Origin of the sequence: Methanobacterium sp. BRmetb2, from assembly GCA_003491285.1 — an archaeon.
Lineage (GTDB): Archaea > Methanobacteriota > Methanobacteria > Methanobacteriales > Methanobacteriaceae > UBA117.
In genome coordinates, this window is record CP022705.1 from 403700 (window position 1) to 519042 (window position 115343).

Sequence of the window (115343 nt, forward strand, 5' to 3'; positions counted from 1 at the left end):
TGATTAAAATAAATCTCATTAAAAGGACACTCATTTTATGGAGTTATCAATTTATTATAAATAGAGTATTGTTTTTAGATTTTATATTTATTTCTATAAATAGAATTTGAACTAAATTAAAGAAAATTTTTGCAATTTATTATAATAGTACAAAAATTGTTATATACTTATTAAAAACTATTTTAAAAGATTTAATAACTTTATTTATTTCTAAAATGATTTTAAATGAGTTTTTTATCGTTATAATTTTCTTTTTTTATTATAATGATTAAATATTTATTCTTAGAAGAACATAACTATATAAAAAAAAATGGGAGGTGAAAAATTGAATAGAGGTCCTATTGTGGTGGTAATAATTATTATAATAGCAGTTGCAGCGGCAGGAATATTTTTAGTCATGTCAAATTCATCTAATGATACTAATAATTCTAATAATACCACACCAATAATCATAAACAATTCCACTAACAACACACCACTCAATAATAACACTACTATAATATCTGCAGGTAGAGCAAAAGAAATTGCCAATCAATTTATTGGAATGGGCGTATACCTAGGCAGTGCCAAGTTGTCGAAATTTAATCAAACATTAGTATGGAATGTAACAGTCTATACTGTCCAGAACAAATATGTTGATTCTATCTATATTGATGCACATACTGGTAAAAAGATCATATCTCCAGATGAAGCGACTCAAGATGCTCAACAATCAACGGGTATGGGAGTATACCTTGGTACACCAACCTTAAAAAAAGTGAACAATATACAAGTATGGGACGTTCCAGTTTACACAGTTCAAGGAAAATACGTGGATTCTATTTATATAGATGCCCATACTGGTAAAAAGATATGAAATCAATTAAAAAGAATTTTTTTTCTTTTTATTTTTTAATTTAAGACCATTTTTAATAATAAATGGATATAATCATAATTTAAAAAAATGATAATTTTAAAGGCTTCTCTCTTTAAAAAAGTTTAAGCTCGATAATTGTCATTAAAATACTTTAATCCTCAGGCCATCCATGTTTTCCAATCAAGGGAACAAATGCGACCCCACCAAGACTTCGAACCTTGTATTTACCTTCTACCTTTTTTTCCACACAAAAAAGTTCTTGTGTATAATCAGATTGACCTACAGGGGCTAAAAGTTTACCCCCCACTTTAAGCTGTTTTTTTAGGGGTTCAGGTATATCGGGAGCCCCGGCTGTTACATAAATTCTATCAAATGGTGCCTCTTCCTCAAAACCTGTGGTGCCGTCAGCCACTATTACCGATACCCTATCTGAATATCCAGTTCTTCTTAAATTGTCCCTGGCCGTGTCTGCCAATGCAGGCAATCTTTCAATACTGTATACATGACCATTTTTTCCTACAATCTCTGCAACCACTGCAGCATTATAACCAAAACCCGTTCCTATTTCTAAAATATTCATTCCTTCATCGATTTGAAGTTCTTCGCAGATTATGGCGACCATGTGCGGGGCAGAAATAGTTTGCCCTTCTCCTATAGGTAGTGGCTGGTCCACGTAAGCGTATTGTTTTACTTGTTCTGGAATAAATTCTTCACGAGGAACAGTTTCCATTGCTTTTTTGACTTTATCTGTTTTTATGTATCCTGAACTTTTAAGTAGTTCCACTAAATTTTTTCTTTCATTAATCATCCTACCACTTTGCTGGTTAGATCGTAATTATGATGATCAACATTTAATGGCTTTCCATAAACTCTTTTAATGTCAGAAGCAATAGCAGATCCTTTTCTGATTTTCTTATCAGTGGTTTTCATAGAATTTATCTGAAAAATATGTCTACCCATTCTCACGATATCTCCCACTGTAAATTCAAAATCTCGGGGCATATCTACTTTTTTAGAGAGAATACGGCCCTTGAAATCAATTGATATCCCAACTCTTGCAGGCATATCAATGGATGATGCCCAGATAGTTTCAATATCGTCAAGTATGCTTTTTCCAACTCTTGATCCTCTTTTTGTTTCTAGAGAGGTGACTTCCACCATGGTGCCATCAGCATCCAAAACCTCTCCTACTTCGATTAAATCCTCTGGGTAGAGTTTTATAAACTTTTTTTTAGAAGTTTCCTGTTCACTTATAACAATTCTATAATCAATTGGTTTTTCTTCAGTGATTGTATCCTTATAAACAGTTCCACATTCCCTACACTTTAAAAGTAGTTTTTTTGATGTAGTAGATTTAGATTTTTCTAATTTTGATTTTAAAATATCATTAGAATCTGAGCCACAGATAGGGCATTTCATTTTGTATAACCTCAATTTTTTTCCTTTAAGTAATGTTTAACCAGTCCACCGTTAGTTAAAATCTCCAGCATGAATTTTTCAAATGGTTCAATTTTAAAGGACTTATTTTTGGTAACATTTTCTATTATTCCATCTTCTAAATTTATTCTTAGTTGATCTCCTTCATTAGCATCAACATCAGCAATAATGACTGGGAGACCCACATTGATGGCGTTCCTGTAAAATATTCTTGCAAAAGATTTAGCCACAACTGCCGCAACACCAGCGTGTTTTAGGGCAATAGGGGCTTGTTCTCTTGAAGAACCGCATCCAAAATTCCAGCCAGCCACAATCACATCGCCTTTATCAACTTTCTTGGAAAAATCCGCGCTAACTCCTTCCATTACATGTGCAGCCAGATCATCTAAACTAAATGTTCGCAAATATCTTCCTGGAATAATTACATCAGTATCAATATTATCTCCAAATATCCAGACATTACCTTTCATTTCTTCCATCATATAAATCACTGCAAATTATCCTTTATTATAAATATTAAATTATTAAATCGACTATTATGGAAACTCTGCACATTAATTATATATCAATCATTAAATATGCTTTATTCTGTAATAGCTCCTCTGTTTTGAGCTTTAGTTAAAATGACTTTACCACTAATATCTGCCATTGTTTCTTGTGCTGCTTTTTTTATATTTTTAGGATTTGTATCAGTCACAGCATAAATTGTCGGTCCGAAAGAACTCATACCCACACCTGCAGCACCAGTATTTCTCATATTATCCATAATCTGTTTAATAATTGGATTTTGAAGTTGTAATTCAACTTTTTTAAACCCAATCTCCTGTATTTGGTTTACTGAAAATCCAAAAGAATCCAGATCTTTTTCCACCACTGAAGGCATCATCTTCATTAAAATTATGTGGCTGAGTTTTTCCACCTCTTTTAGAGGAATAGGACAATAATCCTGGAAAATGTTCACTTCTTTTAATCCCGATACCCGATCATCAATTTTTGGAATAGCCAGTACTATTTTCCAATCGTTTGGAAAATCATAACGAGCTAATAAAGGTGGAGGAGAAGCTTTTGAAGCGGATGAAGGCATAAAATCAGTTTTTTGTGCCCTATTATGGCCCCCATCAACAATGAAACCACCATGATCAAATGCCCTTACTCCTATCCCAGAAGTACCTCCTCTTCCCACAATTTGAGCTATTTTTGAAGCGTCGAGCTTTCGGTGGTGAAAATTTGAAACCGCCCTGCCTACAGCCAGAGAAAGCTGGGTGCCTGATCCGAGGCCAGAGTGACTTAAAAATACTTTTTTAACTGTGAACTTGAATCCGTGATTTATACCTAAAAACTGCTTCATTTTGGCAGCTGCAGATTGTATTCTTTTTATGTAATCTTCCCTCAAATTTGAAAGGTTTTTAGACTCATAGAATATTATCTCAATATCTTCATTAGGGATGGATTCAACTTCAAGAATTAATTGGGGGTTTTCAATTGTAATCCCAACTCCACCATCAATCCTACCATAGGTCCCATTCATATCAATAAGGGTTAGATGAAGTCGAGATGGAGTTTTAATTATCAATTCAACTACCATTTATAATTTAATTTGGAAAAAGTTGGATACTTAGCTAATACGTATACTTGATATTATACAACTTTTATTCTTTGAAAGGTTTAGCATGTTTTTTCTCTATTTGTTCCCGGTAAAGATTGTTCATAGTGCAAAATGGAATAATTCTTCCATCAGGAACAGCGTAATGAATTACACAACGTTTAACCCGATCACAATCAAAATTCCACGGATCCATGAAGTGCATGCAAGCAATAAGTAACGTGTTGTGGTGGAAATCACCTAATGCAGAGTAAGACCTTTCCTTGAAAACCTGTAAAAGTATATTTTTTATATCAATGGAACTGGGAGCTTTGGATCTGTCCACAGTTCTGGGCAGTTCTACTGTGGCCCTGGCAAGTGTTTTGGCTTTACCTGTTAATCCACCATCTTTTATATCCTCAGCACTTTTAGAAAGAAGATCAAAGAATCTATCAACATCAATAAACTGTGTAATTGGAATTATATCTCCATTATCAATAAAAACATAAGTAGCTGCACCACAATGGGGGTGACAGGTAAAAGTTACTTGAGGTTCACCTTCAAGGGCTTCTATAAATTCAGATATAGGAAAAACAGATGATGCCGGATGGAAATCTTCTACTTTAATTTTAGAGTCAGTTTGTTTTTCCACCATCTGTTCAAAGTCAGGTATAGTTACTCGTTGTTTTTCTACTTCATCTGCTGGAGTTCTGCCTGCAAATGAAATCGGCTGGAAATTGACACCTCTTATTACATCAATATTTTCCACTGCAAATTTTATTATATCTCCTATTTGATCATCATTTACTCCTTTAACAACAGTTGGAACTAGCACTATGCCTAATTTTTCTTTTCTACAGTTTTCTATCGCCTCTAATTTAATAGGCAGAATATTTCTGCCCCTATTATTAATATAAGGCTCTTCTGTAACCCCATCAAACTGGAGATATACTGTGTTTAATCCTGCTTCTTTGAGTTCTTTTACCAGTTCAGGATCTTTAGCAAGTTTAATTCCGTTAGTAGCAATTTGAGTATGGGAAAATCCCTCTTCTTTAGCCAATTTGACCAGATCAACTATATCTTTACGTACGGTAGGTTCACCGCCTGCAAATTGAATGGCAGGTGCAGAAACAGGTTCATTTCCCCTTAAATTCCTAAGCATCTGCCTGATTTCTTCATAGCTCGGCTCATATATATACTTAGAAACAGCTGCATTGGCAAAACAAACAGGACATTTCATATTACATCGATTAGTCACATCTATAAGTCCTAGTATAGTGTGACTTTGATGATCCGGGCATAATCCACAATCTAAGGGGCATCCCTCGTTTACTGGAGTTTGAGGATTTTCAACACCCTCGCCCTTGAAATTGCTTTCTTTAGCCAGTTCATAGAGTTCATTGCTGCTCCAATAAACATTATTAAATTCACCGTGTTCTGAACACTCTTTTTTTACCATAACTTTGTCATCTTTTTGGTAAACTTCAGCTTCTACAACTTTAAGACATTCAGGACATAGGCTTTTTGTTTTCTTGATAACCATAATTTCACCTAATATATATTTAATGAATGTTACAAATCATATAAAAATCATTGCTTTATTAATCATCGCTTTGATTTACATTTATTTACAATGATTATCTGGAGGAAAATAATGAATACAGATATTACTAATGTTCTAAATATATTGGTCTATGTAATATACTTTATGTTACCAGCATACCTAGCAAATGTTGCAGCACTCAGCTTTGGCGGTGGAACACCAGTTGATTTTGGCAGATATTTTAGTGATGGAAGAAGAATTATTGGAGATGGAGTTACCTGGCGTGGATTAATAATTGGAACTCTTATAGGGACGTTAATAGGTCTCTTTCAAGGAATAATTTCCGGAAATCTATTAGAAGGTATATTATTAGGACTCTTTTTAGGAGGAGGAGCCTTAATTGGGGATGCATGTGGGAGTTTTATTAAGCGTAGAATAAATATTGGAAGAGGAAAGCCTGCTCCTGGCCTAGATCAGCTTGATTTCGTAATCGGCGCCCTATTATTCGCTTCAATTATTGTTATACTACCTATTGAAATGATTTTAATTATAATTATAATAACCATAATCCTACATATTTCTGCTAATATTATTGCCTACCTGATAGGCCTTAAAGATGTATGGTATTGACAATTATTTTATTATGGCCATTTCTTTATTATTCTCTTTATTATTCTATTTTTACTGTCAATTTATACTGATCAGAAAATGTAAAGAAACTACTTTGGATTTTTAGCAATAAATATTCCTGTGTTTTTAGTAATTTTAATTTTACCCTCTTTTTTCAATATATCATCAATATAAATCTTGAAATCTTCTCTTTTCTGACCTTTAATGGATTCATTAGTTCTTCCAAATGAAAGAAAATAATTTACTAATGGCTTGGCTTCTGTTACTTCAAGAATATCTTCATATTAATCATTTGAACATCTTCAAAAGACAAACTTAACTGTTCTTCTCCATTTTCCAGTCCAAATGCGTGTGCAAATGGCTCTAGTGAATAATAAATTTGGTCATCATAATTGGATATCAGATCACTCAATTCTTTCATGTCGTTTATTCCAAAAGTTGAGGCGTAAAATATACCTTCAGGTTTTAAGACCCTGCTTATCTCAGCAATTGTTTTTTTCCTGTTCGGAATATGATAGAGCATTAAATTTGCAATTACGATGTCAAATGAATCATCAGAATAGGAAATTTCTTGAACATCCATTAATTCATATTCGAACCTGTTCACGGCGTCATTTAGGACTTTTGGGCATCTTTTAACATTTCCAGGTAAAAGTCTGACAACTATCCAATATATAATCTAAGCCTAAAAATAATTTAAGCATCTAAAGAACCGAATGATGCACCAATCAACCTGTAAGTCATATAGAATGCTTCGAAATATCCGCTCCATTCTGGAATCTCATAAACAAATGTAGGATAGCCAGCTGATGCTAGTGGATTTGAAAACAATATTGCAGAAGAACTCTTTTTACCTTTTCCAGATGCTTTATAATAATTGAAATCTGAAAGAGCGTTTTGAACTGATTCAGCCAGATAAACTGATCTTTCATCCATTTTTGGCGTAGCTATATAAAATCCCTCTCCATATCCTTGTTCGTGGGCATGAGCTATTATAACCAGATCATAATCAGAATTTTTGACATCCGGCAAAATGTACTGGTTAGCTAAACCCTCACCATTATTTCTTCCCTTAGTGTAATCTTCGGCATCAGATTCTACAACTATATTATAGTTAATAAGTTCAACTCCATGAGTTAAAGCGTAGAATTTAACCACATCCTGAACTGAACCAATAGCAATATTTTCTCTGGGATGTATTCCTGTTACGACTGCTATTTTCTTGTCAGAATTTCCATAATGCGCGTATACATCCTTCGTAACATATCCTCGATCATCAGTACCCAGAGTAGAATGCTGACTCCAATTAGCAAATAAAAATAAAAATATGATAACTGCTAGTACTGCAATTATTAATCTTTTTAATTCTTTTTTTTCCATTAAACCACTTTTAAACTTTTCAATGCAACTATGAACAACTATTTAATTATTTAAATTTCTAATTTTCATGAAATTATAAAATTTTTCCCTATAAATAATTTTGTCTTTAAAAATTGGTTTTTATAAAATCTTCCATCAAAAGCGCTGTTCCTACTGCTGGAGCCACTACACATTCTCCCTTGGTTAAAATTGTGTCCATTCCTACAGAATCCATATTCAGAAATTTTGCTGATTTTTTTCCTAGTATCTCCATTCCCAATCCAGTTGTTACTATTTTAGAAATATTTTCTCTTTTTGAAACCTCTGCAAGAGCTTCAGAAATCTGTTTTATCTGTTCCTGGTAAATGTGGGCAGATATTTGTTTTATATCTGTAAAATTCAATAGATCTAAATCGCCACAAACCAATCTGGATATTCTCCTCATACATTCTGATTTTGATTTGCCAGCACTGTCTGGTGTGTCACAGGAATAATCTTCCATTTTAATGTTCCCCAGAACCGTATGAATATCTGCTGTGATAGAAAAAAGTTCAGATGACACTCTAAACCATTGATCATGGATCGGAACCTTATTAACTATTGCGGCCAGATTTGTTCTCAAAGTTCCTGTATACACTAATTCACCAGTAGCTAATCGTTCAAGATCTGATCTCCCCTTAGCACATTCTTTCCCCCTTTTAATAGGAATTATATCAGTGGTTGTGCTTCCAATATCAATCATTATACATTCATCTGAAATTTTTGATGCAATCTTGGAGGTTGCAATCCAGTTGGCAGCAGCCACACTACCTGGATTTTTGAGTAGTTCCGGGTAATCTATAATTCCATTAATACTTACAAAGCCTAATGGAACATTGAAAACATCCAAAACTTTACTTGCAACATCTAAAACTCCATCTTTTTTGGTTTCATATGCATCTACCAGTTCAGCCGTCATGCTAATGCCCACTGCATCAATTTCACTTAAAGAAGATCCTAATAAACTTTTAAAAGCATTATCCAGTTCATTATTTTTAATCCACATAGGTAGATACTTAAAATCAACTTCTATATTATTTATTTCTCCAGAATTATTAAAATCAATTATTGCTACATCAGTATTGGCCCCGCCAATATCAAAACCTGCTATTTTCATTCTTAATCATCCTTAATCTGTTATATTGACATTATTAGACATTATTCGTCTCTCAATATTCATTTTAATAATCATAAGCCCTTTTTTAAAAACCATTGCCATTAAAAGAACCTTCATAAATTTCCAGATAGTTTCCTTTCTTTTCAAAGCATACCCTACCATCTAAATAGATTGTTTCCGGTAATGATCCATTAACGGAATTTATAATAGCTTTACCCAAATTGAAATTTAAAATTTTCCTTAAAGCAATATAAGGAGTTGTTATTCTCGAATTAATCTCAACTACATATATTGAATCACCCAAAATTAGATCTACACCCACATAACCCTTAAGACCAGGTATAGATTCCACGGTTTTTTTGGCCATATCTTTTGCTTGTTGGGATAATTCGTGATCTAATGGAACATATCCTCCATTATAAACAAATCCTTGATTTATATTTATATTTTGGGCATTTAAGCTTAAGGGTACTGCTTTTTCACCATCTGAAAGCAGACTGACACTGCATGATGTCCCTTCAATATAATCTTGCATTACAAAATAAGGGATGGTGGTGCGGATAAGACCTGCACACCTTTTAAATTGGTCGTATGAGTTTACAACATGTACTCCTGAACAGGATACGCCGTCAACCGGCTTTATAACTTTCTTATAATTGGGGAAAAACAGGTTATCAAATTTCTTATAATTACTAACTTCATCAAAAAGTATTTTTTCCGTTTTTATTATCGGTACATTATCTTTGAGTAATATATAAGTCTTATATTTATCTGAACAAATCTTTACTGCTTTTGAATCTGATCCTATAACATTAACGCCTTTATTTTCTATTAGACTTGTTAATTTATAGAGAACATTATCTTCTTCAGGTGCAATAAAAAGACATTCATCAAAATTATGAATATTTTCATCAAGCCAGTTAAAGAGAGAATCTTCAATGGCAATAGATTTAAGATTGGAACCTTTAATTCTAAAATTCAACCAATTAAAATGGTTTGAGATTAAGTAATGAGCATCAATTCCCTGAAAGTCACTGATAAGTCCTTCCAACATAGCCAACCCCTCAGAAGTTATCAGTGGATCTTTTATTCCGCTGGCTGTTGCAAATTCAAACAATAGTAGCTTCAAAAGCGGCCCACTCCCTTAAATATCACACCTTTTTCTCGAAAATCATCAGGATTTAAAATAGGCCTGGTGCACACCATTACTCTTCCTTTGATATCCTTTGGAGAGATATTTTTATAGGGGTCATGATCAGTGATTAAAACTACACAGTCGCATTCCAGTGCTTCTGATAAATTAACATATGCTGCTCCTAACGATTCTACTTTTTTTGACGAAACATGAGGATCATGTGCTTTTACAACTGCCCCTTTATCTTTTAAAATATTTATCAAAGGTGCTGCAGGAGTTTCACGAATATCTGCCACATTTCCTTTATATGCTATTCCAAGAATACCGACTGTTGCCTGACTAACTGACTTGTTATTTTCTTTTAATGATTCTTCGACCAATTCAGCTACATGTTCAGGCATGGATTCATTTATCATACGGGCTGTTTTAATTAACTCAGCTTTTGAACCTTTTTTTTCCGCCATTTCCACGATAAAATAGGGGTCAATGGATAAACAATGCCCTCCTACGCCTGGGCCCGGTGTGTGAATATTTACCCTAGGGTGATGGTTGGCAGCATTAATTGCTTTTATTGCATCTATACCCAATAACTCACAAATAACAGCCAATTCATTTGCAAGAGCTATATTAGTGTCCCGATATGTGTTTTCCATTAATTTAACCATTTCTGCAGTGATTAAATCGTTCACTTTAATTATTTTACCAGTGGTGATTTTTTCATAGATTGATGCTGCAAGATCTATGCTTCTTCTGTTAATTCCACCAATTACCCGGGCATTATGGGTCATTTCATATAACGTATTATTGGGTAGAGCCCTTTCTGGAGTGTATGCTAAACCAAAATCATTTGCAGCTTTTAAACCACTTTCCTCTAATATGGGGATTACCAGATTTTCACAGGTCTTTGGAGGTATGGTACTTTCTATTATAACTAAATCATCTTTTTCTAATGTTTGGGAAATGGTGCCACACGCAGATTCAACAGCTCTTAGATCAGATTTATTATTTTCATCCACGGGAGTTGGAACTATGACTACCATAACCTTTGAATCACTCCCTGCTTTCAAACCATCAGTGGTTGCAGTAAGTCTTCCAGCACTTACAACTTCATTTACCAGTTCATCAAGTCCTGGTTCCATTATAGGAGATATCCCAGAATTGATAGCGTTCACCATTTCATGGTTAATGTCTACTCCTATGACTGAAAATCCATTTTGGGCAAAAAGCGCTGCTGTGGGAAGACCAATATAGCCAAGACCGAAAACAGCTATTTTTGAGTTTTCATTTAACATTTTATCTCCTATTTTAGCCATTATTCTAGATGAAATTCATTAAATTATGTTTTAATATTCTATTTTATCTTAATTTATCCCCATAACATTATTTACAAACCCATGGTTAAAAAATATTGATTTCCATTGAATAAAATAGTATAAACCAAAATTTATGATCATTTATTGAATTTCTCCACTATTACATATTTATTTTTCAGATCCATGTGGGGATAGGGGAATCTGGGATTTTCATTGTCATATACTATTTTGACCAAAGCATTTTCCACTTTTTCAAATTCCAATACTGTTATTTGATCATTTACTTTAAGAAGATTTCTATTGAAGTTGAGCATAATATCTTCTGGAGCCTCAATACTCAATTTACCCATGTTTTGCATCTTTAAAGAGGCGTCTAATATTTTTTGTGAAGCCTTACCATCACCATAAGGATTATGGGCTTTTTTCATTTTATTGTAGATTTTATTATCATTAAAAATTTTGTAAAAATTATTTATTATCTGTTCCTTTTTAGTCCCAACCAATATGTTACCTCCAGCAAAAACAGTTTCGGGTCTTTCTGTATTGTATCTTAAGGTTAAACAGGGAATATCTAAAGTTATGGCCTCTTCTTGTATGCCTCCAGAATCAGTCATCACAAATTTGGAGCGGGACAATAACAGGAGAAAATCAAGATATCCAACTGGTTTTATCAGTTTAATGTGGGAACATTTATCAAGTTTTTCATATAAACCCTGTTCTTTAAGGTTTTTAACTGTACGTGGATGTGAAGGAAAAATTATAATCAAGTCGTCAATCTCTATTAAAGCTTCTACAATGTTTTGAAGTCTCTGGGGATGGTCCACATTTTCTGCCCGATGCATAGTCACTACCATAATATCTTTATCAAAAGAAACTTCTGGATTAATCTGAAAATTCTTCTGGGCAATTTTAAGATTTCTGAGACAAGCATCTACCACAGTATTTCCAGTTATAAAGATTTGATGGGGACTTATTCCCTCAAAAACCAGGTTTAAAGCTGAATCTTCAGTTGGTACATAGTAAAGTTTGGAGCATACATCAGCCACCATCCTATTTAATTCTTCAGGCATGGATTTATCAAATGATCTAAGACCTGATTCCACATGTCCCACAGGGATGTGTAATTTTGCTGCTACTATTGCTCCAGCTAATACTGCATTGGTATCACCCTGTACCATTACCATATCCGGCTGTTCTTCTATTAAAACTTTTTCTAAGCCTTTCATCATAGTGGCAGTTTGGGTTCCATGGGAACCTGATCCCACACCAATATTATAATCTGGTTTTTTAAGTTCCAGATCTAAAAAAAACTGATCAGACATTTCGTGATCATAATGTTGCCCAGTATGAATCAAAAGATAATCCAAAGCCCTTTTTTCAATTTCATCTATAACTGGAGCCATTTTAATTATTTCAGGTCTTGTGCCTATTATTATCGCAATTTTCATAGGATCAACTCTTACTTTCCAAATTCATTGCTAAACTAAATTTAATACAATCAGATTTAGTTACATGAGTTTTTACGTATCTAGTAATTTTATAGAAATAATATAAAAAAATTTTTAAAATTAGGTATCGTCAGTTAACCTTTTTCGCTTGGCACGATATTCATCAATAATACTTATGATTTTATTCTTTTCCTCTTTATTTCTTTTACTTTGAAGTTTAGCCTTCCATTTTTCTATTTCTCTTTTTAGATCTTCTTCTTTTATCACGGCAAATTCATCTATTTTGTTAATATAAATTTTATTAGCATCTATAATCGGGATTTTATTTACTTCAAAGATCTCTTCTGCAGTGTGAGCCATTTTATCAGTTGTTATAACCGCATTAACACCCATTTTTGCTAATAAGGATGCAGTGTGTGAACCACCACCCCTGGAACTGGAGAGTAAAACCACATCTCCCTTTTTTATTTTCCAATAATAATCTGCTTCGGTGATACCTTCTTTGGTAAATGATTCTATCATTTTTACTGGCATAAAATCTTTAGACTGTTTCAAAGAATCAAGTTGCTTTATTGAGTTCAAATTTTCCTCTAATTTTATCCTTAAATCCTTTTCTTTTTGATATTTTTCCTGAAATGCTTTTATCATGGCAATCTTTGAAGCTATCTCCTTTTTGTTCAGGATGTCTTTAGTATATTGGTAATGTAATTTTTCGATTTTTAGTTCGAGATTTTCTATTAAATCTTTATACTCTTCATTTTCATCTCTTAAAGAATGATTTTCCACTTTCAAATGTTGAATAAGTGCTTCCTGCCTTTTTATTCTCTGTTTTAAATTAGATATCTTTTTATTAATCTCTTCAGTGCTCATTTTGTGGTTTTCATCTTCGGCTAATGATTCAATTTCAATTTTTTGGCTGCCTTTTTGATCTTCAATAACAACATCCTTTATTATAATATTATCAATTGCTGAACTTATAGTATTTCCTTTAATAACTTGTGCACGTATCTCATCTAAATCTTGAGGGGATATTTCTAACCCTTCAACTCTTTTATCAATCTGTTTCAACTTATTTTGATAATTTTTATACGTTTTAATTGCCGCAGCAAGGGAATCTCTTTCATGCGCATTTTCAGGTCTTTCAACAATAGACCTGTCATTTAGATAATTATCTACAATTTCTAACTTATCTTCAACAGATATAACTTTCTTTGGAGAATAAATTTTGGCATTTAATAATGTAGCTAATTTTTTAACCATTTTAGGTGGAGGATAAACATCAGTTGATATTATAAGAGTTTTTCCAAAGTTTATTATGTGACTAATGATGTCTGATTTGGAAACTTCCTTACAACTTTTTAATGATACTAGATCACCATCTAAGTTTAAAATAGCTATTCCAACCGTTAAACCCGGGTCAAAACCAACTATATTCCAACTATGTTTTCTTTTAACATTTAAAAAAGAATTTGAAATATTTCCAGTTTGATGGGAGATTTTATCCTCTTTAAAACTTTCGGGATTTTTTTGAATTTGTTTTCCATCATAATCTTTATAAACCAGGAAATTTCCTCCTTTAAAAGGTTTATAATACATACTAAACAATTTAAACTATGTTAAAACTAATATATATTATTAGTTATCATGCTTCATGTCCGTTTATTAACTATTTAGAACTTTTTAAAGCCTATTCCGTTTATCTGCTTTTAAAATAAACTCATTGATTATAAAAAATATAAAAAAAGTGATAAAAAAAGTTAAACTATTTAATCTTTGTAATCAAATTTCTTTAATTATTCTTTCCACATTTTGACTAATATCTTGCAATTTTTGAGGGGATTTTGATTCTACGTAAACCCTTATTAAAGGTTCAAACCGAGATGGCCTCACCAGTACAAAGGAATCTTCCCAATCAACTCTCACGCCATCCTGACAATCTAAAATTCCCTCATGAACATATACATCTTTTAAGGAATCCATTATCTTTTCCTTTTTATCATGTTCACACTCAACAGAAAAAATAGTTCTTGGATACTCTGGTAATTCCTTTGCCATAGCAGATAAGTGTTGATTATTTTTGCAGATTATCTCCAGCATTTTAGCTGCTGCAAATATAGCATCAAAACATTCGTGAATCTGGGGAAAAACGTACATACCTGGTTCGTCCCCACCAAATATTGCCTTATTTTCTGCTACTCCATTCAACACCAGATCAACCGGGGTTTTAATTAATTCTCCCCCAGATTCTTTAATTACCTCCTCCAGAGACATAGATGCCACCACCGATGATATAATTTTTCCTCCGGGATTTTCAGATAGAGCATCCCGAGCAAAAATTCCAAGTATGGTCTGATCCCGTATAATATTTCCTTTCTCGTCAATAAAAACCACTCGATCTCTATCATTATCCAGTGCAATCCCCATATCTGCACCAACTGCCTTTACCAAATTAGAAACTAAAGAAAGAGTCTCTGGACTTGGTTCAGAGTACCGGGAAATTTGATCAACAGGTTGACACCCAGTAAGTATCATTTCACATTCTAATTCTGATAAAATATTAGGAGTCACTGGAGTAGTTAAACCTTTAGCACAATCTAAAATAACTTTAGGATATCTATCACGGATAACTTCCTGATTTACGTTTTGAACTACTGCATTTCTATATTTGTCAATGTAATCATGGACATAAGATAACTGACCTATCATATCCCAAGGAACCCTTTCTGGATTTTTTTGGACCAAAGGTATTTTATGGTCACTGAAAACCTTTATAGTGATGTCTTCTGGGTGAAGATGGGAAGCAGTAACAGTAATCACTACACTGGCATCATACAAATTCCTTGAATAAAATACAGCAGGTATAGGAGAAATTCCACAATCAAAAACATTTATTCCAGCAGCCATAATACCCGAAGTTATGGATCTTTTTATCATCTGCGAAGCAATACTTGTATCTCTACCTACTACTGCCACTTTTTCTGGCCTTAAAAAAGTTCCTATAACCGTTCCCAAATTAGAAGCAAATTCATTGGTTATCTCTGTATTAACATTTCCCCTGATTTCTTTTACATATAAAGCCATTAAAATCCCCCTTAAACTATAAAAAAACTCCATTCTACTTAAATATTATTTATTTGAGTCAATGATTAACATGTTCACCTTAAATAATCATAATCAACTATAGAATCAGCAGGAATAGAAACATTATTTGCTATAAATCTGGATGATTTAATTATGCAACCTGCACCTAATTCAGTTAAGCTCCCTACCACTGCATCCCTCTCTACAATGGTGTTTTCATTGATTGAACATCTACTATCAATTATACAACCTTCTAAAAATGAATTTTCCCCAATTATTGAATTTGAAAAGATAACAGCCCCCTGAATATTAGTATTTTTTTTAATATGCACATTATTGCCTATAACAGTACCTTGAGATATTTTACAACCTTCTTCAAGTATACAATTATCTCCGATTACAACTGGTCCTTCTATCCGCACTTTTTCACCAATTTTAGGATTTTTTCCAGTCCATATATTACCAAGTCTTCCCACCTGGCGGTTTATCTTTTTACCCTTCAGTCTCTGTTTTATTTCCTGATCTAGAAGGTCGTAAGTAGCTTTTATATAGGTGTCAGGTCGGCCCACATCATTCCAATAACCATCAAAAATATATCCATAAAACCCAGCCCCTTCTCTGATAAGTTGAGGAAATATGTGTTTAGAAAAATCCACCTCTCCCCTTTTTCTATCCAAATAATCAAAGATTTCTGGTTGGAATACATATGTTCCAGTGTTAGCAATATTGCTGAAAACCTTATCTGGAGATGGTTTTTCCAAGTAATTAACAATCTGCTGATTGTCATCAATTTCTGCTATACCAAAATGACTGGGATCATCAACTTGAGTCAAAACCATGGTGGCCATTGCTCCTTTATCTTTATGGAACTTCAACAAATCACAGAAATTCACATCGGTTATCACATCACCGCTTACCACAAAAAAAGTATCGTCAATAAATTTTTTAACCTTTTTTACTCCCCCTCCAGTTCCCATGGGCCATGGTTCAACAGAATATTTTATGTTTAAACCCATATCAGTACCATCTTTAAAGTAGCGCTTGATATGAGATGACATATAACTAAGAGTAACTATTAAATCAACAAAACCGGATGCTCTGAGTCTTTCAATCATATACTGCATAATAGGTTTGTTCACCAGTGGGACCATAGGTTTAGGTCTGATAAAAGTCAAAGGACGCAGCCTAGTACCTTTTCCTCCGGCCATAAGCACGGTTTTTATCATAATATCTAAGTTATTTATCTTATTTTCAAAATATATATAATTTTTGTACAAAAAAACCAATAAAAACAATATACAATAAGATATAAGCTATAAAAACCTCATTTTTCGTATAAAAAGTTTAAAATATCTTTATGAAAATTATTCACCTAATTAATTAGACTCATCCAAAAATGATTTGATATCCATACTATGGTTTAAAACCAAATAATCCAATCTTAACAATGTTTAATCAGAATATTTTAAAACATTCATCATATTTTTTTCAGCCAAAACAAGGGTGTAATTTGAGAGATACTCCCTACTTAAATAATTAAAAAATTTTTCCTTAGCATACTCATTGTATTCAAAATTTAGGTTATCATATTCAACACCCATAAGAATTAAACCAGGAGCAGGCATTGGTTGAATATTGATTTTAGATGACTTAAAGGAAGGATCGAATAATTTATCCAATTCCAGTAAATTGAGTTGACTTTTGCCAATCATCAATAACACAGTTACAATTTTCCGCACCATGTTCCAGAGAAAACTTTCACCATAAACATCTATTATTAAATAATCATTTTTTCTGGATATTCTTAATTGGTTAATTTTTCGAATGGGATTTCTTTCACTTTTTTTTGAAAACTTTTGGAAATTATGGGTTCCTTCAAATCTAACAGATGCTTTTTTCATTAACTCTAAATCAAGCTCTTCATCCGGCAGTAACAAGTAACGATAATGCCTTTGTCTAGCAAACCTAGGATTAAATTCATTTGAAACTTTAGAACTGGCCAAAATTCTTATATCGTCGGATAAAAAACTGTTAACATGATTTATTCTTAATTTATTAGATGTTTTAAAGGAGACAACATTTCCCAAGGCATGAACTCCACTATCAGTCCTTCCGGCAATGGAAAATTCTGAAGTTCTAGTATCCTCAATCATTCCTGATTTTTTAAGTGCTTGGATCAGCTCTCCCTCCACAGTTCTAAGTCCCGGTTGTCTCTGAAAGCCATGGAAAGGCGTGCCAAGGTAGGCAATCTTTAAAGCTAATATGTCCATTCTAACACCAAAAACCATTATTCTATTGGAATTCAATTAATTTTATTTATTAAATAGATAATTAGATTATAAATAATTAAATATTTAAGATTAACAAATGATTCCTATGAGATCCCCTTTTTCACCATTTAAAAACAATTTTCATGAAAAAAAGATGGATAACGATCAAAAAATTGGATTTGTGGACAAAAAATGGGGATATTTAAGTATAGTCGCTGCTATGATTTTTTTTGGAATTTCCAGCACATTTAACAAAATTTTGTTATCAGATATTCATCCTATTTCTTTAGCCGCGCTAACTTACATAATTGCAGGATTGTTCCTTATAGGGATCCGTTTTTCACCTCTTAAAGATAAAATCCTCAATATATTAAACCAAAAAACAAAACCCGATGATTCTATTAAAGCTAAAGATTATGGAATCCTATTTTTGACTGCAATTTTAGGTACAGTTCTAGCACCTATCATATTCTTAAATGGTCTAAATGCCACCACAGCAGTTAATACATCTTTATTGATGAATTCAGAAACTCTATTTATAATTCTCATTGGATTCTTTTTTTTAAAAGAACGTTTTGTAAAAAAAGATTATATAGGTTTCAGCTTTCTGATTTTAGGAACAATTTTCTTAACAACCAATGGTCACATTGAAAATATTTCAATTAGCTCTGACTTTGGAAACATATTAATACTTACTGCTGCTTTCTTTTGGAGTATAGATACCAGTCTAGGAAAACTTTTAAGTGTAAAAAGAGATCTTTTATTAATATCCGCCATCAAATGTTCTATTGGAGGGATAATTCTATTCTTAATATCTTTAATATTGAATCTAAGTTTCGAAATTCCATTATATAACTTACCCTACTTGTTAACTATTGGAATTGTAAGTGTAGCTTTATCATTTGTTCTGATTTACTTTGCAACAAGGGAGATTGGTTCGGCACGAGTAGGATCCATCTTTCCATTATCTGCATTATTCGGAGCAATATTCGCATTTTTAATTCTTGGTGAACCATTTTCATTTCTACAATTGTTATTCGGATTTTTAATGTTCTTAGGAATATTTATTCTCTACAAGAATGGTAAATATCAGGAAAATGTTTGAATTTTAATTTTTGATTCCATAAAAAAATAACATAATTTACAGCAAATTTTATTAAAAATATATTTTATGTAAAAAGTTGAATTATATAAATAAATGGGATAAATCTAATTTAACAGTAATATAAAGTGGTCGAAATGTCTCAATCGAATAAGTCAATGTTAATAATACCTGCGGTAGATCTAAAAAATGGTAAATGTGTCCAGTTAGTACAGGGAAAGCCTGGAACTGAACAGATTGTTATAGATGACCCTGTAAAAGTGGCCAGACAATGGGAAAGTCAGGGAGCTCGTCTTTTGCACCTGATAAATCTTGATGGTGCATTTGGTGAGGGTAAAAAAAATCAGGAAATAATTGAAAAAATAGTTGATGAAATTTCAATTCCCATACAACTGGGTGGAGGAATTAGAACCCGGAAAGATGCTACAGATCTTTTAGAAAAAGGAATAGACAAAGTAATATTAGGCACCATGGCCATTGAAAATCCAGAAAATGTCACTGAACTTGCAGAAGAATTTGGAAAAGATAGGATAATTGTGGCTTTGGACAGTAAGGAATCCAAAGTAGTTATTAAAGGTTGGACCCAGAAAACAGATAAAACTGCCCCAGAATTTGCCAAAATATTTGAAGAAAAAGGTGCAGGATGCATTCTTTATACAAATGTAGACGTAGAAGGTCTTATGCAAGGTTTCAAAATAGAACCTGCATTAGATCTCATGGAGGCTGTGAAAATACCAGTGATCTATTCTGGAGGAATTACCTCACTGAATGATTTGAGATTACTTAAAAATAGTGGTATTTACGGCGTAGTGATTGGTTCTGCATTATATAAAGGTAAAATTGATTTTAAAGAAGCTTTGAACCTCTGAGAAACTAGAATTAATAGGGGAATTTCAAGTTAAAAAACCCTTCTTAATTATTTCATTTTCAATGTTTTCAACTACTTTTCTCATTCTTAAAATTTGATCGGGATTGGTTGAAATAGAAGTTATACCATATTCTATCAGTTTTTTAACTATTGACTCGTCAGTTGCAGCATAACCACATAAGCAGCTTTCAATCTCATTTTCCTGACATTTCTTTATTACTAATTCAACTGTATTTAAAACAGCAGGATGCATCAAATTAAAATGTTTGGCAACTTTTACACTTCTTCTATCAACTGCCAGCAGGGACATAGTTAAGTCACTCATACCAATGGAAACAAAATCTATTCCTTCCCTGATAAAATCGTCCAGTATTAATGCAGAAGAAGGAGTTTCAATAGACACGCCAAACTTTATATCTTTATGGGGTTTTAATCCTGAACTTTTTAACAATTCTTTAGCTAAAATATATTCAGAAATATCTCTCACAAATGGAATTTTAACGGCAATATTAGTATATCCTTCTTCATAAATTTCTTTAACAGCTTCAAATTCTGCTTTCAATATTTCTGTATTTTTTAAATCATTATTTATGCCCCTAAAACCTAAAAGAGGATTTTTTTCACGATTTTCGATTGACCCACCTATCAAATGTGTTAATTCATCACTTAAAATATCAAAAGTTCTAAACCACACAGGTTTTGGATAAAAAACGTTGACAATACCTTTTATACCATTTACAATAGTTTCTGTTAATTTATTTTCCTCTAATAATCTTTGTGGATGTTTTCCTGTACGTATTATTATATTTTCTATTCGAATGGATCCTACACCATCAGAGAGGGGAGCTACTTCACCAGCAATTTCAGGTATGTTCAAGTTAACCTTCATATTGGTCGATGGATTAAATACTTCAAAAAAATCTTTTTCTTCCTCAATTTCTATGAATCCCTGATAAATATTACCTGTTTTGCCATCAACAGTTATAATTGCATCTTCGGGAATGACCTGAGTAGCATTACCTGTTCCCACAATACAAGGTATTTTCAATTCTCTTAAGACAATAGCAGCATGACTAGTTACTCCACCATAATCAGTTACCACCCCTGCAGCTTTTCGCAGTAAGGATAACATGTCCCGGGATGCCCTGGAAAGTACAACTATCTCCCCACCTTCAATATCCAATAGGTCATCGATTCTTTTAATTTTTTTTACTTTTCCAACACTAACATAGGAACTGGTTCCAATTCCTTTAACAAGTATCATACAACTTATTTTATCTTGTTTATAACAGAAATATATTTAGTAAATTAAAACCAATTTAATTTAATCAATGCTTACAATAGAATTTAACTATGGTGAAATAATGAAAACTGTGATGGCTACAGGAACTTTTGATATTATACATCCCGGACATATTTATTACCTTAAAGAATCTAAAAAGTTGGGTGGGGAAGATTCTAAACTTGTGGTGGTTTTAGCTAGAGATATTACAGTAAGGGCTAAAAAAAGGATACCAATTGTAAATGAGAAACAAAGATTAGAAGTGGTAGAGATGTTAAAACCAGTTGACAAAGCATATTTAGGTAGTAAAACTGATATGTTTGAGATTGTAAAAGAAATAAAACCAGACATAATTACTCTTGGTCCTGACCAAAAATTTGAGATAGAATTTTTGGAAGAACAACTGAAAAATAGAGACTTAAAAGCAGAAGTTAAAAGAATAACAGATTGTAAAGAATCTCCACTTAATAGTACCTGTAAAATAATCAAAAAGATTAAAAGTATGGAATTTGATGAAAACATCTTTAAAGATTGTTAATTATAAAAATAATTAACATTTATTTAAAAATTTGTTAAATACTAATTTTAATTACTAATTTTAATTTATTAAAAAAGAAAAGATTAGAAAGGCAATTCTGCATATCGGCCTTTCCAATACAAAATTTTACAGTTTTGCATAACGCCTAAGCTATTTCTCGAACTGGTTGCATCTGCAGTATACCAATTACCACCTACATACAATTCAGCCCACACATGTCCCACTGTCATACTGGTGAATTCACACTGTGCATGAGCATACCTGGCAGGAATACCCACTGATCTGGCCAATGCAATTAATAAATGGCTGTGATCTATACAGTTTCCATCACGAGTTTTTAAAATGCCCGTCGCACCGTATTTTGTATTGTAATAGAATGTGTAACTCAAATTATCTCTGACCCATTTGAATATTCTATCGGCTTTTTCATACGACGTTGTGGCGCCTTGAGTTATAGACAGTGCAAGTGATCTTATTTGAGGATCATCTGACTGACAATTATCTGTGGGGACAAGATATTCTTGCATATCGCTAGAACTTCCATTCGAGGAACTTAGAGTTTTTGTGTCAAGAATAGCGTAATTCGGTAGCCTTCCATTGGTATTATAGAAATCCATTATTTTGGAAAAACTATAAACCATATAGTTAAAGTTGACCTTCCCAACAGAAAACACTGAATAATTTGGTGCTCTGTTGTATGATTCCATGAAGGTTTTTAATTTTTTAGCTACATCTAAGTATTCTGATTTATTGATGTTAGCGTTGACGATATCACCGCTAGGACTAGGTGCTTCGCCTAAAGTCTTGAATGTTATAGGAGCAGAAGTACCCTGATTTACTTGCAGCACACTAGACACCAGTAAGTATAAGAACTCTGACATGCTGATTTGTTTTCCTGAAACAGTTACATAGCTAGGAAGCCGTTTATTTGACTCAACAAATGCTTTAACTCTAGAAGCCGCAGCTTTAATCTCTGCTATTGTCGTTGAATTTCCACCTGTCGAACCAGAGCCCGACGAATTACCGCTGAAAAAATTACTATCAATCAGTCCGTAAGAAAACAGTGCGTAACCACTTGCCCCATTACCAATTGCAACATCTGAATCCTGCTTTAATTCTGTAGCAGGTAAAGGAGTTAAATCGCTATCCGACCTATAACTCTGCAAACCAGCAACAACCGGCTTACCACCAGCATTATCAACAACATATTTTACAACTGACCCAATCCATGCACTATCTGCTTTATAATTGCCTTTATAAACCATAGGGACTAAAAAATCCAAATAATTGGATAATTGAGAATAGTCCTGCCCGTAGTAATAGGCATTCACTGATTTTTCAGGCATTAAAGCCGCTGAAACTGCAACTTTTGATTTCACAGATTTCACCGCGTTGTAAGCTCTTTGGACAAATGAAGTTATGGTTTGTGTACCATTTGTGTATTCATAAGCGGTTCCAGGATATCTCACATAATCTAAGTGAATACCATCGATATTGTAATTTTTGGTTATATCTGTAATTGTTTTTATGAGTGCATCGTTAAATGCGGTACTGTTCCCATATCGGGTCTCGTAGCGATACGATGTCTTGGTTACCCATTTATACTGAGTTTTATTGACATATTTGTATGCGGTTTTGTATTTTATAGTGTATTTCCAGTTATATTTCCACTTATATTTCCATCGTCCATAAGATTCGTACCATACTTTGTACCATGCCTTGTACCAACTTTTATATGAAACTTTATAGGCAACTTTAACTGTTACTGTGTATGGCACCTTCACCTTTTCGGTGTATGGGATTTTTACTTGGTAGCTGTAGTTTCCTTGTGGATCAACCCATTTCCCATTGCTGTCTAAAAAACAGGTAATCCATGCATGAACTCTTATTCCGCTTCCATTCAATTTATTAATCAGTGCTTGTAGTTGAGTGGTGTAGGTGGATGTGTATCCCTTAGTTAAAAGGAATATGTCAGTTATTCCAGAAGCTTTCAGTGTAGTTACATTGATGTTATTCACATCTTCAGGTCTCATCCAGAATCCTGTTACATTGGAATATATTCCATCTCCTGCAGCAGCATATTCCGGAATATTTTCTGAAGAATTGTTGGTAATGTTATTGCTAGATGTAGTCAAGTTATCTTCAATGATTGATTGGGTTGAGCTAGAGTTCGTGTCGTTAATTAATTGCTGGTCTTCTAATGTGGCGTATATGCTATTTGTACTGAGCAATGCCACGCCAAATATTAGCAGCACTGCAAGCAACAAATGTCGCTTCATTATACTGCCTCCATGTTTTTCCCCAATACCAAATAACTCCATTTTAGGAATTCTTTGGTAAATTATAATTTCAGCTATGATAACATATAAATATTTTGATTTAAAATTAATTAAGAATTGCTTGCTTATTTAAGATTTAATCATAACTTTATTATCATTTTAACAGTGATTTAATATAGAAATAGTTTAAAAATATATGAAATAAGTGTATAACGTAATCTATAATGAAAACTGATAAAAATCAGATAATTATCGTAATAAACTACTGTTTTTAGTATTTATTGAAGAAAATGAGAATTTAAAAAACAAAAATAAGGGGATTTAGAAAGGTAATTCTCTCCAAATACCTGTTCCATTAGCCCCTTTTAAATAAAGTATCTGACAATTCTGCATCACGCCAAGAGTATTTCTAGAACTTGTTGCATCGGCGATGTACCATTTACCATTCACATATAGCTCAGCCCAAACATGACCTACGGTCATGGATGAAAACTTACATTGTGCATGACCATATCTTGCTGGAATTCCAACTGATCTTGAGAGAGCCACAATCAAGTGGGAATGATCAATACAGTTACCATCAAGGGTTTGTAAGATTCCAGTTGCTCCATATTTAGTGTTGTAATAGAAGCTGTAACTTAGGTTATCTCGGACCCATTTAAAGATGGCATCTGCTTTCTCATAATTGGTAGTCAGACCATTGGTTATGGATTTAGCTAATGCTATTATAGTAGCATTGGTGGATTGCGCATTTTTTGTCTCTTGCAGGTAAATTAATAATTCCTCTGGTATAGAAGAGTCATATCCCATCTCTGCAGTTTTAATAATTGCATAGCTTGGAAGCCTCTTATTGGTTGCATAGAAGTCCATGATCTTCGAATAACTGTACACCAAGTAATCAAACTGAACATTACCCAATGAATAAACACCCCAATTAGGAGCCCTACCCTTAGAATCAATAAAGGCCAGCAGATTACTTGCAACCTTCAAATACTCAGACTTACTTACATTACCTGAAACAATAGCACCACTAGGATTAGGAGCACTACCAACATCCAACAACTTAATAGGAGTAGTAACACCCTGGTTAATTTGCAACACACTAGAAGTCAACAACTGAAGAAGCTGAGACATACTAACCTGCTTAGAAGCAATAGTAACCGAATCCGGCAACTTACCATTAGCCTCAACAAAAGCCTTCACCCAAACCGCAGCACTCTTAATCTGATCAATCGTAAAACTCACTGAATCATCACCAGGCTCATTGCCTGAATTATCACCGCTCATTTCACTAGTTTTAATAATTGCATAGTTGGGAAGCCTCTTATTGGTTGCATAGAAGTCCATGATCTTCGAATAACTGTACACCAAGTAATCAAACTGAACATTACCCAATGAATAAACACCATAATTAGGAGCCCTATCATTGGACTCAAAGAAGCTCAGCAGATTACTTGCAACCTTCAAATACTCAGACTTACTTACATTACCTGAAACAATAGCACCACTAGGATTAGGAGCACTACCAACATCCAACAACTTAATAGGAGTAGTAACACCCTGGTTAATTTGCAACACACTAGAAGTCAACAACTGAAGAAGCTGAGACATACTAACCTGCTTAGAAGCAATAGTAACCGAATCCGGCAACTTACCATTAGCCTCAACAAAAGCCTTCACCCAAACCGCAGCACTCTTAATCTGATCAATCGTAAAACTCACTGAATCATCACCAGACTGATTAACCGAATTCCAGAAGTTTTCGTCAATTAAACCGTATCTAAATAAGACATATCCTGATGATCCACCGTCTGATGCTGCATTTACGTCCTGGTTTAATTCATCTGCAGAGAGCTTTGTAATATCACTGTCTGAGCGATAAGTTTGTATACCTGCTACAACAGGTTTTCCATTGGCTTGTCCAACAATATATTCTGTAGTTGAAGCAATCCAATCTGTGTCTTCGTTATAGTTCCCCTTGTAAATCATGGGAACTAAAAAATCAAGGAATTGTGAAAGTTGACTGTAATCTTGTCCATAATAATAGGCATTAACAGACTTTTCAGGCATTAAAGCAGCAGAAACCGCTACTTTTGTTTTTATTGAGTTAACTGTGTTGTACACATTTTCAACAAATGAGGTTATGGTTTCTGTCCCATTTTCGTGTTTGTAAGCAGCGTTATTCCCTACTCCGGAATATCTAACGTAGTCTAAATGGATTCCGTTTACATCAGTGGTGCTAACAATATCTGAAATTAAGTTTAAAAGATTGTTAGTGTGGGTTGTATTCTTTGGATCTATCCAATTATCATCAGAATCTTTGAAACAAGAGATCCATGCATGAACTCTTATTCCTGTATCTTGGAGCTTTTCCAATAATAAATTAATATTTGTCTGATAGTTAGTTGAATTTACATAAAGGAATATATCAGTTATTCCTGAGTTTAAAAGAGAAGTTACATTTAAGCTGTTAATGTGGGACGACCACATCCAAATACCGGTGACATTATCATATGAATCTCCTCCAGCAGCAAGCATTGATTCATCATCTATATTTAGAATATTAACTGAACTATTATTATCTTGAGGATTTTCATGATCTGATGTATTGTCATCAGTTATTTCAGTTTCATTTAAGTTATTTTGTGTTGAAGTATTGGTTGAATTTTCACTAGTTTCATTAAGAGACTCCTCTGAATCAGAATCCGTAGTTGTTTCTAATTCTAAGTTATCTGTATCCATATTTGTAGTATTTACTGTTAAATTTTCAGCTGTTTCGCCTTCTAAGCCTTGTTCATCTGTGGCGGCGCAGAAATAATTCACATTTAACAGTGATATACTCAACATGAGCAACACTGCAATTGCTATTTTTTTTCGCGAAATTTTAACGCCTCCATATTTAGATTAAAAAAACACTTAATCCTTTGCATTCTTTTAACCGACTTTAGATCATCACATAATGACATATAAATATTTCGACTTAAATCTTGAAAAAAAGAACAATTAAAACTCTTTTTTTGAATTAAAGATTAATTTAAAGATATAATAATAAAGGGTCATAATTATGGCCATCTATTTTGTTTCCTAAAGGGATTATATTAAATGAAAAATCATGTTAGATTAATATAAATAATTATACCTTTTTTAAAAGTATAACCCATTTTAAAATCTATTTTATCCCCATATAAACTTTAAAAACAAAAATAAACGGTCAGTACTATCTTTCTTTAATCTAAAACCTCCCAATAAGATCATAAATCTTATTATATAGTTTTTCATCCTTTGATCTTTTCAATCCTTTAATTGGTAATATGAGTAATAAATATAAGATTTTTCGGGATTATTATTTTATAATATTCAAAAAATTAAATTCAATAATTATTAAGTTTATTTAAATTCCAAAATAGACATAATTTTATAAGTATACATTCTGAAAATTATTGTATTAATACATAGAGAAGAAATTCAAAGTGTTATTCATAAAAAAAATAGGAAAACTAGGGTGAGATAATGATCGAAGTTGGAATTATTGGAGCAAGTGGTTATACTGGAGGAGAATTACTGAGATTTTTAAAAAACCATTCGGAAGTAGATGTTACTACCGCAACATCACGAAAACATGCTGGAATTCCTATTAAAAAAGTACATCCTCATTTACAGGATTTAAAACTTAATTTTACTGATGTTTCACCCAGTGAAATTGAAGCAGATCTTGTCTTTACGGCAACTCCTCATGGAGCTTCAATGAGAATAGTTCCAGAACTAGTGGAACGGGGCATTCGAGTAATTGATTTAAGTGGTGATTATCGTTTTGATGATATTGAAACCTACGAGAAATGGTATGGTTTTAAACATGAAAATCCACTGGAAGCAGTATATGGACTCCCCGAAGTATACAGAGAGGAAATTAAAAATGCAAATTTAGTTGCCAATCCCGGATGTTTCCCTACTGGTAGTATTCTAGCAGGATTACCGTTGGTAAATGAAAAACTAGTGGATACCCTGATTTTTGATTCAAAAACAGGAGTAAGTGGAGCAGGCATAAAACCAACTGAAATTACACATTACCCCAATATTAGTGATAATGTGATACCTTACGCAGTAACCACCCACCGACATGGTCCCGAAATTAATCAAGAAATAAATAAAAATTGGCCAGTGAAGGTTTCATTCACTCCACATTTAGTACCAGTTATTAGAGGGATTTTAACCACAGTCCATACTTTTTTAAAAGAAGATTTAACATCAGCAGACATTAAAAATATATATGAATCCTTTTATCAAGACGAACCCTTCTTGAGGGTTATGGATGCTGGTGAAATTCCGCGTTTAAGTGCAGTTAGAGGTTCTAATTATTGTCATGTAGGTTGCTTTGAAATTGATGAAAATGGAAGAATTGTTATAATATCCGCCATAGATAATCTTGTTAAAGGTGCTTCTGGACAGGCAATCCAAAATATGAACATAATGTATGGATTTAATGAAAAAAAATCATTAGAATTTGTAGGCTTACATCCATAAAAACTTATATATAGCACCAAAATGAATAATAAACAGATAAAATAAGGCAATTGATGAGTATTTTAATGAATTGTATTTGTGTTCATTAGTACAATTATACACTAAATTACTAGATCTGCCATCGAAAATCGTATTATCAAATTTACAAAGATAATATATTTTTTTATGAGGTGTTGGATTGAAAACCATGGTTTTATATTACTCCAGAAGTGGAAAAACCGCAAAAATTGTAGAAACTCTTGCAGAAAATATTTCTGCAGATACTTTAAAAATTGAAGATTTTAAAGATAGATCCGGTCCTATTAACTATATAAAAGCATCTATAGATGCTTTAAGAGAGGATAAAACTAAAATTGAACCATCGCATATTGATCTTAGTCCATATGGTTTAGTGTATATCGGAACCCCTAACTGGGCTGGAAAACCAGCTCCTGCAATAATTACTTTAATTGACACTAATGATTTTAGAGGTAAAGATGTTATTTTATTTGCCACCATGGGAAGTCAGGGCGGTAACAGTGTAATTGAGCGAATGAGAGAGAAAATTGAGGCTCGAGGCGCCCGTATGATTACCTCATTCTTGATTAAGACTGGTGGAAAGAGTACATCAGAACTGGAAGAAGATGTCAAAAAAACTATTGAAGAAATGGACTTAAAGATATATGGTATATAATGCTGTATAATCAGGTGATTTAATGAAAATAAAGATTATGGAATCTTACAAACCATTAATAGTAATTCCAGTGATAATTACTCTTCTTGCAATAGCAGTTATAGCTATAAATGGATTACCCGAAAGTATAGATTTGCAAGGAGGATCTATAGCTGTTTTGAATCTGGAAAAACCAGTTGATAGAGCAGAATTAACCAATATTATCAGTCAGGGCTTGAATACTACTGATATTGATATCAACTCGTTAACTCAAACACAAGCCACTATTGAAATTGGTGGAGCCGCTGATGTTATAAAACTTACTGATTCATTAAGTGGAATAGCTACTATTGAAAGTTTCAGATCAGTTGGGCCGCTGATTAGTCAGGAAGCACTTACACAAGTTTATTGGGCTATCGCATTCGCATTTCTATTCATGTCCATAACCGTCTTTATAATATTTAGAAACTTTGTGCCTTCAGTGGCGGTTATAATTGCAGCATTATCTGATATTTTAATTGCTGTTGGGGGAATGTCTATTTTTGGAATACCACTTTCAGTGGCTTCTGTTGGGGCAATTCTCATGTTAATAGGTTACAGTGTGGATACTGATATTTTATTAACTACAAGAGTGTTAAAAAGAAGAGAGGGGACAATTACAGAACGTGCCCAGGATGCATTCAATACTGGTTTAGTAATGTCTGCATCAGCTATAAGTTCTTTAAGTGTTTTGTACATTGTAACTGTACTTTATATCCCATATGCACAAGTTTTAAGTGAAATAGCTGCGGTTCTAATTATTGGATTGGTTGCAGATTTGTTAACAACTTGGCTAATGAATTTAGGTATACTTAGATGGTACCTGGAGGCTAAAAGATGAATGAAAGAGTTAAAAACTTTATCAAAGATTACAGAACCATCATTCTTATAGTTTTTATAGTAGTTAGTATTGCTTCAATATCGTACTATGGAATATCTCAAGGACTAGACCTTCAGGGAGGATCCTTAATTCAGGTTCATTTGGAAAAACCCGTGGATCAAGACACTATGAACCGAGTAACTGGAGTCCTTGACAGAAGGTTAAATATATTTGGTGTAAAAGATATTAAGGTCAGAGCTAGTGGTAATCAGGATGTTATAATTGAAATTGCTGGAGTTAAACCAGATGAAGTTGCACAAATTGTTGGAACTCCTGGTAAATTTGTGGCAAAAATTGATAATCAGACTGCTCTTGAAGGTTCAGACATAGTCAGTGTGCAACCATATGAAATACAGGGCACCCAATGGGCAGTTCCATTCAAAATAACACTTGAAGGTGCCAATAAGTTCGCTAGCATTGCTGAAGGTAAAGCTGGCGCGCCGGTTGATATGTATCTAGATGATAAACTTATATCATCACCAGAATTAGCCCCAGAACTAGCTACAGGTAGGCCTTCCACCGATGTACAGATAAGTGGAACAGAGAATACAAAAGAAGAAGCTGAAAAACAAGCCAAATCTATTCAAACAGTTTTACAGTCGGGTGCACTACCGGTTAAGGTTCAAATTGTGGGAATAAGTACTGTATCGCCAGAACTTGGTACAGAGTTTAAAAATGGAGCATTGATTGCAGGGTTTCTGGCATTGATCGTGGTTTCATTAATAATATTCTTTAGATATAGAACCCCTAAACTGGTGATTCCAATAATATTCACCAGCCTGGCGGAACTTCTTTTAATTCTCGGAGTTGCTTCCATTATAAAATGGAATATTGATTTAGCAGCAATAGCAGGTATTATTGCTGCCATAGGGACTGGTGTTGACGATCAGATTATATTAACTGACGAAGTTTTAAAAAGTAGTAAACAAGAAGAGCTTGTGCAGAAAAAAGAAAGCAAAAGAAGTAAAAAGAAAAAGAAAAGTAAAAAGAGTAGAAAATCTAAGTCTAAAAGTAGAGTTTCTATAAGTATGAAAAATAGGATTAAAAACGCATTCTTTATCATATTTGCTTCTGCAGCAACACTCATAGCTGCTATGCTTCCAGTGGCATATGTCGGATTTTCAAGAGGTTCTACTGGAATAGGATCCCTTGCTGGTTTTGCATTTACCACCATTATAGGAATTCTTATTGGAATCTTTATAACCCGTCCGGTTTATGCCAAATTCCTTGAATATTTCGTTGTTGATTGAAATTTCAAGGGTAAATTTTTTTATTTTATAAATCCCATTTTATTTTATTTTTGAATGTAATCAACTAAATATAGAGGTAACAATAAGAATAATATAATTATGAACACAAACTTTATAACTAAGAAGTAGGAAACATACTGCCGGTGGGTTAATGATATCTTGGATAATTTTAGTGATAATTTTAGTAATATCTTTATTAATCGTGATAAAAGCAGCAGATTTATTTGTAGATAATTTAGTCGAAATTGGAACGGCTTTTGGAATTTCTGAGATAATATTAGGAGTTACAGCAGCAGCTGTAGGAACCTCTCTTCCAGAATTCGGTTCTGCGATGCTGGCTATATTCACTGGTAATCCTGAAGTAGGTATTGGGTGTGCTATTGGAGCCAACATATGGAACATAGGAGGAATTTTAGGGATTTCAACCATTTTTGCTGGGACAATTTTAAGCCAAAAAGAAGAGATTAAACGTGACGGAACAATGACCCTGATCACCGCCGTTATAATCACATTTTTCATGTATATATTCGGTGAATTAAATTTAATCGTTGGAATAATACTATTATTTGCATATTTCATTTATTTAGGGTTATTAATTCGTGCTCAGCAGAATAATGTCAAAATAAATAATAAAACGCCGCAAATAGAAAAAAAGAAAGGGAAAAAAAAATTAAACAAAAAAAATGTGTTATGGGTAATTGTTGGTCTGATCGGTCTGGCTGTAGGGTGCAGAGTGATCGTATTTTCAACTGTTTCATTAGCAGAGATTGCAAGTATTCCTGAAATGCTTGCAGGTATTCTTCTGGCGTTTGGAACTACGGCACCAGAATTTTTTACTGTTTTAACATCTGCTCGTAAAGGATTAAGTAGGCTTGCAGTTGGAACGGTTTTAGGAAGTAATATATTCAATATTTTAATTGGATTGGGTGTGCCCTCCCTTTTTGTTGCTATCCCCGTAGAAGAGATTGCTATTAGATTTGATGGACCAGCTATGATTGTAATTACATTCCTACTAATTGTTTTACTTAAAAGACGAATGAAACTAACCAGAGTTGAAGGAGTGATCCTTTTCTCATCATACATAATTTATATGGGAACAAGATTATACATAATGTCGTGATAACATGGTCTATAAGAAAGTATTAGTAACAAGCACTGGTGAATACCTAGATGATATTCTTGAGCATACTTTAGATCTAATATCTGAAAGGAAAATGGATGTTATAGGTCTTTATGTGGTAGATACATCAGTACCATTCTTAACTCCTAAAAAAATAAAGGAAATGATGAAAACAGAGCTCAAAAAGAAGGGTCGGGAAATTTTAGATAGTATGAAAGTCGAATTTGAAAAACCCGCCAATTATATGGTAAACTTCATAGAAATGATGGTGGAAGGAGACCCTGCAGACGAAATTGTCAGAATAGCCGAAGAAGAAAAAGTAGATGTTATAGTAATGGGTACTGGAAAAAGTATCATGGATAAACATCTTCTGGGTAGTGTTTCTGAAAAGGTGGTTCATTCTGCACCATGTACAATATTACTAATTCGAACTGTGCAGGAAGAAAAATAAAATTAATTCAAGTACTAATGATGCCTTGAGTTAATTAATTTCGTAAACAATCAAATATTTCTAATAACTTATTATTTTTATTTTTCTATTTGTTGATGGTTTATCGCCCCTAAATTAGTTAAAAAAACATGTTATCTCTCTTATTTTGGATGTATTAATCTAAAAAAGAATTGAAAACGATTAAAATTTACAAATTAGATTTATACCGGGATTAAGCAGTTTTAAAGGAACTTACAATGTCTAAAAATATGCCTTGGACCCTGAAAAAGTCGTCTGGCGTTGAATTTAGATGAATTTCATATACTTTTCCATTTTTTTCTAAATAGATAAGTTCATGTTCCTCTAAACTCTTTTCATCATCAGAAGAGTCTTGTAATAGAAAGTCTTTTGCATTAACCCCATCAACAGTTATGGTTCTATTTTCAATCATTTTAAAATTTGGATCAGACTTGTTATTAGCAGTTTTAGAATAAGGATTGAATAATTGAATAATTTTTGTGTCAGTTAAATTAAAGTTTCCTAAAAATTTTAAGGTTATAATAGATTGATTAAATTTTTCTATTTCATTTTTAGGCACTACTGTTACTACTGATTCATTAACAACAGTGGCCTTGGACTCCCATCCATCAGGATATTTGAAAGAAAAATATTGTCCATCAAAAGTTTTAAACTGGAAATCAGTACATCCCGCAACGGATATAAGAACTATAACAATTATTATTATCCATGAAGTAGGAAATTGCGTAGCTATCACTCCCCCTTTTATAAATTTTTAAATTAAAATAATTAATATAAATATATACAATCCTATTTAATTTTAACCTTTTTGAAAATAGAAACTTTTTATAAAAAATTAATTATTAAATTGTTAAAAAAGGATTTTTTTTGTTTTTTACAAAAATTAAAAACAAATAATATCGATTAATTATATTATCAACTCTTAATTATTTCAAAAATATGTTTTTTATCTTAAATCATGAAACATTGCTCATTTCCAGTTCTTTAAACTATTGGATCTATTCGTGTTTGTGCTTAGAAAACTTACAATAATAGAAATCTTTTAATATGAGTTTTATTAATAGTCTATGGTTTAAGGATAAATGAATATTATATTCAGGGATTATTATGCTATGGATAATACAAATTGTTATTTTAATTATTTCTCTAATAATTGTAATTAAATCTGCAGACCTTTTTATTGATAATTTAGTAGATATTGGTACTAGACTGGGAATATCAGAAATTATTCTGGGAGTTACAGCTGCAGCTATTGGAACATCACTACCCGAATTTGGTTCGGCAGTAATAGCTTCAGTAAGTGGTAACACCGATATTGGTGTGGGGGTAGTTATCGGGTCAAATATTTGGAATATAGCGGGTATATTGGGTATCTCTGCAACAATAGCAGGAGTTATAAAAACAGATACAAAAGGAGTTACACGGGATGGGCTTATAACATTGGGCACTGGCTTAATACTATTGTTTTTCATGTTATTTGGGGACATCACCAGAATAGCTGCTATAGTAATGATCATGGTTTACATTGCTTATCTCTGGATGTTAATACGGGCTCAAAAAGACTATTCAAAAAATGAATCTGATAAAGAAGATAAAGAAAATTTATCATCTATAGAAAAATCTGATAAAGAAGAATCAGTTGATAAAGAAAAAGTTACCAAATATATTCCAGAAGAATCCTCAGAAACAAAGAAATCAATAAAGCCAAAAAATATAATTTTCATGGTCCTTGGATTCATAGGTCTGATTATTGGATGTAAATTATTAGTTGATAGTGGAACAGAACTAGCCAGAATCGCAGGGATACCTGCCATGATAATGGGTCTTTTTACACTGGCTATTGGGACCAGCATCCCTGAACTGGTTGTTACATTATCTTCTGCAGTTAAAGGATTGCACAACTTATCTCTTGGAACGGTTCTGGGAAGTAACACTTTCAATATTATGATAGGTATCGGAATACCTGCATTAATTATGAGGGTTCCAGTAGAAAGACTATCTCTCACCTTTGATGCCCCGGTAATGATCTTTGTCACCGCACTCTTAATATTACTATCTAGAAGAGGAAATAAATTAACTAGATATGATGGATTAATTTTATTAAGCATTTACATCATTTATGCAGTAACCAGATTGTACCTTACTGGACTATAATATACTAAATTTTTTGTAAAAATTTATAACCAACATTTACTATATCTAAATTAAAGATTCATTGGTGTACACCTAATCAACTATTCTTAGTAAAATTATAAAGGTAAATTTTATGGAAAAGCCAAAAAAGTTACCAAGGGAATTGAAGGTTAAACCTATTAAAAATGGGACAGTTATAGACCACATAACCGCTAATAAAGCATTAAATGTCCTTAAAATTTTGGGGTTGCCCAATGAAAAGAGCAAAGTAACCATTGCTATGAACGTTCTTTCATCACAAATGAAAAATAAAGATATAGTTAAAATTGAGAATAGAGAATTAGATTCTCAAGAAGTGGATAAAATAGCATTAATAGCACCAAATGCCACTATAAATATTATAAGAGATTATGAAATCGTAGAAAAAGGCAAGGTTCATCTTATGGACGAAATTAAGGATATATTAAAATGCCCCAATCCCAACTGTATAACTAATACTGCTGAACCTGTTGACTCCAAATTTTTTGTAATTAACAAAAAAGCCATTATCTTGAGATGTTACTTCTGTGAGAGAATCGTAGATGAAAAAGGTATTGAATTTCAAATTTAATTTTAATAAATAAATAATAAAAAAGAAAAAAAATTAGTTCTTTTTGTAATTAAACTAGTTTAGCATACCTTGCTAAAAACACCATCTGGTAAAAAGACCTGCTTACACTTCCTGATCTCACTGTACCATGGTTAGATAAAGATTCACAAGTTATTGCAGGTATGCCCATTATATTAGAAGCATCTTCTACTGCACCCGGATATTCCATTGCTGCCGTGCTATATACAAGTAATTTGGAGCTTGTTTGTTTACTAATGTAGTAGGCCATTTTATAGCTTGTATAAAGTGGATATTTTGAACAAAACACTGCGTTTGCTCCAGGATATCCTCCTTCACGAGTAGAATGGAAATCGCCTAGATAATTAACTTTATTTTGTTTAGCCACATTTAAAATTTTGTAAGTGGGAGTTCCTGGAATATGTGATATAGTATTTGGATTTTGACCGTTCCAGTACCGTGCAACATTGGCAGTAGATGAAGGAATTGCAAACGGAACAATATAAATCGTTCCTTGAATGTCTTTATCCATTAAATAGTTAACCATGTTAAGCATGGCTATTTGTGGAGGTATCTCATTTCCATGAACTCCGGATATCATCATGACTTTAGTACCAGTTCCGTCACCAAAACGAATCATAGGTGTTCCATTCTTTGACACTTCAATCAGCTTATTTACCACGTCAGTTCGGGAAATATACTGCATCAGAACACTATTGTTAGTTACATCCCCACCAGTTGATGTATCAATATTAGAAATTTCTACAGTAACTGTTCGGTTGGTTGTTGGTGTATCTGAAACCTTTTCAACATATCTATAGGAATCACCGTACTTGACTCTTTCATAGGTAATTATCTGTATATTATATACACCTTCTGATTTCCATATAAAATCAGATGAAAGAATTTTAGTATAGTTTGGTAGCCGATCATGCTCTTTGTAGAAATCTATGATTTTAGCATAACTAAACACTATATATTCAAACCTTAAATTACCCAAAGAAGTCTTAGAAAAATTAGGTGCTCTTCCATATGAATCTATGAAATTACGAATACTGGTTGCTTTTTCTAAATATTCGGATTTTAGAATATTGCCTGAAATTTTCTGGCCTGCGGGACTAGGTGCATCGCCAACATCCGTAACAGCCACTGGCGTAGATCTATTTTGATCCAAATTTATTACAGCATCCAATAGAACTTTTAAAAACTCAGACATGGTTAAAGATTTTGAACCGACCTGAATAGTCTCTGGTAAAACTTTATTTGTCTCTACGTAATCTTTAATATAAGCAGATGCTGTTTCAATCTCTTCGATAGTCACAGATCCCATGAAATCAGATTTAGTGATAATCGTATAGTTTGGTAGCCTATCATGCTCTTTGTAGAAATCTATGATTTTAGCATAACTAAATAAAATACCTTCAAACCTGAGATTATGTAGAGAAGTACTACAATAGTTTGGTGCTCTTCCATTGGCATTGATGAAATTAAGAATATTAATAGCGTTTTGTAAATATTCTGATTTTAAAATGTTACCAGAATTAACGTTACCCGCAGGATTAGATGCCTCACCCACTACAGTAATAATTATTGGAGTATCAGTATCTCCTTGATCTAACTGTATCGTAGTTGTCAACAAAACCTTCAAAAATTCAGCCAGAGTCAAAGTATAGGATCCGACGGGAATGCTCTCTGGTAAACTGTTATATGTATCCACATAATTCTTAAGATAAATTGAAGCTGTTTCAACCTCTTCAACCGTCACAGAACCAATAGGATCCTCAGCACTAGTTTGATATATAACAGTATCTTCCTGATTTTCCGTATCGTTATCTATAGAATCTACATCACTGGACTGTGAAATATTTTTTTCCTCATTTTCTAATGCATTAGTATCATTTATTATAGTTCCATCTGTAACATTGTCTTCAATAGCATTAACACCAGTAACTGAAAAAAATATCAAAAAACTGCATGCTAATAAAGCCAAAAAAAATTTCTCTCGCGTAATGTAAAGCCCTCCAAGTTCCTATTATAATAAAGGAATTTTTAGATATTTACTGGGTATAAAATTTAATATGATTTATAGTCTATTTCTCATTATTAATGAATCAAATTATATTAAAAGCATTATATAAAAGATCTGTTATAATAAATTAAAAATTAATGCATTATCAAACTGGTTTTTGTAATACTAAATGATAATTTGTCACTTGAAAAATTATATTTTAATAATAGATGACTAATTATTGGTAATATGTTTGGCTAATCTTTTAGCCAATGCTATAATCGTAAGTATTGGTGGTAATCCTGGTGATTTGGGTAAAACACTCGCATCAGTAACATATAATCCTTGGATTTCAGTTTCTAAATTTTTATTTACAACTTTTCCGATGGGAGCAGTGCCTCCTGGATGAGCCCCACGGGGAGGTGTGGAAACTATAGTTTTAGGATCAACCCCTGCTTCCAGTAAAATGGTTCCTGCTTTAGCAGAAGCTTCGCATAAAAATTTTACGTCATTTAATGTGTTATATTTTATTATTTTATCTTTTTCTACTCGGCCACTAGATTCATCCTTAATTTTAACCATTAAACCTAAAATATCGGCTTCTTTAGCCCCAAAGTCTTTGAGTTGATTAAATATTAGACTTGAATAATGAGGGGAGATAATGTAATCTTCACATTCAATCAGAGCATTCATCTGGACTTCTTCATTAAATCCTATTCCCTCTAGAACCCCCCCTACCGTCACAAAGGTATCCATGAAAAATTTTTCTCCTGCATTCAAACCTATTTTTTGAAGTAATTTAGGAGTGGTGATTGCACCGGGAGCTAAAATTACCGTGCTTGATTTAAATAGTTTATCATAGCTTTTAACACCAGTTACTCTCCCATTTTTTGTGACTATATCTGTGATTGCTGTTTCTGGTAGAATTTCTGCACCATATTTCTTGGCTTCATGAATAAAGTCTAATGCAGTCCATTTAGCATTCTGGGGACATCCAAAAGAACATTTTCCGCATGGTTTACAGTTTTTAGGATTGATGAATTTCGGCATCTTCTGAACTTTAAAATCCAGTTTTGATGCAGCCTCCATTAACTTTAAAGTTCCCCTTCCAAAATGTGAATCCGGTAACTCTTTAACATTTAATTCTAGTTCAATTTCATTAAACTCATTTGAAAGGTTAATTCCCATTTCTTTCATGTACTCTGCCGATGTTCTTACTGCATTTCCAGCAGATACCAAGGTAGAACCACCTATACAAACTGTATTAAGAAGATCCAAACAGGAATCTGATGGTTGATAACATTTATATGCCTTACCGGTCTTTATTAATGGGCCTTTTTCAATAACTGTTACAGGAATTCCTGATTTTGCAAGTTCCATTGCTACTGTAGAGCCTCCAGCTCCTGAACCAATCACTAAAACCATTAAAAAACTTCCAAATAAAGTTCAATATGTTTTAATCATTCCATAAGATTAATAGCCTTCATTGGACAGGATAATGTGCAAAAACCACAACCAATGCATGATTGATTATCTATTTCCACAGACCAATCCTCTTTTATGGATATGGCATTTACTGGACAAAGTGAAACACAAACACCACAATCAATACACTTTTCTTCATCCTGTTTTACCACTTTTTTTACTGGAAAAACTTGGATTCCCTGATCTTCCATATATTGAATACTCTCTTCAGCTTGTTGTCCACTGATTTCCACCAGCATGTTTCCTCCTTTGGGACTTATATCTGCTCTTAAAATATTGAAATTAATATCAAAACGTTTTATGGTATCGGAAATTAGGGTATTACTTACTATGCTTGGCGAAAACCTTAATCTTGCTTTCATATTTAATCACCACCTTCACTATCTGGATTTTCACCGATAAGTCTTGAAATATCTTCTGCAGTAATCATACCCTTCAATTTATCTTCTTCATCCACTATAGGTAGGCCAGAAATGTTATATTTGTCAATTCTTCTGGCAATGACATCTACCGGCTCATTTTCCCGCGCAATGATAACCTTTTTAGTCATAACATCTTTTAAACTATTTTTTCCCTTTGCAACAGCATCTGCTACATCCCATGAAGTTACTATACCCTTCAATTTACCATTATTATCCACCACAGGTAGATGATTGATGTTATTTTCAACTAATTTTTTAGCTACATTTTTAATAACATCATTTGGATGAACTATTATGGCTGGTTTACTTTCAATATTCTTTACCAATATGAATGGTTTTCTGATCTCAAGCGGATTTACAACAGAGCCTCTAGACGGAATTTTATCAACCGGATTGGAGAGATAAAACGTTCCCTTTTCTATCCACTTTTTAAGCTGCTCTGCAACTTCTTCTGCCTTCTTTAAAGATGATAATGGTGAGGTAGGAATTTCCATGCCATTTATTTCAATTTTACCAGTTTTAAGTTCTGCATAATTTGTTTCTCTAATTATGGGACGGCTTCTTCGAGGTACACCGTAATCTATAATGCGACAAACTATTTCTTCATCACTTATGGCAGTTCTTGCAGCTATCTCTTCATTTAAGATAGGTATGGGTATACCTGCCCCCACATAGAGTGTTGACCCGTACTTCTGCATATTAGCTCCCCGGACATAATCAGAGTTCATTTCTTTCATGTCACCTTTCAACATTAATGTCCCAGCTGATGTTACTGGTACTCCGTGCTTTCTTTCTGTTTCTGTGGCGTGCTGAGTTCCTTCCCCAATTATATAACCCTGGGCACCGCACAGGAAAATTCTAGTCCCCATACCAATGGTTTGAAAATAGGGATCATTAATTAAAGGACTAAGAGCACCCGCACTGGAATAGGTTACATTACCAAAATTCGGCAGTAAAGTACCCATATAAGTATATAATGTTTCGTCTGTTGAATTTACAGCAACTGCATAGTTCTGATAACAATTCCGAGGGTTTACCATAACTGCCTGATTCAATTTATCAAGAGTTAAATTAGTTTCTAAATTCTTTAAGGGATAGCAGTCTGTACCATATGCTTCCACATGTAATTCAATTTCTTTTCCTCTTATTAAATCTTCAATTACATGGGCCCCACCATAGGCAGATCCTATCTCTGGGTTTTGATTAGGTTGTGTTGCCCCAATATAGGCGTCTACAGCAGCTAAACCTGAATACGCCTCCACGTTATTTAGAAATGTTTTATTCATTTTGATTGGAGGATCAGAATGCCCGAAATTTAAAAATGCTCCAGATGAACACATAGCACCAAATGTTCCTGTAGTCACTACATCCACTTCTTCTGCAGTTTCTTTCAAACCCTTTTCTGCAACTAAATTTACCATTTCAGCCGCATTTACTACTACAGCGTCGCCATTTTTTATTTTATTATTGATTTCCTCTATTGTCTTCATCTAATCACATCCGGTGCTTTGTAATCATGAATATTTCATTTAAACTGTTATTCAAGAAAAAAATGAAATCCCAATAAATAACCATATTTAATATCTAACCCTTATAATATTATACTAATTCAATATAACTTTTCTCTTGGTATAAACGATATTGTTAGTATGGAAATTTAAATTGAAACTTATTAAAATTTTTTATAAAACATGACGATATAATATTAATTATCAAAATCACTGATTGAGAAGTTTTGTAGGAGAAGGAATAAAATGACTTTTTTTATAGATCAAGATTTATTGGAGAAAATTATTCATTCACTTGAACATAAAGCAGATTATATTGATATTCGAGCAGGAGAAAGTAACAGTACCTCCATTATTATGAAAGATAGTAAGATGAAAGATATCAAATCTGGTGCGGATTTTGGATGCAGTGTACGTGTCTTGAAAGATGGAGCATGGGGATTTGCATTTACCAGCCAGATTTCCAAACTGGAAGATATGGCTGGGGAAGCATTCAAATTAGCCAGTTCATTAAAAAGTGACGTTTCACTGGCGAAAATTGAAAATATAAAAGATAAAGTTAAATCAAATGCAAAAATAAAACCATCAACTGTTTCAATGGACGATAAAAAAGATTTGATTACAGAGATCGATGCTGCTACCAATATAGATAAAGTTATAAGTACTAATGTAAGCTACGTAGATATGGAAGGTAGAAGCCTTTTTTTAAACTCCGAAGGCTCTTCAATCCAGGTTGAAGATGCTAGGGTGGCTATTTTTTTAAATGCAGTTGCATCTTCCGGAGATAATATGCAATTTGGACATGGAAGTATAGGTGGAGCCTGTGGATTTGAAGCATTGAAAAAAGAGGATACAGAAAAATTTGGAAGAAGAGTGGCCCAAAAAGCTGTAAGACTTCTTGATGCGAAATCAGCCCCCTCTGGCAAATTCACAGTTATAATGGATCCAGAATTAACAGGAGTATTTATTCACGAAGCTGTTGGTCATGCCTCTGAGGCTGATCTCATCCTGCAAAATGACTCCATATTAAAAGGAAAAATTGGAGAAACAATAGGATCTCCTCTGGTTAATATTGTAGACGATGGAAGCATGGACGCCTTTGGTTATTATGCTTATGATGCAGAAGGTGTTAAAACCCGTGCAAACCAGTTAATTAAAAATGGTAAATTAGTATCAGTTATAAGCTCTAGAGAAACAGCTTCAAAACTTAATATTGAACCTTCAGGAAATTCCAGGTCATCCATAAGTGACCAACCCATTGTCAGAATGAGTAATACCTATTTAAAATCAGGAAATTTGGAATTTGAAGAATTAATTGAAGATATTGAAAATGGAATCTACCTAAAAGGTTCAAGAGGAGGTCAGGTAGATACTGGAAAGGGTATATTCCAATTTAATGCTGCTGAATCATTTAATATCCAAAAAGGAGAAGTTGGCGAGCCTTTACGTGATGTTTCATTATCCGGGAATATTTTAGAAATTCTTAAAAAAGTTGATGGGGTAGGTTCTGACTTTAAGATGAGCCTGGGTTTCTGTGGTAAATCTGGACAAACTGCCCCGGTTGGAGATGGCGGACCACATGTAAGAGTAATTGAAGCTACAGTTGGAGGGATGCAATAATGTTAACAAAAGAAGATGGAGATTTTTTATTAAAAGTGGCCCGAAAGGCTATAGAAAACTATCTTAAAAATAATACTGTGATAAAAACTCCTGAAGACATTCCCTCCATCTTGAGAGAAAAAATGGGAGTATTCGTCACTATTCATGAAAGAAAAGATTTAAGGGGATGTATTGGGTATCCAGAACCTGTGAAACCATTGATAAATGCAGTTATTGACTCAGCTATATCTGCCGCAACAGGAGATCCTCGTTTTCCCCCTATGCAATTAGATGAACTTGGCATGGTAGATCTGGAATTGAGTGTTTTAACCCCACCTCAGAAAGTTCAAGTTAAAGCTCCCCAAGAATATTTAGAAAAAATTGTAGTGGGAACTGACGGCTTAATTATGGAAAAAGGTTTTAACAAAGGCCTTCTACTCCCCCAAGTCCCAGTCGAATGGGGTTGGGATGTTAAAGAATTTTTAACTAACACCTGTCTTAAGGCCGGACTTCAACCAGATTGCTGGTACGATGATAAGGTAGAAGTTTACAAATTTCAGGCTGAAATATTCCAGGAGAAAAGTGATTAAATGTTCATTCCTACTATACCCACTGCAGAAGAGATTCTGGATAAAGCATTTGGACGGGCTAAAAAGGCAGCTAATAAAGTTCGTACATCTAAAATACCTAGAAATTTAAAATCTAAAAAAATTGAAGAAGCCAGAGTTAAAACTGCCTCGCAAAATATTCAAGAAACGTATAATAACATTTTAGAGAAGGTTCCCAATATTGAAAGTCTCCATATGTTCTACCAGGATTATATAGATGTTGTTGTAGGGGTGGATCAAATGAAAAAATCCCTCGGAGCATTAAATTGGGCTGTGGGGATTATAGCTAAACTTGAAAATGAGTACGTATTCAAAATTAGAAGATCCGGACCTGAAAATTCTTCTAGAATCCGTAAAGAAGCATTTGGACGTATTTCATCAGTTATACATAGAATAGATGATGATCTTGAGTTTTTGGATTATGCTAAAGTAAGACTTAAAAACACTCCTACCATTGACTTTGACGCAGTAACTGTGGTTATAGCTGGCTTTCCTAACGTGGGAAAATCTACGTTGCTCAGAAGGTTAACTTCAGCAGAACCTAAGGTTGCGGATTATCCATTTACAACTCAAGGCATTCAAATTGGTCATTTTGAAAAAAAATGGATCAAATATCAAATAATTGACACTCCCGGCCTTTTGGACCGGCCAGTAAGGGATATGAATCCTATAGAACTTAGAGCTATGGTGGCATTGGAGTACCTAGCAGAAGTTATTTTATACATCTTTGATGCATCAGAAACCTGTGGATATTCATTGGAAAGTCAATACAAGTTATATGAAGAGATTAATAGACTTTATGATACTCCAATGATATGTATTTTTAATAAAATAGACTTGGCAGAAAATGTTAAGTATCTTGATGAGTATATTAATAAAGTGGATGACCCTCTCCTTTTAACGGCAACAGAGGGTGTTGGAGTAACCGATCTTATAAAAAGGCTGGAGGAATTTGATGGTGGAAAAAGATATTGAAAAAAAAGATATGCCTGAAAAGGATGAAAAAAAGGAAGAAATAAAAGCCAAAATTGAAGAAGGGAAAGATAAAGTTGAAAAACGTAAAACCACTGCAGAAAAAATGTTTGAAGACATATTAAGCAATGTCAAAGAGATGCAACAAGAAGTTGAAAAAAGAGTGTCAGATTACGCTAACTCAATCCCTGCCAAGCCCAATATGGATGTAATAGAAACTGAAGAGTCTATAATAATTAAAACTGATCTTCCCGGTGTCAGTAAAGATAATATAAATATTAACCTCACTGAAGATACCATTGATATCCAGGCCAAATTTGAAGAAGAAAGTAAAGTTTCAGAGGCTAATTTTATAAAGAAAGAGAGAAAATACGGTGAAGCTCGAAGATCTATGGTTTTACCTGCAAAAATAAAAGTTAAAGGCGCTTCTGCCAAATTTGATAACGGTATTTTAACTGTAGAACTCCCAAAAGTAGAAAAAGCAGAAAAATTCAAAGTAAACATAGATTAATTAGACATATTCTTTTTTTTGAATTTTTTTCAATCTTTTACTTTATTTTAAGGTATTCTAATTCTCAATAAGAACTACTTCTAATAATAAAAAATCCTAAAAAAAGTTCTTTTTAATCTTTTAGAATTTCAACATTATCCATATATTTGGCGTAGGTCTCGTCAATAGTCTCTTCTATAACCCTTGTATTTGCAACTGTCTCCATAAAACCAGATTCCATTTTGAATCTAGGTAGAACATGTACATGAAGATGTTCAACACTTGCTCCGGCAGCTATACCCAGATTTATCCCAACATTTATACCGGCTGGTTGCATGACTTTCCTCACAAGCTTTATAGTTTTTTGGATCATGATAAATAAGTTTTTAAGTGATTCTGGGTCGAGGTCTATTAGATCAGTTACATGGCTAACTGGAACAACCTCTAAGTGGCCCCTGTTATAAGGAAATATGTTCATAAGTACCATATTCTCTCCATCATTATAAAGAACTCTGGAAGGAACGTTAGGATCATTACCTGCAATAGCACAAAACAAACAAGGAACATCTGGCTTTTTAGAAGGATATGAACCGCGGGAAGGTGCAAAAAGAACTTTGTAACCCTCCCTTTTACTAAAAAGTCTGGCAATACACACTGCCATTTTAGCTACATCTACAGCGTCATTACCAATTAAAACCATAGAAGGCTCCTTACCCCAATCACCTGTGTGATAAATTACATCGGGAACTTTTCCTATTCTATCAACGGCTGATTTAACCCCCCATGGAATAGTTCCTCCTTCTATTTTTCTTACATCATCTGGTTCTTCTCTTCGATCATAATAAGAAACATTGAGCCCTAATTTAGTGCAGATGTCTATCAATCCTTCATCGTATCTTAAATTCAATGCACTTCTTTTAGAAGAATCATATTTCATAATATTCAAAACTAAACGGGCCATGTGCGATGATGCGCCGAAATCTGGTGTGGTAAACACTTTTGGTTTATTATCTACAGTGGTGATACGCCCTGGAATCCCTGCAACATCCAGTACAGTTTTTGCATCTTTTTTGGCCATTACAATATTGCTTCTAACCTCTGGGATTAAATTGGCAAACTCCTTGGAACTTTGAAGTATCTTTGCTGCATTTTTTAGATTCTGAATTTCCATGACATAGAATATGGAATTAATTTCATATAATCTTTATTAATTTCTTAAAAATCCAGAAAATTCTGAAAAAACCTCATTTACTGCGATTTTTTCTGGATAGGTAGCCCATTAATTATTTTAGATAAAATTTGATATGGAGATTTTTTATGAGATTATTACTTAATTCAATTTATTCCGAGAATTTTATATACTTCCAATACTTAATTAGATTTTAGTGATAACATGGAAAAAATTAAGGAATTTAAAGGATTAACTGGAAATCTTTTAGCTTTTAAAGAGGAAGTTGCCAATGCAGATAAAGTAACATTTGTAGGAATGCCTGGCGTGTGCACTCCTTTTGCAGAACTCTTTGCTTACGCTATAAGAGATAAAGAATCTATTTTTATAACTGGTAAAGATATTGAAAGTGCTAAAAAATTAGAGTTAAAACCAGAGGGTATGCAACTTACAGTCAGTGCAGATCCAGAAGCAGAAGTTGTTGCTCTTTTAGGCGGGCTTTCCATGCCAAAAAGTAATATTAGTGCTGAGGAGATCCAGGAACTGGTGGATAAAATCCTTAAAAAAGATGGAAAGCTAATAGGCCTATGCTATATGGACATGTTTAAAAAAGCGGAATGGGACAAAAAATTAGATTTTGATTGCATAATAGATGGTACATTAACTGGTAATGTGTTCAGATGAAAAGAGAAATGGTTGATATTAGAAAAGTGGGAATGCAGAAAGGATTACTTTATGAAACTATCATTACCACTAAAAATGTAGATAACATTCCTAATGCTGCCCCAATAGGAGTTATATGTAAAAGTGAAGAGGAAATTATCGTTTACTTGCACCATGGCTCTCACACTTTGGACAATATTAAATTACAAAAAAAATTTGTGGTTAATATAGTTAAAGATCCAGAGACATTTGTCCAATGCACAATTTCAGATCCTTCCTCAGAGTATTTCAAAAAGTATAAAGACCAATTTGTACTGAGGAATGCAGATGGATTTTTTATAACAGAATTAACTGATATAAAAGAAGTTGAAAAAAAAGATCAACTGGGTGTGTCCCGATTAAGTATAATAAAAGCCTATGCAAAAGAAGTTATCATCAATGAAAAATGTGTAAAACCATTTAACCGTGCTTCTTTTGCTGTAATAGAATCCTTAATTTATCTTACTCGACTTGAATTGGTTGATAAAGATACTCGTCTCCAATACATTGAGAGGATTAGAGAAATGTCTAAGCTTGTAAATAAAGTTGGGGGCTCAAAACATAAAAAAGCAATGCAAAATCTATTAGATTCTATTGAAAGATAAATTTAAAATAATTAGAAAATAGATAATTTAGCATAAATATCTAAAAAATAATCTATTTATAAATAGAATAATTTTTAGGAAGTGAGAAAAATGGAAAACAATGATAGTAAAGAATGGATGTTGGGATTTCTGGGATTTTTGGGATTTTTAGGTTTTACAGCCTTTACTTCACACGACCCTATTCTATTATTCCAATTCTGTTTATTCGGTCTTTTTGCATTTTTCCAGCCCAAAATTGATCAATTTAAATATGTAGGATATTTAGGTGCTTTATTTGGTCTGGTGATGGCATTTTTAGGAATTACAGGAATTATACGAGTCTAAAACATACTTTAAAATATTAATTGTTTTAACTTCCATTTGTATTCAATTAATTTATTTTATCAAATCAACAAACTGGAACGACTCCCCATTAAAAAGGCCCTGATCACTTATTTTAAGTTTGGGAATTACTAGCAGCGCCATAAAGGACAGAGTCATAAATGGTGATTCCAGATTAGAACCCATGGCCTTTGCCGCCTGGTGTAAATTTTTAAGTTTCAAAGAGACTTCTTCCGCACTCTCGACGCTCATAAGTCCTGCTATTGGAAGTTTTAATGAATAACAGCTAGTCTCATCAATTGCAGATAGTCCGCCTTTGTTCTCTAGAATTAAATTAACTGCATGGGCCATGTCTTTTCCATTACTTCCAACCACAATAATGTTGTGTGAATCATGAGCAACACTGGAAGCTATGGCTCCGTTTTTTAGTCCAAATCCACGTATAAAAGCGTTAGTAATTCGGTTATGGCCATACCTTTCAACCACTGCAATTTTTAGAATATCTTCACCTACTTTTGGTTGAATATTGTGATTTTCTACTGGTAGAACTTCTTCAGATTCTTCAGTTAAAAGTTGTCCTTCAATAACATCAATTACCCTTACTTTCTCAGCGTCATTAGTAGAGGATACTTCAAAATCCTTACCTGTTTTTTTATTAAGAATAAAGGTGCTCTCGACGGTGAGCGGTTTTACATTAAAGAGTACTTTACCTTTTTCTGAAACCAGTTCCCCTCCGATATAAACTTTTTTTACATTTAATTTTTCGATATCATCTACAATCACCAGGTCAGCTGATTTACCTGGCTGTATAGCGCCATTATTTAAGCTGTAATGTTGAGCCGGGTTTAAAGTTACCATTTTAATAGCTTTCACTGGATCCAGGCCTAATTTTATCGCTTTTCGTAACATGACGTCTATATGTCCCTGGAGTAGATCTTCAGGGTGCTTGTCATCAGAAACAATAAAATCTCCGCCTACGGATAGGAGGTCGGCTAAATTTTTGGCAGATGATCCTTCCCTTAGCATTATTTTCATACCTTTCTGTCTTTTCTCCCGTGCCTCTCGAGGATTGGTACATTCATGATCAGTGGATATTCCTGCTGCAATATACTTACATAAGTCCGATCCAGTTAAAAGTGGCGCATGACCATCAACTGGTTTTCTATGTTTTTTAGCGGTTTCAATCTTCTTTAATACTTCTGGGTCTTCCCCTATTACACCGGGAAAATTCATCATCTCCCCTAATGCCACTATTTCATCATTTTTTAGTAGTTTATCAATTTCAACTGAACTTAAAACAGAACCAGAAGTTTCAAACGGTGTTGCCGGGACGCATGATGGTGCAGTGAAGAATACTTTGAGTGGTACTGATGATGAATCGTTTATCATGTATTTTATTCCCCCAATTCCCATTACATTAGCTATTTCGTGGGGATCAGCAACCACTCCTGTAGTACCATGGGGCACTACGACTTCTGCAAACCTTGAAGGTGTGATCATTGAACTTTCAATGTGGATATGGGCGTCTATAAAACCTGGTACGATGCAACCTTTTAAATCTTCTTTAACTGGTTTTACGCATTTGATTATACCATTTTCCATTGTGATTTCAGCCGGATATATTTCCTCTGTGAAAACATTTAAAATATTTCCTTTTATCATTCAAGTCCCTCCATTACTAAACAATTATATAAACTGACTAATAAATAAATAATAGGTGTGAAAATGGAATTTCAATATATTCTTAGGATAATAGTATTTTTGGTTGTTTTAGCCAGCATAGCTTTTGTTTTCTGGATATTCTTAACATTCCAAAAAGAACAAATGCAAGCAGACCTTTTTTTAAGATATGATTATGTTAAAAAAAGTATATTAACATTTTTATCAGCAATTGCAATATTATTAATATTGAATTCACTCGATAATGTGGGTATAATCATTCCCAATATATTACACAGCGTTATAGATCTTATTGTTTTGTTTTTAGTCTTTTTAGCTGTTTATTATTTTAGATCCAGAGTAACCATAACCAAATAAAAAAAAAAATATTTTTTGATTTAAATTTCTACTTAGAATCATCCTTGTGGAGTTCCTCTAGAAGAATGGGTAAAAACGCTCCTACATCAGTAACAATACTTACAACTTGAGCACTTCCCCTGTCCGCAAGTTTAGTTACTGTAGCAGGATTTATATCCACACAAATACTTTTTACCTGTGAAGGGAGGATATTACCTGTTGCTATGGAGTGGAGCATGGTAGCAATCATTATCACCATATCAACGTCCTGTACATAGGTCCTCATGGCATCTTGTGCGTTTATTACGTCAGTTATGACATCAGGTAGTGGGCCATCATCTCTTATAGAACCAGCGAGCACAAACGGAACATTATTTTTCACACACTCGTACATTATCCCTTTTTTAAGAATTCCTTTTTCTACGGCCTTTTTTATGGAACCTGCCCGGTTAATTTCATTTATAGCATATATGTGGTGTCTGTGCCCTCGGGCCACTGCTTCTCCGGTTTTAACACACATTCCCAGTGATGTCCCGTGAATTGCATTTTCAATATCATGGGTAGCTAGGGCATTTCCAGCAAATAACACGTCAATGTATCCTTCCCTTATCATCTGTGACAATACGGGTGCAGATCCAGTGTGAACAATTGCAGGACCTCCTACAATTCCTATCTTACCACCTCTAGCTTTAATCTCCTTAATTTCTTTAGCTATCTTTTTAATGATGGTTGTTACTGGTTTTTCTGAGGATACATCACTTCCCATGAATTCAAAAACTCCCTGTTTTCCTCTAGGCCTTTCAGGAGGTTCTACTTTTATACCTTCACGTCCAACAACTACAAGATCACCCTTTTTTATGCGACCCATCGGTTTGCAGTATGCTCTTTTAGCCTCTGAATCTAAAACTATCATACAATCCATCTCTATATTTTCAACTGGAATCCATTCCTGATTGTAGCGTATAGAAGTTGGGTGATTTGTTGTGGAATAAAAATCTGTAGGAAGTACTTTATCTTTTTCAGATTTTTGAAGTTTTACTTCTCTAATTTCAGCTATGGTGGCTCCAATTTCGCTTAATTCGTCGAGAATCTCGTTTAAATGAGTGGGATCTTTTCCTTCAACCATAATTCTGGCATAACTGGTATCGGTTTTTTGTTTACCTACCTGAAATTCAAGAATTTTAAAATCTCCTCCCATATCCATTATAATATCCAATGTCTTGGGAAGCATTAGAGAATCGATTATATGTCCTGAAAGTTCCACTTCTCTCGTATTCATGGCAAATCCTCACATCATTAATTAAATGTTAGTAAAATTAAATCTTATTTAATGTATTATGTATACAATGTTTATAAAAGTATTAGCCTTCGTCAAAAAAAAGTTAAAAAGAATATTATAATTATTTTCCTGATTTTTACTCGTGTAAACCCCTAACCAATCATGACTGTAGGTAGTCCCTGTTCAACACATTTTTTAAGAATTTTTTTAAGTTTTTTCTGGTTAGATGGCCAAGCAAGATATAAAAAACTTTTTAACTTCAGATATGCAGATGGTAAAGGTTTTTCTACCAGTTCTCTCATCTCGGGGGTGTCTGAGATTCCGGCTAAATTAAGCATGTTGGGAAGGGAATCAGCATAGTAAACAGACTCTGCGAAACCTTTACCTATTAAATCTCCATTCGGATTCTTAATATACACTCCTCCTTCTGAATATTGTGCCCCGCTAGCATTGTAACCGGTTTGTCCTCCCTCAACTATGGGTGTCATGACGAAGTTTCGAATATCTTCGGGGACCATATCTTCAAACTGAAACTCCCATTTGTTAGGGTACCAGGTATTGGTAATAAAGTACTGGTGGGGATCTGATGATTTTTTACTTTTAACCCACTCGTCAACCATTAATCTACCTTTTACATCTATTATAGTATGGTCTTTATCTATGAATTGTCCCGCTACTGCCACATCCATTGTATTTGGAGGTTGAACTCCGGTCTGATGATAAAATTTCAAATTTGTATCAGTATGGGGTGCATACATGGTGATCTCTCTATCACCTTCAAACTGGGCCATAAACCAATCCCATCCTCTGGAGCGAGATGGCTTTGTAAGGTTATTAGCTGCCCTCATTACCTCGCAACGAGGATTTCCAAGTGGTTCCAATGCATTACCCCACTGATGGTCATGCCAGAATTTACCTTCACAGAGCTGAATTTCTTTACCATCAATCTTAAGGATACTTCCGGGTTCTAGACTCAGATTAGTGGCTGAATAGTAGAGTGTTCCAATGGAACAACAACACGGCAAACATCCTTTATTTCCCTGTAGGAGCAATTCTTTGTTGGAGGATAGTTGTAGATCCACCTCTATTTCTACTGATTTTTCCCCTCCCTGGTTAACACCCCATGCCTGTACACCGAGAGGAAATAATTCATCTTTATTTTGGGATTTGATCCTGTTTTTTCCTATCGAATACTCAAACGGCTGGTTTTTTGTCTTCAGCACACCAGTTGTACCTGATACAGCGAATGGTTTGGCTTGAATGTGTTCTCCTCCAGCTTCAGCCACGGCTAACTGAAGTTCGCATATCTGGTTTTCCATGTCGGTTAATCCGAAGTTTCTGGCAATAGGAGGTGGTAGCAAGGAGTAACGATAAAACGAAACTAATATGCCATAATCTTTTCCTTCATCAGATGTGCAGTTTCCAACAAAAAAGTGCCATCCCACCTGATAACCTAATTGCGGTGTAAAATCCTGAGGAAACTGAAGATTTGCCTCTTCAGGCACATTTTGATATTTTCGACTGCTATCCATACCCAATAAATGATTTAAGGCATAAGCCTGCAGGGCTGTAAGGGATGAACAGTGTTTGATCAGGTTTTGATAACGCTTCTTGTAACTGGGGGTGTAAGAATCTGGATTGTCTATAAGATCCTGAAGACGAGAGTGCATTCTCTCTCCAAATGCCTTAGAACTATTTTTATAATTAATGATATGTTCTAAAACTTCTTCTGGAATATTTTCTGCCTTGAAATCTTCCATCCACCAAGCTCTAGCTATATTGTCCTTGGTTATCTCATCTATTTCTTCCAATAATTCTTTTTTCCCCATATTGTTTCCTCTTTAAACTTCTTCCAGAAAATATGATTTATATAGTATAATAGTTAGTCTTAATCAGCTATTTTATCTAATAGTATTATAAAGATAAAGCTGAAAATCTTTTTTGTTAATTGAATAATAAAAATAAAAAATTATGTTAAAATTAGAATACTTATTATATATTATAAATTTTGATTATGCACTAAATTAACTGTTTAAAATCAATATAATCAATATTAAATAAAAAAAATGTATTTTGAGATTAACTCTTGACACAAAGAAAATCGTAAATAATCTTTGCAGCATTTATAGCAGTTATATCTCCAAGTTGATTGGAAGCTACTTCTACCAGATCCATGCCCATTACCTCTTTTTGGGCCAGGGCAGATATTAATTTCTCCATTTGGAATGGATTTAAACCACAAGGCGTTGGATTTCCGGTGGATGGTGCAAATGAAGGATCTAGAACATCTATATCTACAGATATATAGATTTTTCCATTTATTTCATCTATTGTTTCAGTTATTGTACTGAAGTTATTGTAAACATCCTGCGAAGTGTAGTATTTTATATTGTTCTCATCAGCAAACAGTTTCTCAGGAGAAGAGCATGACCTGACTCCTATTTGAATAATATTTTTTGGATTTAAATCATAAATCCTTTTCATTACGGTTGCATGTGAATATTTTTCGCCCATATATTTATCTGCCATGTCCATATGAGCATCAAAATGAATAACCGTTACATCTTCCACACCCATAGCCTTTAAAGCAGGATATGTAATGCTGTGTTCGCCGCCTAAAAGAATTGGGGTAATTTTTTGATGGATAAGATCTTTAACTGTTGATTCAACTTTTTGGCAGGTTCTTTTAAAATTTCCAGGAATTATCTCCACATCGCCCAAGTCATGTACGGGAATTTCTAAAGTTTTATCAAGAGTAAGATTGTATCTTTCAAAATTATAGGAGGCTTGACGTATTAATGCTGGTCCATATCTTGAACCAGTTTTGTAGGTGCTGGAACTATCAAAGGGCACTCCTAAAATACCACAGCAATCTTTATCATAATATTCTGCCTTTAAATTAGAATCTTGAAATTCATTTTCATCCAATGAAAAGGCAAATTTAGAGTTATTATGAGTATAAAAAAGCATAAAATTTCCCTTTATAAGTATAAAGAAGTAATGATTCTCTCATAATACTTATACTCATTTTAATCAAGAATAACAATATCAATTATCTATATTATTTTATTCTCATTAATTTTTTATTACCCAGTGCCATAATATAATCGACTTCTGCCCCTTCAATTAACTTATCACTTAGTTCGTCAGGGATAGGCAATTCAAAGGTTTCATAAGTTTCCAGATCCATTAATTGAACATCACTCCCCATTAATGCTAAAACCTGACCAACTCTTTTATCAATTATGGGTATATCAATTTTTGTATCCACTGGTTTTACAATACTCCTCTTTTGATTGTCAAATATTCCCACAGCTTCAACTCTGGCCTTGGCTGATCCGTGTTTTCCTGGTGATGAGGTCTGGATACTGGTTATTTTTGATGCTTCACCATCTAATATGACATATTTACCTACTTTTAAAGTCTTAACTTCTACCACTTTTTTTGACATAATTCTTCCTCCGATAATTATTTTAAATGTAATTAGATTCTTATTTTTAATATAAATCTAAATTATTATATTCAAACCTATGAAATGCGTTTATCTCAAAATATGAATTAAACAGACATTATAAAATCTGAATAAATTGTAAATCAACTAGATTGCAGTAATCTAATAGTTAATTTAATCAATAATATAAATTTTGATATTAATTGACCGTTACTTTAATTTCATTATAATTATAAAATTCATTGTATAAATAAGGAATTATATATAGATACCACATGAAATTCACTTTACAAACAAAATTTTAGGGTACTACCATGAATATATCTATAACAACAGGAAAATCAGAAGGACCAACCAAACTCAATGCATTCGACAATGCACTTTTAGACGCAGGAATCGGCGATGTAAATTTAATTAAAGTTTCCAGCATTATCCCCCAGGGAACAAAAATAGTAAAACTTCCAAAATTAACACCAGGATCTATGGTAAACTGTGTTTTATCCCATGTAACCTCCGATAAAAAAGGTGACCATATAACTGCAGTTATTGCTGTAGCAAAATCAGATGATTTTGGTTGTGTGGTAGAAAATTCTGGAATAAATGCAGATCCAATTAAGATAAGAGAAGAAGCTGTGGATATGGTTAAATATATGATGGATGTACGATCTCTGCAGATTAATGAGATCATAGTAGAAGAAACTAACCATACCGTTAAAAATTGGGGTTCTGCTGTAGCTGCAGTGGTTTATTTGGAGTAAAATTATGAAAAAAGATGATACACAATTCTGGATGGATGTTTCCAAAAAAATAATTAACCAAGTCGAAAAAGCTGTATCCCCCTATGTCGGTAAGAAAAAGGCAGGTAAAGTAGTAATGATGGGAGCTGACGGTACTCCTACCAAACTTATTGATATTAAAGCTGAAACTGAAGTTATTAAAGTATTAAAAGATCTTGAACTGCCTGTTACACTTATAAGTGAAGAGATTGGTAAGTTAAAGATTGAAAATGAACCTTCTGAAGTTTATTTCGTAGTAGATCCTCTCGATGGAACCACCAATGCAGTAAAAAATATGCCTGCTTACGGTATTTCCATTGCAGTAGCCAAGACTAAAAGTAAAGAGTATCCTACAATTAACAATGTTAATATGGGTTATGTTAAAAATTTAGCAACAGGAGATCTTTATGAAGCAGTTAAAGGTCAGGGATCATTTATTAATGGTAAAAATGCCGTTCCTTCCACTATCGATAAACTGAATAACTCTCTGGTCGGTGCTTTTATTTATGGTACCAATGTGAAAAAATTAGATTATCTCTGTAAAAGACTAAGAAGGATGAGGATAATGGGTTCAGTTGCCATAGAACTATCTTACGTAGCAGACAAGACTTACGATGCATTTATCGACTTGAGGGATAACTTAAGAATAGTAGATATTGCGGCTGGTAAATTAATCGTTGAAGAAGCTGGTGGAATTGTTACAGATTTAAATAATGAAATTATTAATGGCAAACTAACTGTGAAAGATAAAACATCTATCTTAGCTGCAGGTAACAAAAAACTTCATAGGGATATATTAGATGTGATGGGGGGCATATAATGGATATTGGTATTGTTGCACGCCTTGATACAGAGGACGCAATTAAATTAGCAGATGAAATAGTTGAATTCCTTTTAGAAAAAAAGATCAATATTACTATAGATTCTTCTCTTTTTTCTAAACTAGATAAATATCAGGAATTAAGTTGTGACTTGGAGAAAATGGATGTAGACATGATCATAGCTGTTGGTGGTGATGGAACCCTTCTGAGAACTCAAAATTTTATCAATGGTAAACGAATTCCTATATTTGGTATTAACATGGGTACTGTGGGTTTTTTAACAGAAATTGAACCTGAAAATGCATTTAGTGCAATAGAAGAAGTTTTAGCTGGTAACTATTTCATTGAAAAAAGAATGCAACTGAGAGTATGTCACTACCATGAATTACCATCTGCACTTAATGAAGTGGTTATTTTGACCCGAAAACCTGCTAAGATGTTACATATAGAAATATGTGTTGATGATGAAATTGTAGAAGAATTAAGGGCTGATGGAATTATAATTGCAACGCCGAGCGGGTCGACTGCTTATGCAATGTCTGCAGGGGGTCCTATAGTAGATCCACGCGTTAACGCATTTATTATAGTACCTATATGTCCATTTAAATTGGGTGCAAGGCCTTTTGTTGTTTCCAATCAGAGTGAGATTAAGGTAAAACTGCTTAGAAAAGGTAAAAAGGCCATGGCAGTTATAGATGGTCAATTTGAAGAAGAAATTAATTATATGGACGAAGTAATATTCAAAAAATCGGATAATTATGCTTTTTTTGTTCGTTTAACCAAAGGATTTTATAGGAGAGTTAGAGAAAAATTAACAGAAGGCGGAATAAGCCCCTGAAAAGTTTTTTTCTAATTTTATTCTATTTTATGTGGAGGAGTTATCCAGATGAAAGTCTTAGTAGTTGACATGACCCACGGCGGAATAAAAATTGCCTTAGAATTCTTAAAAAAAGATTTAGATAAAGTTTATGCTTATGATATTTATAAAACTTTAAAAAAAGAAGATATTAATGTATTAACTAAAAAAGGACTAATTTTTGTTGATAAAATCCCTGACGAAGAAGATTTACTTGTTGTGGCTCCAGTACATTCTACTGTAGAAGAAAAAAATCAGATAACTCATCATGAAGCCGTTAAACTTTTATTATCCACTCGGATCAAGGTCCCGGTTATTGAAGTTACTGGAGTTAAGGGCAAAACCAGTGTTGTGTGGATGTTAAAAGAGATATTTAAGGAACAAAATCCACTGGTTTTAAGTAGTTTAGGTATTGAAGCTCTGATTGATGATAAAACCCATTTATTAGTAAATAATATAAGCATAACTCCTGCCAACATCATCAAAGCCTGTAAACTGGCTGAAAATTTCGAAATAGGTATCTTTATACTGGAAACATCTCTCGGTGGAACTGGTCTGGCTGATGTAGGAATTTTAACCAATTTGGCTGAAGATTATTCTATAGCCAGTGGAACTAAAACAGCTAGCATGGCCAAATCCCAGATATTTAATAGTAAAATGGTGGCCTGTGATTATGATGCATTTAAGTCAAAATATTCCCGTTTTAGCCAAAAAACCATTACATTCGGCTACAAAGATGATCTAACCAAAGTAGATGTGGGGGCTTCTAATGTTAATTTTGGATTGGATAATACCCACTTTAAGGCAGTAATTAATAACTTAAAAACCATAAACGGCAGGCTTTTAAATACTGAATTTGATGTTTCAACCTTTGCCCCGGCAGAACATCATCTCAACAATGTTCTCTCGGCTGTGTGTGCTTCATTAATTTTAGAAGTGCCAATCAAAACCATTCAAAGAGGTTTAAAGAATTATAGAGGAATAAAGGGACGTACATCTATAAAAAAGATAGGCAAAATTACAATTATTGAAGAAATAAATCCGGGGATAAATGTTAAAGCTGTTGAAAAATCATTTGAAATGATCTCCCCTTACAAAGATTGTGCAGTAATTTTGGGGGGCAGATATGGAATTACCTGTGAAGAAATCAATGAAGAAATGGCGGCAGATTTCCTAGATAACACCCCTAAAAATATAAAATTGATCCTAACCGATGACTTAGGTAGGAGTATAAAATCTAAAATAAATAGAAATGCAGAATATCACAGGAATATTGATGATGCCCTTGAATCTGCTATGGCAAGCGGATCTAAGACCATACTTCTGATTTACAGATCAAATTTTGCTGATATTAATATGAGATAACAAATTTTATAAAAGAGAACTAATGAATCTTTCTAAATAGAAAATTATCTATTATTATAAAAGAAAAATTATTGTTTAATACAGTATCTTATTGTTTTTATTGGAGATGGTGCATTGAAGGTTGGGACAAGAGGAAGCAAATTAGCACAAGTACAAACAAATTATGTAGTCAATGAATTATCAAAAATTACTCAAGAAGATATAGAAATTAAAATTGTTAAAACGACTGGCGATAAAATAACTGATTCACAGTTGTATAATATTGATGCTAAAGGTCTTTTTACCAAGGAACTTGATAGATATGTGCTAAATGAAGAGGTGGATTTTGCAGTACACAGTTTAAAGGATGTTCCAACAGAATTAGACCCTGACCTGGAGATAGTTGCAGTTCCACCTAGAGAATCACCCCATGATGTTTTGATATCTAACTATGAATGGGAAGAACTGTCAAATGGTTTCACTTTAGGAAGCAGCAGTTTAAGAAGAGAAGCATTCTGTAACCATCATGGAAAGAAATTTAAATTAAAACCTTTAAGAGGAAATGTAGAAACTAGAATAAAAAAAGTTTATAAGGGCGAATGCGATGCAACCATAATGGCTGAAGCTGGTTTAAACCGGTTGGGCTTATCCAAACACGTAAAAGAAAAATTTTCTCTTGAATATATCACTCCTGCCGCTGGTCAGGGCGCCTTAGCTGTAATAACAAGGGCAGATAGTGAAAAAAAAGAAGTATTAAACAGATTGAATCATTATAATTCTTCCCAAGAAGTTTTGGCTGAGAAAACTGTGCTTGGAGAGTTAGGAGTCGGATGCCAGTGGCCTCTTGGGGTTATTGCAAGAATAAAACAAAATAAATTAAATCTTTACAGTATATTACTTTCTCAAAAAGGAGAAATTTTATCACAGGTGAAATTAGATAGTTCTATTAAGGATGCTGAAAAAATTGGCGTTGATGCTGCCAAGATTATGAAGGAGGATTACGATTGAAGGAAGTTAATGTGGGTGTCATTGGTGTTGGAGCCATGGGTCTCAATCATGCTAGAGTATACTCAAGAATAGAGAATGCAAACCTTTTAGCGGTGTCAGATCTGATGAAAGATAAAGCTGATGAAGTAGCTGCTACATACAATACCGCCAGTTATAAAGATTATAAAGATGTGCTTGAAATACCTGAAATAGAGGCAGTAAGTGTATGTGTACCAACAACACATCACCACCAGGTTGTAATGGACGCTATAGAACATGAAAAACATGTTTTAGTGGAAAAACCCATAGCTTTTACCCTAACCGAAGCAAGAGAAATGGTGAAAGCTGCTAAAAAAAGCGATTTAAAGTTAGCAACAGGGCATGTAGAACGATTTAATCCAGTTGTAGATGAAGCTAAGGCTCTTATACAGGATGGATCCATAGGTAATGTTGTTTCAACCTCAGCAAAGAGGGTCGGGCCATTTCCTCCGAGAATTAAAGATGTGGGAGTAACAGTAGATTTGGCCATTCATGATCTTGATGTGATGTATTATCTTTTAGATGACCCCATAAAAGAGATCTATGCCAACATGGGAAGTATTCTTGAAACATGTGAATATGAAGATCATGCAGAGATTATGACTAAATTTGAAAGTGGAATCATAGGCATGCTTGAAGTAAACTGGCTTACACCGTACAAAAAAAGAGAACTGGAAATAACCGGTGTTGACGGTATTATATCTCTGGACTACATTGATCAAACAGTTGATGTTTATGGGAAATTTACTCAAAAAATTGGGGTTGCTCAGAAGGAACCATTAAAAGAAGAACTCAGTTCCTTTTTAAGTTCAATAATCAATGATGAAACACCAGCCATAACTGGTGAAGACGGTATTTATGCTTTGAAAGGGGTTCTTGCGGCTATGGAATCTGCCCGGAAAGAAATACCTGTTAAAGTTAATGACTATTAAATATATAAAAAAGTAGGACGTGTTTTAATGAGCGAAGAACTCATAAAAAAAGCTTCAGAACTGCGAAGCAGAGGTTTTACAACCGGAGAAATAGCAGATGAACTAAATGTATCAAAAGATACTGCTCGCTGGCTTATATTACAGGTGAGTGGGAAACAAGTTGGGAGTAAATCACAAGATGTTCCTGTTGATTTTGCAATTAATTGGGAAAGCTTAGGAGGGAGTTCCGCTAGATTAAAATATGTCTCAGCAGCCTTGGCTGATATGGCCTTGAAATACAATGAACCAGACGTTATAATGGGTATTGCGGTAAGTGGTGTGCCCTTTGCAACCATGATGGCCGATATAATAAACGTTGAAACTGGATGGGAAACTTCAATAGCTGTTTTTCACCCGAAAAAACATAGAAAAGGTGAAGATGCTAAAGGAGCTATAAGCAGTAACTTTGCATCAGTGGAAGGCAAAAAAGTAGTTATTGTTGATGATGTAATAACCAGCGGCAGGACCATAAAAGAAGTGGTAAACATCTTAAAAGATCTCAATGCCGAACCATTGCTGGTAACAGTTTTAATAGATAAAAAAGGAATAAGTGAAGTTGAAAATGTTCCTGTGGAATCTTTAATTCGAGTTCGAAGACTAGGATGAGCCATTCATATCCACGAAATAACTCTTAATTTTATTTTATTTTTTCAATTAGAATTAAAAATCTTAATTTAGGAGATATAAAATAGATAAAAAATAATTGGAAACATTAATTCCCCAGAAAAAAAATATTAAACCCTATAACGGAGAACTGCACCTACACCTCCAAAAGCTTTTAGAAGCTGCATTCCTTCTTCAGTTTCTGTGGATATTATTTCAACTTCAGATCCCACTTCTTCTGCCATCTCCACAAAATCATCAATTACATCCTTACTTTCTATTAGATTCATTTTTTCCCCACACTGAGGACAATTCTCTTCACTTTCTGTTTTAGTGTTCTTAAATGTTTTAGCATCTATGAATCCACATGAAGGGCATTCAAACTTATCTCTTCTAGAATTTATATCTTCTGACAGTAATAGAACTTCCACAGCACCCATTTCCAGGTTTTTTCTAACTTCTGCTTCACCGTAAGAAGCCAATCCTTCATCACTTACCAGTTCAGTTAAAAATTTCTGGACCAGCTTTTTTTCACGCATAACATCAATTTCAGCTAAAACATCCATGGATTTTTCAATAACTTCTCTTATACCAAATTCACCAGTATAAGAGGTGTCAACCGTTGTTATAACTTTATTTTTTATTTCATGATGCAGATAATCTCCTTTCACAAATTCTTCCTTGGTGTGACCAGGTCCACCAATTATAACCCCTTCCATTTCAGGTATGGCTAGAAAAGCTTCGTTTATAGTCTCTCCGATCCTTTTCTTAAATTCGTGCGCCGCCAGGTCAATCAAACGATCAAATCTTCTCTGTGACTGTCCACCGGCCTTATGCTTACCAGGAACTCCACTGGTTAATGTCTTAACTATGTCGATCCTTTTTCCCTTGAGAACAGCAACAGTTGCTTCTTTCCTATCAATAACTGCCAACCCATATATTTCTTTGTCACCCAGCATCTCCTGTAGAGGTTCCAGGAAAAATTCTGAGTTACAGTGATATGTGTAAGTTTTTATAGGCTCTGGAGGTTCAAAAACATAATTTTCCATCTTCTCTGTTCCCGGGCCACCTTTCGGGATCATTCCCACAAATAGAACTAACCCCTTTTCCGGGGGTTTTGGGAAAAGTTTTAATCGCTGCATTATAACTTCTATTGCAGATTGAACATTCTTTTTAGTCTGTTTACTTTTAATGTTAGCACTTTGACTCAGTTCTTCTCGCATGTGTTTTACCACATCACTAACCTGGCGATCTGGAGGAATATATACTGATACGAGTTCTGTTCCCCTTCCTTTTTTATCAGACAACTCATTGATTGTCCTTTTAAACTCGTATAACTCCTTTGATGATATTTCAGCCACTATTAACAACTCCTTATAAAAATAACAACTATTCTGCTAGTAGATAGTTGTATTATGAATATTTAATTATTTTCAAGAAAAATGCGCTTTATTTATTTAATTAGCTTATTATGTTAAGAATTTGTTTTTCATAACATATCAACATTTAGTTTTAGGTCCTATATTAATATAGAGATATGGAAAATAACCAACTTTAAGAGATTTTTTCAAAATACTGGTATTAAACCGGGATTGGTTCCAGTAATGCAGTCTCCACCATTACCAGCGACAATGAAAGTATTTTCAATTCCCACCATTCCTATGTTTTTAATTCCATGTTTTGGTTCTACCGCTAATACCATTCCTTTCTGAAGAGGTTCATTAAAACCTTGGGCAATTACTGGCCATTCATCAATTAATAATCCTATGCCATGGCCCAGGAATTTGACTTTACGATTACCATAGCCCATGAAATTTTCTAGAAAATCCTCATCTAAAGAGTTTATGATGGTACTGTAAATTTCAGATGGTATGCCTCCTGGTTTTAACATACCTGCTATTTCGTTTTGTATAGCGACACACTTATCATGCAGATCCAGAGCAGGTTGGGGAAGTGATTCTCCAAACATGTAGGTGCAAGTTTTATCAGTATTGTAACCTTCCACCCCACATCCCACATCAATATAAACCAGATCTCCTTTTCTTAACTTACGTTTACGGCTTCCAATAAGGGGGACTGCTGGACCCATACCATAACCTCCTCCCGCACCGTTAAAGGATGATGGATAAATGGAACTTTCACCAAAACAGATCTGGCCTAAAATCATCTCAGTATCAAACATTCCAAAGCGAGTTACTCCGTGATGTCCTTCCTCAATCAGTGTGTAAAATAACTTTGCAGCCAGATCTGCCTCACTCATACCTTCCACCAATAATTCAGGTACAATATCTTCCAGTACGTGTTGATGAATTTTACCGGCCTTTCTCATCCTGGATAACTCATAATAACTTTTATTTGTTCTAATTGTTGCTATTTGAGCATCAACTGGTTTAAAATCGTTGAATGGAAAGTATTTTAGAAATCTTTGATATAAAGCTAAGGGAACTACTTCTGTTTCTATATAAACTGTTGATGGAAGGTTTTCACTGTATTTAGCTGCATCTCGAAAGCTTCTCATTGATCTGATATCTGGGAATAATGATTCATTTAATGCTCTTTCATAACTTCGACGAACCCAGAATGTGGCCTCATCATCCCGGGGAATAATTAACATACCGTCCTGCATGGTTCCTGTGAAGTAATATAGATTGATTTTACTGAAGATTACTGCCACCTTCCAGTCTGGATCTGTTTTACCCATATGATCCCTAAAACGTTTCATACGGTTTTTTAATTCAAGTGAAACTACTTTCCTCATATTAAAATACCTCAAATTTTGTTAAAGTTCTCCTTATTTGAACATATGAAATATATTGATGATATGTTAATGAAAACTTTCGTTTTTTATAAATTAAATAATTCACTATATATTACAATCTAAACCTGAAACTAACATATATATCGATTTTTTCTCATAAATTATCAGTAGTTCAAGATTTTAAAAATAATTCTAAAAAATATTGTTGTTATAATTTGAACTACTCTTTTAATTATCGATTCTTTTTATTATATTTGAATTAGATTTTTTAAAGTAAAAAAAATCATGTAGATCTATACCAAAAAAAAGTAAAAAAAATAATATTAAAGTTCAACAGTTTCTTTATATATGGCGTTAGATTCGTCCCCATCAGAGAATAGAGTATCAAAGATTAAAACATCTACTTTAGCAGGCACTTCGTCGCCAGTGATGTAACCATTACCAGTTACTTTTAGTGTTTGGCCAGATTTGACATTATTAATGTTCCAAACTAATGAATTTTTTTCAATTATAGCACCGCTGGAATCGTACCAGATCAAAACCATTTCGAGATAGTCATAATCCTTATCAGGAACTATGGTGGTTTTTACATCATACATACCATATCCTTCAGATACTACTTCTAAGTTGGATACCTTTAAAGAAGAATCTGAAGTCCCATTATTGGAGTTACTATCTGTACAACCACTTATTCCTACAATTCCCATTATCAAAAACACTGCTAAAACTATCACAAATTTATTTCTCATTTTTTTATCTCCTTGAATTCCTGAATGTTATTATTTTCTTAAAACAGCTACTAAACCTGCAATACTTAACAATATAGTTCCAAGCACTCCAAATAGTGAAATACTTATTAATAACCATATTGCACTTACTATTAGCACAATTCCTCCTATCTTTGGATTTTTGGTAACATATATAGAACCAACTATCCCGACAATTATGCTAAAATTGCACTTATGCTTAACAATACTATTTCATCACTGCGAAACTGCCAAATAAAACTGCAAATGTTCCTCCTAATAATCCAAAAATTCCACCAACAATACCTAATACTAATTCAATAGTTCTTGAAGTTTCTTTTAATTCATTTGACAACAGTAAACCTCCATAATTTTTATGTTCATATCAACCTATTTTCCCTATTTTCCAGTTGATATATATACATTATATGTTTTACATATAATTGTTGTCATTTATACTCAATAATAAAGTATAAATATCAAAACTGGGATAATCAGTATAAATTAATATACCATCCATGTATATTTTCATAAAGAGAAGAATTATGAAATAGTTATAAATTGATGAATGAATGTTCCTTGAAAAAGACCATATAAAGGAAAATTATATGATATTTAGTTCAAACATAAGCAGAATGAGTAATATTTAGAAAAATACATTCTACTAACTAACAAAAGAGAACTAAATAAAAATACAGCTCATTAACTAACAAAAGAGAACTAAAATTTATATAGTACCTTAATAAATTAAAATATGTAGAGCAATGAGATTGAAAATCAATCTAACATCACAAATGAGTAATTATTTAATTCCTTATAATTACAACCACATCCTTTCTGCTATTATTTATCGTAAGATATCTGACCTTGATTTAGCAGCAAAACTTCATTTTTCAAAGGATTATAAATTTTTTACTTTTTCACAGATTTACGTTCCACAATTTAAACGTACAAAACAGGGCATTATTTCCAGAAATGGAAAATTAGAATTCTATGTTTCTTCTCCTAATGATGACTTAATAAAAAGCCTCGTAGAAGGGCACCTTGAGAACACCGAAGTAAATTTCAAAGGTGATAAACTACTGGTGGAGCAGATTGAACTTCTAAAAAAACCTATTTTTAAAGAAAATATGAAAATGAAAACCATGTCACCAATTATGGCCAGAATAAAGCGAGAAGTTGGGGGAAAACTTAAGATATGGGATCTGGATCCTGGAGATGAGCGGTTCTATGAAAGTGTTCAGAAAAATTTGATTAATAAATATGTTAAATTTTACGGGGATTTTGATGGTGAAAGGTGGGTTAGGATAAAGCCTGATATGAAATCTGCTAAAAGGCGCAGGATTGATATTAAAGGAACTTATCACAGATGTTTCATGATGAATCTTGAGATTGAAGCTGATTTGAGGCTTTTGGAATTTGTTTATGATTGTGGGCTTGGTGAGAAGAATAGTATGGGATTTGGGATGGTTGAATAATGGAGGTCAAATATGAGTGAAACAATTTATGATTTTACTGGAAATCCATTTGTAGATGCGGGAATTTGGGCTATAAGTCAATGGGTTGGTAAAAAACCTGACGAATTGGATAAAGATGACTTAGAAAAGGCTGCAGAAGAAATATTTGATATGGTTTATTCAAATGAAAAATGGTTTCGTTCTATTCTTCATGGAATGGTTTTTCCTAATGGTAAAGTTTCGAATCCAGGGGATTTTAAAAAACCAATAGCTGAACGGAAGAAAAAAGCAATTGAATATTATAATAGCTTAATTGAAGAAATAGGGCCTTTGAATTCTTCTGGATCCTGTATAGGTTGTGGAAGGCGCAATATTAAAAATAGATATTTTAAATCGGAAATGCCATTAACAGGTTCTGGTGCTATGGTAAACTATTTTTCTTATGGTACGAAAGGCGCTGACTACTGTTCTGCATGTGCATTTGCGGTTCACTTTTCCCCGTTAATTATGTACAAATGCGGCGACTTACTTTTACTTCATTCTAATTCTGAATTCTTGATGAAAAATTGGTCTAAAAAATCCATATATAATTTAAAGAAACAGTGGAAACTTAAAAGCATTAATGGTTGTTTTAATGAAGGATATAAAAATACTAAAAATGCACTTTTCCATATCGTTGGAATGATAATAATGGATATTGAAGGGAGAATGATATCTTTAGATCAAATTTCTTTAACGTTTTATCGTTTTAAAAATTTTAATCAAGGCGCTAATTTAGATATTTACTACTTTCCTACTCCCGTTTTTAGATTTTTAACTTATATCAATCAAGATGAAAAAGCAGATGATTGGAAAAAAATAGTCAGAAAAGGATATGCATATGTGGACTGGGAAAAAGTAAAAGAAGAAAATGAATATAAAAATAGTCAAAATACAGTTTATAACAATCTTTTAGATAATAAGTCTATTATTGGATTTTTTATTGACAAAAAAAATAAAGAAGCTATTGGTGGATGGGATTTAATTAGTCAATATCTTGAGGAGGTAAGAAATATGGATAAAAAGCGAGTTGAAGCAATTAAGGATGTTGGAGATAGATTATCTAGTTATATTAAGCAGACAGAGGATATTAAATCTCTTATAAAATTAGAAAATGCTACTAGATATGATACTTTCAGGAATATACTAAGAATTATAATAAAGAAACGGATTAAAAATGGAGAAAAAGAACCTTTGTTTTCATTTGATGAATATGTAACTTATCTTTTCCCTGAAAGCTCTTCAGGATGGAAAGAAACTCAAGATCTACTTTTATTTAGAATTTATGAAAATTTAAATGAATGGATGGCTATAGATGAAATTTCAAAAGATTTAGCTATAAATGAAGAAATTGAAATGGGTGAAGAAAATGTCTAAAACAATAGTTGGCTTTATTTTAGTAGATGCGCCACATTCTGCGCTAAATAACGCAGGTACGGACGCTGGCGAAAGAACAGATAATATTGTAAAAGTTAAATCAATATGGAAGGGTAAAAAACTATATCCATATGTTTCAGGGCAAGCTTTAAGATATTGGTGGAGAGACACATTAGAACAAAAATTTGGATGGAAAATGTCTCCAATAACTAGGGAAACAAAAATAGCATTTACAGAAGCTAATCCTATTGAATATGATGATGACGATGTTTTTGGTTATATGCGGGCAGCCAAAATAAAAGAAAACAAAGAAAAAACAGATGGAAAAGCAGTTACAAGAATTTCTCCGTTAAAAAATTCGCCATTAATTTCAATAATTGGACATTTTCCTGAAAAGGATTATGGCGTAATGGCTAGACATGAAGGAAATCCAGTACCTTACGAACATGAATTTTACGCAACGATTCTTAAAGGTATTTTTTCAATAGATCTTGACAATTTAGGAGTTTTTTATGGAGTTGAAAAAACTGGATATAAAAATATGTATCCAATGCTTGAAGAAATCGCTGAAGAGCAAGGATTATCTCATGAAGAAAAAAATAAAAAATGGACAATGCCTGATGACATTAGAATAAAAAGAGCCCACGATGTAATCAAAGCTCTTCCATATCTTCAGGGAGGGGCAAAATTGACATCTCATTTAACTGATGTTTCTCCAAAATTCATAGTACTCGCTGCAATTGATGGTGGTAACCATATTTTCATGAATATAGCAAAAGAAGAAAATGGAGAAGCTATAATCGATTTTGAAGCTCTTAAAGAGGTCATAAATGACTACTCTGAATCATTACTTACCAAAGTTTACATAGGCCGTAGGAAAGGGTTCATGGATGAATTAGATCAAGATATTGCTAAATTAACCCAAGAAAACGAAAACATTAAATCAGGAACTATCAAAGAAGCTGTAGATCAATTAGCAGATGAAATTCCCGAGCTGATAAAATCATGAAAACGCTAAGAATATTGATTGAAGGTTGGGTAACTTCTTTCAGATACCCTGCTTTTATCAGCGGATTTCAGCCAACTTTACCAGTACCTCCATTAAGTACAGTTTATGGCCTTATATCTGCAGCTAAAGGAGAATTAGTTACTCCAGAAGACTTATCTGTTGGTTATATATTCAATTACCAGGGAAAAGCAGTAGATTTAGAAACAATATATGAATTATCTGGTTTAAAAGGTAAATCAAACGTTATTAAAAGAGAATTTCTCGTAAATCCTGAAATTTATTTATATATGGATGATTTGGATTATCGAGATTACTTTAAAAAACCGCACTATCCTCTCCTTTTAGGGCGTTCAACAGATCTAGTAACTATCAGTGAAATTAAAGAAGTAGAGCTTGAAAAAAAATCAAACATAAAACTTGGTAGAACCATACTCCCATTAGGCACAAACGGTGCTTTTGGTACTATTCAATCATTACCAACACATTTTACTAACACAATTCCACGTAAAGCAGTAGGCACTAAACCATTTATATTAATGAACCAGTTCTTTGATTATCAAGATGAATGTTATTTTGATAAAGAAAAGGAGTGGGGAGTTTGGTTCCACAAATGAACATTGAAAAAGGCCTTTTAGCAAAACCAGATGAGACAATCTTACAACACACAGAAAATGCATTAAAAGTATTTAAAAGTATTAAAAAAGCTTATGAAAATGTTCCGGAGTTATGTGAGATCGATGATTTCTGGGAACATCTTTTTTATTCTATTTTTTTCCATGATTTTGGAAAAGGAGCAATAGGTTTTCAGGAAATGCTCAAAGATAGTGAAAATAAGTTAAGATGGAAATATCGCCATGAAATGCTATCTGCTGGGTTTGTTTCAGCTTTAAATTATGATGATTTTTACAAAAAAGCAATAGGACTTGCTATAATTACTCATCATAAAGATATAAATAAACTCCGCGAGCGATATAATACGTTTCCAAGTCCTAACGGTAAAAAACTTTATCAAAAAAAATTAAATGAATTAGAACCTAATTTTAAAGAGCTATTAAGCTACTTTGAGTTTATAGGTCCTTGGAGTGAAGAATATCTGGGATATAAATTAGATAATTATTATTTAATTTCTTCAATGGATGAATTAAAAGACGTTTATAAAGATTCAGCGCTTCCTTACTACATTGAATGGGAAGATGATGAATATTCTACATTACATGGGAAATATGGAATATTTTTAAAGGGTTTTGTAAATGCCTGTGATCATCTGGCTTCTGGTTCAAAATATGAAATTTTAGATGGCGTAAAAGATATGCGTTCAATATTTAACTTCCCTGAACTTCGAAAAATCCAAAAAGAAGCTCTTAATACGCATGGAAGTGCTTTTCTTACTTCCCCTACAGGAAGCGGTAAAACAGAAGCATCTCTTTTTTGGAGCGATACTAATCAAAATTCCATCAAATCAAAGAGAGTCTTTTATTTACTGCCCTACACTGCAAGTATCAATGCAATGTATAAAAGACTTCAAAAGGACTTTAACAATAAGGAGTTAGTGGGATTATTACATGGAAAAGCATCGTATTTTCTTTATAAAGCATTTTCAGATGACATAGACAACTATGATATAACAAAAAATAAAATCAGGGCAATAAAAGGATTGTCTAAAAAAATTTACAGACCATACAAAATTCTCACTCCCTTTCAGATACTTAAAGCATTTTTTGGGACTAAGGGTTTTGAAATGCAACTTTCAGAGATGACCAACGGTTTATTCATCCTTGATGAGATTCATGCTTACGATGCACATACAACTTCGCTTATTCTTGAAATTCTAAAAATTTTGAAAAATAATTATAATGCTGAAATGTTAATCATGTCTGCTACTCTTCCAACATTCATTAAAGATTTATTTAAAAATAATTTGGGCATTTCAACTGAAATAAAAATGAATAAAGAAGAACTTGAAAAATTTACAAGACATGAAGTGAATGTTATCCGTGGAAACATACTTGATAATCTTGACATAATTAGCAAAGATTTAAATGAAAGAAAACGGGTTCTTGTAGTGTGTAACACTGTTTTAAGAGCTCAAGAAGTCTTTGAAGAATTATCTGAAGGTATAGATAATAGTGCACTTTTGCATAGTAGATTCATGCTTCGAGATAGGGAAGAAATTGAAAAATCTTTAGATAATCTCGATTTGCTGGTTGGAACACAAGCAATTGAAGTATCACTTGATATTGATTATGATGTGTTATATTCAGAGCCTGCACCTATTGATGCTCTAATCCAGCGCTTTGGTAGAGTAAATAGAGAAGGATGGAATAAAAATAAAGTTGCTTTAGTTAATATTTTTTCTGAAGGTTCTGAAAAAGATAAATATATTTATAATCCTGAAATTGTTCAAAAAACAGTGCAAAGTCTTGAAAATGTGGTTATTTTAAGAGAAGACATTATTCAAAAACTTGTAGATGATGTATATTCAGAGGGATATGTTGGAAAAGATAAAGAAGAGTTTAACAGAGTACAAAAGCATTTTAAGTCAGTTAATAAGCAGATAGTTCCTTTCATTAATGATAGTGAAAGTGAAACGGAGTTTTATTCTCTTTTTCAATCTTACGAAGTAGTTCCGTTTAAATATAAGTTTGACTATCTAGACGAAATAGATAAGAAAAGATATTTTGAAGCAATGAGCTATTTCCTTTCTATTAGTATTGGACAATTTAAAAAACTTGCAAAAGAGAACAATATAGAATTAGACAATGATACGTATTTTGTTAATGCATTTTATGACAAAGAGTTGGGTCTGAAATTAGATGCTGAAGAAAATTGTTTTATTGGATAAACTTCCTCAATCCAGAATATAATTGGAAGTAAAAATATGCTTTCAAACTCTGAAAAACAACTCCGGATAATAGGAACCCAAATTAATTACTATTTCATCTGCAAGACTAAACTCTGGCTTTTTTCTCATCACATCCAGATGGAACAGGAATCTGATCTAGTTTCTCTTGGAAAATTACTGCATTCACAAAGTTACAAAGATGAAAAAGAGTTTACCATTGACAATCTAATCAGTATTGATTTTATTAAAAAGCAAGATTATTTAGAGCTTCATGAGGTCAAAAAGAGTAATAAGATGAAAGAATCCCATGAATACCAGCTTCTTTACTACATGTATTATTTAAAAAATGAGAAAGGTATTGAAAATATCAAAGGCGTAATTAATTATCCTACAATAAGAAAAAAAGCTACGATTATTTTAGATGAGTCTAAAGAGAAGGAATTAATGAGTATAATTGAAGATATTGGTAGAATTATTAATAATGACACTCCAAAACCTGAAAAAATGAAAATTTGCAGGAAATGTGCATATTTTGAGTTTTGTTGGGTTTAATTTTTAATAGTGGATCTTGTGTGTTGGTGAGCTAATGAAAAAGAATTATTATTTACTGTCAGATGGGCTGCTTAAAAGAAGGGAGAATACAGTTTACTTCGTAAATAAAGATGGTAAAAAACCAATTCCAATCAATAAAATTTATTCTATCTACGCTTACGGTTCGTTAACTATATCATCCCAAGCAATTCATCTTCTTGCAAAAGAAGGTATCCCTGTTCATTTTTTTAATTATTACGGTTATTATGATGGTAGTTTTTATCCCAGAGAGAAGCTTTTATCTGGGGATCTGATTATAAATCAGGCTGAACATTATCTGGATCATGAAAAAAGAATTTTCATAGCTAAAAGGTTTGTGGAAGGTGCTGCAAAAAATATGGGAAAGGTACTTAAATATTACAACCTTGAAAATCAAATTAGCAGCATATTGCCAGATCTAGATGGTTGCAACATGATAACTGAGGTTATGAATGTTGAGGGAAGAATACGTGCTGATTATTATAGAAAAATGAATGAAATTCTTCCTGAAAGTTTTAATTTTGATAAAAGAGTTAAAAGGCCTCCTGAAAACATGATAAATGCACTTATAAGTTTTGGAAATTCAATGCTGTATTCTACGGTTTTATCTGAAATTTATAATACTCAACTTAATCCTACCATTTCATATCTTCATGAGCCCTCTGAGAGAAGATTTTCCCTGGCTTTGGATCTGAGTGAGATTTTTAAACCAATTTTAGTGGACAGGTTGATTTTTTATCTTGTAAATAAGAGGATGCTTGGTGAAAATGATTTTGAAAAGGAACTAAATTATTGCCTTTTAAATGATAAAGGCAGAAAAACCTTTATAAAAACGTATGATGAAAGGCTTAAAAAAACTATTAAACATAGGGAACTTAAAAGGAAGGTTTCTTATAAAAGATTAATACGTTTAGAGTCTTATAAACTTATAAAACATCTTTTAGGGTCTAAAGAATATAAACCATTTGTGATGTGGTGGTAACTTATAAGAGGTATGTTAATGTACGTGATTATTGTCTACGATATTAAAGTGGAACGTGTGAATAAAGTTAAAGGATTTTTGAGGAAACATCTTTACTGGATTCAGAATTCTGTCTTTGAAGGAGAAGTTACCAAAAGCGAGCTTGAAGAAATAAAAACAGGATTATTGGATATAATTGAGAAGGATAGTGACTCTGTAATAATATACCGATTTAGGACTGCGGATGCATTTGATAGAAAGGTTTTAGGCATTGAAAAAGCACCGGTAGATGGAATAATTTAATTTATAGGCTTTTATAGTAACATTAATTATTTTTTTTATATTTTTTTGTCTTTTGAGTACTGATTCTGGATCGTTTATCAGAAAAATTTTTAACTGAAGATTAAACTTACACTAGGTTATTTTATATCTAAATTGATTCTAACTATGTAATTCATATTCTTTTCAAAATATTCCCCATGATTATATCTATAAATAATAAAAAAAAGTATATAGTTTCCATTCCCCCTTTAAAGTATCTCTTTTAATAAGTCGTCGTTCCTTATAAATGAATTAGGGAATTGTAAATCGACAATTTTAAGTTGTCTATAGAGTAAATTATAGTATGTATTTTAGGAAATATGGCAAATTTTGGGCCTGTTAAAATCAGACTATTTTAGGATTGAAATGAAGATAAGCTATTCATACTGAAAGAAAGAAGTGTGTTAAAATCAGACTATTTTAGGATTGAAATTACAAAGCACGTAGAATTGAAAAAGACACAATATCCGTTAAAATCAGACTATTTTAGGATTGAAATGGATTTGTCTGTGGTTGATGGAGACGTGATCACTAGGTTAAAATCAGACTATTTTAGGATTGAAATCTATGGGCAACTAAAGATCAAGATGACAACTGGATAGTTAAAATCAGACTATTTTAGGATTGAAATGCAGTCACCAGATCAAGAGCATAATATATAAAATTAAGTTAAAATCAGACTATTTTAGGATTGAAATGTACTTAGGCTGCAACTACACCTTGCTGTCGAAGTGGTTAAAATCAGACTATTTTAGGATTGAAATCTGGTAAGGCTGCATTCATAGCAGCGGTGGGTATAGTTAAAATCAGACTATTTTAGGATTGAAATTTATTTTACAAAGACTTGGAAAAAGCAGGGCTGGATAAGTTAAAATCAGACTATTTTAGGATTGAAATCGAAATCTTTGATTAAAGGAGGAATTTGTGATGGTAAGTTAAAATCAGACTATTTTAGGATTGAAATTTACAACTTATGGGATTGGAGTAAAAGTGTAGCAACAGTTAAAATCAGACTATTTTAGGATTGAAATGTATTATTTTATAAATTATTTCAAACAGAATACTCAGTTAAAATCAGACTATTTTAGGATTGAAATTCATAATAAAGAATTAATTCTTCATAATGTTTAAAGTTAAAATCAGACTATTTTAGGATTGAAATATTGTTGAAGAATAAATAATTTTTAGTATTTTATTTGTTAAAATCAGACTATTTTAGGATTGAAATTATATCGGGAAAGAGGAGAAGGTTAAATATTGTTTTAGTTAAAATCAGACTATTTTAGGATTGAAATTATTAGTTGCCTCCTTCAGCGTCTATTAATTCGTGTTAAAATCAGACTATTTTAGGATTGAAATAAAATATGATTGGCTATCACTACACATCGCATTCCGTTAAAATCAGACTATTTTAGGATTGAAATATACCGTTACGTCACATTCCTGCCCTACGAAGTCCTGTTAAAATCAGACTATTTTAGGATTGAAATGAAAAATAAAAAGAAAAAAGGTGTTAAAAAGTGGAAGTTAAAATCAGACTATTTTAGGATTGAAATCCGTGTAAACGGCTAATTGTCACAGCGTTAATTGGGTTAAAATCAGACTATTTTAGGATTGAAATATGCACTTATCAGGTAATAATATGATCCGATTGGAAGTTAAAATCAGACTATTTTAGGATTGAAATATGCCTTTGTAGAGGGTGTGGGTGGAACTGTTATTGTTAAAATCAGACTATTTTAGGATTGAAATATGTTCAAATCAAGAGTTTGGTCTAACGAATTCACGTTAAAATCAGACTATTTTAGGATTGAAATAGCTTGTAATATTAGATGCTGTGTCTAACCAGTGCGGTTAAAATCAGACTATTTTAGGATTGAAATGCTGAGTTTGTAGATGTACATAATTTCATCAACACGTTAAAATCAGACTATTTTAGGATTGAAATGCATTGCAAATAGTAAAGTGTATGTGTACCAAATCAGTTAAAATCAGACTATTTTAGGATTGAAATTAGAACAAGCATACCCGCACCTATCGTCCGACAAGTTAAAATCAGACTATTTTAGGATTGAAATATGGTAGTCATGTTATTGTAAGAATAGAGCAGGAAGGGTTAAAATCAGACTATTTTAGGATTGAAATTATACTAGTAAGAGGGAGATACTGGAAATATAAGTTGGTTAAAATCAGACTATTTTAGGATTGAAATATTGGAAAGTGATAGTAGTAACCGGGCCGTGGCCCAGGTTAAAATCAGACTATTTTAGGATTGAAATCTGTGATAATCACATGCATATCCATAAATGATGTGGGTTAAAATCAGACTATTTTAGGATTGAAATCTAATTATAATCTATTGTTAACAAGCCAACCACAAAGTTAAAATCAGACTATTTTAGGATTGAAATGATTGTTAAAAAGTTTTGCAGCATATCTAGGAAAAGAGTTAAAATCAGACTATTTTAGGATTGAAATGAAAATCGGGGGAATAGTAGGATCTATCAGGAGAGTTGTTAAAATCAGACTATTTTAGGATTGAAATATGCACGTGTGGGTATACGGTTTTTGTGGAGTCATGGTTAAAATCAGACTATTTTAGGATTGAAATACCAGCATTTTTTTCTTTTGCTTCATCCTTCTTTTTTGTTAAAATCAGACTATTTTAGGATTGAAATAAAAGAAGCAGAAAAAATACGGAAAAACCTAACCTTGTTAAAATCAGACTATTTTAGGATTGAAATAATTTAAGGAGATACTCATATAATTCAGGGGAATATGTTAAAATCAGACTATTTTAGGATTGAAATTAACCTCACAGGGAATTAAAGGTGCAAGTACAGTTACGTTAAAATCAGACTATTTTAGGATTGAAATTGATGGGCGTGGTTACTTCCTGACAAGGACAAGTGTTGTTAAAATCAGACTATTTTAGGATTGAAATCAGACAACTGCTAATCCTTTGAGGAAGACTGCATAAAGTTAAAATCAGACTATTTTAGGATTGAAATCGTCTATGATTAATACGTTTGGGATTTTCTTTTTGCGTTAAAATCAGACTATTTTAGGATTGAAATCTGTAACTGATCGGCCAGATCAAAACTATCACAAACGTTAAAATCAGACTATTTTAGGATTGAAATACGGTATAGGATGGTGGTCTTCATGCACAAGTGTTAGTTAAAATCAGACTATTTTAGGATTGAAATTGAAAAAAAGTTGGAGCTAAAAAATAAAACTTCATTGTTAAAATCAGACTATTTTAGGATTGAAATGAAACAAGCACGATGGAGGTTGGCGGTCTTGAAATAGTTAAAATCAGACTATTTTAGGATTGAAATTTTAGTCTCTGTATCGTAGCGGTAGAATATCAGTCGTTAAAATCAGACTATTTTAGGATTGAAATGATTAACACTCACTCTCATTTTTTACATAAAATGGAAGTTAAAATCAGACTATTTTAGGATTGAAATCAGAAATATTTATAAAAAAGTTTAGTAAGTTTCATAGTTAAAATCAGACTATTTTAGGATTGAAATGGTTAAAAGAGGCGTTTAGTAATCATGAGTTCAGCGTTAAAATCAGACTATTTTAGGATTGAAATTTTATAAATCATCGGCAGGAGGTGATGTTGCTTAGGTTAAAATCAGACTATTTTAGGATTGAAATTTTTGGTTGTAAGACACTGACAGCATTACGAAGGTTAAAATCAGACTATTTTAGGATTGAAATATAGTTTTGGTGGTGATTTGGCGTAGGTTTTTTAGTGGTTAAAATCAGACTATTTTAGGATTGAAATGCGGTATTTTAGTGAATTGAATGAGGCAGGGTTTTTAGTTAAAATCAGACTATTTTAGGATTGAAATAGTAATCATATAAATTATATTATTACAGTAAATAAGAGGTTAAAATCAGACTATTTTAGGATTGAAATCTTGTATTAGAGACAGATAATTTGGTTTTAGAGCGGGTTAAAATCAGACTATTTTAGGATTGAAATACAAATAATCGTATCTGGTCAGGGAAATCGAAGACTAGTTAAAATCAGACTATTTTAGGATTGAAATGTTTTATGCTAGTTAATTTATCATAAACCGTTCTACGTTAAAATCAGACTATTTTAGGATTGAAATGTCTTTTTCTTTTACTATTGTTTTTTCATATTCTTCGTTAAAATCAGACTATTTTAGGATTGAAATCTCAGTAATGCATATAAAGCTTTTACTTTGCTTTCTGTTAAAATCAGACTATTTTAGGATTGAAATTTTATTCCTTCAGCAAGAAATCTAAATCTGTTAAATAGTTAAAATCAGACTATTTTAGGATTGAAATACAATATTCTTTTCTTAAATTATTTATTGAACCAAAGTTAAAATCAGACTATTTTAGGATTGAAATCTAACACTGAAATATAGATTATCAAAATTACTGGTTAAAATCAGACTATTTTAGGATTGAAATACCGATAGAATTCTTATTTTACTACTAGTAAAACTGTTAAAATCAGACTATTTTAGGATTGAAATTATTATAATCTATAAATATTTTAACGCGTCCATGTGTTAAAATCAGACTATTTTAGGATTGAAATCTGAGGTAACAGCTAAAAAAGTGGAGAAGGTGAATGATGGTTAAAATCAGACTATTTTAGGATTGAAATTGTTTATATGAGACATGGTAAAGGAACAGCGGCTTAGTTAAAATCAGACTATTTTAGGATTGAAATAAAACAATGTGCCAATGAAGAATCGCCTAAATATACGTTAAAATCAGACTATTTTAGGATTGAAATGTAAAAAAAGAGTACGTTTTCTTCGAGGATGATATGGTTAAAATCAGACTATTTTAGGATTGAAATTGCTAACGCCTCAACAGCATCCATAAAAGTATTAGGCGTTAAAATCAGACTATTTTAGGATTGAAATACCAGTGTAGGGCTAGCATGTTTATAAAGAAATATAGGTTAAAATCAGACTATTTTAGGATTGAAATAGATGTGCTCGTTGCTGGAAATGGTATGCAAGGCGGTTAAAATCAGACTATTTTAGGATTGAAATGCAAATACGTATAGTACACCCATACGGTTCGATACATGTTAAAATCAGACTATTTTAGGATTGAAATTGGAATGAGCTTTGGGGTAAGAGTTTGATTGATAAGTTAAAATCAGACTATTTTAGGATTGAAATTTCCTTTTATTTTGGTTTAAACGTTTATATCGTAGGTGTTAAAATCAGACTATTTTAGGATTGAAATGAAGGGGTCAAAGGGACAGTTAACCGACAGGTATATGTTAAAATCAGACTATTTTAGGATTGAAATAGTTCTAATGCTTTTCCTTTAACTATTTTTAGCATTGTTAAAATCAGACTATTTTAGGATTGAAATATATCTTTTTTCATCACTTTCTGTGATTTCCACATCGTTAAAATCAGACTATTTTAGGATTAAAATTAAAACATGTTATATTATTAATAAATAATATTAGTAATAAACATAAAATCCACAGTTTTTTATATTTATAGAATATTAATTGATATGGTGATAGAATGCGAATAGTGGTTACTATTGGTGGATCAATAATAATTAAAGATCATGATTACAAGATGTTTCAAGATTATGCTGAAGTTTTAAGAAAGATGAATCAGGAGCATGAAATATTCGTGGTGGTTGGTGGTGGTAAAACTGCCCGTGATTATATAAATATTGCAAGAGACATAGGTGTCAGTGAATCATTCTGTGATGATATAGGTATAGATGTAACCAGATTAAATGCAAAACTTCTTATTATGGCACTTGATCAGCTTGCCTACCCAATAGTTCCGAAGAATTTCAACGAGGCACTGCAATTTTCAACTTCAGAAAGGATCATTGTAATGGGTGGAACTGAACCAGGACACAGTACCGATGCAGTGGGAACCATTCTGGCAGAATTTGTGAAAGCCGATTTACTCATAAATGCTACCTCGGTTGATGGATTATACGACAAAGACCCCTCCAAATATGATAAAGCCAGAAAATTTGATAGCATCACCCCTTCAAAGATGATTGAAATGTTTTCTGACAAAGACATTAAAGCTGGGACATATGAGTTCTTTGACATGACCGCCATCCAAATGTTAAAAAGATCCGGGATAAAAACAGTAATTGTAAATGGTAATTTACCAAAAAATATCATTAAAGCAATAGATGGAAAGATAGGTACCACTATTGTTCCAGATTAATTCAAAAAATTATAAACTAAAGAAACTAATAAATCTTAAAAAATTAAAAAAAAGAGGTGTAATAATGACAGAACCACACAGACATTGCGCAGTATGTGGAACTCCCATCCCCCCGAAAGAAGTTGTTTGTTCTGATAAATGTCAAAAACTTATGGCCGACAGACAAAAAAAGGTTATGAGGACCAGAAGGATTATATATGCAGTATTTGCTGTATTTATAATAATATGGCTCTATATAATGTTTAGAGGTCAAATCTAATATTTTTCTTTCAATAAAACCTTTTAATTTTCTTATTATACTAATAATTATTTAAAATATTAGATATTAAACTTAAAAGGCTTTTTAGATAATTAATAAAAATTTTTTCTCTTTTTATCTCTACTAAAAGATTTTCATAACAGTAGTTTGTTTGATAGAAAAATTTTATAACAATAAAACTATTTATTATTAGATTAAGTGGTGTTTTAAAAATGATAATTCTAACAACCCATTCTATGGAAGGTAAAAAAATAACAGAATATTATGGTTTAGTTACTGGTGAAGCTCTTTTAGGAGCAAATGTATACAAAGATCTATTCTCTGGTGTAAGAGATGTGGTAGGTGGCAGAACCTCTGCATACGAAGAAGAGTTAAAAAAGGCCAGAGACATTGCCATTGAAAGTATGCAAGAAAAGGCTGAAAGTTTAAATGCCAACGCCATAATTGGTGTAAATATTACCTACAATAACTTAGGCGGCACCATGGGAAACACCATACTGGTCACTGTTTTTGGAACTGCAATTTCCTACGAAAACCCCTGAACTAATTTTAACACGTATCCAGAATATTAAAGGCTAAAAATATGAATTTAAGTAATGCAGGCAAATCAATAAAAAATTCTATCATTAATAAAAAGTGGGCCATTGCTGCGGTACTAATTGGAACCTTAGCTGGATTTATATCTGCAGTGATATGCGCATATGGAAATCTGGTCATATTCGGATTTAACATTATGTTCATAGTATCTCCACTGATTGCGGGTTTTGTGGAAACCTATATTGCCCGTGCCAAATATGGTAAGAGTACCGGAGCAATAAGTGCCATTTTAATATTTGTTCTCATTAACATCTATGGTTGGATTTTCCCTAAAAATCCTATAACACTTAATCTATTTACTTTAGGCGGACTTGCACTAATGATTCAAGCAGCTTTCCCTATATTTATAAACTTTTTAATATTCGTTGTTTTTATTGGAGCATTATCCTATATTTTTGGATATATTGGCAGTTTGATTTCCCGGTTAATGGAAAAATTAGGAAGAGGTAAAAAACCATCTGAAATTCAAGAAATTCCTTCAGAAGTGGTGACCATGGATGACATACTTAAATTAGGAGTTAAACCATTAACCACATCCCATGTTGGAGGAAAAAAGATAGTTGAATATTTAGGAATTGTAAGAGGGGAGGATTTACTAGAACTTCATGATGAAAAAGAAGTCTCCAAATTGGAAAAGATCCAGGGACAGGTCGGTTCTAATTTTCTTATTAATATTGAAAATACCCGGAATACTGCATTAAAAAGTATGATGATTGATGCAAAAAAGCTGGGAGCCAACGCCGTAACTGAAATATCAATAAATTACAGTGAAATTGGTGGACTTAAAGAAAAACAGGTTTTAGTTAGTCTAAGTGGTACTGCAGTAGTGTTTGAAGATTTATAAACTAAACTATGATCAAAATAAAGAATTACATTTTTCTCCTCCCTTTTTAATCATATATAACTACCCTATTCTTTTTCCATACAAGTATTATCCATTTTAGCAAGTATTTTGGCATAAATATTGGCCAGAGGAGAAGCAGTCATACCATGAAGAAAAACACTCAAAAGAACTGTGGTAAAAACCGCTAAAAGAAGTGTTTCCTCTCCGGGAAAAAGTGGCTGCTCTTCAAGGGCTATTAATACCAGAACAATAGATGCTAGTCCACGTGGGCCAAACCATCCCATAAACAATATTGTCTCCTTTTTTAATGTAGATCCAATAAGCGAAATACCCACCGGCAACATCCGAATAATAGTTAAACTTAAAATAGCATATAAAACTATTTGCCAAGTTAAATTTGGCAGTAGAGGGAAGATTATAAAACCCAATAAGAAAAAAACGAATAAATTGAGCAATTGGCCTTCTGCTTCTGTAAAACGGATGAAACTTGACACTTTATCTTTAAGCATATACCCTGTTGCTAAACCGGCAACGAATGCTGCTATAAATCCACTGCCCCCAATCTGATCAGCTATTAACCATGAAATTATGGCCAGCGCAATCAAACTAATTCTTTGAAAAGTTTCTGTCATCCATTTATGTTTTTGTGCCTTATAAACAAACCAACCCCCAACAAGCCCGATAATTATACCTATAAGTGCTCCAAATCCAATTTGAGCTATGGTAGTTTCTATAAAAAATCCGACAGGACTGAAAGTTTCTTCAGCAATTGACCAGGCCACAAATAATAGTAAGAAGGGTACGGCTAAACCATCATTGAGACCACTTTCTACTTCTAAGGTTTCCCTAACCAGTAATGGCAATTTTCTATTTTCTACCACTACCTGACCTAAGGCAGCATCAGTTGGTGCTAGAACAGCACCTATAATTGCTGCTTCCCAAATACTAAGATCAGTGAGTAAAAGCGTGGCCACAACAATTCCAGAAATAATTGTCAAACTTAATCCAATAGAAAGTAATCTTAGGGTTAAATTATTCTTCCTGAGATCATTAATATTTATCTTTGATGCATCACTGAAAAGAACTAATACCAGTGTTATTTCTGCTATAAAAAGAACAATACCTGGATCAGAATTCAAATTCACAACACCAAGAAAACCAGACCCTAGAAGCATTCCTGCTCCAATAAAAATCATCTGAGGAGAAATTGGAATACTCTCTATACGCTGGGAAATTAAACTGAATATGAATACAATGATTAGAAAATATACAAATTCAATCATGAGAAATCCCTTTCTTCTATATTCAACTTATTATCCAGTTATAATAATGTTTTTGATTTTAATCCTTGAAGGGAATGTAAAACAATTTTTTAAATTTTAACTAGAATTACAAAGGTAAATTTAACCAGTTAAAAACTCCGATCATTTTCAATGCCATGTATAAAATGATAACAACAAATATTATCTTTAAATATTTTTCAGGAAGTTTATGAGCTGCCCTTAAACCTATTTGAGCCATAGGTACAGTGAATAATATTAAAATAACCATCTGCAGTAAATTTACGTATCCTAAAGAGTAGGGTGGTAATCCTTCCACACCCCACCCATTGATGATATAGGACAATATCCCTCCAATTGATGTAAATATTATAACTGCAGTAGACGTGCCTATGGCTTCTAATACAGTAAATCCCATAATTAAAACTAATATGGGCACCAATATGACTCCGCCCCCAATTCCCAGAAGTCCGGATAAGGTTCCTGCAATTAAACCCCACATGACATAACAATAGATATTTTCAACTTTCTTTTTCTTTGAAGTTCTATTTCTATAGGTTATCATCTGGATAGCTACTCCAATAAGTAGGAATCCAAAAATTAATCTCAAATATTCTCCAGGAACATTACTAGCTATTACCCCTCCCAGTAATCCCCCGAAAAATCCGAAAATACCAAGTATTATGGCTGGTTTAACTAAAACGCATCGGCGATAGTAATGACCGTAGGCTCCACTTATAGCTGTGGGTAAAATCACAGCCAGACTGGTTCCAAAGGCAACTCTGATAGCAATTGTACTATTAATCCCCATTGATTCTAATAGCCAAAACTGGACTGGAACTAATATGAATCCTCCTCCCACTCCCAAAAGGCCGGTTGCAAAACCTACACAAATTCCAGTTATTATTAAAATTAAAATATAAAAATTAGTGATACTTAAACTCATGATTTGATGTTTATTCCTATTAAGATAAATTTTTTTGTAAAATTAATAAAATCTTCTTTATTTAGATTTTTTAATGCGTTCCAGTTCAGACTTAATTTCTTTAAGCTGAAAACTCAATTCATCTAATTTATCTAAATTCTTAGTTTTTTTATTTATCTCATCTATTTTATTCTCTATGATTCTAATTCGTTCCATATTCTTTTGAGTTAATTTATCCCGCTCTTCTCTAAAAGCTTCCACCAGTGAAGAAGTGGCTGATGCTGTGATCAAACTGGTAATTATAATTGCACTTAACATTGCAACTACTCCAGTTACTCTTCCTATTGCAGTATAGGGAACAATATCCCCATAACCTACTGTAGTTATGGTTTGGATAACATACCATGCAGAATCTTCGTAATTCTGGACATTAGGATTGATTCCTTGCTCGGCGAACAAAAAAATAGTTGAACAGATAAAAAGCATGACCGCAAAAAATATTATCGGATATATAAGCTTACTTCTTTCTTGAAAAGAAATTACACGACGTCCTAATACATTGAATAGTTTTAAGAGTACGTATATCTTAACTAAAATTACTAAACGCAAAATTATTAAGAAATTAGGTTCCGTCAGTCCTATTAGATTTATAAAAATAAAATAGAATGGAATAAATGCTGCAATATATATTAATTTAAACTCAGCTAATTTGTATTTAAATCTAAAATAATAACCAAATATTAAAAATAATGAGGCTAATAAATCGAATAAACCTATGTTATAATAACTGGTAATTCTTAACTCAAATATAGCAGATATTAATAACAAAAAGATATCTAGAAAAATTAAAGCTACAAAAAATACTTCAAAAAACCAATTGAAACGATTTTTCATAAAAGAAGTATTGTTAAGAAGGATATTAATAATTTTTGGATCAATTAAAAATAGTTCATTTAGTATTCAATACATGTAGAACTAAAAATTAAAATAAAATAGTTTAATTCAAATTCATTGAATATAAACTTAAAAATAAGTTAAAATAATTTTAAAAAAGAGTTTTTTAGATATGATAAAATTCATTAAATTATTAGTTTTATGTATAAATTATTGATTTTTGAAAGAATGAATATGATTAACTATACCCTCTTATTCATTATTATACTTTCTTTTATCTTACCCTACCATATATCCAAACCTTTACATACCCTATCCCCCCAAAAACCTCTAATTTTATATAGTATTTCAAATAATCTATTTATGGATTGGTGAATTAAGTGAAATATATATTTTTAGACGAATCAGGAGACATTGGATTTGGTTCAAGTGAATATTTTGTAGTAACTGCAGTTTGTACAGATAATCCAAAACCATTATATAATTGCATTAAACGTACTAGACAGAAAATAAAGAAAGAATATAAGAAATATAGTGAGCTAAAATTCTCTGAATCTGATAAAAATGTAAGAACTAAAATTTTAAAGTGTATTGGAAATAAAAATGTAGCTATTACTTACTTTATACTTGAAAAGGATGATGTTAATTATAATGAATTACAAAAAAGAGATTATATTAAAGACTTCTCATTTACTGTCTTAATAATTGAAACAATAAACAAAGTTATTGGAAATAGTCCTGTTACCATTATAATTGATAAATATCTTCCTAAAAAATCGATTGAAGAATTTAACTCTGTTCTTAATGATTTTAATGATAATTTTAACTCTAAAGTTAAATTTACTGTACAACACGTAGATTCACGTGAAAATAGAGGAGTTCAAATAGCTGATTTTGTTGTTGGAGCTATTCATATGAAATATAGGGATAATAATTCTTCATTTTATGAATTAATATCATCTAGAATTATGCATAAATTAAAATTTAAAGATCATGGAGAAAATGTTAAATACAATTATCAATCAAAATAAGAAGTAAATATGGTGAACCCTTTCCTACTCGCTCCCATTCCACCTACGTGGACATCATCCTTTCAGAAGGACTTACTCACCATTATAATTATTATAATTATTTTTTAATATATAAATTTTTTTATAAATTGGGTTGTAAAGTTATTGAGTGTTGATTTTTTTCCATGTTTTGTGCCCATTTTTTCATTTTTAGATTTGAATATGTGATTATTCCTGTTTTTTGCACAGAAGGAAAAAGAGTGTTAATTAATTATAAACTACAAATTGAAAAATAAGTTTAATTTAAATTCATTATAAAATATTAGGAATAAATTTAATTAATTTAAAAAAAGAGTTTTTAGATATGGTTTTATAAGGTTACGCCCATATCTAGCTGTTCAGTTAATTCTTTATATCTGTTTCTTATGGTTACTTCAGTTACACCAGCAATGTCTGCCACATCTCTTTGGGTTTTTCTCTCACCTAAAAGTACTGAGGCAATGTATAATGCTGCTGCTGCAACACCTGTAGGGCCTCTTCCAGAGGTTAAACCTTTTTCCATGGCTTTTTCGATGATCTCAATTGCCTTAGATTGAACTTCGCCTGAAAGCCCTAATTCACTTGCAAATCGTGGTACGTAATCAACAGGTGAAGTTGGAGGTAGTTTGATGTTCAGTTCACGTGTTAAGAATCTGTAGGTTCTTCCTACTTCTTTTTTACTTACCCGTGACACTTCGGCTATCTCATCTAAAGTACGCGGCACGTTACATCGTCTGCATGCTGCGTATAGTGATGCTGCTACGACTCCTTCAATACTTCGTCCTCTTATGAGTTTGTTTTCCACAGCACTTCTGTATACTACTGACGCTGCTTCTCTTACACTTCTAGGAAGACCTAGTCTTGAAGAATCCCGGTCCAGTTCACTTAGAGCAAATGCCAGGTTTCTTTCAGTTGCTCCAGATATTCTAATTTTCCTCTGCCATTTTCGCAGACGGTACCATTGGGCTCTGTTCCGGGCAGGGATATCTCTACCGTAGATATCCTTATTTCTCCAGTCAATCATGGTGCTTAAACCTTTATCGTGAATAGTATAGGTTATAGGTGCACCTACTCTGGTTCTTTTGTCCCTTTGTTCGTGGTCAAATGCTCTCCACTCAGGACCCATGTCCACCAGATTGTCATCGATAACTAAACCGCATGCGCCGCAAACGATTTCTGCACGCTCATAATCGCCTATAAGCTTTTCCGAGCCACATTCTGGACATTTTGTTTCTACTTTTTCGATTTCAGAAACATCATACTTCATTTTTTCCTTCGTTTTCTTCGCCCCCATTTTTTCACGGGTTTTGTTCCTACATACAAAACCTCTCCAACTCGGTTTTCAAGATTTTTAGAATTTATTGCACGGTTGGGCTTTATGGTAATATATGGTTTTTTAGTAGGACCAAAAATATCATGAATTCTACCAAGTTTTTCTTTATTTTTAGAAAAAACAGGAAGACCAAAACCAGGCGTTTGACTGGATCTGAGTATAATATTACCTTTATTGGAGATATGTGAAATAATTCCCAATTCTTTCATGTTAAAACCGAAACTTTTATATAATAAATTATGTTGATAGAAGTTATATATATAGTTTTCGATAGTATTAAATGTAAAATAAATTCATTTAAAAAATAGTTTATGGTATTAAGATTGATTACAAGTTTATTAATCAATTTAAGCCTTAAATAACCAAAAAAAATTAAATTCTAAACTGATACACTTTTATTAGTTCTTATTAACTTACCATAATACAATGCAGCCATGGCACCAATAAATGTAACAGTGAAATAGCTTGCCACACGATCAATTATGCTAGCCGCAAGAACAACATCTGCAGGTACACCTACAACAGCAAAAAGACCCACCATGGTAGCTTCTCTGATTCCCCATGCTCCGGGAAGGATCGGGAGAAGAGAGATCAATATTGCAACAGTATAAATAATAACTAGAGGTATAATGGGAGGATATGAACCTAAAGCCGCAAAACAAACATATATTCTGAACACATCTATTCCCCACATTCCAAAGGAGATTATAAAACCCAATATAAATACTTTTTTATCCTCTAAAGCCTGCAAAAAACCCGTAGAAAATCTATTAACATAAAATATAAGCTTATCTCGAATTTCAACAAAGTCAAGTGGCTTTTTTGTAAATTTAGTTATAAAAGGAAACACTGATCGTGTAATCCTAATAATTATTCTTTGAGCTATATCTTTGTTTAAACCAGCGTAGATTAGAATAACAAAAAAGATCATGGTTATGAAAATCAGAATACTCACAAACAATCGGGTTATTAGATCAATATTCCAAGTCAGAATGAAAATCGCGGCGAAAAGAGATATAATTACAAAGGGGAAAAATTCAAAAACCCTATCAGCAGTGGAAGAAGCAAATCCAATTTCAAAAGGTACTCCTTCTAGTTCTCTCAATAAATAAGCTCTTAAAGGTTCTCCACCCGCAGCACCAGGAGTTACATTATTTCCAAAAAGACTGGCCATAAGCATTATTAACATAGTTTTAAATTTCGGTGCCGTATCTACAATGTTAAGAATAAGTTTCCACCTGAAAGTCCATAATAAAATTATTATTGCCTCTAAAATAAAATTCAATAAGAGTAATTCCAAATTTGTACGTTTTAAAACATTTAAAATATCATTTATACCTATTAAAAAAGATATGGCAAATATGATAAAAAAAGCTGCAGCGAAAGATAAGATTATCTTCCACTTATGTTTTCTAATAGTATCGTACGTGTTACTCATGAAAATCCTCAATAATAGAATAGATTACAATAGCCGTCTTTTAGATAATTAATGTATATATTTCTTTGTAAAAAAATTGATTGAATGTATTAAAGTCCTAAAATTTCAGATAAACTAAAACCTTTTTCAATTTTGTCCAAAATTTCTTTTTCTTGCTTTTTAATATTTAAAGTTTCCTTGATGACATCCTGGTATTGTGGTTTAGGAATAACCAACACCCCACAATCATCACCAATTATTATGTCCCCTGGTTTAATTTCTAAATTTCCGCATTTAATAGGTACGTTAACCTCACCTTCATTTAAAGGGTCACCAGCATTTGAAATAATTGAAGAAGAGAAAAGAGGATAATTTAAAGATCTAATGGCTGCAATATCCCGTGCTGCCCCCATTACTACAGTACCAGATAAACCTTTTTCCTGGGCCATTTTAGATGTTAATTCACCCCAAAGAGCCTGATCATCCTCATCAGTACCTATTACAATAACCTGATCTTTTTTAGCAATTTCAATGGCTTTAACTACTGTTCCCCAATCATAAGAATCAGTTTTTACTGTAACTGCTTTTCCAACTAACTTATTATCAGTTCGAGGTTTTACACCCTTAATAGATGTGTTTTCCAGATTTAATTTTTTCATTGCATCTGAAATCTGTGGTGTTGAAATATACTTCAGAGTTTTCAGATCAATTTTTTTGGATGTGAATTTTTCTAGTAAATTTTCTGGAGATATTTTCTGTTTCTTACTCATTAATAATCAATCCTGAGGTGTTGTAACTTCTTCCACTAACTTTCGTCCTGCTACAACCTCATCAACACTGTGAATTGAACCACCATATTGTTCTATGGCTTCAGTTATTTCATCATAATTTAGATCATTTCCCTGAATAGTTACCTTAATATTCTCAGTCTCCTTATCAATTTCCATTAAGGTTACATTTACGCCATCTACACCATTTACTTCACTTATAAATTTAGCAAAATAGGGTATAGTTGGTTCATGTGGTTTCAATATGTCTAATACTATTCTAATAAGGCCTTTTGCCACTTTCATTTCCTCCGGAAAATTTCGTAATATATCTATTTGTCGTTACTTTATAAAATCATTTCTTAAAAAAATATTGACTGATTAATATTTAAAAAGTTTATTAAACCCATAAAATTGTTTTTGAAAGTAATCTTAATTTCGAGTTTATATAATTTTTCAAAAAATTATAGAATATTTTTAGAACAATAATTTTTCAAAACAGGACAAATCGAAAAGTATTTATATAACTTTTTCAAAATTACGCAAGTCTAAACTTCACCCCCCCTTAGTTTAGACAAAGTGTCCCCCACTAATTAATTTTATAACCCCCTTTTTAAGTTAAGGGGGACACTCTTATTTTAACTGTAATATAAATTCATTTATCAGATAAAAATTAGTTATAAAATTTTAAAACAAATTAAAACAAGAAAAATAGATATTTTAAGTAATATGTAATAAATATAAAGTATTACAAACTATTTTAATTTAAAATACCAGTTGAATGTTATTGATTTTTTAAAAAAAATGTTTAAAATTTTTAAAACCATAAAAAACAGTTTTTTCCAAAATTTTTCCATCCTCTATAAAACTTTGAATTGGTAAATTGGATTAATGAAGAGTACTATTTTTTATATATCATAAACTGCATATTATAAAGTGGAATTATATAACACTATCTTAGTAAATGAATTAACAAAATTTTAGTAGATCTTACTACTAAAGTTCCCACTAGGATGGATAATTTATATGATTACGTAGATACTATTACAGTCATTAAAGGGCTTATCATGAGTTTTAGAAGATTATTACGCATAGAAGAAGAACTTGAAGAACTAAAATTCTGTGGAGAAGAAGGAGTGCCAATTTTAATAGAAGGCCTAAAAGACGAAAAAGCGCTTAAAGAACTTGGAATTGATGGAAATTTTATAAAAGTTTCGGGTTCAGGTCTTAAACTCTTTGAAATAGCAGAAATAGCTACAAAATCATCTTCTAAAGTTGTTATATTAACAGATTTTGATAAAAAAGGAAACGAACTTGCCAAAAGATTATCTAGAGATATACAAAGTTTAGGTTCCCATCCAAACCTTAAAATAAGGAATAAAATTATGGGAATGACCAGAAGGTACATAAAAGATATTCAAAGTCTTCCAAGACATATTAATCAACTTGAGCTCGAAGTATACCCCTATGCTTGCTGTATATAATCCTAGTATCTATGATTCTCTCAAAGGAATCTTGATAAATTATATACCCATATTACAATAAGTATCTACAGACAAAAAGGGAGGCTTAACATGGGAAAAGAAGAAATAAGTACAACTAAATATCTCATTCACGCTCAAATTAATGCTAATGGTATTGTTGAAAAACCCGACGTTGTTGGGGCTATTTTTGGACAGACCGAAGGACTTTTAAGTAACGATCTTGATCTACGAGAACTTCAAAAAACAGGTCGAATAGGTAGAATCAAAGTCAATATAACCTCCAGAGGGGGAAGATCTAAAGGAGAAATAGTAATTCCCTCCAGTCTGGACAGAGTTGAAACTGCAATTTTAGCAGCATCCTTAGAAACAATAAATAGGGTTGGACCCTGTGAAGCATACATCCAAATCTCTAAAGTGGAAGATGTAAGGGCTGTTAAAAGAAAAACCGTGGTAAACAGAGCAAAAGAAATTTATGCAGGTATGATGGATGAAGTTACTCCTGAAAGCATAAAAATGATCGAAGAAGTCAAAGAAGCAATGAGAATACATGAAATAACTGAATTTGGCTCTGAAAAACTTCCTGCAGGACCAAATGTTGAAACTTCCGATGCTATTCTGGTTGTAGAAGGCCGTGCCGATGTTCTAAACTTATTAAAACACGGAGTTAAAAATGCCATAGCTGTAGAAGGAGTAAGTGTTCCTAAAACTGTGGCAGAGCTAACCAAAAACAAAACAGTTACTGCGTTTGTCGATGGAGACCGTGGTGGGGAATTAATTCTTAAAGAATTATTACAAGTAGGAGAAATTGACTACGTTACTAAAGCCCCTAAAGGAAAAGAAGTGGAAGATCTGGCTAAAGATGAAATAATGGTAGCTTTAAGGGACAAAATACCTATAGAACAAATGTATCATGATATGGGAATTAAAGTTGAACCTAAAGGCGAAGATAAAATCAAAGTCCTGAAAAATATTTTGAGCGAATTAGAAGGATCTGGTAATGCAGAGATTTTCGATGATGCCTTGAACATACTCAAAGAGGTTAAAGTGGAAAATCTTTATGACGAACTCAAAACTGTTAACAACAACACCTACGCCGTTGTATTTGATGGTGTGGTTAGTCAACGCCTGGTTGATATGGCCCATGAAAAAGGAGTAAAACATATTGTAGCTGTTAGAATGAGTGATGTTGTGAAAAAACCAAACCAGATAAAAATAATTACCAGATAATCCCTTAAATTGTTTTCTCATCGTTGATGAGTCTACAATTTCATTATATTTTTAAATAACTACTTATAAATTCTTTAATTTTATTATTATTTAATTTTTTAACCAGGAATATATTTAGAGGTTTTTGGATAAGAACCAGTTAAGAGGCATCTTTATGTATGTGAATATGAATAAGGAATTTGTAAAAGATATTGAGTCAACAAAAGATATTCTAATACCAAAAGACCCCTTAGAAAGAGTTATTGGGCATGATGATATTATTAAGTTTGTCAAAATTGCTGCAAAACAAAGGAGAAATCTCTTACTAGTCGGACCTCCCGGTATTGGGAAATCCCTCATAGCTCAAGCAATATCTTTCCATTTAACCCCTGCAAAGGAAGAAATAACTGTTGTTCATAATCCAGAAAGACCAGAAAGGCCATTTGTGGAAATAAAATCTATAAAAGAGATTCGAAATGAGCAAAAAGAGATTGAACTAGCCGAAGGTGATGTGGTAAGTCCAAAAAGTGTGCCTGAGGCAGTGGCTGAGAGATTAGGATTTAAATGCACCCATTGTGGAACTTATAACAGTGCATATCAAAGTATATGTCCCGAATGTGGAGGAGACAAATTTTCTCACATAAATGCCCGGCGAAAACATTTGGGAGATCTGCTGGGAATGTTTGAAATGAGCAATGATCCTATAAACATTCCTCAAGAAAGAGTTACCACTACCCGAATCTTAAATGGTAAAGAAGAAGTAGTTATATATGAAAGGATTGATGGTGAGAAGGTTAAGATACTGGATCAAAGGGCATTGGAAAAACGAAGAGAAATTGTTGAAGAAAAACCCCGAAATGTTATTGTCCCCATTGACAGAAAGGTTTTTGTACAGGCCACTGGTGCCAGTGAAACAGAACTTCTAGGAGATGTCCGACACGACCCATACGGAGGACACCCGGATCTTGGAACTCAACCCTATGAAAGAGTTGTTCCAGGAGCAGTCCATGAAGCTCATGAGGGCGTTCTTTTTATAGATGAAATAGTCCATATAGCTAATTTACAACGTTACATTCTAAGTGCCATGCAGGATAAAGTTTTTCCTATTGTTGGAAGAAATCCTCAGAGTGCTGGAAGCTCAGTTAAAGTAGAAGATGTTCCCTGTGATTTTATTTTTGTAGGAGCATGTAATATAAGGGATGTTCAATACATTTTACCCCCTATGCGCTCTCGAATTCAGGGCGAAGGTTACGAAATACTCATGAGAACAACTATGCCTGTTTCTGAAGAAAATGCTGCAAAACTGGCCCAATTTGTGGCCCAGGAAATTGAGATGGATGGAAAAATACCCCATGCAAATCGAAGAGCAGTTGAAATACTACTAGAAGATGCTAAAAAAAGAGCCAAGATCATCGATGAACACAAAGATGCATTCACCCTTAGGCTTAGAGATCTAAGCGGCGTGGTTAGAATGGCCGGCGATCTTGCTGTTATGGAAGGTGCTGAACTTATAACTGAAAAACACATGTCAATTGCAGTAAATAAATCTATCTCCATAGAGGATCAGATTATTAAAAGATATGAATCCTTTGAAAACGCCATGAGAAAAGATTTCTCAAGTTCACAACACATGAGTAGTAGTAAACCTAGATCATCAAACGACCATGTTGATAGAAGTTATATTTAACTTTAGAAGAAATTATTCTTGATAAACGGTATTTTTGGATAAATTTAAATATTGGTTTTGAATAAAATTCATTTAAAGCTTATTATCTGATAAAATGAATCCCTCCTCCAATAACAAAACCAAAAAAAATGATGAAAGAACATCAATTGAACTAAAATCAGTTAAAACTGAATCAGATAGTTCATCAAAACCCAATATTTTAGAGCATTACAACTTCCCAGAGATGATAGAAGATTATCTAGTGGAATTAGAGATAAGAAACTACTCCAAAAACACTATAAAAACTTATAAATCCATCGTAACCACTTTTTATAAATTTTTAACCAATGAAAAAGATCTATACGATGAAAAAAGAATTTTAAGATCATTCAAAAGATATATACAATATTTAAAACGGGAAAAACAAGTCTCCCAGAACTATATTTATCTGGTAACCGTAGTAGTCAAAAAATTCTTTGAATTTGGTGGTCTTAAAATCCTGGATGATGTTCAAACACCAAAGAGAACCAAGTCTCTTCCTAAGTCATTGAATGAAACTGAGGTGAAAAATCTCATAAATGCCATGGACCTTAATGATTCATCAACACCTTCCAGACATCATTTAAATACAAGAAACAAAGTGATACTAGCACTTCTCTATTCTGCAGGATTAAGAGTATCTGAACTGGTGTCTCTCCATACTGATGATGTAGACCTTGGAGAAAGAACCATCAGAATCCGTGGAAAGGGTGAAAAAGATCGTATAGTACTTTTTGATGAAAATATGAAGTTATTGCTGGAAGAATATCTGGAAAAAAGGACTGATGATAGTGATGCTCTTTTTATTAACCGTTTTGGTAATCATTTAACACCCCGATACGTCCAGATGATGATTAAAAAATACGCAGAAAGTGCAGGTATAAAAAAGAGGGTAACACCCCACATACTGCGACATTCCTTTGCCACCCATCTTCTAAAAAATGGAGTAGACATTAGAGCCATACAACAGCTTCTGGGTCATTCTAATTTAAGTACTACTCAAATTTATACCAGCGTCGATATGCAGACCCTTAAAAATGTTTACGATCGGGCTAAATTAAGGTGATCATTAACTCCTGATTGAATAATCCCCTAATTAAAATTATTAATTTTTTGGCTGAAAAATTATATAAACCCCTCTACACCCCCCAAAAAAATTATTATCTATTTTATTTTTATTATCTGGAAAGATTTAAAAATTATTAAAAACAAAGTTATTATTTAAGGGGGTGTATGATTGAATGAAAATAAAGGATATCAAATTCCTAAATTAATTATAACTTTGGGATTAACCCTAATTACCGGATTTGTTGGCTCAATTGTCACTTTTGATTCACTAACTACTTGGTATGTTGCCCTTAACAAACCTTCCTGGACTCCACCCAACTGGGCCTTTGGACCTATATGGACAACTCTATACATACTGATAGGTATTGCTGCCTACCTTGTATGGCGAGAGGGCCTACATAGAAAAGACGTTAAAATTGCACTTTCAGTATTTGCCCTACAGTTAATTTTAAATCTTCTATGGTCGCTGATCTTCTTTGGATTACAATCAATATACGGCGGTTTAATTGAAATAATTATACTGTGGATAGCTATCTTAATCAACCTGATTCTTTTCTATCGGATATCTAAAGTCGCTGGATTGCTCCTTGTACCCTATATTGTCTGGGTAACTATTGCAGCTTATCTCAATTATTCTGTATATCTCCTAAATTAAGGGGTAAGATCTGTGAGAAACTTTGAAAAACCTCGTTTAATAGTAAGTAAGTGCATTGAATTTGAACCATGCCGATATAATGGATTGATAATTAGCAGCGATTTTGTTAAGAAGTTAAAAGATTACGTTGAATTCCAGCCAGTATGTCCCGAGGTAGAATTAGGGTTGGGCATACCCCGAGACCCTATAAGATTAATTGACTTAAAAGGAGAAGTAGAGTTATTCCAACCTGCAACAGGGAGATGTTTAACTGGAGATATGGAAAACTTTGCACGTTCATATTTATTTGAATTAAATGATTTTGACGGTTTTATACTAAAAAATAAGTCACCTTCATGCGGTGTAAAAGCCGTGAAAGTTTATCCTGGATTAAAGGATGGAAGGCCCCGGACTGATGGTGTGGGTGCATTTGCATCAGAAGTATTTGATAAACATCCTTATCTGGCTGTGGAAGATGAAGGTCGCCTTAGAAACCTTAAAATACGTGAAAACTTTTTAACCAAGATTTATACTTTATCTGATTTTCGCAATGTTAAAAAGGCCCTTAACATAAACAGTTTAATTGAGTTTCATTCTACCCATAAATTCCTTTTAATGGCTTACAAACAGATTTTAACCCCAAAAATGGGTCAAATAGTGGCTAATCATAATCAAAAACCAATAAAAGATGTAATAAAAGATTATGAAGAATTATTGCTACAGACTCTGATAAAACCGCCAGAATCTACCTCTAACATCAATATACTGATGCATTCTATGGGATATTTCTCAAAAGAACTTTCTCATGAAGAAAAATCATTTTTCCTGGATTCTATAGAAAAGTATCGTGAAGGGATCATGCCTTTGATAGTTAATTTGAATATCTTAAAATCATGGATGATCCGTTTTAATGAGGAATATCTGGCCAAACAAACCTTTTTCGAACCTTACCCTGAAAAATTAATGCCCATAACTACCCTTTATAAAAGAGGATTTTAAGATTATTCTGCAAGTATAAGGAGGGCTTATTATTATTCAAGAAGAAAGAATAACTCATTTGAACAACAAAAAAATTATTGAAGGGGCATATGTTCTCTACTGGATGCAATCATCCCAGCGGGAGCATTACAACCATGCACTTGAGTATTCTATTTTACAAGCAAATAAGCTGAATTTACCTTTAATGGTTTATTTTGGTTTAACAGATAATTTTCCAGAAGCAAATCGCCGTCATTACTATTTCATGTTGGAAGGTCTTAAAGAAGTTCAATCTTCACTTCAGGAACGTGGCATAAACATGTTAATTCTTAATGAATCCCCTGAAATCGGTGCCTCCAGGTTAGGGCGTGATGCATCATTAGCCGTAGTAGATGGTGGTTATCTAAAAATAGAAAAGCATTGGAGAGCATACACCGCAGAAAATGTGAAATGTCCACTGATACAGGTGGAAAGTAATGTGGTGGTACCAGTTGAAACTGCATCCCCCAAAGAGGAGTATTCAGCAGCAACCCTCAGAAGAAAGTTAAACAAAATCCTAAATGATTTTTTAGTTCCCCTCCAAAGAAAAACACTTAAAAAAGACCCATATGAAATTAAAATTCCTTCTTTTGATATAATTGATATTGATAAGGCTATTAAAAAGCTTGAAGTAGATGAAACAGTTCGAGAAGTTGTTTTTTACCAGGGAGGTGCCCGTGCTGCTTTAATTAAATTAAAAAATTTTCTACAAACCAAGATAGATAGGTTTGGAGATCTTAGAAATGACCCCACACAGAATTATTTATCCCATCTAAGCCCTTATCTGCATTTTGGACAAATATCTCCCCTTTACATTGCCCTGGAAGCTATAAAAACTGACAGTCCTGGTGTTGAAAGTTTTCTTGAAGAACTGATTGTTAGACGAGAATTAAGCATGAATTACGTCTATTATAACCCAAATTATGATTCCATTCTAGGGTTACCAGAATGGCCCCGTAAAACACTGTATGAACATGAAAATGATAAAAGAGAATACATTTACACGTTAGAAGAGTTAGAATATGCCCAAACCCATGACCCTTACTGGAATGCAGCTCAAAAGGAGATGATGGTTAGAGGTAAAATGCATGGATACATGAGAATGTACTGGGGTAAAAAGATATTAGAATGGACAGAAACTCCTGATAAGGCTTTTAAGATAGCAATTTATTTGAATAATAAATATGAAATTGACGGCCGTGACGCTAATGGATATACTGGTGTTGCATGGTGTTTTGGTAAGCATGATAGGGCATGGAAAGAACGAAAAGTTTTCGGCAAGGTGCGATACATGAACGCCAATGGACTACGAAGGAAATTTAAAATTGAAAACTATGTTGAAGAAATTGATGAAATTGAAAAGCTGGAAGGATAACCATGTACATTTTACAATTAATAGAACAAATTAATTAAAAACAGCAATTTTGTTTCATTTAAATGAGATTACGGCCTTGAAGAAATTTTATTACTACTCTTTTAATAGGATGGGTATCACCTGAATTTATGACCTGAACTAAATAAAGTATTTATAATATTTTGACAAATTATATAAGGAGAAACTTAGTCTTTAGACTTACAACTTTTCCATAACATATCTAAGTTTTTATCTAAATTAAACCAAACAACAGTTTTATGGTTTAATTGCGGGATTATGATTTAAAACATTCTTAGGAGGAACTGAATGTCAATAACTATTGATACTTATTACCAAAAAAGATACAACTTCTTTAAATGGCGCTGTGAACAATCAACTATGAATAAAGTCGTTCTAGCATTAGGAATGGCATTAATAACTGGGATACTGGCTCAAATTATTATTCCATTACCATGGACCCCGGTACCCCTAACTGCACAGACTTTTGCAGTCTTAATATCCGGAGTAATACTAGGAAGATACTGGGGTGGACTAAGCCAAATTTTATATGTAGGTATTGGTATAGCCGGAGTCCCCTGGTTTGCAGAGATGACTGGTGGATTCGAAACTCTATTTTGTGCTAGTGGAGGTTATTTAATAGGTTTTATTTTAACTGCCCTATTTTTAGGTTATTTCACTGATAAATACATCCGATCCAGAAGTTTCATATCAATGTTAGGTCTGATATCTCTGGCAAACTTTACACTTATATACATACCAGGATTAATTGGATTGGCTGCGTGGATGTATCTAGTTCAAGGTTCAATGCCTGATTTATGGACTCTTTTAGCCCTAGGTTTTATACCATTTTTGATAGGGGATACTTTTAAGATAATTGGAGCTGCATCTCTTGCTAAAGCAGCCACACCTAAAAAAGCATTCAACCAGGAGGTTGATGTTAACGAGGCCCGGAACTGGAAACTCTTCTAATCCACTGCAAATTAGGGCCCACCACCTATTGTGTATTCAAGGATTTCAAGGCCATGGGTATAGCAGGGAATTCGAAGAGAATATGTGGAATATTATTGAAAATATAGATAATGTATCCTCCATTTATCTAAAAATAATATCCAAATGTGATGATATTTGTTACAAATGTCCCCATAATCAAGACGAATCCTGCACTGAAAGCATAAAATCAAACAACCGCATTGTAAAAATGGATGAAGCAGTACTAGAAAAAATAGGAATCAATGAAGGATTTATTGAAAAATCTTCTGTAATCTTTGAAAAAGTAAACTCTGTTTTCAAAAACATTAACAATCTGCAGGAAGTTTGCAGTAACTGTTCCTGGCATACCCAATGCCTCTATTATCAAAAAATATCATCAAAAAAAATTTAAAATTAGAAAATGAGTTAAATGAAGCTTAGTATTATTATACCCACCTACAATGAGGAAGAATATCTTCCAAAACTCTTAGAGAGTATAAAACTGCAGAATTTCGAAGATTGTGAAATCATTGTAGCTGATGCTGGTTCCACAGATAAAACCAGAACGATTGCAGAATCTTACGGTTGTAAAATAGTGGATGGTGGATTACCTGCAGTAGGTAGGAATAATGGAGCAAAGGTTTCAGAGGGAGAATTTTTACTTTTTCTTGATGCTGACTCGGTCTTAACTGATCATTATCTTCAATCGGCACTGGATGAGTTCATTGATAATGATCTGGGTATTGCCATAACCCAGATGGTTCCCTTAAGCAACCGGAGAATTGACCATATATTACATGATTTTGCAAATTTCTTTATGAGAAAAGTGGAATCAATAAAACCACATGGTGCAGGATGTTACGGCATACTTACTCGCAAAAAATTGCATGAAAAAGTGGAAGGCTTTGATGAAGAACTTGATTTTGGTGAAGACACAGATTACATTGAAAGAGTGGCAAAGGTAAGTTCTTTCAAAGTTTTAAGAGAACCCAGATTGTTGGTATCTACCCGGCGTCTGGAGAAGGAAGGAACTAAAAATTTAGCATATAAATATATTAAAAGTACACTATATCAGTTTGTCGGGAAAAAAATCACAGCAGAACAGTTAGACTATGAATTTGGTCATGATAAAGAGAGAAAAAGGATATTTTACGGTGTATGTGGAGAGGGAATGGGCCATGCTACTAGAAGCAAGGTTGTAATAGAGTATCTTAAAGAGAAATATGATGTTACCATTTTTGCCAGTGACCGGGCCTATGATTATCTGGTAGATAAATTTGACAATGTGCACCGTATTGAAGGATTTAACACTGTTTACCAGGATAATCAGGTGAATAACGTTAAAACATTCACTTCTAATATGAAAGATTTGCCTAAAGATCTCAGAGATAATGTCCGGTTGATGTACAGTATGGCTAAATCATTACAGCCCCATATCATTATTTCTGACTTTGAATTTTACTCCAACCTCCTAAGTAAGTTAACCAGAATTCCCCTTTTAAGTTTGGATAACATGCACATCATAACCCAAACAGAGATTGAAGTTCCAAACAACTATCGAAATGACCGGATCAGGGCTCAAGGAGTTATTAGATCATTTATTATTATGCCCAAGTTATATTTTATAATCACCTATTTTTATCCAGAAATAAAAAACAAGGAAAAAGTAAGATTATATCCCACTATACTGAGGGATGAAATCTGCAATTTAAATCCAGGAAAAGGAAATCATATATTAGTTTATCAAACCAGTGACTCTAACCTAAAACTTTTGGAAATACTCAAAGAAGTTGATGAAAAGTTTATCGTTTATGGTTTCCACACTGAAAAATATGAGAAAAATCTGCATTTTAAAAAATTTAATGAAGCTCAATTCTTTGAAGATCTGGCATACAGTAAAGCTGTGATCACTAACGGCGGTTTTACACTTATCGGAGAATCATTATATCTTAAAAAACCAATATTAAGCATACCAGTTAAAAAACAGTTTGAACAAATAGTCAACGCATTTTACATAGAAAAACTGGGCTATGGTAAATATTTAGAAGAAGTTGAAAAGGGAGATATTGAAGAATTCTTCAACAATCTAGAAATATATAATGAAAATCTCAAATCTTACAATCATCCAGGTAATGAGAAGTTACTAAATGATTTAGAGGCTGCTGTGGAAGAGCATGCCAAAAAATATTAAGTTAAAATATGGGGTATTACTTAACATCTTTACCTAAGATAATTTCATACTAACTTGTTTATAGATGCTTTAGAACTGTTAAAAATAAAATAATCAATAAAATTTATTAAATAATAATAAAAACTCCCAAAACCATAATTGTAGCTCCTAAAACTCTTTCTCTGATTTCTTTCTCTTTGAATATTAATCTACCCCGAAAAACACTTAAAACTGCACTGATTCTTTTAAAAGCACTAACATAAGCCACCAAGGTCAAACTAATTGCGTAAATCTGGAATATTGAGGTTAGAGTACTTAACAATCCCATAAGAAGTAAATTTTTCTTTTCTAAATTTAATTTTCCCTCTTTATTTTTTGAAGATCTAATTATCGAAGGGAATGTAAAGACTACAATAAAGTTTCTTATTTTTATTATCTGATCTTCTAGGAAAATCTACAACAATAAATATAAATCTTTAGAGAGCCTCATAAACATTATATAATATGAATCTAATTCTTAAAAAATTGGGAAAATACAAAAAGTTATGGAAAAGCTGGATAAATTTTAAAAACCTTCAGTTTCGTTATACACAAATAATTTAGAATAAAAGATGAGAGTCTAGCCATAAATAATAAAATATAATACCAATCAACAGTTAAAACATGGATATGAGTCTTTTCTTAATAAAAATAAATTATCAATATCATGAGGATGTTAAATGTTCCCTTTCAATTTAATTTCAATCATAACTTCAGTTAGCTGTATATTCATGGGAAACTTCATTTACTATAAAAACCCTAATAATCGGCTGAATCAAGTATTAGCTATTTTCAGCTTCCTTGTAGCTTATATGACATTTACAGACTTTCAAATCAGCAGTTCAACTACTCCAGAACAGACCTATTGGTGGATGAAGGCTGCTTTTCCATGGGTGCTCATGGGTTCATTCTATGTTCACCTGGCCCTATTATCCACTGAAAAGTTCCATATATTGAAAAAGAAGATAACTTACGTACTCATATATCTTCCTACTATACTATTGGCCATAATAAATCTTACCACCAACTTAATTAGCCATGGTGCACAAAAAGGATACTGGGGATGGACTTACATGCCCAATACTTCAATACTCACTTTTTTGGCCATAATATGGACAATTTTATTGTGGTTAATAAGTGCCATATTGGTCCTGCATTATTATTTTAATTCTGCAGGTACCAAGCGTAGACAGGCAAAATACATATTGATTGGTATTTATTCACCATTATTCCTTGCAATATTACTTGAATTTGTTATGCCTATATTTTTCTCTATCCCTGCACTGGTTATGTTTAATCTGTATATAGCTCTAGGGTTAGGATTCATTGTTTATGGTATCTGGAAATTCCGGCTGCCCCAGTTGACTTCATCCATTGTTTCTGATAAAATTCTCTCCAAAATGTCTAATTTTCTCTTTTTATTGGATGAAGATGGGAAAATAATCCACGTCAACCCTAAAGCCATAGAAATATCTGGTTACACTGAAAAAGAGTTAATGGGTAAGCCAGTAGACTTTGTTTTCAATGAAATAGATTACCCTGATTCTCATTTATCAAACAAAAATAATATGAAAACTACTCTTAAACGAAAAGATGATAACTGTCTACCAGTATTAGTTTCCACCTCCCCCATAAAGACAGCTAAACAAGATGTTTTAGGATTAATAATTGTAGGTAATGATATAAGTCCTCTTATAAAGGCAGAGAAAGAAAGAGATCACTACAAAGAACATTTAGATGAGTTGGTTGAAGAACGGACAAAAGAATTGGAAAATATGAATATACAACTTAAAAAAGAAATAATTGCCCATGAAGAGGCTGAAAATAAACTTAAAAACTCATTGGACGAGAAAGAAATTCTGGTAAAAGAGATTCACCACCGGGTAAAAAACAATCTCATGATTATATCCAGCCTCCTTAACCTTCAAGCACAAAAGATAAAGGACGAAAAAGTTCAAAATGTTTTTAAAGAAAGTCAAAATCGAGCTAAATCCATGGCAATAATTCATGAAAGATTATATCAAACAAAAAGTATGCGGAAAATTGAATTTGATGATTATATACGGCAACTGTCCACTGAACTTTTCCACACTTACCGACTAGGGTCGGGAATCCATCTTAACATGGATCTGGACCCTGTTGAAATAGATGTAGACCATGCCATCCCTCTAGGCCTTATAATCAATGAACTTATTACTAACAGTCTTAAATATGCTTTTCCAGATGGTAAAGGTGAGCTATGTATTGAATTTCATTGTTTACCTGGTGAAGATGAATTTGAACTGGTGGTAAGCGATGATGGTGTGGGATTCCCTGCAGATCTGGACTTCCGGAAGGTCGATTCTTTGGGCTTGCAGTTGGTGAATAATCTGACAAAACAGTTAGATGGAACCATTGAATTGGATAGGAGTCGTGGAACCAAATTTACCATTAAGTTTAAAACACCAAAGTATTCTAAATGATTTGGGGATTGTATTTTTTCTTATTTTTAATTATTATCATCAAAAAAGGGATTAATACATTTTCAGTAGATGTTCCATAACTTCCATCAATATTTGTTTATTTTTTATATTTATACATATCAAATTATCCAAAAAATATCATTATGTGGACAAAATGAAAAACAAATAACTTTTGTAGTTAAATATTAAAAATAGTATAATAATTAAAAAATAAGTTAAATCTAACTACGATATTTATAAGGTTAAGTTCATTGACTATCACAAATTATAATTTTTCTAAGATATAATTTAACTTAATCAACTTCGTAATAGACTGATATAACGAAGATAAGATTATTGGTTTGACTAGTTCAGTGCCACCCACTCTTTTCTATACTTCGAAAATCTCCAAAATATTACTATTTAAACCAATTGGGCTATATGTGCTGATGATTTTCTGTTGATTTAAGAATTTTTAATGGTTTGAATTATGAACAAAGTTGAATATAGAAAAAAATTAAGTCATACATTAATATTTTAAATTCATTAAAAATTATCTTGATTTTTTCAAGGAATAATTTTAGAAACTATAAAAAGTTAATATTATCTAAAATTTAAAAATACTAGACTCAAATAGTCCTAAAAGTATGTATACAATTAATTGAAAAATTATTCTACAATGACCAGTACTCTTTTAATTTCAATACCCTGATCCTCTTTTAAAACCCTTTCTATTTCTTTTAAATATTTCTGGACTTCTTTATTTTTAATATCTATTATATTTCCACTGGGATCTGCCAGATTTATATGGGGCTCAGGATTCATTTCATAGCGGGTTTCCCCATTGTAATGGAAGCTTTGTATGAAACCTATTTTTTCGAGTAGTTTCAGATTTTTATGGACTGTAGAGCGACTTATATTAGGTTGTGTATTTTTCATGGCTTTATATATATTATTAAATGAGGGATGAGTATTTTCCAATTCTTTAAGTTTTTTAATCAGTTCCTGCCTTTGAGGAGTGATCTTAATGCTCTTTTCTCTGAATTTTTCTTCCATAAATAGATTTCTGTTGTAACATGGATAAAAATTTATCCTAAATTTTAAATAGAACTAAGTTCTATATAGAATTACATATTATGTAGAGGTTGTTCATTATGAAAAAAGAAAAAATGACCAGCAATAAGGGACACCCAACAGTTAATGATCAAGCATCACTGACCACCGGTCAGGGATCAAGTTATACCCTGCTGCAAGATGTCCATTTAATTGAAAAATTAGCCCATTTTGATCGTGAAAGAATACCTGAACGTGTAGTACATGCCAAAGGGGGAGGTGCTTATGGTTTTTTTGAAGTAACCAATGATCTTTCCAAATACACCCGCGCCAAGTTCTTAAGTGAAGTTGGTAAAAAAACCGAGGTTTTTGCAAGATTTTCAACTGTAGGTGGAGAAAGAGGATCTGCAGATACAGCAAGAGATCCTAGAGGATTTGCAGTTAAATTTTATACAGAAGAAGGTAACTATGACCTAGTTGGGAATAACACGCCAATATTCTTTATCAGAGATGCTATTAAATTCCCTGATTTCATCCACACTCAAAAAAAGAATCCCAAAACAAACCTTCCAGATGCAAACATGTTCTGGGATTTCCTGTCACTAACTCCAGAATCTGTCCATCAAGTTACCATACTCTTCTCAGATAGGGGAACCCCCTATTCGTTCCGTCACATGGACGGCTTCTCCAGCCATACATTTATGTGGTATAACAAGGAAGGCGAGTATGTCTGGATTAAAGTACACTTTAAAAGCGTGTTAGGTAATAAAACTTTCACCAATGATGAAGCAGTTAAAATGGCTGGTGAAAATCCTAATCATGCAATTGAAGACCTTTATAATGCTATAGAATCTGGAGATTATCCTGAATGGAAGGTTTACGTTCAAATAATGACCCCTGAAGAAGCTAAAGAATACCAATTCGATCCATTTGACATCACAAAAGTGTGGTATCATGGAGATTATCCTTTAATTCCATTGGGAAGAATGGTTTTAAACAGAGCTCCTGAAAATTTCTTTGCAGAAGTTGAACAAGCAGCATTCGCCCCTTCAAACTTTGTGCCAGGTATAGGTCCTTCCCCTGACAGATTATTACAAGGAAGGATGTTTACTTATGAAGACACCCAGAGGCACAGGTTAGGTGCAAACCATCACCAAATACCTGTTAACAGAGCTAAAAATGCCAAAATAGCCAATTACCAAAGAGATGGTCCTATGAATGTAGATGAAAATGGAGGATCCGGACCAAACTATTACCCTAACACAATGAACGGTCTTGAACCCGATATAACCTTCAGTCCTCCAGCTATAGAGATACAGGCCATAATTGACCGTCATACCCGGCCTGTGGAGGATGTTGACTTCGTCCAAACTGGTGAACTATATAGACGGGTTTTAGATGACGAAGCTAAATCTAGTTTAATATCTAATATAGCAGGACATCTTTGCAATGCTAAAGAAAACATTCAATACCGGCAGACGGCCCTTTTTTATAAATGTGATCCAGAATATGGAACAAGAGTTGCAGATAGTCTGGGACTGGATATAACAAAGGTAAAAGAACTTGCTGCCATGAGTCAGGAGGAAAGAGTAAAATCCACCAGCTAATATTTTTCCTAATTTAAGGTTTTAATATAATGAAAAACAGTATATAGGTAATAAATACCTATATGTTTTGTTAATATGAAATTAGGAGGGGTTTTTAATGAAGAAAAAAAAGATTGCATGGGGAATAACCGGTGCAGGGGATAAAATACTGGATACACTTAAAGCAATGCAAAAAATAAAAAAGGAATATGAAGACCGGGTGGATATTGAGGTTTTTATCTCAAAATCTGGAGATCAGGTTGTTAAATATTATGGAATATCCAGTGATATAGAATCCAATTTTGATAAGGTTTGGGTTGAAATAAATGCCAATGCACCTTTTTTAGCAGGAAATATCCAACTTGGTAAATATGAATTCATGTTAGTAGCACCGGGCACCTCCAATACTGTGGCTAAGATCGCTATGAGGATGGGTGATACTTTAATATCTAATGCTGCTATTATGGGGCAGAAAGCGGATGTCCCCCTATATATATTACCTTCAGACTATGAAGAAGGAGTAACCATTACCCAACTTCCTAATGGGAATGATTTAAAAATCACCATTAGAAAAGAAGATGTAGAACATGTTAAAAAATTGTCTAAAATGTACAACACATTTATAATCAAAGGATCAGAAGATCTTGGAGAAATATTCACTAAACATTTCCCTAAATCGTAATAAGGTGTATATAATACATAGCAGAAAGGTTAGGTGGAAACTTGGATAAAAAAAAATTATTTTTCCTTAGTTTAGGTACTACCCTGCTGGGCATAGGTGCTGTAGGAGTATTTTTACCAGTTTTACCTACCACTCCTTTTGTTTTAGCTTCGTTTTTTTGTTTTACTAAAAGTTCAAAGAAAGCTGAAAAATGGATTCTCAATAATCGCTACTTTGGAAGTTACATAAAAAATTATCAGACAAAACAAGGCGTACCTCTTGATGTGAAGATTAAAAGTCTCTTATTTTTATGGATCATGTTAATTGTATCCATGATCTATTTAAATCAAGGATACATCTTTTTACTTTTAATCGTAATCGGGATAGCAATAACTGCCCACATTTTGCTAATAAAAACTAAAGTTAATGGGATATCAAAGCCTGAATTTAAAAAATTAAACTCATAACACTTTACCTCTTTAATAAGTCATATATTGTTCTTACTGGAATTTTACTTTCTTTTGAAATCTGTCTTACAGGTATGCCGTCTTCGTATAACTTTTTAATTTGATTAACTGTTTCATCTGAATATTTAGATCTTCTTCCCTGTTTCAAATCTGTTTTTTTAAGGTAATACACTGATTTTAAAGGGATCCTAAGTATATCAGAAATTTCAACAAGACTTGTGCCTTTATCAAGCATTTTTTGAATGAGATAGACTTCAAGTTCACCATATTTTTTAGGGCGACCCCTTCTAGCCCGGGGGCTGACAACAATATCCAACTTTATCAATTCATCGAAAATCTGCTTACTAGTTTTAATATATACTTCCTCAGGAAGTATAATTTTTTTAAGATTCGGATTCTCTTTTAATAATTGAGAAATTAGTTTAGAGCTCAAAGGTTCTTCCAGATATACTTCTTCAACCACAAAACGCACCTTTATTAGATTTACGTAAATATTTTAGTACAAATTAAAGTCTTAGTAGTAATAGTTACCCAATGATATGTTATTTATGGTATAAATACGATTCAATCTTAAATCATATTATTGATATTTATCAGTAATATTTCAATGCCTAAAATCAGTATTCATTAAATCTGGAAAATATTTTAAAAAAAGTTTTCCAATTGGAGTTCAATTTTAAATATTATAAATAAATGAAAAAAATAAAAAAAAAGGTTTTTAACCCCCAATATCACTGTTTAAGTAATTGTATATAACTGCGGCTAAAATTGCACCTACAATGGGTCCTATAAGATATATAGGATAAAAAGCCCATAAATTAGTCCCTCCAAGTAATAAATCACCTAGATATGGTCCAAAAGTCCTGGCAGGGTTGATAGATGCTCCCGTGATGTTACCGATTGTGGTGATAACACCGGCTACGGTTAAACCAATTATAAGTCCTGCGAATCCTGGTGTTGCTTTTCTATCAACAGCCACACCCATAATGGCCATCATCAACACAAATGTGCCTATGGCCTCCACTAAAATGGCCTGAAGATAGCCAATGCCTGGAAATGGAGCAGTTGCACCAAGACCTCCAATTGCTACTGCATCCATTCCAATAGAAGTTACTAATAAAAAACTGGCAAGAGTGGCACCGGCCAGCTGTGCAATTATGTATGGAATAACTTCGCCAGATGGAAATTTTTTAATGGCCCATAACGCAATAGTAACTGCAGGATTTATGTGACAACCCGAAATACGTCCAAATGCATATATACAAGCACAAACTGCAATACCGAAAGCTAAACCTATGGCCAACCAGTCTCCAAGACCTCCGAATAATCCAATCCCAATGTTAAAGTCATTTGGGGGCGTGCCCCCCGCGGCGAGCATTAGTGTTATCACTGCTGCACCAGTACCGAAAAACACCAGGATGAAGGTCCCGATAAACTCGGCCAGCATCTTTTTAGCTAGTGAAACCATAATTATTTCTCCTTGAAGGCTTCATAACAGGGAGGACATAGTATACGGGGAATAGTTTTCTCCAACTTTTCTGATGGGAATGGGTATCCTCCTTCCCATATTTCTACCTCCTGTCTTATAGCATGGTCCATACACAAACCCATACCACAAACTATACACATGGCCACTGCATCAGTATCTTTTCCCAGTTCAGCACATATGTAACACTTCATATTTTCACCTCAAAAAAATTATTTAGAGGCTTAAACAGCCTCTTTCCACTGGCAGTGGTTATGGCGGAAATCTACCAGAGATGCTGCAGCACAGTTTTTACATGTTCTAGCTGGTGATGCGGCATTTTCTTTATGTAAAGCAATGATGTTAGTCATTAAAGTAGCTGTTACTGGTTCACTGGTTAAAAGGCATGGGTAATCGGCCAGTCTCATTAGTGATGAAAATCTCACGGTAATAGCACAGGCCGGATATGTGTAACGTTGTGGATTCATTATGACTTCATTTTCATGTACCGGGTTTAGATCTACATCAAATGATCCAATTTTAGGCATAAGTGGGCCTGATGCACCATTTCTAGTCCGGCGAGCTTCGTCCAGGTGGTTCCATCCACGGTAGATCATGTCCATGAAGTCGCAGTTGTGTAGTTCAGCTGCGGCCCCTCTTGTGGGATTAAGCTGTACAAAGTTGTGGAATCTTTTGGTCAACAAATCAACCACCATTGGTGCGTTGAATCCGTCCAGTTCAAGTATGTATTCAACTGCACAAGCAGTAGATCCAGTGGCCAATGATAGTACATCATATTCACTTTTAAATTCTGATAATGCGTTTTTGAGTGTTGATTCCATAACATTGGTTGTTGCCTCAATTATGGCCATGGTTACATCGTCTTTACACATATTAAATGTTGATTGGGCTATGTGGTGTGATATATCCCCTACACAGTATGCGGGTACGGTTAAAATATTTCCATAGTGAACATCATCATCCATAGCGTTTTTAATGGTTTTTTCCATCTTATTTTTGTACTGGGACATGTATTCTCTCACATCAAATGATGTATGGCCTAAAGAGTCCATTAATTCAGCCTGGGCTTCAACTGGACTTTCATATATGTGTTTAATCATTTGAATTTCCTTTTCGACTGCCTGACTTACTGTTGTTCCACTCTCGATTTCATTGGCAAATACTTCCCCTACGCCGTAAGATGTGTTCATACCCCATGATTTAGCTGCAAGTATGGCTTGCTGGTGTTGGGTGGGAATATTTGTATTTTTAAGTATTCTATTCACTACGTTACTGGTACTTCCTGGCATCAAAGCAAAATCTACTACACATGTTGGTCCGTAGAAACCCCCATATCTTCTAACTACTTCCCTTCCTACTAATGCTTCTGCTTTTCCAATTGCATCTATAAAAGTTTCCAGACTCTTTTCAAATTTTTCATCTTCTTGGCGTAAAATTTCTAAAATTCCAGGGGTTTGATAATGTTCCACGAATGGATCATCTTCGGGTCTGATGGTTGTAGTTAAACTATTCAAAATGTTGTAGTGGGCAATTACCGAATCCACATGAAGATCGATAACAGATTGACTCTGCCCATCAACAGCCCTCATGTCTTTAACAACATTCATATATGGTTCAGTGTCGGTTATTCGAAACTCAGTCCCTCTTTTGCTTTTGACAGTTTCAACATCTGCTTTTTGAGCTGCCATTGCTTCTTCAACCATTTTTTCATATAACTCAGACATTTAATCACCTTCTCCTCCCATAATTTAAAGGCAGGGAAACCCTTTTTTTCGTCTAATACACTATATAATCTGTTTTCCATCAGTATATATAATGTTTCAAATATTTATAGTTTCTCATTATTAGAATATTAATTCACTATTTGTGAATTACTTTCATTGTACCCCTAATCAGATCCAATGTTTAAATCCTTTAAAAAAAGTTATTATCATTAAATAATCAGTTATATACAAAATTAAAATGTAAAAATTCAAAATTAGTAAATTTATTGAGAAGGGCTTATTATTTTAAAACATAATCCTTCATCTTGATTAATTACCAAAATACCTTTTAATTGGCGGGTAAATACCCTTACCAATCTCAAACCAAGAGAACGGGTAGTTTGAATATCAAAACCATCCGGCAAACCAATTCCATTATCAAAAATCGTCAATACGTTTTTTTCTTCATCAGAATGTAAACTTATAAATATTTTACCATTGCCGTCTGGAAAAGCATATTTTAATGAGTTGGTTACCAGTTCATTGATGATTAAACTGTAAGGAATTATTTGATCAATTTCCAATTGGACTTCTTCAATATCCATCTTAAGATCCACATTTTGATTGAGGCAATAGGAACTAAAAATCTCTGAAATTAAAGTTTGAACGTGTTTTGCAAATGAAACATTAGATAAATCACTTGATTCGTAGAGATTCTTGTGAATCAGGGCCATGGCATGCACCCGATCCATTCCTTCCCTTATGATCTTTAGATCATTTTCATTTTCAATATACTTGCTTTCAATGTTTAGAAGACTGGAAACTATCTGCAAATTGTTTTTAACCCGATGATGAATCTCCTTTAATAAAATTTCCTTTTCAGCTAAGGAATTCTTTATTTGTTCTTCTGAATCTTTCCTTTCAGTAACATCCCGAACAATAAATGCAAATAAAACCTTATTATCATCAGTATACCAATGCGAAATAGAAAATTCTAATGGAAATTTCTTTCCCTCTTTATTTAGACCACATGATTCATAAAGAGGATTTTCAATATTACTATAGTCTGCTAAAACAATGTTCCGGTGCAATAAGCTGACAAATCTTTGATGATACTCTAAAGGAATTACTATCTTTGCATCCTTACCAATTATTTCTTGGGATTTATATCCAAAGATTTCTTCGGCCGCATTATTCCAAGAAATTATACGTCTTTTTTTATCAATTATTACTATACCATCTTTAGCATGTTCATAAATAGCTCGAAACTTTTTTTCACTATTTTTAAGCATCTCTTGGGTCTGTTCCATATATTTACTATTTAAAGCATGACGTAAAATAGCTAAAAGAACCAATAATCCGCTGGCAAAAAGAATAAAAGAAAATGATTCATTATTGCTATAATAACCCCATAAAATCGCTAGAAAGGCTGTTGCAGCCAGTAAAGAGGTCAAATTACTTAGTAGTGAAGATTTTATTTTTAACTTTCTTTCACTAACAATATTCAAATCTGGATATTTAATATAAGATATTGCAGCTAAAGCAAGTAATAGACTTGAAGAAACAAAAACCACATCTTCAATACCTCCCCCAGGGTACATGTCAAAAACAAGTTCAATACCATAAACTAATGTTCCTACCAGCTGGAGAATTATACTACCGATAATTAAATTGAAAGACCCCTTCCACGATTTTACCTTGTAGAAAATACCTGAAAATAAGGTGAAATAAAGCAGAATAAAAAAGAGGACCTGATAATTAATCATCATGGTAAAAGTGATAAAATCAGTTAAAGTAACCTGTATAAGAGGTATTATCAAAAAAGCCCATAAATACATAGCCATAGTTATAACTACCATTAACATCTCTATTCTGCGCCGGTTAATTAAAAAAGGATTCAAAGCAGGTTTAGGTATCCACATAAATCCAATAGCCATATCCATCAATCTGGCGAAATAGGGTATGTAAATTAACCCCAGAAGAACGGGTTCAAATAGAGATAAATAATTTAAAACCCAAAGAATATCACCCATTATCCAAAATATTTGAGCCAAAGTGAAAAAAGCCCATACAAAATAAAAATTATTATTATATCTCTTTGAAATTATAGTTGTATAAATTAAAACAAAAAAAGTGATAATATTTATTCCAGGTACAAAATATAAGCTTACCAACTGATTAATATCCCCGTAACCTCTAAAAATTATTAAAAAAAGAACATATACACTAATAACTAATATTACAATTGTTAAGGCAGAATTAAAAGACAATAAAGAATTTTTATGTGTAATCTTTCTTTTTGAAATCATAACGACTTGATTATAGTTGCTTAAACTTTAATTACTAATAATATTTAAACTCCATTTTATTGAGGGGTTAATAGTTCAAATTATATCTAACATATCTTTATTATAAAAAAATATGTATTTTTTAGAATATTACGCACGACGTATACTACTGTGATCTTGTTAACAAAAAAATAAAATTAATTTTATGATTTATTATCAACAAATAAATCTGATTAAGTAGATTATCCGTGCCGATAATTATATAAAAGATTGGAACGATTAAAAGATTAGAATAATCTCCCTATTTATATTTGTGGAGAGTTAATTCTAGAACACTTCTAAGTTCGTCTTCTTTGAATGGTTTGTAAATTAGATTGAAAGGTTCCTTTAAAATGTATCCCTCTGGTTCTACTAATTTCAATTTTTCAATTGTTTTTTCATCAGAATAAGCTGTTAAGAATACTATAGGAATATCCATTTCTTCTTTGATTTGTTTAGCAGACATAATGCCGTCTATTTCCCCTTCCAGTTCAATGTCCATTAAAACTAGATCTGGTAATAACTCCCCTGCTTTTTCAACTGCTTCTTCGCCAGAAGGCACTGCTGCTACAACATCATATCCCAATAATTCTAGCGTATCTACTAAATCTTCAACTGTAATTTCTTCATCTTCTACAACTAAAATTTTCTCTCCCGCCATAAAAATTCCCCTCTTAAATTAATGAAATAGTTATTAATACTTAATTTAATTTATTAGTATTAATATTAATTTATCTAAATATTAGTTTTAAGATATGTAAATATAAGGATTTTGTTAATTTTATTAAAAAAATAGTATTATAAAAAAAATTGTGAATTAATTCTAAAAATTAAAAATTAATTATCCTCCTGCTAAAGAGGAAAAATTTAAAAAAATGTAATTTATCCTCTGTTGAGAGGATAAAATTTTTGTTGTCCTAAAATTTACGCACCTGCCCCTTTCAATGGGTCACAATTCATATCCATTAGGATTGGTTTAGGTAAGTCAATACCAATAGTTTCTTTCAAGACGTCTTCCACTGTTTCCACATGTAAAAATTCGATGTCTTCTTTTACATCATCAGGGACATCATCCAAGTCTTTTTTATTATCCTTAGGTAAGATCACCCTTTTAATCCCAGCTCTGTGGGCTGCAAGCACTTTCTCTTTTATTCCACCTACAGGTAGTACAACTCCTCTAAGAGATATTTCACCAGTCATTGCCAATTTAGAATCAACTTCATGGCCGGTAACCAGGGAAGCGATGGTAGTCAGCAAAGCTACACCTGCTGATGGTCCATCTTTAGGAATGGCACCTGATGGTACGTGTATGTGTAAATCTTTTTTATCAAATTCCATCTGCTTTAAGTTAAAGGCCAGTCTGGATCGAATTAGACTTTGTGATATTTTTGCTGATTCTTTCATTACATCGCCTAATTGGCCAGTGAGCATTAATTTTCCAGTCCCTGGCATAAAAGCGCCCTCGATAAATAGGATGTCACCGCCAACTGGTGTCCAAGCCAAGCCAGTTACTACTCCTGGTGGATTTTGCTTGCCTACCTGATGGATCTGGGTTAGTTCATGACCTAACATATCATAGAGCATGTCTTCTTTAACTACGTATGGTAAATCCACTTTGCCCATAACAATCTTTTCGGAAGCTACACGGGCAACAGTTGAAAGTTGTCTTTTAAGACCTCTTACCCCTGCTTCTCGGGTGTACTTTTCAATAATAGTTCTTAATGCTTCATCGTCAATCTGAAGCTGACTATCTTTTAATCCATTATCTTCCAGTACTAACCCAATAAGATGATTTTTGGCTATGTGGAACTTCTCATGAAGGGTATAACTGCCTATTTCTATTATCTCCATACGGTCACGAAGCGGTCCAGGTATGTCTCGTAGTGAATTAGCCGTAGCAATGAAAAACACATCAGATAGGTCGTATGGCACTTCTAAGTAATGATCTGAAAATGTGTTATTTTGTTCAGGATCCAGCACTTCCAGTAAGGCACTGGCCGGATCACCGTTAAAGGAAGCCATTAATTTATCTACTTCATCCAGGATGAATACTGGATTTTTTTCACCAGCACGCTTCATTCCCTGAATAATTCTGCCAGGTAATGCACCCAGGTAGGTTCTCCTGTGACCTCTGATTTCTGACTCGTCTTTTACACCACCTAGACTGATTCTAACATATTCCCTTTCTAATGCTTCGGCTATACTTTTCCCAAGACTGGTTTTACCTGTGCCTGGCGGTCCAACCAGTAAAAGTATTGAGCCCTGCTTGTTTTTCTTTAGTTTCATTACAGTTAAGTGTTGAATTATTCTATCTTTTACTTTATCCAGGCCATAGTGCTGTTCATCCAGTACTTTTCTGGCTGATTCTATATCAATATCTTTTATATCGCTTGGGGCCCAAGGCAAGCTTACTAATAGATCTAGATAATTTCTGATAACGTTTTCTTCAGAACTGTGCGGTCCCTGTCTTTCCAGTTTGTTTACTTCCTCCAGTGCCACTTTTTCAACCTCTTCAGGCATGTTGGCTTCTTCAATCAAATCCCGGTAATCTTTTTTAGAGGAAGTTCCTTGAGATTCATTTAACTCATCCTGTATTGCTTTTAGCTGCTCTTTTAGCATGTTTTCTCTGTGTTTTTTGTTCATTTCTTCATTGAATTTAGCAGCCATCTCCATCTGGAATTTTATTGACTCCTTCTGTTCAATTAGAAGATCTAAAAACTTTAAACTTTTTTCTTTTAGTGAATGTATTTCTAATATTTCCTGTTTTTCCTCAAGAGATAATCTTATGTATGGAAATACGTAGGCCATTATCTCATCTAAATCAGTTAACTGATTAATCTTTTTTAGATAAGTTTTTGAACCTTTGAAATTTTCACTTATCTCTGAAACTAAAAATTTGATGTGGTTAATTATTTCTTTTTGATCTTCCTCATCCAGATCCATTAAATCTGAAATAGGTTGATATTTTACTCTGTAATCTAATCCATCAGAAATAAATTCTTTAATTTCTACCTTTTCCAATATTTCAACACTTATATGATAAAAATCTCTCTGTTCTTTAGCATTTTTGATTTTGATTAAAGTTCCAACCCTGTAAAAATCAGATTCTACATAAGGCGGGCCGGCACCTTCCTTTACTCCTAATGAAATGCCGTAGAAATTATCTTTTGCAGCTCGATTATATATTTCACTGCCAATTTCTTTACTAATTTTAAGATTCATACTAGTTTTTGGTAACAAAACTGTATCTGGTATAACTAATACGGACAATTCTCCGTTAATATCTATTTTCTGCATATTCTCACCCGATAACCCGGTTTACTATTTTTATGATGTTTATAAAATAATTCAATAAATCTAAATTTTCCCCTTTATCCACATTTTGTGGATGTAGATTCACTTTAAATATTGAAAATGATTCAGATATAAAAAAAATTATCTGTTTTTTTCTATAATTTCGCACTTAGTTAAAACGCATCCAAACAAAAAATCAATTTTCTTTTTATGTTTTACTAAGGCACTGTGATTGAAGGTGTAATACATCTGGTTACCCTGTTTTTTGGCACTGAGTATTTTGGCGTTTTTCAGTATTTTAAGATGCTGTGATGCGGCTGGTTGAGTTAAACCCATTATTTTAGCCATTTGTGTAACATTTATCATTTCTATCTCCCCTGAAGTGAGAGAATAAACTAATAATAATCT

General features: G+C 33.0%; 104 protein-coding genes, 2 pseudogenes and 1 CRISPR repeat array (1 of these 107 cut by a window edge). Of the genes and pseudogenes, 55 read left to right on the forward strand and 51 right to left on the reverse strand.

Features of this window, described 5'->3' with window-relative positions:
• Positions 1-310 precede the first annotated feature (310 nt).
• On the forward strand, positions 311-856 hold the full coding sequence (locus CIT01_01940; GenBank protein AXV37051.1) for a hypothetical protein: 546 nt from the start codon (positions 311-313) through the stop codon (positions 854-856).
• Positions 857-1007: 151 nt separating this feature from the next.
• Here CIT01_01940 and CIT01_01945 read toward each other — a convergent pair whose 3' ends face one another.
• The 5 genes from CIT01_01945 to CIT01_01965 all read right to left on the reverse strand — a co-directional run bounded on the left by CIT01_01945 (position 1008) and on the right by CIT01_01965 (position 5418).
• Positions 1008-1664, reverse strand: coding sequence for a protein-L-isoaspartate O-methyltransferase (locus CIT01_01945; protein ID AXV37052.1), 657 nt, complete (start codon positions 1662-1664; stop codon positions 1008-1010).
• Complete coding sequence (locus tag CIT01_01950; GenBank protein ID AXV37053.1) at positions 1661-2275, reverse strand: hypothetical protein; 615 nt, start codon at positions 2273-2275, stop codon at positions 1661-1663. Before CIT01_01950 ends, CIT01_01945 begins: the two co-directional genes overlap by 4 nt.
• A gap of 11 nt (positions 2276-2286) precedes the next feature.
• A complete protein-coding gene (locus tag CIT01_01955) occupies positions 2287-2775 on the reverse strand; it encodes a 3-isopropylmalate dehydratase (protein AXV37054.1) in 489 nt (162 codons plus the stop codon).
• A gap of 101 nt (positions 2776-2876) precedes the next feature.
• A complete protein-coding gene (locus CIT01_01960; GenBank protein AXV37055.1) occupies positions 2877-3866 on the reverse strand; it encodes a hypothetical protein in 990 nt (329 codons plus the stop codon).
• Positions 3867-3942: 76 nt separating this feature from the next.
• Complete coding sequence (locus tag CIT01_01965) at positions 3943-5418, reverse strand: radical SAM protein (protein AXV37056.1); 1476 nt, start codon at positions 5416-5418, stop codon at positions 3943-3945.
• A 111-nt stretch (positions 5419-5529) separates the two neighbouring features.
• On the opposite strand from CIT01_01965, the gene CIT01_01970 reads away from it, so the two are divergent.
• Positions 5530-6048: a hypothetical protein gene (locus CIT01_01970; GenBank protein ID AXV37057.1), complete on the forward strand. Its 519-nt coding sequence runs from the start codon at positions 5530-5532 to the stop codon at positions 6046-6048.
• An 89-nt stretch (positions 6049-6137) separates the two neighbouring features.
• On the opposite strand, the pseudogene CIT01_01975 reads toward CIT01_01970, so the two are convergent.
• The 10 genes and pseudogenes from CIT01_01975 to CIT01_02020 all read right to left on the reverse strand — a co-directional run bounded on the left by CIT01_01975 (position 6138) and on the right by CIT01_02020 (position 17810).
• Positions 6138-6690: pseudogene (locus tag CIT01_01975) on the reverse strand (hypothetical protein).
• Between the two features lie 54 nt (positions 6691-6744).
• Positions 6745-7428 (reverse strand): hypothetical protein, encoded by a 684-nt coding sequence (locus CIT01_01980; GenBank protein AXV37058.1) that lies wholly within the window; start codon positions 7426-7428, stop codon positions 6745-6747.
• A 106-nt stretch (positions 7429-7534) separates the two neighbouring features.
• Positions 7535-8563 carry a H4MPT-linked C1 transfer pathway protein gene (locus tag CIT01_01985; GenBank protein ID AXV37059.1) on the reverse strand — a complete coding sequence of 343 codons (1029 nt, stop codon included), beginning with the start codon at positions 8561-8563 and terminating at the stop codon, positions 7535-7537.
• Positions 8564-8648: 85 nt separating this feature from the next.
• Positions 8649-9692 carry a carboxylate--amine ligase gene (locus CIT01_01990; protein AXV37060.1) on the reverse strand — a complete coding sequence of 348 codons (1044 nt, stop codon included), beginning with the start codon at positions 9690-9692 and terminating at the stop codon, positions 8649-8651.
• The gene (locus CIT01_01995; protein ID AXV37061.1) at positions 9689-10990 is read right to left on the reverse strand and encodes a UDP-N-acetyl-D-mannosaminuronic acid dehydrogenase; all 1302 of its coding nucleotides are present in this window, start codon (positions 10988-10990) and stop codon (positions 9689-9691) included. Before CIT01_01995 ends, CIT01_01990 begins: the two co-directional genes overlap by 4 nt.
• A gap of 158 nt (positions 10991-11148) precedes the next feature.
• Positions 11149-12459 (reverse strand): UDP-N-acetylglucosamine 2-epimerase (non-hydrolyzing), encoded by a 1311-nt coding sequence (locus CIT01_02000; protein AXV37062.1) that lies wholly within the window; start codon positions 12457-12459, stop codon positions 11149-11151.
• 120 nt (positions 12460-12579) lie between these two features.
• Entirely contained in the window at positions 12580-14055 is a 1476-nt protein-coding gene (locus tag CIT01_02005) for a hypothetical protein (GenBank protein ID AXV37063.1), read from the reverse strand.
• Positions 14056-14238: 183 nt separating this feature from the next.
• Positions 14239-15573, reverse strand: a complete 1335-nt coding sequence (locus CIT01_02010; GenBank protein ID AXV37064.1) for a hypothetical protein — start codon at positions 15571-15573, stop codon at positions 14239-14241.
• 41 nt (positions 15574-15614) lie between these two features.
• Positions 15615-16835, reverse strand: coding sequence for a hypothetical protein (locus tag CIT01_02015; protein AXV37065.1), 1221 nt, complete (start codon positions 16833-16835; stop codon positions 15615-15617).
• Between the two features lie 156 nt (positions 16836-16991).
• Positions 16992-17810, reverse strand: a complete 819-nt coding sequence (locus CIT01_02020) for a tRNA pseudouridine(38-40) synthase TruA (GenBank protein AXV37066.1) — start codon at positions 17808-17810, stop codon at positions 16992-16994.
• A 181-nt stretch (positions 17811-17991) separates the two neighbouring features.
• On the opposite strand from CIT01_02020, the gene CIT01_02025 reads away from it, so the two are divergent.
• The gene (locus CIT01_02025) at positions 17992-18915 is read left to right on the forward strand and encodes an EamA family transporter (GenBank protein AXV38690.1); all 924 of its coding nucleotides are present in this window, start codon (positions 17992-17994) and stop codon (positions 18913-18915) included.
• A 155-nt stretch (positions 18916-19070) separates the two neighbouring features.
• Positions 19071-19781 carry a 1-(5-phosphoribosyl)-5-[(5-phosphoribosylamino)methylideneamino]imidazole-4-carboxamide isomerase gene (hisA, locus tag CIT01_02030; protein ID AXV37067.1) on the forward strand — a complete coding sequence of 237 codons (711 nt, stop codon included), beginning with the start codon at positions 19071-19073 and terminating at the stop codon, positions 19779-19781.
• A gap of 24 nt (positions 19782-19805) precedes the next feature.
• Here hisA and CIT01_02035 read toward each other — a convergent pair whose 3' ends face one another.
• Entirely contained in the window at positions 19806-21044 is a 1239-nt protein-coding gene (locus tag CIT01_02035) for a phosphoenolpyruvate synthase (protein ID AXV37068.1), read from the reverse strand.
• A gap of 112 nt (positions 21045-21156) precedes the next feature.
• Between CIT01_02035 and CIT01_02040 the strand changes: the two genes are divergently transcribed.
• On the forward strand, positions 21157-21600 hold the full coding sequence (locus CIT01_02040) for an FAD synthase (protein AXV38691.1): 444 nt from the start codon (positions 21157-21159) through the stop codon (positions 21598-21600).
• Between the two features lie 83 nt (positions 21601-21683).
• Here the strand turns inward: CIT01_02040 and CIT01_02045 are convergent, their stop codons facing one another.
• Together CIT01_02045 and CIT01_02050 are read right to left on the reverse strand one after the other, a co-directional pair.
• Complete coding sequence (locus CIT01_02045) at positions 21684-23879, reverse strand: hypothetical protein (GenBank protein ID AXV37069.1); 2196 nt, start codon at positions 23877-23879, stop codon at positions 21684-21686.
• A gap of 321 nt (positions 23880-24200) precedes the next feature.
• Positions 24201-25868 (reverse strand): hypothetical protein, encoded by a 1668-nt coding sequence (locus CIT01_02050; GenBank protein ID AXV38692.1) that lies wholly within the window; start codon positions 25866-25868, stop codon positions 24201-24203.
• A 1521-nt stretch (positions 25869-27389) separates the two neighbouring features.
• Here CIT01_02050 and CIT01_02055 point away from each other — a divergent pair.
• From CIT01_02055 to CIT01_02080, 6 genes are all read left to right on the forward strand, one after another.
• Positions 27390-28400, forward strand: coding sequence for an N-acetyl-gamma-glutamyl-phosphate reductase (locus CIT01_02055; protein AXV37070.1), 1011 nt, complete (start codon positions 27390-27392; stop codon positions 28398-28400).
• Positions 28401-28578: 178 nt separating this feature from the next.
• A complete protein-coding gene (locus CIT01_02060) occupies positions 28579-29073 on the forward strand; it encodes a flavodoxin (GenBank protein AXV37071.1) in 495 nt (164 codons plus the stop codon).
• A gap of 22 nt (positions 29074-29095) precedes the next feature.
• A complete protein-coding gene (locus tag CIT01_02065; GenBank protein ID AXV37072.1) occupies positions 29096-29932 on the forward strand; it encodes a preprotein translocase subunit SecF in 837 nt (278 codons plus the stop codon).
• Positions 29929-31221 carry a preprotein translocase subunit SecD gene (locus tag CIT01_02070; protein AXV37073.1) on the forward strand — a complete coding sequence of 431 codons (1293 nt, stop codon included), beginning with the start codon at positions 29929-29931 and terminating at the stop codon, positions 31219-31221. Before CIT01_02065 ends, CIT01_02070 begins: the two co-directional genes overlap by 4 nt.
• 151 nt (positions 31222-31372) lie before the next feature.
• Positions 31373-32341, forward strand: a complete 969-nt coding sequence (locus CIT01_02075) for a cation transporter (GenBank protein AXV37074.1) — start codon at positions 31373-31375, stop codon at positions 32339-32341.
• A gap of 4 nt (positions 32342-32345) precedes the next feature.
• On the forward strand, positions 32346-32792 hold the full coding sequence (locus tag CIT01_02080; GenBank protein ID AXV37075.1) for a universal stress protein: 447 nt from the start codon (positions 32346-32348) through the stop codon (positions 32790-32792).
• A 211-nt stretch (positions 32793-33003) separates the two neighbouring features.
• Here the strand turns inward: CIT01_02080 and CIT01_02085 are convergent, their stop codons facing one another.
• Positions 33004-33546, reverse strand: a complete 543-nt coding sequence (locus tag CIT01_02085; GenBank protein AXV37076.1) for a hypothetical protein — start codon at positions 33544-33546, stop codon at positions 33004-33006.
• Between the two features lie 371 nt (positions 33547-33917).
• Here CIT01_02085 and CIT01_02090 point away from each other — a divergent pair, with 371 nt between their 5' ends.
• Both CIT01_02090 and pyrI read left to right on the forward strand, forming a co-directional pair.
• Positions 33918-34964 carry a cation transporter gene (locus CIT01_02090; protein ID AXV37077.1) on the forward strand — a complete coding sequence of 349 codons (1047 nt, stop codon included), beginning with the start codon at positions 33918-33920 and terminating at the stop codon, positions 34962-34964.
• Positions 34965-35076: 112 nt separating this feature from the next.
• The gene (pyrI, locus tag CIT01_02095; GenBank protein AXV37078.1) at positions 35077-35553 is read left to right on the forward strand and encodes an aspartate carbamoyltransferase regulatory subunit; all 477 of its coding nucleotides are present in this window, start codon (positions 35077-35079) and stop codon (positions 35551-35553) included.
• 49 nt (positions 35554-35602) lie between these two features.
• Here the strand turns inward: pyrI and CIT01_02100 are convergent, their stop codons facing one another.
• The 4 genes from CIT01_02100 to CIT01_02115 form a co-directional block, all read right to left on the reverse strand.
• Positions 35603-36190, reverse strand: coding sequence for a deacylase (locus CIT01_02100; GenBank protein AXV38693.1), 588 nt, complete (start codon positions 36188-36190; stop codon positions 35603-35605).
• Positions 36191-37792: 1602 nt separating this feature from the next.
• Complete coding sequence (locus CIT01_02105) at positions 37793-38983, reverse strand: ferredoxin (GenBank protein AXV37079.1); 1191 nt, start codon at positions 38981-38983, stop codon at positions 37793-37795.
• A gap of 35 nt (positions 38984-39018) precedes the next feature.
• Positions 39019-39405 carry a ferredoxin gene (locus CIT01_02110; GenBank protein AXV37080.1) on the reverse strand — a complete coding sequence of 129 codons (387 nt, stop codon included), beginning with the start codon at positions 39403-39405 and terminating at the stop codon, positions 39019-39021.
• A gap of 2 nt (positions 39406-39407) precedes the next feature.
• Positions 39408-40955 (reverse strand): hypothetical protein, encoded by a 1548-nt coding sequence (locus CIT01_02115; GenBank protein AXV37081.1) that lies wholly within the window; start codon positions 40953-40955, stop codon positions 39408-39410.
• A gap of 264 nt (positions 40956-41219) precedes the next feature.
• Between CIT01_02115 and CIT01_02120 the strand changes: the two genes are divergently transcribed.
• The 4 genes from CIT01_02120 to CIT01_02135 are packed head-to-tail and all read left to right on the forward strand — an operon-like array spanning position 41220 to position 44663.
• Entirely contained in the window at positions 41220-42593 is a 1374-nt protein-coding gene (locus CIT01_02120; GenBank protein ID AXV37082.1) for a hypothetical protein, read from the forward strand.
• Positions 42593-43162: an AMMECR1 domain-containing protein gene (locus CIT01_02125; GenBank protein ID AXV37083.1), complete on the forward strand. Its 570-nt coding sequence runs from the start codon at positions 42593-42595 to the stop codon at positions 43160-43162. The genes CIT01_02120 and CIT01_02125 overlap by 1 nt, the downstream gene beginning before the upstream one ends.
• Positions 43163-44155 carry a GTP-binding protein gene (locus CIT01_02130; protein AXV37084.1) on the forward strand — a complete coding sequence of 331 codons (993 nt, stop codon included), beginning with the start codon at positions 43163-43165 and terminating at the stop codon, positions 44153-44155. It begins immediately after the preceding gene.
• Between the two features lie 10 nt (positions 44156-44165).
• Positions 44166-44663 carry a heat-shock protein Hsp20 gene (locus tag CIT01_02135; GenBank protein AXV38694.1) on the forward strand — a complete coding sequence of 166 codons (498 nt, stop codon included), beginning with the start codon at positions 44166-44168 and terminating at the stop codon, positions 44661-44663.
• A 112-nt stretch (positions 44664-44775) separates the two neighbouring features.
• On the opposite strand, the gene CIT01_02140 is transcribed toward CIT01_02135, so the two are convergent.
• Positions 44776-45813 carry a phosphomethylpyrimidine kinase gene (locus CIT01_02140; protein ID AXV37085.1) on the reverse strand — a complete coding sequence of 346 codons (1038 nt, stop codon included), beginning with the start codon at positions 45811-45813 and terminating at the stop codon, positions 44776-44778.
• 222 nt (positions 45814-46035) lie between these two features.
• On the opposite strand from CIT01_02140, the gene CIT01_02145 reads away from it, so the two are divergent.
• From CIT01_02145 to CIT01_02155, 3 genes are all read left to right on the forward strand, one after another.
• Complete coding sequence (locus CIT01_02145) at positions 46036-46494, forward strand: hypothetical protein (GenBank protein AXV37086.1); 459 nt, start codon at positions 46036-46038, stop codon at positions 46492-46494.
• Positions 46491-47117: a hypothetical protein gene (locus CIT01_02150; GenBank protein AXV37087.1), complete on the forward strand. Its 627-nt coding sequence runs from the start codon at positions 46491-46493 to the stop codon at positions 47115-47117. Before CIT01_02145 ends, CIT01_02150 begins: the two co-directional genes overlap by 4 nt.
• A gap of 90 nt (positions 47118-47207) precedes the next feature.
• Positions 47208-47441 carry a hypothetical protein gene (locus CIT01_02155; GenBank protein AXV37088.1) on the forward strand — a complete coding sequence of 78 codons (234 nt, stop codon included), beginning with the start codon at positions 47208-47210 and terminating at the stop codon, positions 47439-47441.
• Between the two features lie 51 nt (positions 47442-47492).
• Here the strand turns inward: CIT01_02155 and ade are convergent, their stop codons facing one another.
• Positions 47493-49100 (reverse strand): adenine deaminase, encoded by a 1608-nt coding sequence (gene ade / locus CIT01_02160; protein AXV37089.1) that lies wholly within the window; start codon positions 49098-49100, stop codon positions 47493-47495.
• A 63-nt stretch (positions 49101-49163) separates the two neighbouring features.
• Here ade and CIT01_02165 point away from each other — a divergent pair, with 63 nt between their 5' ends.
• Positions 49164-49475, forward strand: a complete 312-nt coding sequence (locus CIT01_02165) for a hypothetical protein (protein ID AXV37090.1) — start codon at positions 49164-49166, stop codon at positions 49473-49475.
• A gap of 28 nt (positions 49476-49503) precedes the next feature.
• Here the strand turns inward: CIT01_02165 and CIT01_02170 are convergent, their stop codons facing one another.
• The 4 genes from CIT01_02170 to CIT01_02185 form a co-directional block, all read right to left on the reverse strand.
• A complete protein-coding gene (locus CIT01_02170; protein ID AXV37091.1) occupies positions 49504-50733 on the reverse strand; it encodes a TIGR00300 family protein in 1230 nt (409 codons plus the stop codon).
• 152 nt (positions 50734-50885) lie between these two features.
• Positions 50886-52562: a hypothetical protein gene (locus tag CIT01_02175; protein ID AXV37092.1), complete on the reverse strand. Its 1677-nt coding sequence runs from the start codon at positions 52560-52562 to the stop codon at positions 50886-50888.
• 250 nt (positions 52563-52812) lie between these two features.
• On the reverse strand, positions 52813-53703 hold the full coding sequence (speB, locus tag CIT01_02180) for an agmatinase (protein AXV37093.1): 891 nt from the start codon (positions 53701-53703) through the stop codon (positions 52813-52815).
• Positions 53704-53794: 91 nt separating this feature from the next.
• Positions 53795-54184: a translation initiation factor IF-5A gene (locus tag CIT01_02185; protein AXV37094.1), complete on the reverse strand. Its 390-nt coding sequence runs from the start codon at positions 54182-54184 to the stop codon at positions 53795-53797.
• Between the two features lie 314 nt (positions 54185-54498).
• Here CIT01_02185 and CIT01_02190 point away from each other — a divergent pair, with 314 nt between their 5' ends.
• The 7 genes from CIT01_02190 (at position 54499) to CIT01_02220 (ending at position 60584) form a co-directional block, all read left to right on the forward strand.
• Positions 54499-54942 carry an arginine decarboxylase, pyruvoyl-dependent gene (locus CIT01_02190; GenBank protein AXV37095.1) on the forward strand — a complete coding sequence of 148 codons (444 nt, stop codon included), beginning with the start codon at positions 54499-54501 and terminating at the stop codon, positions 54940-54942.
• A 4-nt stretch (positions 54943-54946) separates the two neighbouring features.
• A complete protein-coding gene (locus CIT01_02195; protein ID AXV37096.1) occupies positions 54947-55780 on the forward strand; it encodes an inositol monophosphatase in 834 nt (277 codons plus the stop codon).
• The gene (locus CIT01_02200) at positions 55780-56619 is read left to right on the forward strand and encodes an NAD(+) kinase (protein ID AXV37097.1); all 840 of its coding nucleotides are present in this window, start codon (positions 55780-55782) and stop codon (positions 56617-56619) included. The genes CIT01_02195 and CIT01_02200 overlap by 1 nt, the downstream gene beginning before the upstream one ends.
• Positions 56620-56667: 48 nt before the next feature.
• Entirely contained in the window at positions 56668-58002 is a 1335-nt protein-coding gene (locus CIT01_02205; GenBank protein ID AXV37098.1) for a hypothetical protein, read from the forward strand.
• A 114-nt stretch (positions 58003-58116) separates the two neighbouring features.
• Positions 58117-58989 (forward strand): hydroxymethylbilane synthase, encoded by an 873-nt coding sequence (locus CIT01_02210; protein ID AXV37099.1) that lies wholly within the window; start codon positions 58117-58119, stop codon positions 58987-58989.
• Entirely contained in the window at positions 58986-59939 is a 954-nt protein-coding gene (locus tag CIT01_02215; GenBank protein AXV37100.1) for an oxidoreductase, read from the forward strand. The genes CIT01_02210 and CIT01_02215 overlap by 4 nt, the downstream gene beginning before the upstream one ends.
• Before the next feature lie 27 nt (positions 59940-59966).
• On the forward strand, positions 59967-60584 hold the full coding sequence (locus tag CIT01_02220) for an orotate phosphoribosyltransferase (GenBank protein ID AXV37101.1): 618 nt from the start codon (positions 59967-59969) through the stop codon (positions 60582-60584).
• Positions 60585-60712: 128 nt separating this feature from the next.
• On the opposite strand, the gene prf1 is transcribed toward CIT01_02220, so the two are convergent.
• The 4 genes and pseudogenes from prf1 to CIT01_02240 form a co-directional block, all read right to left on the reverse strand.
• On the reverse strand, positions 60713-61942 hold the full coding sequence (prf1, locus tag CIT01_02225) for a peptide chain release factor 1 (protein ID AXV37102.1): 1230 nt from the start codon (positions 61940-61942) through the stop codon (positions 60713-60715).
• A gap of 206 nt (positions 61943-62148) precedes the next feature.
• Positions 62149-63339 (reverse strand): peptidase M24, encoded by a 1191-nt coding sequence (locus CIT01_02230; GenBank protein AXV37103.1) that lies wholly within the window; start codon positions 63337-63339, stop codon positions 62149-62151.
• A gap of 323 nt (positions 63340-63662) precedes the next feature.
• Positions 63663-64088: a hypothetical protein gene (locus CIT01_02235; GenBank protein AXV37104.1), complete on the reverse strand. Its 426-nt coding sequence runs from the start codon at positions 64086-64088 to the stop codon at positions 63663-63665.
• A 30-nt stretch (positions 64089-64118) separates the two neighbouring features.
• Positions 64119-64440 (reverse strand): annotated as a pseudogene (locus CIT01_02240) (hypothetical protein).
• A 409-nt stretch (positions 64441-64849) separates the two neighbouring features.
• On the opposite strand from CIT01_02240, the gene cas6 reads away from it, so the two are divergent.
• The 12 genes from cas6 to CIT01_02300 all read left to right on the forward strand — a co-directional run bounded on the left by cas6 (position 64850) and on the right by CIT01_02300 (position 80585).
• Complete coding sequence (gene cas6 / locus CIT01_02245) at positions 64850-65563, forward strand: CRISPR-associated endoribonuclease Cas6 (protein ID AXV37105.1); 714 nt, start codon at positions 64850-64852, stop codon at positions 65561-65563.
• Between the two features lie 12 nt (positions 65564-65575).
• Positions 65576-66958, forward strand: a complete 1383-nt coding sequence (cas8a1, locus tag CIT01_02250) for a type I-B CRISPR-associated protein Cas8b1/Cst1 (protein AXV37106.1) — start codon at positions 65576-65578, stop codon at positions 66956-66958.
• Entirely contained in the window at positions 66951-67967 is a 1017-nt protein-coding gene (gene cas7i / locus CIT01_02255; protein AXV37107.1) for a type I-B CRISPR-associated protein Cas7/Cst2/DevR, read from the forward strand. Before cas8a1 ends, cas7i begins: the two co-directional genes overlap by 8 nt.
• Entirely contained in the window at positions 67964-68581 is a 618-nt protein-coding gene (gene cas5b / locus CIT01_02260; GenBank protein ID AXV37108.1) for a type I-B CRISPR-associated protein Cas5, read from the forward strand. Before cas7i ends, cas5b begins: the two co-directional genes overlap by 4 nt.
• Positions 68578-70809: a CRISPR-associated helicase/endonuclease Cas3 gene (locus tag CIT01_02265; GenBank protein ID AXV38695.1), complete on the forward strand. Its 2232-nt coding sequence runs from the start codon at positions 68578-68580 to the stop codon at positions 70807-70809. The genes cas5b and CIT01_02265 overlap by 4 nt, the downstream gene beginning before the upstream one ends.
• Before the next feature lie 36 nt (positions 70810-70845).
• The gene (gene cas4, locus CIT01_02270) at positions 70846-71361 is read left to right on the forward strand and encodes a CRISPR-associated protein Cas4 (protein ID AXV37109.1); all 516 of its coding nucleotides are present in this window, start codon (positions 70846-70848) and stop codon (positions 71359-71361) included.
• A gap of 34 nt (positions 71362-71395) precedes the next feature.
• Complete coding sequence (locus tag CIT01_02275) at positions 71396-72361, forward strand: subtype I-B CRISPR-associated endonuclease Cas1 (protein ID AXV37110.1); 966 nt, start codon at positions 71396-71398, stop codon at positions 72359-72361.
• An 18-nt stretch (positions 72362-72379) separates the two neighbouring features.
• Entirely contained in the window at positions 72380-72643 is a 264-nt protein-coding gene (cas2, locus tag CIT01_02280; protein ID AXV37111.1) for a CRISPR-associated endonuclease Cas2, read from the forward strand.
• 356 nt (positions 72644-72999) lie between these two features.
• Positions 73000-78115: direct repeats of the CRISPR family, unit length 30 nt; unit sequence GTTAAAATCAGACTATTTTAGGATTGAAAT.
• A 95-nt stretch (positions 78116-78210) separates the two neighbouring features.
• The gene (locus tag CIT01_02285; GenBank protein ID AXV37112.1) at positions 78211-78885 is read left to right on the forward strand and encodes a uridylate kinase; all 675 of its coding nucleotides are present in this window, start codon (positions 78211-78213) and stop codon (positions 78883-78885) included.
• Between the two features lie 64 nt (positions 78886-78949).
• Positions 78950-79144, forward strand: coding sequence for a hypothetical protein (locus tag CIT01_02290; protein AXV38696.1), 195 nt, complete (start codon positions 78950-78952; stop codon positions 79142-79144).
• A 212-nt stretch (positions 79145-79356) separates the two neighbouring features.
• Entirely contained in the window at positions 79357-79686 is a 330-nt protein-coding gene (locus CIT01_02295) for a hypothetical protein (protein AXV37113.1), read from the forward strand.
• A gap of 41 nt (positions 79687-79727) precedes the next feature.
• Entirely contained in the window at positions 79728-80585 is an 858-nt protein-coding gene (locus CIT01_02300; GenBank protein AXV37114.1) for a hypothetical protein, read from the forward strand.
• Positions 80586-80650: 65 nt separating this feature from the next.
• On the opposite strand, the gene CIT01_02305 is transcribed toward CIT01_02300, so the two are convergent.
• The 3 genes from CIT01_02305 to CIT01_02315 form a co-directional block, all read right to left on the reverse strand.
• Positions 80651-81868 (reverse strand): sodium:proton exchanger, encoded by a 1218-nt coding sequence (locus CIT01_02305; protein ID AXV37115.1) that lies wholly within the window; start codon positions 81866-81868, stop codon positions 80651-80653.
• Positions 81869-81974: 106 nt separating this feature from the next.
• Entirely contained in the window at positions 81975-82811 is an 837-nt protein-coding gene (locus tag CIT01_02310; protein ID AXV37116.1) for a hypothetical protein, read from the reverse strand.
• Positions 82812-82868: 57 nt separating this feature from the next.
• Entirely contained in the window at positions 82869-83684 is an 816-nt protein-coding gene (locus CIT01_02315) for a hypothetical protein (protein ID AXV37117.1), read from the reverse strand.
• 380 nt (positions 83685-84064) lie between these two features.
• Between CIT01_02315 and CIT01_02320 the strand changes: the two genes are divergently transcribed.
• Entirely contained in the window at positions 84065-84715 is a 651-nt protein-coding gene (locus CIT01_02320; GenBank protein AXV37118.1) for a hypothetical protein, read from the forward strand.
• A gap of 349 nt (positions 84716-85064) precedes the next feature.
• Here CIT01_02320 and tfb read toward each other — a convergent pair whose 3' ends face one another.
• From tfb to CIT01_02345, 5 genes are all read right to left on the reverse strand, one after another.
• Complete coding sequence (gene tfb / locus CIT01_02325; protein ID AXV37119.1) at positions 85065-86000, reverse strand: transcription initiation factor IIB; 936 nt, start codon at positions 85998-86000, stop codon at positions 85065-85067.
• Complete coding sequence (locus tag CIT01_02330) at positions 85997-86275, reverse strand: hypothetical protein (protein ID AXV37120.1); 279 nt, start codon at positions 86273-86275, stop codon at positions 85997-85999. Before CIT01_02330 ends, tfb begins: the two co-directional genes overlap by 4 nt.
• Positions 86276-86445: 170 nt before the next feature.
• Positions 86446-87504 carry a hypothetical protein gene (locus tag CIT01_02335; GenBank protein AXV37121.1) on the reverse strand — a complete coding sequence of 353 codons (1059 nt, stop codon included), beginning with the start codon at positions 87502-87504 and terminating at the stop codon, positions 86446-86448.
• A gap of 89 nt (positions 87505-87593) precedes the next feature.
• Positions 87594-88253, reverse strand: a complete 660-nt coding sequence (locus CIT01_02340; protein AXV37122.1) for a hypothetical protein — start codon at positions 88251-88253, stop codon at positions 87594-87596.
• A 6-nt stretch (positions 88254-88259) separates the two neighbouring features.
• A complete protein-coding gene (locus CIT01_02345) occupies positions 88260-88550 on the reverse strand; it encodes a hypothetical protein (GenBank protein AXV38697.1) in 291 nt (96 codons plus the stop codon).
• Between the two features lie 767 nt (positions 88551-89317).
• Between CIT01_02345 and CIT01_02350 the strand changes: the two genes are divergently transcribed.
• The 10 genes from CIT01_02350 to CIT01_02395 all read left to right on the forward strand — a co-directional run bounded on the left by CIT01_02350 (position 89318) and on the right by CIT01_02395 (position 99899).
• Complete coding sequence (locus CIT01_02350; GenBank protein ID AXV37123.1) at positions 89318-89734, forward strand: hypothetical protein; 417 nt, start codon at positions 89318-89320, stop codon at positions 89732-89734.
• A gap of 90 nt (positions 89735-89824) precedes the next feature.
• Entirely contained in the window at positions 89825-90961 is a 1137-nt protein-coding gene (locus tag CIT01_02355; GenBank protein ID AXV37124.1) for a hypothetical protein, read from the forward strand.
• A 154-nt stretch (positions 90962-91115) separates the two neighbouring features.
• Complete coding sequence (locus CIT01_02360; protein ID AXV37125.1) at positions 91116-92627, forward strand: peptidase; 1512 nt, start codon at positions 91116-91118, stop codon at positions 92625-92627.
• A gap of 94 nt (positions 92628-92721) precedes the next feature.
• Complete coding sequence (locus CIT01_02365; protein AXV37126.1) at positions 92722-93711, forward strand: recombinase XerC; 990 nt, start codon at positions 92722-92724, stop codon at positions 93709-93711.
• Positions 93712-93882: 171 nt separating this feature from the next.
• Positions 93883-94368: a TspO protein gene (locus CIT01_02370; protein AXV37127.1), complete on the forward strand. Its 486-nt coding sequence runs from the start codon at positions 93883-93885 to the stop codon at positions 94366-94368.
• Between the two features lie 12 nt (positions 94369-94380).
• The gene (locus CIT01_02375; GenBank protein AXV37128.1) at positions 94381-95346 is read left to right on the forward strand and encodes a cytoplasmic protein; all 966 of its coding nucleotides are present in this window, start codon (positions 94381-94383) and stop codon (positions 95344-95346) included.
• A gap of 31 nt (positions 95347-95377) precedes the next feature.
• The gene (locus CIT01_02380; GenBank protein AXV37129.1) at positions 95378-96739 is read left to right on the forward strand and encodes a deoxyribodipyrimidine photolyase; all 1362 of its coding nucleotides are present in this window, start codon (positions 95378-95380) and stop codon (positions 96737-96739) included.
• A gap of 306 nt (positions 96740-97045) precedes the next feature.
• On the forward strand, positions 97046-97708 hold the full coding sequence (locus tag CIT01_02385) for a biotin transporter BioY (GenBank protein ID AXV37130.1): 663 nt from the start codon (positions 97046-97048) through the stop codon (positions 97706-97708).
• Positions 97674-98120 carry a hypothetical protein gene (locus CIT01_02390; protein ID AXV37131.1) on the forward strand — a complete coding sequence of 149 codons (447 nt, stop codon included), beginning with the start codon at positions 97674-97676 and terminating at the stop codon, positions 98118-98120. The genes CIT01_02385 and CIT01_02390 overlap by 35 nt, the downstream gene beginning before the upstream one ends.
• An 18-nt stretch (positions 98121-98138) precedes the next feature.
• On the forward strand, positions 98139-99899 hold the full coding sequence (locus tag CIT01_02395) for a teichoic acid biosynthesis protein (GenBank protein AXV37132.1): 1761 nt from the start codon (positions 98139-98141) through the stop codon (positions 99897-99899).
• 106 nt (positions 99900-100005) lie between these two features.
• On the opposite strand, the gene CIT01_02400 is transcribed toward CIT01_02395, so the two are convergent.
• On the reverse strand, positions 100006-100206 hold the full coding sequence (locus CIT01_02400; GenBank protein ID AXV37133.1) for a hypothetical protein: 201 nt from the start codon (positions 100204-100206) through the stop codon (positions 100006-100008).
• A 391-nt stretch (positions 100207-100597) separates the two neighbouring features.
• Between CIT01_02400 and CIT01_02405 the strand changes: the two genes are divergently transcribed.
• Complete coding sequence (locus tag CIT01_02405) at positions 100598-102379, forward strand: hypothetical protein (protein AXV37134.1); 1782 nt, start codon at positions 100598-100600, stop codon at positions 102377-102379.
• A 648-nt stretch (positions 102380-103027) separates the two neighbouring features.
• Here the strand turns inward: CIT01_02405 and CIT01_02410 are convergent.
• Positions 103028-103414 (reverse strand): ferric uptake regulation protein, encoded by a 387-nt coding sequence (locus CIT01_02410; protein ID AXV37135.1) that lies wholly within the window; start codon positions 103412-103414, stop codon positions 103028-103030.
• A 98-nt stretch (positions 103415-103512) separates the two neighbouring features.
• Between CIT01_02410 and CIT01_02415 the strand changes: the two genes are divergently transcribed.
• The 3 genes from CIT01_02415 (at position 103513) to CIT01_02425 (ending at position 106125) form a co-directional block, all read left to right on the forward strand.
• Positions 103513-105018, forward strand: a complete 1506-nt coding sequence (locus CIT01_02415; GenBank protein ID AXV37136.1) for a catalase — start codon at positions 103513-103515, stop codon at positions 105016-105018.
• A gap of 97 nt (positions 105019-105115) precedes the next feature.
• Positions 105116-105679 (forward strand): hypothetical protein, encoded by a 564-nt coding sequence (locus CIT01_02420; GenBank protein ID AXV37137.1) that lies wholly within the window; start codon positions 105116-105118, stop codon positions 105677-105679.
• Positions 105680-105696: 17 nt separating this feature from the next.
• Positions 105697-106125 (forward strand): hypothetical protein, encoded by a 429-nt coding sequence (locus CIT01_02425; GenBank protein ID AXV37138.1) that lies wholly within the window; start codon positions 105697-105699, stop codon positions 106123-106125.
• 4 nt (positions 106126-106129) lie between these two features.
• Here the strand turns inward: CIT01_02425 and CIT01_02430 are convergent, their stop codons facing one another.
• The 8 genes from CIT01_02430 to CIT01_02465 all read right to left on the reverse strand — a co-directional run.
• Positions 106130-106588: a resolvase gene (locus CIT01_02430; GenBank protein AXV37139.1), complete on the reverse strand. Its 459-nt coding sequence runs from the start codon at positions 106586-106588 to the stop codon at positions 106130-106132.
• Positions 106589-106843: 255 nt separating this feature from the next.
• Complete coding sequence (locus CIT01_02435; GenBank protein AXV37140.1) at positions 106844-107593, reverse strand: aquaporin; 750 nt, start codon at positions 107591-107593, stop codon at positions 106844-106846.
• 2 nt (positions 107594-107595) lie between these two features.
• Entirely contained in the window at positions 107596-107805 is a 210-nt protein-coding gene (locus CIT01_02440) for a hypothetical protein (protein AXV37141.1), read from the reverse strand.
• 30 nt (positions 107806-107835) lie between these two features.
• A complete protein-coding gene (locus tag CIT01_02445) occupies positions 107836-109335 on the reverse strand; it encodes a hypothetical protein (protein ID AXV37142.1) in 1500 nt (499 codons plus the stop codon).
• A gap of 263 nt (positions 109336-109598) precedes the next feature.
• Positions 109599-111623 carry a hypothetical protein gene (locus CIT01_02450; protein ID AXV37143.1) on the reverse strand — a complete coding sequence of 675 codons (2025 nt, stop codon included), beginning with the start codon at positions 111621-111623 and terminating at the stop codon, positions 109599-109601.
• A 280-nt stretch (positions 111624-111903) separates the two neighbouring features.
• Positions 111904-112302 carry a hypothetical protein gene (locus tag CIT01_02455; GenBank protein ID AXV37144.1) on the reverse strand — a complete coding sequence of 133 codons (399 nt, stop codon included), beginning with the start codon at positions 112300-112302 and terminating at the stop codon, positions 111904-111906.
• Between the two features lie 263 nt (positions 112303-112565).
• Entirely contained in the window at positions 112566-114938 is a 2373-nt protein-coding gene (gene lon / locus CIT01_02460) for an endopeptidase La (GenBank protein ID AXV37145.1), read from the reverse strand.
• A 138-nt stretch (positions 114939-115076) separates the two neighbouring features.
• Positions 115077-115343: the 3' portion of a transcriptional regulator gene (locus CIT01_02465; protein AXV37146.1), read on the reverse strand. The gene runs 81 nt beyond the window's last position; 267 of the gene's 348 nt are visible here — the last part of the coding sequence; its start codon lies off the right edge, out of view; the stop codon is at positions 115077-115079.

Coding starts and splice junctions, on each gene's coding strand:
- CIT01_01940 (AXV37051.1), top strand. CDS start 311: ATGGGAGGTGAAAAATTGAATAGAGGTCCTATTGTGGTGGTAATAATT.
- CIT01_01945 (AXV37052.1), bottom strand. CDS start 1,664: ATGATTAATGAAAGAAAAAATTTAGTGGAACTACTTAAAAGTTCAGGA.
- CIT01_01950 (AXV37053.1), bottom strand. CDS start 2,275: ATGAAATGCCCTATCTGTGGCTCAGATTCTAATGATATTTTAAAATCA.
- CIT01_01955 (AXV37054.1), bottom strand. CDS start 2,775: ATGATGGAAGAAATGAAAGGTAATGTCTGGATATTTGGAGATAATATT.
- CIT01_01965 (AXV37056.1), bottom strand. CDS start 5,418: ATGGTTATCAAGAAAACAAAAAGCCTATGTCCTGAATGTCTTAAAGTT.
- CIT01_01970 (AXV37057.1), top strand. CDS start 5,530: ATGAATACAGATATTACTAATGTTCTAAATATATTGGTCTATGTAATA.
- CIT01_01980 (AXV37058.1), bottom strand. CDS start 7,428: ATGGAAAAAAAAGAATTAAAAAGATTAATAATTGCAGTACTAGCAGTT.
- CIT01_01985 (AXV37059.1), bottom strand. CDS start 8,563: ATGAAAATAGCAGGTTTTGATATTGGCGGGGCCAATACTGATGTAGCA.
- CIT01_01995 (AXV37061.1), bottom strand. CDS start 10,990: ATGTTAAATGAAAACTCAAAAATAGCTGTTTTCGGTCTTGGCTATATT.
- CIT01_02000 (AXV37062.1), bottom strand. CDS start 12,459: ATGAAAATTGCGATAATAATAGGCACAAGACCTGAAATAATTAAAATG.
- CIT01_02005 (AXV37063.1), bottom strand. CDS start 14,055: ATGTATTATAAACCTTTTAAAGGAGGAAATTTCCTGGTTTATAAAGAT.
- CIT01_02010 (AXV37064.1), bottom strand. CDS start 15,573: ATGGAGTTTTTTTATAGTTTAAGGGGGATTTTAATGGCTTTATATGTA.
- CIT01_02020 (AXV37066.1), bottom strand. CDS start 17,810: ATGGACATATTAGCTTTAAAGATTGCCTACCTTGGCACGCCTTTCCAT.
- hisA (AXV37067.1), top strand. CDS start 19,071: ATGTTAATAATACCTGCGGTAGATCTAAAAAATGGTAAATGTGTCCAG.
- CIT01_02035 (AXV37068.1), bottom strand. CDS start 21,044: ATGATACTTGTTAAAGGAATTGGAACCAGTTCCTATGTTAGTGTTGGA.
- CIT01_02040 (AXV38691.1), top strand. CDS start 21,157: ATGGCTACAGGAACTTTTGATATTATACATCCCGGACATATTTATTAC.
- CIT01_02045 (AXV37069.1), bottom strand. CDS start 23,879: ATGAAGCGACATTTGTTGCTTGCAGTGCTGCTAATATTTGGCGTGGCA.
- CIT01_02050 (AXV38692.1), bottom strand. CDS start 25,868: ATGATTTACAAGGGGAACTATAACGAAGACACAGATTGGATTGCTTCA.
- CIT01_02055 (AXV37070.1), top strand. CDS start 27,390: ATGATCGAAGTTGGAATTATTGGAGCAAGTGGTTATACTGGAGGAGAA.
- CIT01_02065 (AXV37072.1), top strand. CDS start 29,096: ATGAAAATAAAGATTATGGAATCTTACAAACCATTAATAGTAATTCCA.
- CIT01_02070 (AXV37073.1), top strand. CDS start 29,929: ATGAATGAAAGAGTTAAAAACTTTATCAAAGATTACAGAACCATCATT.
- CIT01_02075 (AXV37074.1), top strand. CDS start 31,373: ATGATATCTTGGATAATTTTAGTGATAATTTTAGTAATATCTTTATTA.
- CIT01_02080 (AXV37075.1), top strand. CDS start 32,346: ATGGTCTATAAGAAAGTATTAGTAACAAGCACTGGTGAATACCTAGAT.
- CIT01_02090 (AXV37077.1), top strand. CDS start 33,918: ATGCTATGGATAATACAAATTGTTATTTTAATTATTTCTCTAATAATT.
- pyrI (AXV37078.1), top strand. CDS start 35,077: ATGGAAAAGCCAAAAAAGTTACCAAGGGAATTGAAGGTTAAACCTATT.
- CIT01_02100 (AXV38693.1), bottom strand. CDS start 36,190: ATGATTCGTTTTGGTGACGGAACTGGTACTAAAGTCATGATGATATCC.
- CIT01_02105 (AXV37079.1), bottom strand. CDS start 38,983: ATGGTTTTAGTGATTGGTTCAGGAGCTGGAGGCTCTACAGTAGCAATG.
- CIT01_02110 (AXV37080.1), bottom strand. CDS start 39,405: ATGAAAGCAAGATTAAGGTTTTCGCCAAGCATAGTAAGTAATACCCTA.
- CIT01_02115 (AXV37081.1), bottom strand. CDS start 40,955: ATGAAGACAATAGAGGAAATCAATAATAAAATAAAAAATGGCGACGCT.
- CIT01_02120 (AXV37082.1), top strand. CDS start 41,220: ATGACTTTTTTTATAGATCAAGATTTATTGGAGAAAATTATTCATTCA.
- CIT01_02125 (AXV37083.1), top strand. CDS start 42,593: ATGTTAACAAAAGAAGATGGAGATTTTTTATTAAAAGTGGCCCGAAAG.
- CIT01_02130 (AXV37084.1), top strand. CDS start 43,163: ATGTTCATTCCTACTATACCCACTGCAGAAGAGATTCTGGATAAAGCA.
- CIT01_02135 (AXV38694.1), top strand. CDS start 44,166: ATGCCTGAAAAGGATGAAAAAAAGGAAGAAATAAAAGCCAAAATTGAA.
- CIT01_02140 (AXV37085.1), bottom strand. CDS start 45,813: ATGGAAATTCAGAATCTAAAAAATGCAGCAAAGATACTTCAAAGTTCC.
- CIT01_02145 (AXV37086.1), top strand. CDS start 46,036: ATGGAAAAAATTAAGGAATTTAAAGGATTAACTGGAAATCTTTTAGCT.
- CIT01_02150 (AXV37087.1), top strand. CDS start 46,491: ATGAAAAGAGAAATGGTTGATATTAGAAAAGTGGGAATGCAGAAAGGA.
- CIT01_02155 (AXV37088.1), top strand. CDS start 47,208: ATGGAAAACAATGATAGTAAAGAATGGATGTTGGGATTTCTGGGATTT.
- ade (AXV37089.1), bottom strand. CDS start 49,100: ATGATAAAAGGAAATATTTTAAATGTTTTCACAGAGGAAATATATCCG.
- CIT01_02165 (AXV37090.1), top strand. CDS start 49,164: ATGGAATTTCAATATATTCTTAGGATAATAGTATTTTTGGTTGTTTTA.
- CIT01_02170 (AXV37091.1), bottom strand. CDS start 50,733: ATGAATACGAGAGAAGTGGAACTTTCAGGACATATAATCGATTCTCTA.
- CIT01_02175 (AXV37092.1), bottom strand. CDS start 52,562: ATGGGGAAAAAAGAATTATTGGAAGAAATAGATGAGATAACCAAGGAC.
- speB (AXV37093.1), bottom strand. CDS start 53,703: ATGCTTTTTTATACTCATAATAACTCTAAATTTGCCTTTTCATTGGAT.
- CIT01_02185 (AXV37094.1), bottom strand. CDS start 54,184: ATGTCAAAAAAAGTGGTAGAAGTTAAGACTTTAAAAGTAGGTAAATAT.
- CIT01_02190 (AXV37095.1), top strand. CDS start 54,499: ATGAATATATCTATAACAACAGGAAAATCAGAAGGACCAACCAAACTC.
- CIT01_02195 (AXV37096.1), top strand. CDS start 54,947: ATGAAAAAAGATGATACACAATTCTGGATGGATGTTTCCAAAAAAATA.
- CIT01_02200 (AXV37097.1), top strand. CDS start 55,780: ATGGATATTGGTATTGTTGCACGCCTTGATACAGAGGACGCAATTAAA.
- CIT01_02205 (AXV37098.1), top strand. CDS start 56,668: ATGAAAGTCTTAGTAGTTGACATGACCCACGGCGGAATAAAAATTGCC.
- CIT01_02220 (AXV37101.1), top strand. CDS start 59,967: ATGAGCGAAGAACTCATAAAAAAAGCTTCAGAACTGCGAAGCAGAGGT.
- CIT01_02230 (AXV37103.1), bottom strand. CDS start 63,339: ATGAGGAAAGTAGTTTCACTTGAATTAAAAAACCGTATGAAACGTTTT.
- CIT01_02235 (AXV37104.1), bottom strand. CDS start 64,088: ATGAGAAATAAATTTGTGATAGTTTTAGCAGTGTTTTTGATAATGGGA.
- cas6 (AXV37105.1), top strand. CDS start 64,850: ATGAGATTGAAAATCAATCTAACATCACAAATGAGTAATTATTTAATT.
- cas8a1 (AXV37106.1), top strand. CDS start 65,576: ATGAGTGAAACAATTTATGATTTTACTGGAAATCCATTTGTAGATGCG.
- cas7i (AXV37107.1), top strand. CDS start 66,951: ATGTCTAAAACAATAGTTGGCTTTATTTTAGTAGATGCGCCACATTCT.
- cas5b (AXV37108.1), top strand. CDS start 67,964: ATGAAAACGCTAAGAATATTGATTGAAGGTTGGGTAACTTCTTTCAGA.
- CIT01_02265 (AXV38695.1), top strand. CDS start 68,578: ATGAACATTGAAAAAGGCCTTTTAGCAAAACCAGATGAGACAATCTTA.
- cas4 (AXV37109.1), top strand. CDS start 70,846: ATGCTTTCAAACTCTGAAAAACAACTCCGGATAATAGGAACCCAAATT.
- CIT01_02275 (AXV37110.1), top strand. CDS start 71,396: ATGAAAAAGAATTATTATTTACTGTCAGATGGGCTGCTTAAAAGAAGG.
- cas2 (AXV37111.1), top strand. CDS start 72,380: ATGTACGTGATTATTGTCTACGATATTAAAGTGGAACGTGTGAATAAA.
- CIT01_02285 (AXV37112.1), top strand. CDS start 78,211: ATGCGAATAGTGGTTACTATTGGTGGATCAATAATAATTAAAGATCAT.
- CIT01_02290 (AXV38696.1), top strand. CDS start 78,950: ATGACAGAACCACACAGACATTGCGCAGTATGTGGAACTCCCATCCCC.
- CIT01_02295 (AXV37113.1), top strand. CDS start 79,357: ATGATAATTCTAACAACCCATTCTATGGAAGGTAAAAAAATAACAGAA.
- CIT01_02300 (AXV37114.1), top strand. CDS start 79,728: ATGAATTTAAGTAATGCAGGCAAATCAATAAAAAATTCTATCATTAAT.
- CIT01_02305 (AXV37115.1), bottom strand. CDS start 81,868: ATGATTGAATTTGTATATTTTCTAATCATTGTATTCATATTCAGTTTA.
- CIT01_02310 (AXV37116.1), bottom strand. CDS start 82,811: ATGAGTTTAAGTATCACTAATTTTTATATTTTAATTTTAATAATAACT.
- CIT01_02315 (AXV37117.1), bottom strand. CDS start 83,684: ATGAAAAATCGTTTCAATTGGTTTTTTGAAGTATTTTTTGTAGCTTTA.
- tfb (AXV37119.1), bottom strand. CDS start 86,000: ATGAAGTATGATGTTTCTGAAATCGAAAAAGTAGAAACAAAATGTCCA.
- CIT01_02330 (AXV37120.1), bottom strand. CDS start 86,275: ATGAAAGAATTGGGAATTATTTCACATATCTCCAATAAAGGTAATATT.
- CIT01_02335 (AXV37121.1), bottom strand. CDS start 87,504: ATGAGTAACACGTACGATACTATTAGAAAACATAAGTGGAAGATAATC.
- CIT01_02340 (AXV37122.1), bottom strand. CDS start 88,253: ATGAGTAAGAAACAGAAAATATCTCCAGAAAATTTACTAGAAAAATTC.
- CIT01_02350 (AXV37123.1), top strand. CDS start 89,318: ATGAGTTTTAGAAGATTATTACGCATAGAAGAAGAACTTGAAGAACTA.
- CIT01_02355 (AXV37124.1), top strand. CDS start 89,825: ATGGGAAAAGAAGAAATAAGTACAACTAAATATCTCATTCACGCTCAA.
- CIT01_02360 (AXV37125.1), top strand. CDS start 91,116: ATGTATGTGAATATGAATAAGGAATTTGTAAAAGATATTGAGTCAACA.
- CIT01_02365 (AXV37126.1), top strand. CDS start 92,722: ATGAATCCCTCCTCCAATAACAAAACCAAAAAAAATGATGAAAGAACA.
- CIT01_02385 (AXV37130.1), top strand. CDS start 97,046: ATGTCAATAACTATTGATACTTATTACCAAAAAAGATACAACTTCTTT.
- CIT01_02390 (AXV37131.1), top strand. CDS start 97,674: ATGTTAACGAGGCCCGGAACTGGAAACTCTTCTAATCCACTGCAAATT.
- CIT01_02395 (AXV37132.1), top strand. CDS start 98,139: ATGAAGCTTAGTATTATTATACCCACCTACAATGAGGAAGAATATCTT.
- CIT01_02400 (AXV37133.1), bottom strand. CDS start 100,206: ATGGGATTGTTAAGTACTCTAACCTCAATATTCCAGATTTACGCAATT.
- CIT01_02405 (AXV37134.1), top strand. CDS start 100,598: ATGTTCCCTTTCAATTTAATTTCAATCATAACTTCAGTTAGCTGTATA.
- CIT01_02410 (AXV37135.1), bottom strand. CDS start 103,414: ATGGAAGAAAAATTCAGAGAAAAGAGCATTAAGATCACTCCTCAAAGG.
- CIT01_02415 (AXV37136.1), top strand. CDS start 103,513: ATGAAAAAAGAAAAAATGACCAGCAATAAGGGACACCCAACAGTTAAT.
- CIT01_02420 (AXV37137.1), top strand. CDS start 105,116: ATGAAGAAAAAAAAGATTGCATGGGGAATAACCGGTGCAGGGGATAAA.
- CIT01_02435 (AXV37140.1), bottom strand. CDS start 107,593: ATGGTTTCACTAGCTAAAAAGATGCTGGCCGAGTTTATCGGGACCTTC.
- CIT01_02440 (AXV37141.1), bottom strand. CDS start 107,805: ATGAAGTGTTACATATGTGCTGAACTGGGAAAAGATACTGATGCAGTG.
- CIT01_02445 (AXV37142.1), bottom strand. CDS start 109,335: ATGTCTGAGTTATATGAAAAAATGGTTGAAGAAGCAATGGCAGCTCAA.
- CIT01_02450 (AXV37143.1), bottom strand. CDS start 111,623: ATGATTTCAAAAAGAAAGATTACACATAAAAATTCTTTATTGTCTTTT.
- CIT01_02455 (AXV37144.1), bottom strand. CDS start 112,302: ATGGCGGGAGAGAAAATTTTAGTTGTAGAAGATGAAGAAATTACAGTT.
- lon (AXV37145.1), bottom strand. CDS start 114,938: ATGCAGAAAATAGATATTAACGGAGAATTGTCCGTATTAGTTATACCA.